This is a genomic window from Bacillus coreaensis, from assembly GCF_050586445.1.
Classification (GTDB): domain Bacteria; phylum Bacillota; class Bacilli; order Bacillales; family Cytobacillaceae; genus Robertmurraya_A; species Robertmurraya_A coreaensis.
The window spans coordinates 287,695-403,037 of the sequence record NZ_JBOCCY010000002.1; the positions used below are offsets into that span (position 1 = coordinate 287,695).

A 115,343-nucleotide genomic window follows, 5' to 3' on the forward strand; every position below is an offset into this window, starting at 1 on the left:
TTGTGCAGGAGTAATGACAAAGAAACAGCCCAATATGAATGTGGGAGCAGCGATATTATTTATAATATTTAGCCTGCTCTTTTTTGTCTTAATTTTTCGGTATGTAACGATTTTGGCAACAGGAGAAGTGCACGGGCAGAATTTGTCTGCTTTAGCTCAGCAAAAATATGAGAAAGAGGCAACAATTGAGGCTACAAGAGGAACGATCTATGACAACAATGGTGAAGTGATTGCAGAAGATACAGCTTCCTTCAAGTTAGTTGCGATTTTGGATGAAACATTAACCACTAGTCCTAAAAATCCAAGACATGTCGTTGATAAAGAAAAGACGGCTAGAGAATTGTCAAAAGTGATTGATTTAGAAGAATCAGAGATTTATAGAATTCTTTCTAAAGAGGGTGCTAAGCAGGTAGAGTTCGGAACGAAGGGTAGAGATATTTCAATTCAAGTAAAAACGGAAATTGAAAATCTAAAACTTCCAGGAATTACATTTATACGTGGATCAAAGCGTTTTTATCCAAACGGCATTTTTTCCTCTCACGTAGTTGGCTATGTGGATGTGGATGAAGAAACGAATCAAACGGTAGGGCAACTTGGAATTGAAAAATCAATGAACGAGGAATTAACCGGAATTAATGGGAAAGTAAATTACCCGGGTGACTTTTGGGGATATATCCTACCCGGCGGTGAGGAAAATGTAACAGCTGCTAAAGATGGATATGATATTTATTTAACACTCGATAAAAAGATCCAGACACTTCTGGAGGATGCTATGAACAAAGTGGTTGAACAGTATGATCCAGCTAAAATGGTCGCGGTAGTAGCTGATCCAAAGACCGGTGAAATTTTAGCGATGGCGCAAAGACCAACGTTCCATCCAACAACAAGAGAAGGGATTTCTGACACGTGGCATAACGAAGTGATTGAAAACTCATTTGAACCAGGATCGACCATGAAAATTTTCACACTTGCTGCGGCTGTTCAGGAAGGTGTTTTTAATCCGAATGAGGGGTACCAATCAGGTTCATATAAACCAACGGAAAATTCGCAAAGGATTCACGACCATAATGGTAGCGGGTGGGGTACGATTTCCTATTTAGAAGGATTACAAAGATCATCGAATGTAGCGTTTGCTAAACTTGTGAAGGAAAAGATCGGGTATGATACGTTTCGAGAGTATTTAACGAAGTTTGGATTTGATCAGCCAACTGGGATTGACCTTCCAAACGAAACGAGTGGAAAGATCGTTTACCAATACCCAATCGATAAAATTACAACAGGATATGGACAAGGTACAGCCATTACACCCATTCAGCAAATTCAAGCAGCGACTGCCATTGCAAACGGTGGTAAAATGGTGAAACCGCATGTTATTGATAAGATAGTAGACCCAACCTCTGGAAAGATAATTCAACAAACAGAAACAGAAGTTGTTGGAACACCAATCTCAGAGCAAACCGCGAACCAGGTTCTTGAGTATCTAGAGACAGTTGTAAGTTCTCCAAAGGGAACTGGGTATAACCGATACAATATTGAGGGCTATCAAGTGGCTGGGAAAACAGGTACTGCGAGTATGACACAAAATGGTGTGTACTTAAATGGGAAGAATGACTATGTGTTCTCGTTTTTAGGAATGGCACCTGCAGATGATCCACGATTAATTATTTATGTTGCGGTACAGCAGCCGAAAGTAGACCATTATTCAGAAGGGTCTGTACCAGTTTCCATGATTTTTAATCCGGTGATGAAAAATAGTCTTCAGTATTTAAATATTGAACCAGCTGAGCAAGAAGAGGTAGAGCCAATTACTGTTCCAGATTTCTTAAATAAAAATGTTGGAGAAACTGAAGAGCAAGTAACTAGTTTTGGAGCTCATACCATTGTTATTGGAAATGGAACAAATGTAATTGCACAATCTCCACAAGCAGGGGAGAAAATACTTGCTGGAGAAAAGGTGTTCGTTGTAACAGATGGAGACTTGACAATGCCAGATGTTACAGGCTGGTCCTTAAGAGATGTTGTAAAGATTGCCTCGCTTGCTGATTTACAATTGAGTACGACTGGCAGCGGCTATGTAACAAAGCAAAATATTAGTGTAGGAAGCGTTGTGGTAGCGGGTGATCATTTAGTGATTCACTTAAAGGCACCGACAGAAGAAGAAACAAAGCTTGGTGATGATGCTTCTGAAGAAACGGGAACAGAAACAGAGGAAGGCACAGAAGAAAAAGCAGAAGAAGATGAATCAGAATAAGCTTAGAACGTACAAGTGATGCTTGTGCGTTCTATTTTTTTTTGTACAAGCATATAGTGGAACGAGCCATATATGTTGTTAGGAGGTTCTAACGAAGATGCGAGTGTCAAATGTTACAGTACGAAAAAGACTAACGATCTCACTTTTAGTAGGGTTTCTCATTTTCTTTATTATTGATGTAAGGCTAGGGTATGTACAATTTGCATTAGGAAATATTTTAACCGATGGAGCGAAAGATCTTTGGAGTCGGAATATTCCTTTTGAACCCGAGCGTGGTGAAATTGTCGATCGTAACGGTGTTGCACTCGCTACAAATAAAAGTGCACCGACCGTTTATGTCGTGCCAAGACAGGTGAAAGATCCTGCGAAAACATCAGAGCAGCTAGCTGCCGTATTAAACTTTTCAAAAGAGAAGGCGTACCAATATGTAACAAAGAAAGCGTCGATCGTAAGAATTAATGAGGGGCGAAAAATTACCCATGAAAAGGCGAATGAAGTTCGTGACTTGAACTTAGAAGGCGTGTATATCGGAGAAGATTCAAAGCGCCACTATCCGTTTGGGAACTATTTATCTCATGTTCTCGGTTTTACAGGGAGTGATAATCAGGGATTAACAGGACTTGAAGCGTATTATGACAAAGAGCTCATGGGGGAAGAAGGTTCTGTAAAATTCTATGCAAATGCCAAAGGACAAAGAATGAATGATATGGCAGATGACTATGAGGCTCCTGTGGATGGATTGGATTTGAAACTAACCATTGATTCAAAGGTACAAACGATAGTAGAAAGAGAGTTGGATAATGCGCAGGCACAATATAATCCTGACGGTATGATAGCTATAGCTATGGACCCGAATACCGGAGAGATTTTGGCTATGTCAAGTCGGCCAGGATTTGATCCAGCAGAGTTCCAAGAAGTGAATCCTGAAGTGTATAACCGAAATCTCCCTGTTTGGAGTACGTATGAGCCAGGGTCTACCTTTAAGGTTATAACGCTAGCAGCTGCACTTGAAGAGGGGAAAGTAGATTTAGAGAATGATCACTTTCATGACTCTGGATCGGTCAAGGTTGGTGGAGCAACTCTAAGATGCTGGAAACGAGGGGGACATGGTTCACAAACCTATTTGGAGGTTGTACAAAATTCCTGTAACCCAGGTTTTGTTCAATTAGGTGAAAGTCTCGGGAAAGATACATTATTTAAGTATATAAAGGATTTTGGATTTGGACAGAAAACAGGAATTGACTTACAAGGAGAAGGAAGGGGGATCCTATTTAATCTAGATCGAGTCGGACCAGTTGAATTAGCTACGACTGCATTTGGTCAAGGGGTATCAGTTACACCTATTCAACAGGTTGCTGCGATATCGGCGGCGATTAACGGTGGTACATTATACACCCCTTATATTGCGAAGGAATTAGTTGATCCGCGAACCGGTGAAGTTGTAATGAAAAAGTCACCAGTAGCGAAACGAAAGGTAATTTCAGAAGAAACTTCAGAGAAGATCCGATATGCTCTTGAAAGTGTTGTGGCACAAGGATCAGGAGGAAGAGCCTTTGTTGAAGGCTACCGAGTGGGTGGTAAAACAGGAACAGCGCAAAAGGTAAAGGACGGAAGGTATATGGAAAATAATCATATCGTTTCTTTTATTGGATTTGCGCCAGCGGACGACCCACAACTCGTTGTGTATGTGGCTGTTGACAATCCTAAGGGAACTACTCAGTTTGGGGGAGTTGTATCCGCGCCAATCGTAGGCAGCATTATGGGTGATAGTTTGAGAGCTTTAGGAGTAGAACCTAGAAAGGGTCAGCTAGAAAAAGAGTACAAGTGGCCAGATGTACCAATGATTGAGGTTCCTGATGTAGTAGGGATGACCAAAACAGAACTTGGCGATTTATTTGTTAATTTAAAAATTGAAACCTCTGGAGAGGGTAATGTTGTGGTAAAACAAACACCGGAAGCAGGGGTAAAGTTAAAAGAAGGATCAACCATTCGATTGTATTTTGATAATGTGGAACAGAAGGAAGACGACAAAGAGAAAGAAGAATAGACTGATTCAGTGTGAAGGCGGCGAAGTTTTTTCGCCGTCTTTTCAAAATGCTACATTATAGAATAGCGAAAAAGGATAACTTCATGTAAAATAGATGGGCGCATGCTTTTTTTTGGAAGTAGGTTAAATTATGAGAGGATTTGAGGAAATGAAACTACATACACTGGTCAATCACCTTCAACCGCTTGTTCCTTTCGAGGGTGAAAATCCAGACATATTACACATACATAATGACAATCGTAAAGTAACAGAAGGTAGTTTATTTATTTGTATAAAAGGCTTTACTGTCGATGGTCATGATTTTGCTGAGAATGCGGTTAAGTCTGGTGCAGTAGCTGTTATAGCAGAAAGACCATTACAAGTGAACGTACCTGTTGTAATTGTAAAAGATACAAAACGTGCAATGGCAATTATAGCAGATGCTTTTTATGGACAGCCAAGTCAGAAAATGAAAGTTGTTGGTATCACCGGGACAAACGGGAAAACAACAACGAGTCATATTGTCGACCATATTTTGAAAGAGGCAGGCAAAAAAACCGGGCTGATTGGGACCATGTATACGAAAATTGGAGAAGATGTTCTTGAAACAAAAAATACCACACCTGAAAGCTTAATCTTACAGAATATCTTTCACCAAATGATTGAAAAGCAAGTTGATTGTGCTGTTATGGAGGTTTCCTCTCATGCGCTAGTGGAAGGAAGAGTTCATGGCACAGACTTTGATGTTGCTGTGTTTACAAATTTATCACAGGATCATTTAGATTTTCATGGATCGATGGAGGAGTACAAAAGAGCAAAAGGTTTATTGTTTGCCCAGTTAGGGAATAAATTTACACTCAATCAACCGAAATATGCTGTACTGAATGCTGATGATGAAGCTAGTGTACAGTACGCTCATTCCACTTCGGCACATATCCTAACATATGGAATTCAACAGGATGCAGATATTAAAGCGACCAATATTTCCATGTCAGCTAAAGGCACCTCTTTCTTATTAACTACTCCTATCGGCTCAACTAACGTGACGATCAAACTTGTTGGGAAATTTAATGTATATAATGTACTCGCCGCTATAGGTGCAACACTGGCACTTGGAATTCCATTATCTGTTATAACCGACGCTTTAAGCATGATGGAAGGTGTAGCAGGAAGATTTGAACTTGTCGATGCAGGGCAAAACTTTACGGTTATAGTAGATTACTCGCATACACCTGATAGTTTACAGAACGCACTTGAGACCATTAAAGAATTTGCTTTAGGGAAGACTCATGTGGTCGTTGGCTGCGGAGGGGACCGCGACCGTACAAAGAGACCATTGATGGCAAGAATCGCATGTGATTATGCTGATGAAACCATTTTTACTTCCGATAATCCAAGAAGTGAGGATCCATTTGAGATTTTAAAAGAGATGGAATCAGGGGTTATAGGAAGAAAATATAAAGTCCTCGAAAATCGAAAGCAGGCAATTTACGAGGCGATTACTCAAGCTGAGAAAAATGATATTATTCTCATTGCTGGAAAAGGTCATGAAACCTATCAGCAAATTGGCAAGGATATTCACCATTTTGACGACAGACTCGTTGCAAAGGAAGCCATTTTAGAACAAAATAAAGCGTAAAGCAAGAAAGGCTAGAATTCACATGATATTATACAAATTTCCACATGAAAAACTTCTGAATACAAAGGAACAAACATATGATATTGCTGTACTACATAAACAGCTTATTCATACTAGTGTTTCCGTGATGGAAAAAGTGGGGGGAAAGTGATGGAGCAAGTTATATTATTCACGATATTAGTGGGATTTCTCATTTCGGTCATCCTATCCCCAATTTTGATTCCGTTTTTAAGAAGGTTGAAATTCGGACAAAGCATTAGAGAAGAAGGACCTAAATCGCATCAAAAGAAATCAGGTACTCCGACGATGGGTGGAACGATGATTTTATTATCTATCGTTGTTACAACTATTGTGATGACATCGAAATATTCGGAGCTTTCCGTACAAACATACTTACTACTTTTTGTAACAATAGGGTTTGGTCTTTTAGGATTTTTAGATGACTTTATTAAAGTGGTCATGAAGAGGAATCTAGGGTTAACTTCTAAACAAAAGCTATTTGGACAAATCGTAATCTCGTTTATTTTTTACTTTATTTTAAGACAAAATGAATTTTCAACAACAGTCTCCATTCCGCTAACAGATATTAGTTTTGACCTTGGTTGGATGTATGTTTTTTTTATCATTTTCTGGTTGGTCGGGTTTTCAAATGCAGTAAATTTAACAGACGGTCTAGATGGCCTAGTTTCGGGAACAGCAGCTATTGCTTTTGGAGCTTTTGCTGTATTGTCTTGGTACCAGGGAGCATATGATGTAGCCATTTTCTCTTTGGCAGTTGTTGGTGCTGTACTAGGATTTCTTGTGTTTAATGCACATCCCGCTAAAGTGTTCATGGGAGATACGGGTTCTCTTGCTTTAGGAGGAGCGATCGCTACCATTGCTATCTTAACTAAGTTAGAAATTCTGCTAATAATCATCGGAGGAATATTTGTTGTTGAAACATTGTCTGTGATTTTGCAGGTAATCTCCTTTAAAACAACGGGTAAAAGAATATTCCGTATGAGTCCTTTGCATCATCATTATGAGTTAATTGGTTGGTCTGAATGGAGAGTAGTTGTCACGTTCTGGACAGTTGGGTTATTATGTGCAGTATTAGGAATCTATATCGAGGTGTGGTTGTAATTGAGAGATATTAAAGATTATGTTCATAAAAAAGTACTTGTACTTGGTTTAGCGAAGAGTGGGGTCGGTGCAGCAAATTTGTTGCACCGTTTAGGTGCGTTTGTCACTGTAAATGATAATAAGCCATTATCTGAGAACCCTGAAGCTCAAGGGTTGCTTGAACAAGGAATTACAGTTATTTGTGGAAGTCACCCAGTCGAGCTTTTAGATGATGGCTTTGAGCTTATCGTAAAGAACCCAGGTATTCCTTATCATAATGAGATGATCCAAGTGGCCATTGAAAAAGGAATTCCTATTATTACTGAGGTGGAGCTTGCGTATCAAATTTCAGAAGCTCCTTTTATTGCCATAACAGGTACAAATGGAAAAACAACAACAACCACTCTTATTTTTGAAATGTTAAAGGCGGGAAATAAAGCGCCTTTAATTGCGGGGAACATTGGAACTGTTGCATCAGAAGTGGCTCAGGAAGCAACATCTGAAAATACGATTGTTATTGAACTATCATCGTTTCAGCTAATGGGAATTACAACATTTAAGCCGAGGATTGCTGTACTCACTAATCTGTATGATGCTCATTTAGACTATCATGGTACCAGAGGAGAGTATTGGAGTGCGAAAGCAAATATAACGAAGTACCAAACAGATGAAGATTACTTTATCGTGAATGGAGATCAAGAGAGCACATTCGAAATAGGCCAAAGAAGCAACGCGGTCTGTGTTCCTTTTTCTACAAAACAATTTCAACCAAATGGTGCCTATGTATTAGATGATTATCTGTACTTTAAAGAAGAAAAGATTATTGAAATCTCTGATATTGTTTTACCCGGTGAGCATAACCTTGAAAATATCCTTTCAGCAGTAGCAGCTGCAAAGCTTACAAATGTTTCAAACGAAGCAATCGTCGAGGTACTGACCACCTTTACTGGTGTTAAGCATCGTCTTCAATATATTGGAGAAATCGAAGGGCGTAAGTTTTATAATGATTCAAAAGCAACGAATATATTAGCAACAGAAAAAGCTTTATCTGCATTTAAAACACCTATTGTGTTACTTGCCGGAGGATTGGATCGTGGAAACGGGTTTGACGAGTTAATTCCATTCTTACAAAATGTGAAAACTGTTGTCACGTTTGGACAAACGGCTCCTAAAATTGAGGAGGCAGCACAGAAGGCAGGAATAAAAACAATAGTCCGTGTCGATAATGTGGAAAAAGCCGTACCTGTTGCCTTTACACACTCAAGTCCAGGAGATGTGATCCTCTTATCACCTGCATGTGCTAGCTGGGATCAATACAAAACTTTTGAGGTTAGAGGAGACATTTTTATCAATGCGGTGCATAAGCTTAAGTAAGGGCTTGTCTTATGGAGACTATTGAACGTAATGGTATCTAATTAAGGTGTAATCCTCACTGTAAGCCCTAAAACTTGCATTCGAGGTGTGTTCTTTTGCCGACTAAAAAAGCTACTCCAGATCTGATATTATTGATTGTAACATTTACCCTATTAGCGACCGGATTAATTATGGTTTATAGTGCGAGTGCCATTTGGGCTGACTATAAATTTGACGATTCCTTTTATTTTGCCAAACGACAAATGTTGTTTGCTGGGGTCGGAATTGTGGCCATGTTCTTCATTATGAATGTCGATTATTGGACGTGGCGAACTTTCGCAAAAATGATCATAATCATCTGTTTTGTCCTTCTTGTTCTTGTACTCATCCCAGGGATAGGAAATGTAAGAAACGGCTCCCGAAGCTGGATTGGAGTTGGGGCGTTTTCTATTCAGCCTTCAGAGTTTATGAAGCTCGCGATGATTGCGTTTTTAGCAAAGTTTCTTTCGGAAAATCAAAAAAAGATTACTTCTTTTAGAAAAGGTCTAATGCCATCCCTTGGCTTAGTATTCCTAGCCTTCGGGATGATTATGCTACAGCCAGATTTAGGGACTGGAACGGTGATGGTTGGAACATCTGTTGTCATGATTTTTATCGCTGGTGCTAGAATTGGCCATTTTGTGGGCTTAGGATTGCTAGGGGTTATTGGGTTTGTTGGGCTTGTTATATCAGCCCCTTATCGGATTAAGAGGATTACCTCCTTTTTAGATCCATGGGAGGACCCACTCGGCAGTGGTTTTCAAATCATTCAATCTCTATATGCGATTGGTCCAGGTGGATTATTCGGTTTGGGATTAGGGCAAAGTAGACAAAAGTTCTTCTATCTACCTGAACCACAAACTGATTTTATCTTTGCTATCTTGGCGGAGGAATTGGGTTTCATTGGAGGCTCTTTTGTTCTCCTTTTATTCGCTTTATTATTATGGCGTGGAATTCGAATTGCTTTAGGTGCTCCAGATTTATTTGGTAGTTTTTTAGCAGTTGGAATTGTTGCAATGGTCGCTATTCAAGTAATGATTAACGTGGGTGTAGTTACAGGATTGATGCCGGTTACTGGAATTACTCTTCCGTTTCTAAGCTATGGAGGTTCTTCCTTAACACTCATGCTTATGGCCATTGGGGTGCTACTAAACGTTAGTAAACACTCGAAATTATGAGATAGGTATGCTAAGAACCCTGTAATTCATGCAGGGTTCTCTTCTGTTTATTATTACATTTAGATGACAATCGTTCGTTGTTTTTCGATTTGTCGTTTGAAATATAGTAAAATGGGGTAAAACGTGAGGGTGATTTTTTTCAGATTACATCATGACTATCATCTGTGAATAGTTGATTTTTCAACGTTAAGGAGAGTGGAAAGAATTGCGTATAGTTGTAAGTGGTGGTGGAACCGGTGGTCATATTTATCCGGCTCTAGCCCTTATTAGAGAGATACAAAAGGAACATAAAAATGCTGAGTTTTTATATATCGGTACCGAAAAAGGATTAGAAAACACCATTGTTAGAAGAGAAAATATTCCTTTTCAATCAATACATATTACTGGGTTTAAACGTAAGCTTTCAATAGATAATGTGAAAACGGTATTTAGATTTTTAAAGGGTGTTCAAAAAAGTAAGCAATATTTAAAAGAATTTAAAGCAGATGTTGTCATAGGAACAGGCGGGTACGTATGCGGTCCTGTTGTTTATGCTGCTTCTAAGCTCGGAATTCCAACCATCATACATGAACAAAACAGTGTGCCAGGATTAACGAATAAATTTTTAAGTCGATATGTTGATAAGGTTGCTATTTGTTTTGAAGAAGCCAAAAGCTATTTTCCTCAAGAAAAGGTGGAGCTTACAGGGAATCCTAGGGCATCTGAAGTATTAAATAAGGATGGAATTAAGGGAAAGCTGTCTGTTGGTTTAAAAACGAATGTCCCATCAGTGCTAGTAGTAGGTGGAAGTCGTGGGGCGCGACCAATCAATGAAGCGATTTTAAAATCATTATCAGTGCTTAGTGAAAAACCTTATCAGGTATTATATGTAACTGGAGAGGTGCACTATGATGAAGTACTTAAAGAAGTGGAATTGGTAGGTAATCCTGATAACGTAATTGTTAAGCCTTTTATTCATAATATGCCAGAAGTGCTTGCAGGAATGGATTTAATTGTTGCTCGAGCAGGTGCAACGACGTTAGCTGAATTGACATCATTAGGAGTACCAAGCATACTAGTTCCTAGCCCCTATGTAACAAACAATCACCAGGAAAAAAATGCTCGCGCCTTAAGTGATCATGGTGCTGCCATACTAATGCTGGAAAAAGACTTAACGGCTACTAAATTAATAGAGCAAATGGATTCTCTCTTACTTCATAAAGAGAGCTTAAAAGAAATGAAGCAAGCGGCCTATAAATTAGGAATTCGTGATGCGGCCCAGAGACTGTATCAATTAATGGAGACGTTATTAAAAGAAAGAAACAGTCGATAATGAATCCTTAGTTTGTAGCCTAGATTTGACACGATGCATAAGATAAAATAACTCCGACTGAAAGGGGAGGTAGGAATGATTGGATTAGCTGAAGAACTAAAGCAATCTAAGATTGGAACGGTTAAAGAAAATGAGCCAATGGCGAATCATACAACGATTAAGATTGGTGGACCTGCAGAACTTTTTGTAGAGCCCTCATCAGTAGAAAACTTAGAAACGACCATGAATTTGATCCGAAAGTACAAAGTACAGTGGATTGCTATTGGAAGAGGGTCAAACTTACTCGTGGCTGATCGAGGAATTTCCGGTGTGGTCATTAAACTTGGTTCAGGGTTAGATAAGGTTGAGATAAATGGTACTACACTTACGGTTGGTGGTGGACACTCACTTGTGAGCTTGGCCACCTCAATCAGTAGAAAAGGGCTATCAGGATTAGAGTTTGCTAGTGGGATTCCTGGATCTGTCGGTGGGGCAGTGTTCATGAATGCCGGGGCACACGGATCTGATATTTCAAAGATACTTGACAAAGCGCTTGTACTATTTGAAGACGGTTCATTAGAATGGGTTTCGAATGAGCAAATGGAATTTTCTTATCGAACCTCTGTGCTGCAAAAAAAACGTCCAGGAGTTGTTGTTGAAGCAGTATTTTCATTGAAAGAAGGAAACAAGGATTCTATTTTTAGTGAAATGCAAAAGAACAAGGACTACCGAAAAGAGACACAACCTTGGAATTTCCCGTGTGCAGGCAGTATTTTTCGAAATCCACTGCCAAATTATGCAGGTAAGTTGATTGAGGTTGCTGGCCTAAAGGGTTACCAAATCGGTGGGGCTAAGATATCAGAGATGCATGGGAATTTCATTGTAAATACAGGAAATGCAAAGGCAGATGATGTTTTACAGTTAATTCAGCATGTCAAGGATACAATATATGACTTGTATGAAGTAAAAATGGAAACAGAAGTTGAAATAATAGGAATAAAATAGGATGAATGTCCCCCTTACAAAGTATCACTATATGATATAATAAATACTTGGGAAATTACTTATTACCTAAAAATAACGGCATGATTTCTCGTGCCGTTGTTTTCACTTATAAAAAATTATTGGATTATCAATTTATTACTCAAAATATAGTTGCATTGGTGAGGTGATTGGATTGGATCAAGGGAAAATAGTCTCGATTGAAGAACGGATTCCCAAGTTGAAACAACAAAGACGAAAAAAGGCTAATAGAAGACTGGTCACTTTATTAAGTTTATTCTTCTTGTTAATCGTTTGTGTCGTTTATTTCCAATCACCGTTAAGTCATATTAAAAGGATAAGTGTTTCTGGTAATGACTTATACAAGGCTGAACATCTAGTGGAAAGCAGTGGCTTGTCCACTGGTATGAATATTTGGAAGCTCGATAAAAAAGAAGTGGAAAAGGAAATAGAAAAGCTTCCGGAAATAAAAACAGCAACAGTAAAATGGTCATTCCCTAATAATGTATTAATCACTGTAAAGGAATATGATCGAATAGCAGTTATTGCAAAAGAAAATTCGTTTATTCCCGTTTTAGAGAATGGTGAAATACTTGAGGATGAGGGAAGTACGAGCTCACCTTCTAATGCTCCAATATTAATTGGTTTTACAGAAGGAGAGATACTTGAAGAGATGGTTAGTAGCTTGAAAGAGCTCCCGTTTGAAATTCTTTACTCCATTTCTGAAGTGAATTACACACCGAAAGAAACGGATCGTTTCCATATTTCTTTATACATGAATGATGGAAATGAAGTAAGTGCATCTTTAAGGAGCTTTTCAAAAAAAATGATACATTACCCTTCCATCGTGAGTCAGTTAGATCCATCACAAAAGGGAGTCATTGATTTAGAGGTTGGTTCGTATTTTAAATCATACGAATCAGGAGGAGTTGAAACAAGTGAAGAAGAGGGTGAAGGGTAAACATGTTATCCTCTCGTTAGTTTTCCTTGTATTAGGATATATGGTGTCTTTTTCTTACCACTTAACTAAACAGGAAAAGGCACAAAATACGATATCGGACAAGCAATGGAATCGGGATTTAGAATTGCGCAATCAGTTGATTGCTCAGGAAGAAAGAAACCGAGAGCTTCAAAATGAGTTAAAGGAAAAACAAGATAAAATTGTAGAGATTGAAGAAGCATTAGCGAAAGAAGAACAAGTTTTCTTCAATATTGCAGAAGACGCAGAGAAATATCGTATGTTTGTAGGGAAAGTTAAGGTAAAAGGAAGGGGAGTAAAAGTGTCCCTTGCTGATGGTGACTACAATCCAAATGAAGAAAACATTAATAACTATATTGTTCATGAGCATCATGTCTTTAAAGTAATTAATGAGTTATATATATCGGGTGCTGCGGCAATTGCGATAAATGGGCAAAGGCTCACACATAATTCCTATATTCTTTGTAATGGTCCAGTGATTGAAGTGGATGGCTATCAGCATCCTGCTCCATTCGTAATTACGGCTATTGGTGATCCTGATGTCATGACCTCTGCATTGAATATAACAGGTGGAATTAAAGATATGCTTGTAAGTGACAATATTGAAGTAACGATCGAGAAAAAAGAAGAAGTTATTTTAGATCCACTATTAGGTACTTAACTCATTTGCAAGTTTTGTCCACAAATATTGTAGAAAGCTAGGTGATTATTGCGTGGACAGAAAGAAAATAAATAGCTTGGTAATCATCGGGGTGATTGTAGGCTTTATGCTTGCTATCCAATTTCAAACTGTCTCTAAGCCAGAGGTAAGAGACACACGGGATACATGGCAGCTTCGTGAAGACTTAGTGAAGGAAAAGGAGCTTCAATCGCGACTGATTAAAGAAATTCGTTCCAATGAAGAAAAATTGAACGAATACGAAACGGAAAGGGAACAAGGCAAGGAGAATACATTAAGGAATACTCTAGAGGAATTAAAGCAAGAAGCAGGACTAACTGAGATGTCTGGACCAGGTTTGACGATTTACATAGAACAACTGAATGAAGAATTGATCCTAGGGACTGCAGGTGCTACGCTTTCAGCAGACCTATTAGAACGACTACTTAATGAAATAAATATGTATGGTGCAAAACATGTTTCAGTCGCTGGTCAAAGGGTGATCAATACAACGGTTATCCGTGATATCAATGGCGAAACGAAAATAAACGGACGTTCTCTAACGAAATTTCCTATCGAAATTATCGTCTTGACAGTGGATTTTACCGTTGCGGAAAAGCTGTACAATCAAATGCAGGTTTCTAAATCAGCAGAAGAATTCTTTATTGATAATCTAACCGTTACCGTAAAGAAGCCTGAGCTTTCCATTACTGTACCAGCCTTTGAAGATTCCATTCGAATTAGAGGTATGGAGCAAGTAAAATCTGACAAAGGAGATAGTTAATCATGTGGCTTCCCCTTTTAGGATTAATAATTGGAGTCGTCCTAGGTTTATTAACCGATATATCTGTTCCAGAGGAATATTCTAATTATCTATCCATCGCCGTATTAGCAGCCCTTGATACTTTATTCGGGGGAATTAGGGCGCATTTGCAAAATATATATGATGAAAAGGTTTTTGTTTCCGGTTTTTTCTTTAATATTATTCTTGCTGCAAGTTTAGCTTTTCTAGGTGTTCATCTTGGTGTAGACTTGTATTTAGCAGCAGTTTTTGCCTTTGGAGTAAGGCTGTTTCAAAATATAGCCGTTATTCGAAGAATTTTGCTAACAAAATGGTCTACAAGTAAAGAAAAATAGAAAAAATTTGTATATTTTAAAAGGGAATATATTAATTTTGCCGAATAATTTTATAGATACATTATTATACGGTCAGAAAAACGGAATTGTTGTTCAATTTTTTGAATTGTTAAAGGAGGTGCCAAAGAATGAACAGCAATGAAATTTATGTAAGTCTTGACATCGGTACATCCAGTGTAAAAGTGATCATTGGGGAAATGGTCAATGACTCTTTGAATATTATTGGTGTTGGCAATGTTAAATCCGAAGGACTAAGAAAAGGATCCATTGTTGATATAGATGAAACCGTTCATTCTATTAGAAAGGCAATAGAACAAGCTGAGAGAATGATAGGCATGGAAATTAATAAGGTAATTGTTGGTGTAACTGGAAATCATGTGATGTTACAGCCTTGTCATGGTGTAGTAGCTGTTTCAAGTGAAAATCGTGAAATTACCAACGGTGATGTAGCTCGAGTAATTGATGCAGCGCAAGTAATTTCTATTCCTCCTGAGCGTGAGATTATTGATGTCATTCCTAGGCAATTTATTGTAGATGGACTAGATGAAATAAATGACCCGCGGGGAATGATAGGTGTAAGGCTTGAAATGGAAGGAACGATAATTACAGGTTCTAAGACGATTTTACATAATACTCTTCGATGCGTAGAACGTTCTGGATTAGAAATCCTTGATATTACTTTACAACCACTAGCTTCTGGTGCTTTTGCACTTTCTAAGGATGAAAAAAACTTAGGGGTGGCACTCGTTGATATAGGTGGAGGGTCAACAACCATTAGTGTCTTTGAACAAGGGTTCTTACGAGCAACAAGTGTACTTCCAGTTGGTGGAGACCATATAACAAAAGATATCTCGATTGGTCTTCGTACATCTACTGAAGATGCTGAGAAAATAAAAACGAAACATGGACATGCTTTTTATGACCATGCTTCCGAGGAAGAAGTGTTTAGCGTACCGATTATCGGAAGCGATCAGCATCAACAGTTTAACCAGCTTGAAGTTTCTGATATTATTGAAGCAAGAATGGAAGAAGTTTTTGACCTTATTCAAAATGAAATTAGACGTTTGGGGATTCGTGATTTACCTGGTGGTTATGTGTTGTCAGGTGGAGTTGCAAACACCCAAGGAATTCTTGAATTAGCTCAAGTGGTTTTCCAAAACCGAGTACGCATCGCCATTCCGGATTATATTGGAGTGCGTGAGCCACAATACACGACTGCTGTCGGTTTAATAAAATTCGCTTATAAAAATGCTAAAATACAAGGTCGGTCTATTGGTAACAGTACAGCTGCCTCTGAAACAAAGGAAAAAAGAGTTCAAAAGCAGCCACAACCAAAAGCAAAACCGGACAAGCAGCCGGAAGAAAAAATGACATCACGAGTGAAAAAATTCCTTGGTTACTTTTTTGAATAGTGTTTTCAATTGACCGCTACCGGGAATATCGACGAATTAGGAGGATACGTCATGTTGGAATTTGATACAAATTTAGACTCATTGGCAACTATAAAAGTAATCGGCGTTGGTGGAGGCGGAAATAATGCTGTTAATCGTATGATTGAGCATGGCGTCCAGGGTGTCGAGTTTATTGCTGTAAATACAGATGCTCAGGCATTGAATTTATCAAAAGCTGAAACTAGAATGCAAATTGGGGGAAAGCTTACTCGTGGACTTGGAGCAGGAGCAAACCCTGAAGTAGGAAAAAAAGCAGCTGAAGAAAGTAGAGAACAAATTGAAGAAGTGTTAGCTGGAGCGGATATGGTTTTCGTTACGGCTGGTATGGGTGGTGGAACTGGAACAGGAGCTGCACCAGTCATTGCTCAAATCGCCCGTGAGTTAGGTGCATTAACTGTAGGTGTTGTAACAAGACCATTTACGTTTGAAGGTAGAAAGCGTTCGACTCAAGCTCAAGGCGGAATCTCGTCTATGAAGGAAGCGGTTGATACACTTATTGTGATTCCAAACGATCGTCTTCTTGAAATTGTGGATAAAAGTACGCCAATGCTTGAAGCTTTCCGTGAGGCTGACAATGTTCTTCGCCAAGGGGTTCAAGGTATTTCGGATCTAATTGCAACACCAGGTTTAATCAACTTAGACTTTGCAGATGTAAAGACAATTATGTCTAACAAAGGCTCAGCTCTTATGGGGATTGGTGTAGCTGCAGGAGAAAACCGAGCAACAGAAGCAGCGAAAAAAGCCATTTCTTCTCCGCTGCTTGAAAAATCCATTGATGGAGCTCAAGGTGTGTTGATGAACATTACTGGTGGGTCAAATTTAAGCTTATATGAAGTACAAGAAGCAGCAGACATCGTCGCTTCAGCATCAGACCAAGAAGTGAATATGATCTTTGGTTCGGTAATCAATGATAACTTAAAGGATGAGATTGTTGTAACAGTAATTGCGACTGGATTCAACGAAGACATATCTCAACCAAAACCAACCAATCGTCCATCATTTGGGCAACAAAAACAATCAGTAGCAACTACAAAGCCACAAAGAGAAATTATTCGTGAAGAGGAGTACAATGAACCTGTACGACCAACTACTTCACATAATAGTGACGATACGTTAGATATTCCTACTTTCTTACGTAATCGCAATAGAAGGCGCTAGTTAACCCTATCTATACAAAAAGCAGAATTCGTCTAGAATTCTGCTTTTTATTTTGGTTTAAGAGGAAAATTGATTTTCCCAACCTGACATGAGAAATTTTGACAAAAAACGGAGGGATTTGTGAAAATCTCTTCTTTTTTGTGTACATAAAGTGACACACTTCCAACATCTATGTACGTTATACTTTTTCATAACAGAATAATAGATTGAAAAAGGAGAAACGAGCAAGGAGGAAAATCTTTGACACTATATTTAGATGTGATTTGGCTGCTAAATCTCCTTTTCGATACGTTACTTCTTTATTTAACTGCCATAATAGTAAAAAGAGAGTATAAGATTTGGAGACTGTTTTGTGGAGGACTCATAGGATCCTTCATTATTATATTAGCATTTACTCCTTTTCAGAATTATTCTGGTCATCCTATTGTGAAATTAGCATTTTCTTTAGTGATGGTTCTTGTTACCTTTGGATACAAAAGAGTACGGACCTTCATCCGTACGACGATGACCTTCTATTTCGTTACCTTTTTGGTAGGTGGAGCTCTTATTGGGGTTCATTATTTCATTCAGTTTGATAACCAATTGACCTCTTCTGTGTTAATAGGAAGTGTAAAGGGATTTGGTGATCCGATTAGCTGGTTCTTTGTTCTCTTAGGCTTTCCAATTGCATGGCATTTCTCTAGATCAAATATTGAACAATTTGAAATGACGAAAATACAATTTGATCAAATGGTTTCTATTCATATTCAGATTGGAGAAAGTCAATTGACATGTAAAGGGCTTATAGACAGTGGAAATCAACTTTATGATCCTCTCACCAAAATGCCTGTCATGTTTGTTTCTGTCCATAACCAATTAGACACGATCCCTGAATCCATTAGGATACTCTCAAGTGAAAAGGATGAAATCATTTATGGATCCGCCTCTCTTCCAACTGAATGGGAAAATAAGCTCCGGATTATTCCATATAAAGTAGTTGGACAAGAGCATCAGCTTATTATTGCAATTAAGCCTGACCAACTGCAAATAGAGATGGAAGAAAAAATAATTCAAGTGGACAAAGGATTAGTTTCCTTTACAACCCAGCAGCTTTCCTCTGACGATACGTTTCAATGTATTGTACATCCAAAGATGGTAACAGGTGTCGCAAAGGTGAAATCAGATGTAAAGGTAAGCTAATAATACTATACTCAGAAAAACACAAATTAGAAGGAGGACAACTCATGAAAAGTATAAAACTTCGACTTTCTTATTACTGGTATAAATTATTAATTAAGCTAGGACTCAAGACAGATGAGGTCTTCTATATTGGTGGAAGTGAGGCCTTGCCTCCACCGTTATCAAAAGAAGAAGAGGAAGTGTTGCTTCAAAAGCTTCCAAGTGGGGATAAAGCAGCAAGGTCCATCCTTATAGAGAGAAATTTACGACTTGTCGTTTATATAGCTAGAAAGTTTGAAAATACAGGAATTAATATTGAGGATTTAATTAGTATTGGAACAATAGGTTTAATTAAGGCAGTTAACACGTTTAATCCTGAAAAGAAAATTAAGCTTGCTACATATGCATCTAGATGTATCGAAAATGAAATACTCATGTACTTACGGAGAAATAATAAAATTCGTTCAGAAGTTTCCTTTGATGAGCCCCTGAATATTGACTGGGACGGCAACGAACTGTTATTGTCCGATGTATTAGGAACAGAAGAAGACATTATTACAAAAGACCTGGAAGCCAATGTTGATAAAAAGCTCTTATTAAAAGCATTGCACCAGCTGAATGACCGTGAAAAACAAATCATGGAGCTTAGATTCGGATTAGGTACAGGGGAAGAAAAAACCCAAAAAGACGTCGCAGATATGCTTGGTATATCACAATCATATATATCAAGGCTCGAAAAAAGAATTATAAAAAGACTGAAGAAAGAGTTTAATAAAATGGTTTAGGATAATTCTTCGTAGAAAGAAAAAATTTTTACGATAAAATTATATGTGTAACGCCTGTCCTACAGACATTTATAGGAAATTCTTAGTATGCATGTCCATTTTGGATGTGCATATTTTTCCTTCTCGGGGAGATACTGTTTTTTGTACAGCAGCTCCTGTGAGGAGGGAAAAGAATTGACTCGTAATAAAGTTGAAATTTGCGGTGTTGATACATCTAAGTTACCAGTTTTGAAAAATGAAGAAATGCGATTGCTATTTAAAGAAATGCAAGCCGGGGATATAACAGCCCGAGAGAAGCTCGTGAATGGAAACTTACGTCTTGTGTTAAGTGTCATTCAGCGATTTAACAATCGTGGTGAGTTTGTTGATGACCTGTTTCAAGTTGGGTGTATCGGGTTGATGAAATCAATTGATAATTTTGACCTAGGTCAAAACGTAAAATTCTCTACTTATGCTGTTCCAATGATAATCGGAGAAATTCGACGATACTTAAGAGATAACAACCCAATTCGTGTATCCCGTTCTTTAAGGGATATTGCTTACAAGGCGTTACAAGTTCGAGAAAAACTAATGAGTGAGACGTCAAAGGAGCCAACTGCTGAAGAAATAGCAAAAGTACTAGATGTTTCTCATGAAGAAATTGTATTTGCTTTAGATGCCATTCAAGACCCCGTTTCGTTATTTGAGCCAATCTATAACGACGGTGGAGACCCAATCTATGTGATGGATCAATTGAGTGATGAACGTAACAAGGATGTTCAATGGATTGAAGAAATTGCTTTAAAAGAAGGTATGAGACGACTCAATGAAAGAGAAAAGCTCATTCTAAGAAAGCGCTTCTTCCAAGGGAAAACTCAAATGGAAGTCGCCGAAGAAATTGGAATCTCCCAAGCACAAGTATCAAGATTAGAAAAAGCTGCTATTAAACAAATGAATAAAAACATACAAACCTAAACTACCGATTCTTCTCGGTAGTTTTTTTGTATAAAACAATCATGAATAGTCCTCCCTTCTTCATATATTTAACTATCGAATAGTCGGGAGTGAAATGTGATGGTGAAAATTTCAGAATTTCAAATCAAAGATGTGGTCAATGTTGCAGATGGCAAAAAGTTAGGGAATATTAGTGATATAGAAATAAACTTATCAAACGGTAAAATTGAGGCCATTATTGTGAGTGGTAACGGACGGATGTTAGGCTTCTTTGGAAAAGAAGAAGAAATTATTATTTCATGGAGAAATATCCTTAAAATTGGTGAAGATGTCATATTAGTTCGTTACAGAGGAGTTAATGAAGGGCAATATGATGAAGCAGAGGCCAAGTAAGCCTGAATTCACTGGGAGTATACTACGAATTATGGTAAACTATAGAAAAATCAACAAACAATTGAGGTTTTTATAAATGGAACCATTTATTCTAAAAGAATCGTCTCATTTCATCATAAAAGATTGGACCGATCGTTTTGATGGTCTTGTAGCGGGATTTACTACGAAAAACGGAGGACAAAGCAAAAACTCCTTTTCAACATTGAATATAGGATTTCATGTTGGGGATCTGGAAAGGGATGTTTGCTCAAATCGAGAAATCTTGTCAAAACGCACTGGTATCCCGTTAACTCATTGGGTTGGTGCCGAGCAGACGCATGATATACATGTAAAAAAAGTCTCGGTCCATGACCGTGGGCTAGGTTCAAATTCATATGCCGATGCTTTCAGGGATACCGATGCTTTCTTTACCTATGATAAAAATCTGCTTTTAACATTGTGCTTTGCTGACTGTGTTCCGCTCTATTTTATTGCTCCCAAATACAAAGCAATTGCGATTGCTCATGCAGGGTGGAAAGGGACAGTAGGAGGGATCGCAAAAGAAGTGATAACTGTTTTTGAGGACGAAAAAATTCCAGTTTCGGAAATTTTCGCAGTAATTGGCCCCTCCATTTGCGAAAAATGTTATATTGTAGATGATAAAGTCATTTCACATGTGGAAAATTTAGTGGAAGATGTCGAAAAAAAACCATATAATCGTATCAAAGGTAATCAATACCACTTAAACCTAAAAGAGTTAAATAAACTCATTCTCCTCAAAGCAGGAATGAATGAGGCAAATATTCAGGTAACTGATTTATGTACGAGTTGTGATTCTGATTATTTTTTCTCCCACCGAAGAGACAAGGGGAAAACGGGTAGGATGATGAGTTTTATTGGTTGGAAGGAGGAGCAATCGAGAGAATGAAAGTTAGTGAAAATCTACGTATGCTCCAGGAAAAGATAAATGTAGCATGTCAAAGGAGCAAAAGATTCCCAGAGGAAGTAAAAATCATTGCTGTAACAAAATATGTATCGACAGAAAGAGCGTCAGAGGCATTAAAATCTGGGGTAACACATCTTGGTGAAAACCGTGATGAAGGCCTACTTGAAAAGTGGACCACTTTAGGGGACAAGCCTACCTGGCATTTTATCGGAACTCTTCAAACAAGAAAGGTAAAAAATATTATAGATAAAGTAGATTATATCCACTCTTTAGATCGTGAGTCTTTGGCAAAGGAGATTAATGCAAGAGCCGGAGAAAGAACGATTTCTTGCTTCGTACAGGTGAATGCCTCAGGCGAAGAATCAAAACATGGATTAACTCCAGAGATGGTGGTACCATTTATTAAGGAATTAAAAAAATTCCCGAAAATAAGAGTTGAAGGGCTAATGACGATGGCACCCTTTACTGAGGACGATACGATCATTAGACAATGCTTTCAGACGTTAAAAAAACTTCAAGTTGAAATTCAACATATCGATTTACCTTATGCTCCATGTTTGGAGCTTTCGATGGGTATGTCTAATGATTTTGAAATTGCCATCGAAGAAGGGGCTACGATGATACGAATCGGCACCGCTTTAGTGGGCGAATAGTGTGGGAGGTGTAATGAATGAGTCTTAAATCAAAATTTAAAACATTCTTTTTCTTAGATGATGAATATGAGTATGAAGAAGAGGAGTACGAGGCTCCAGCAGCAAAGCCACAAAGACAACCGCAATCACAGCAGCAACAAAGTGTGTCTCCAAAACAGAATGTGGTAAGTTTGCAGAGTGTTCAAAAATCTTCAAAAGTAGTATTAATTGAACCTAGAGTGTATGCAGAAGCACAGGAAATTGCAGATCAATTAAAAAACCGTCGGGCGGTTGTTGTGAATTTACACAGAATTGAACGTGACCAAGCGAAACGGATTGTTGATTTTTTAAGTGGTACAGTGTATGCGATCGGTGGAGATATACAAAAGATTGGTGCAGAAATTTTCTTGTGTACTCCTGATAATGTGGAGGTTTCAGGCAATATCTCGCAACTTATTCAAGAAACAGAATACGAAGATACGAGGTGGTAATAGGTAAATGGATTTACTTCTATATATTTTGAGACAAGTGATTGAAATCTACTCTTGGGCATTAATTATTTATATTCTAATGTCGTGGTTTCCAAATGCAAGAGAAACCGCTATTGGGCAATTTTTAGCAAGAATTTGTGAACCGTATTTAGAGCCGTTCCGAAAAATTATTCCTCCGATCGGTGGAATGATTGATATTTCCCCGATTGTTGGTATTTTTGTATTAAAATTAGCATCAACAGGCTTGTATACGCTATTTGGTTGGTTTTAGCTAAAAGGGGCATAATTGCCCCTTTTTTGCACTTTCATATCTTAATATTGGATTGGAGTTTGAATGAATATGGATTTGCATCAGCACTTCCGACGCGAAGAGCATAGTTTTGTCGATCAAGTAATGAGCTGGAAGGAACAGGTGGAAAGTAACTATGCTCCGAAGCTGACGGACTTTCTTGACCCGAGAGAGCAGAAAATTGTCGAGATCATTATTGGAGCGAATTCGGAGGTAAAGGTTCAATTTTTCGGTGGAGCAGAACAAGTGGAAAGAAAGAGAGCCTTCATTTATCCAGATTATTATTCTGTAGAGGTAGAGGATTTCCAAATTTCATTATATGAGCTAATCTACCCAAATAAGTTTGTATCTATAGAGCATCGGCAAATATTAGGCAGCATGATGTCGCTTGGATTAAAAAGAGGGAAATTTGGAGACATCCTTATAGAAGAGGAAACTATTCAACTCTTTGTCGCCAATGAAGTAAGCGATTATATATCCATGCAGCTGGAGTCGGTAGGACGTTCAAAAGTAAGTTTAAAAGAGCGGCGTCTGGACGAAGCCATTCAAATGAGGGAACAATGGAATGAGTACACGACCACCGTTTCTTCGCTAAGATTAGATACAATTATAGCTGCTGCTCATAATATTTCTCGTCAGAAATCTCAAACATTAATTGCAGGTGGAGTAGTGAAAATTAATTGGATGACCATTGAAAATCCTTCATTTGAATGTAAGGAAGACGATGTCTTATCGGTACGAGGATACGGAAGGGCAAAACTATCTTCCATCGATGGGAAAACAAAGAAAGATAAATGGCGAATTGTTGTAGAAAAACATCAATAATTTATAAAAAATTTGCAGGAATTTAAAAGTACTTGTCGAATATCTGTTACAATGAATAGTATATACTATTAAGCAATTGGAGGTGGCTTATAATGCCATTAACACCGTTAGACATACATAACAAGGAATTTACAAAAGGATTCCGTGGTTACGATGAAGATGAAGTAAATGAGTTCCTTGACCAAGTCATCAAGGACTACGAATTGATTATTCGAGAAAAGAAAGAACTGGATGAACGATTAAAAGATATGAATGAGCGTTTAACTCATTTTTCGAATATTGAAGAAACCTTAAATAAATCAATTGTTGTAGCTCAAGAAGCAGCGGAAGAGCTAAAGCGTAATTCTCAAAAAGAAGCTAAGCTAATTATTAGAGAAGCAGAGAAAAATGCGGATCGTATTGTAAATGAATCCCTTTCTAAAGCGCGTAAAATTGCTCTAGAAATTGAGGATTTGAAAAAGCAATCCAAAGTATTTAGAACGCGCTTTAAAATGCTTATTGAAGCTCAGCTTGATATGCTTAATAACGATGATTGGGATCATCTATTACAATACGAGCTTGATTCAGCAGAATTAAAATCTGCAAATTTAAAAGAAGAAGAAGATTCATTGGCTTGACGAAAAGCCGGTTCTTCGAATATAATTTTTTAACAAGTAAAAATTGTATGTTGCGATGACAGGGATAGTAGAATTTATCAATGCTTTTTCTAGCGAGTTAACAGTTGGTGGGAGGTTAACAAAAGCGATAAGTTTGAACATCACCCTTGAGTACCAAGCTGAACGTCCACTAGGAATAGTAAGCTTTGGCGTCTAAATTCACGTTACGAATTTTAGAGCGGATGGGTTTTTAGCCTATCTACTAGGGTGGTACCGCGGGAATACAAGCCTTCTCGTCCCTTTTTGGGATGAGAGGGCTTTTTTGTATTTATTTTTACTAATAACTGGTAACAATGTAGCTAGATGAGGAAGATTTAGGAGGAAGTTTAAAAATGGATTATAAAGATACGTTATTGATGCCGCAAACGGAATTCCCGATGCGTGGAAATTTGCCAAAGCGTGAGCCAGAGATTCAAGAAAAGTGGAACCAACTGGATATTTATTCTAGAGTTCAAGATCGTACGAAGGATCGTCCGATGTTTGTTCTTCACGATGGGCCTCCGTATGCAAATGGAGATATTCATATGGGGCACGCATTAAATAAAATCCTTAAAGACTTTATTGTGCGTTATAAGTCAATGAGTGGTTACAATGCTCCTTATGTTCCTGGTTGGGATACACACGGGCTGCCAATCGAGCAAGCATTAACCAATAAGGGTGTGAAACGCAAGGAACTTACAGTAGCGGAGTTTCGTAAGCTTTGTGAAGAGTATGCTTTAGGGCAAATTGATTCTCAGCGTACTCAGTTTAAGCGTTTAGGTGTTCGTGGAGATTGGGAGAATCCTTATATCACTCTTGATCCGGCATATGAAGCACAGCAAATTAAGGTTTTTGGTGAAATGGCGAAGAAAGGCTATATCTATAAAGGATTAAAGCCGGTTTACTGGTCACCTTCAAGCGAATCAGCATTAGCAGAAGCGGAAATTGAGTACCAGGATAAAAAGTCAGCTTCGATTTATGTTGGCTTCCCTGTTCAAGATGGAAAGGGTGTGCTTGATGCGGATACGGAAATCGTTATCTGGACAACAACACCGTGGACTATTCCAGCAAACCTTGGAATTTCCGTTCATCCAACATTAAATTATGTTGTTGCTCAAGTAAATAATAAAAAGTACGTTGTGGCTGAAGAGCTTTTAGAAGCAGTCACAAAGGAAATTGGCTGGGAAGAAGTAACGGTAGTAAAGACAGTGAAAGGACAGGAGCTAGAACATGTTTTAGCTAAGCATCCTTTATATGAACGTACGTCTTTAGTGATGCTTGGGGAACATGTCACGACGGATGCGGGAACGGGTTGTGTTCATACGGCTCCAGGGCATGGGGAAGACGACTTCCATGTAGGTCAAAAATACGGTTTAGACGTTCTTTGTCCAGTTGATGATAAAGGAGTAATGACGAAGGAAGCAGTGGGCTTTGAAGGACTTTTCTATGATACAGCAAATAAGCCGATTACGGAAAAGCTTCAAGAAGTGGGTGCTTTATTAAAACTTACATTTATTACTCACTCTTATCCGCATGACTGGAGAACAAAGAAACCAGTTATCTTCCGTGCAACAGCTCAGTGGTTTGCTTCAATTAAAGATTTCCGAGAAGACTTGTTGGAAGCTGTTAAAGAAACGAAGTGGGTTCCAGCTTGGGGAGAAACTCGTCTATTCAATATGGTACGTGACCGTGGAGATTGGTGTATTTCTCGTCAACGTGTATGGGGTGTTCCAATTCCTGTATTTTATGGCGAAGACGGAGAACCAATTATCACGGATGAAACCATTGAGCATGTATCCGGGTTATTCCGTGAAAATGGTTCAAATATTTGGTTTGAAAGAGAAGCTAAAGAGCTGTTACCTGAAGGCTTTACACATCCATCAAGCCCGAATGGGAAATTTACAAAAGAAACGGATATTATGGACGTTTGGTTTGATTCTGGTTCTTCCCATCAAGCTGTTCTAGAAGAGAGAAGTGATTTACAAAGACCAGCGGATCTTTATCTCGAAGGATCTGACCAGTATCGTGGATGGTTTAACTCTTCATTATCTACAGGGGTAGCTGTAACAGGGAAGGCTCCATATAAGGGAGTACTAAGCCATGGTTTCGCTCTTGATGGAGAAGGTAGAAAGATGAGTAAATCAATTGGTAATGTGGTTGTTCCTGCTAAGGTAATGGATCAGCTTGGTGCAGATATTTTACGCTTATGGGTAGCATCAGTGGATTATCAATCAGATGTTCGTGTGTCTGACGCTATCTTAAAGCAAGTAGCTGAAGTATATCGTAAGATCCGTAACACATTCCGATTCCTGCTTGGAAATTTAGCAGACTTTAATCCTGCTACGGACAAAGTAGAATTTGATAAGCTTCGTGAAGTAGATCAATTCATGCTAGTGAAGCTAAACAAATTAATTAAATCCGTGACAAAGTCGTATGAAGAATACGAATTTGCAAGCATTTATCATGCAATCAATAACTTCTGTACGCTAGACCTAAGTGCATTCTACCTTGACTTTGCAAAGGACGTTCTATATATTGAGGCAAAGAGTCACTACGAGCGACGTGCAATCCAAACGGTTCTATATGAAAGCTTATTAGCGTTAACAAAATTATCAGCTCCAATTCTTTCTCACACGGCTGATGAGGTTTGGGTTTATATTCCTAATGTGGAAGAAGATAGCGTTCAATTAACCGATATGCCTTTACATGTTGACCTTCCTAATGCAAAGCAACTTGAAGAAAAATGGACGAAATTCATGAAGGTTCGTGATGATGTCCTAAAAGCTTTAGAAGAAGCACGTAATGCAAAGGTAATCGGGAAGTCATTAACAGCAAAAGTTAGCTTGTATCCAACAAAGGAAACAAAGGAACTATTACAATCTGTTAATGAAAACCTTCAACAATTATTTATTGTGTCTGGTTTCGAATTAGCTGGAGATATGGATACTGCGCCTGCGGAAGCTGTAAAGCTTGAAACAGCTGCTATTGTCGTATCAAAAGCTGAAGGAGAAACTTGTGAACGTTGCTGGACCGTAACAACTGAAGTTGGCAAAGTAGAGGATCACCCAACGCTTTGTCCACGTTGTGCAGACGTAGTAAAAGAAAACTACAGCCATCTTATATAAAAAATGGAAGAACTCTCTGGATTTCCGGAGAGTTTTTCTAGTGTTTAGGGAATATGTATGAGTAATTATTCCACTTTCGTTAATGATTGTTTTCGTTGTTAAATGTTGTTCGTGTCGAAACGTGTCCATCGCGATATACTAACGGAAAACATCTGAAAACGGAGGTATGAACAAAATGGAAGCATTTGAACAAAAGCTCTATTTGGAACTCCGGAAATCGCGTACTGAATTAATGATGCAATTATCAAATTCGAAAGGATCTCCCTTAGTAAAACCGCTTATTGAGGAAGAATTAAGAGACATCAATAGTGCCATTCAAAAATTGGAGAATGGTACATTTGGCAGATGCGAAATATCAGGTGAAATATTACCTTATGAACTACTTCAAATGGTTCCAACCTTAAAAACGGTGGAGGACTGTGGAAAGCTTGATCAGTATTTATGTAAACCACTTTTTTAATCTGAAGGGTTTACTGTAGTTTTTATAGAGAATGTGCTAAAATGCAAAGGGAATATTAAGAGAAGGTTTGGAGGTTTCCTTTGTGTTTTATTACATAATCGCATTAATTGTCATAATTCTTGACCAATGGACCAAATGGTTAGTTGTGAAAAGAATGGAGCTTGGAGAAAGCATAACCGTTATAGAAAATTGGTTTTATATTACCTCCCACCGTAATAGAGGGGCTGCTTGGGGTATTTTACAAGGACAAATGTGGTTTTTTTACTTAATAACTGTTATTGTAATTGTCGGGATTGTTTATTATCTTCAAAAAGCAGCGAAAGGTAAAAGGCTTCTTGGGGTGGCTCTCGGGTTAATGCTAGGAGGAGCGATTGGTAATTTCTACGACCGAGTAGTACATAAAGAAGTAGTGGATTTTATCCATACGTATATTTTTAACTATAATTTCCCTATCTTTAATATTGCTGATTCAGCCTTAGTTATTGGAGTAGGTTTATTAATGATACAAATGTGGCAAGAAGAGCGACAATCTAAGGAGATAGCAAATGGACAAAGTAATACAAACAATTAATGAAGAGCATAAAGGCGAAAGACTAGATAAGGTCCTTTCAAGTGTAAACAGTGAATGGTCGAGGTCTCAAGTACAGCTATGGATGCAAGACGGGAACGTAGTTGTTAACGGACAAAAAGTAAAAAGCAGTTATAAATGTTCGGTTGGGGATGTAATAGAAATAAGTATTCCTGATCCAGAGGAGCTTGATGTGATTCCTGAGCCTATGGACCTTGAGATCTTTTATGAGGATAGTGATGTATTAGTTGTAAACAAGCCAAAGGGAATGGTGGTACACCCAGCACCAGGTCATACAACGGGAACACTTGTGAATGGATTAATGGCTCACTGTAAAGATTTGTCAGGCATCAATGGTGTGCTTCGACCAGGTATCGTCCATCGAATCGATAAGGACACTTCGGGGTTACTGATGGTTGCTAAAAATGATTTGGCTCACGAAAGCCTTGTAAATCAGCTCGTTGCAAAGTCTGTAACACGTAAATACCGTGCCATAGTTCATGGAGTCATTCCTCATGATTATGGGACAATTGATGCCCCGCTGGCAAGGGACCCTAAAGATCGTCAAAGTATGACTGTAGTGGATAATGGAAAGCATGCGGTTACGCATTTTCAAGTGATGGAGCGCTTTAAAGATTTTACTCTTGTTGAATGTCAGTTAGAAACAGGACGTACCCATCAAATCAGAGTCCATATGAAGTATATTGGTTATCCGCTAGCTGGTGATCCAAAATATGGTCCAAGAAAAACGCTAGATATAGGCGGACAAGCTCTGCATGCGGGTGTGTTAGGTTTTAATCACCCTCGAACCAATGAATACGTAGAATTCGAAGCACCATTACCAGAGTACTTTGTAGAGCTTCTTGAGTCTTTAAGAAATAATCGTTGACAAAGTTCTACATCTGTTTTATGATTTCTATAGTTGAATAAGTCCTTTAAAGACGGTCCTGTGAGGCTGAGAAGGAAACGGAGCTTGTATGGCATAAGTATGCCTACAAATGGAATTCGTGTACCCTCTAAGCCCTGGCCTAGAGGGTCTTTTTATGAACAAATGAGGAGGGGAAGACCTTGTCACAAAAAGCAATTGTACTTGATGAACAAGCCATTAGAAGAGCATTGACAAGGGTTGCTCACGAAATTATTGAAAAAAATAAAGGTGTAGAACGAATTGTTCTCATTGGAATACGAACAAGAGGAATTTTTCTCGCTGAGCGTCTTGCTGCAAGAATAAAGGAAATTGAAGGCACAGAGGTTCCAGTAGGAGAATTAGATATCACTTTGTATCGGGACGATCTAACAAAGAAAACAAATGATCAGGAACCTTTAGTAAAGGGCTCAGATATCCCGCACGATATTACTAACAAAATTGTTATCCTAGTGGACGATGTATTATACACAGGAAGAACTGTACGCGCTGCGTTAGATGCACTAGTCGATATTGGAAGACCGGCTTCTGTACAGCTGGCAGTACTAGTAGACAGAGGACATAGAGAATTACCAATTCGAGCAGATTATGTTGGGAAAAACATCCCAACCTCTAGTTCGGAAAAGATTGTTGTTCAACTAGCAGAAGTTGACAAACATGATACAGTAAGTATACACGAAAAATAAATATAACCTTTTAAAAAAGCACAGAGAGGCTTTCAAGGGGAAATGTAGACTCGAGGGGTGAAATAGATACCTTGACCTGCAACTAGACCCTCTTGTGCAAAAGAGGGTTTTTATTTTAACTAACCAGAGGAGAGACACATACATGAATACCAAACCAATCCTAGATGTACACGAAACACCGAAACCAGTCCATTGGCTCACACTTAGCCTACAGCACTTATTCGCTATGTTTGGAGCTACCATATTAGTACCATTCTTAGTTGGACTTGATCCAGCAATTGCACTTATCTCCAGTGGTTTGGGAACGATCGCGTTCCTTATGATAACAAAATGGCAAGTGCCAGCTTATTTAGGATCATCATTCGCTTTCATTACACCAATTATTGCGGCAAAAGCAGCAGGTGGTCCAGCAGGAGCCATGATTGGAAGCTTCATTGCTGGTTTAGTGTATGGAATTGTTGCACTAATCATTAAAAAAGCAGGTTACCGTTGGATTATGAATCTCCTTCCTCCAATCGTAGTAGGACCAATCATTATTGTCATCGGGTTGGCTTTGGCAGGAACCGCAGTTAGTATGGCAATGAATAACCCGGCTGGAGAGTACAGTCTACTGCATTTCTCGGCTGCACTTGTAACTTTAGTAGCAACCATCATTTTCTCCATCTACGGAAAAGGAACATTGAGCATGATTCCAATTCTTGCAGGTATCATTATCGGATATGTGTACTCATTAGTAGTAGGAATCGTTGACTTTGCTCCAGTAGCAGCAGCAAAATGGTTCGAAATGCCAAACTTCTTTGTACCGTTCGTAGATTATGAAGTAAAAGTAACACTTGACTTAGTATTATTAATGGCTCCAGTAGCCATCGTAACTTTATCAGAACATATTGGTCACCAGCTTGTATTAGGGAAAGTGGTGGGGCGTGATTATATTAAAAACCCTGGCTTACACCGTTCGATTTTAGGAGATGGAACAGCAACGATGATCTCTGCACTAATCGGTGGACCTCCGAAGACAACATATGGAGAAAACATCGGAGTATTAGCCATTACAAGAGTATACAGCGTATATGTACTTCTTGGAGCAGCAGTCGTTGCAACCGTATTTGGATTCATCGGTAAAGTAACAGCACTAATAAGTTCAATCCCAACTCCAGTAATGGGTGGAGTTTCCATCCTACTATTCGGAATAATCGCATCATCAGGATTACGTATGCTAGTTGATAGCAAAATCGATTTCGGAGACAAGCGAAACCTTGTAATTTCATCAGTAATCTTAGTGGTAGGTATTGGAGGAGCAGTAATTAAAGTATCAGAAGGGTTTGAAATTCATGGGATGGCATTAGCAGCGATCTTAGGGATACTGATTAATTTAATCCTTCCTGGTAGACCAGAAGCTGCCGAAGATATGTTTGAAAGTGATAATGAAAATGAAGTAGCATAGTTTCACCTTTTAAAAAAGTCCAGAGAGGCTTGTAAGGGTGCATAGGAGAAGTGGAGATACCTTAATCTGGTGTGTTCTGCTTCTGCCTATCTGCATAGCACCCTGGCAAAGTAGTCAGGGTGCTATTTTTCTACATAAACCACAAAAGGAGTGTTTTGATCATGAATCTGCTTACTACTTCAGAGCTTTCCGTTACCGAGATATACGACATCCTTGCAGAGGCGAAAAAATTTTCTGAGGGAGCTGCGTGGCAGCCTAATCAATCTTCCTTTGTTGCAAACTTGTTTTTTGAACCGAGTACTAGAACAAAATGTAGTTTTGAAATTGCTGAAAGAAGACTGGGCTTAAACATTATTCCATTTGAAACACACTCATCAAGTATTACTAAAGGAGAAACACTTTATGATACGGTTCGAACTTTAGAATCCATAGGGGTGCAGGCAGTGGTCATTCGCCACACAGAAGATGAGTACTTCAAGCAGCTAGTTGGCAAAACAAACGTTAAAATAATTAACGCTGGAGATGGATGTGGTCATCATCCAACTCAATCGTTGCTCGACTTACTAACGATTTACGAAGAATATGGACATTTCCAAGGCCTTAAGATAGGAATTGTGGGAGACCTAATACACAGCCGTGTGGCAAGGTCAAATGCGATTGCCCTTCACCGATTAGGAGCAGAGATCGTATTCTCAGGACCAAAAGAATGGATTGACCAAGAGCTTTTACAATATGGAAGGTATGAAGATATTGATACGTTAACAGAAACTGTTGATGTGCTCATGCTCCTCCGTATCCAACACGAAAGACATCAAGTTGGTGGAGAAACAATTGATTATCACCAAGCTTTTGGATTAACAGTTGATAGAGAAAAACGAATGAAACAAGGAAGCATTATTATGCATCCAGCACCAGTAAATAGAGATGTAGAAATAGCTGATAGTCTAGTAGAATGCGAGCGTTCGAGAATCTTTAAGCAAATGGAAAATGGCGTTTACGTTCGTATGGCAGTATTAAAAAGAGCATTACAACAATCTGAAGGGGGAAAATACAATGACAATTCTCATCAAAAATGGTCAATGGCTTACTGATAAAGGACAAAAAGAGGCAGTCGATATTTTAATAAAAGATGAAAAGATTGCAGCGATTGGTCCGGATCTTCAAGCTGAGGATGCAGAGATCATAGATGCAACAGGATTGCTCGTATCTCCTGGGTTTGTTGACTTGCATGTTCATTTACGTGAACCAGGGGGAGAGAAGAAGGAAACGATTGCTACGGGTACACTAGCGGCAGCTCGTGGAGGATTTACAACGATTGCAGCTATGCCTAATACAAGGCCGGTTCCAGATTCAGTCGAAACTCTTCAAAATTTAAATAACCGAATTGCAGAAACAGGTGCTGTTCGAGTGCTACCATATGCTTCGATTACCATCCGAGAGTTAGGAAAGGAACTGACTGATTTTGCCGCATTAAAAGAAGAAGGAGCATTCGCCTTCACAGATGACGGAGTAGGGGTCCAATCAGCAGATATGATGTTACAAGCGATGCAGCTTGCGGCAAGTGTAGATATGCCAATCGTAGCACATTGCGAAGAAAACACGTTAATTCATAAAGGGTCTGTACACGAAGGGGAATTTTCAAAAAAACATGGGTTAAACGGAATTCCTTCTGTGTGTGAATCGGTTCATATTGCTAGAGACGTATTATTAGCAGAAGCAGCAAACTGTCATTACCATGTGTGCCATATTAGTACGAAAGAATCAGTTCGTGTGGTACGTGACGCTAAGCGTGCAGGGATTCGCGTAACTGCAGAAGTAACACCGCATCATCTACTATTATGTGATGAGGATATTCCAGGCTTAGATACAAACTATAAAATGAACCCTCCGCTAAGAGGAAAAGCTGATCGTGAGGCATTAATTGAAGGTCTCCTTGATGGAACGATTGATTTTATTGCCACAGACCATGCTCCTCATACGGCTGAAGAAAAAGCAGAGGGAATGGCTCTCGCACCATTTGGAATCGTTGGGTTAGAAACTGCATTCCCACTTTTATATACAAATCTTGTTGAAAAAGGAATTTTAACAGAAAAGCAGTTAGTAGATTTCTTAACAGTGAAGCCGGCTCAGGCATTTGACTTACCATATGGAAAGCTTGAGGTTGGAGCTGTCGCTGATCTAGTACTTGTAGATCTAACAGAAGAAGAAAGTATTGATCCAAATACTTTTTTATCAAAAGGAAGAAACACTCCATTTGGTGGATGGGAGTGTAAAGGATGGCCAGTAGTAACAATCGCAGCTGGGAAAATCGCATGGAAAAGAGGGTATGTAACAGTATGAAAAGGCAATTAATTCTAGAAAACGGTACAGTTTTTATCGGAAAAGCTTTTGGAAGTGACACAGAAAAAATGGGAGAAGTCGTGTTTAACACAGGAATGACTGGTTACCAAGAAATTCTCTCTGACCCATCTTACTGTGGACAAATCGTTACCTTTACGTATCCGCTTGTTGGAAATTACGGAATTAATCGTGATGATTTTGAATCAATTTCTCCGTCTGTTCATGGAATGGTTGTGAAGGAAGCGGCAGAGTTTGCATCGAACTGGAGAAATGAAAAAACATTAGATGAATTATTAAAAGAAAAGAATATTCCTGGAATTTCAGGTGTGGATACAAGAAAGCTTACAAGAATCATTCGACAATATGGGGCACTAAAGGGCGCTATCTGTTCAATCGATGCAAGTGTTGAGGAAGTGCTTGAAGGGCTAAAAGCACCTTTTAGAAACGATCAAGTAAAGCAAGTTTCCACAAAATCTGCTTATGCAAGCCCTGGTAGAGGAAGAAGAATCGTTCTTGTTGATTTTGGAATGAAGCATGGAATTTTACGCGAATTAAATAAGCGTGATTGTGACGTAATCGTTGTTCCTTATAACACAACAGCTGAAGAGATCAAACGATTGAAGCCAGACGGAGTGATGCTTTCGAATGGACCTGGAGACCCTAAGGATGTTCCAGAAGCAATTGAAATGATTCAACAAATCATTGGACATGTTCCACTGTTTGGAATTTGCTTAGGCCATCAGTTGTTTGCCTTAGCATGTGGAGCAAACACTGTTAAGTTGAAATTTGGACATAGAGGTTCGAATCATCCGGTAAAGGATTTGGCAACAGGAAAAGTAGCTCTTACATCACAAAATCACGGGTACACAGTTGAAGAAGAATCACTTCAAGGAACTTCTCTAGAAGTTACACATATCGCCTTAAATGACGGTACGGTTGAAGGATTAAAGCATAAAGAAGCAAAAGCATTTACAGTCCAGTATCATCCGGAAGCATCACCTGGACCAGAGGATGCAAATTATTTATTCGAACAGTTTTTACAGTTGATTGAGACAGAAAAAGAGGAAGGTGCAATCGAATGCCAAAGCGTACAGATATAAAAAGCATACTAGTTATCGGATCAGGTCCCATCGTCATTGGGCAAGCAGCAGAATTTGATTATGCAGGTACTCAAGCATGTATCGCATTAAAAGAAGAAGGGTACCGTGTTATCTTAGTTAACTCTAACCCAGCAACAATTATGACAGATACTACGATGGCAGATGCTGTGTATATTGAGCCACTAACTTTGGAGTTCGTTAGCACAATCATCCGAAAAGAACGTCCAGATGCACTTGTCCCAACACTTGGAGGACAAACAGGATTAAACCTAGCAGTAGAGTTAGCTAACTCTGGAGTTCTTGAAGAATGTAATGTAGAAATCTTAGGTACTAAGCTTTCAGCCATTGAGCAAGCGGAGGATCGTGATTTATTCCGTACATTAATGAATGACTTAGGCGAGCCAGTACCTGAAAGTGAAATTATTCATACCCTTGAAGAAGCATATGACTTCGTTGCACAAATTGGTTACCCAGTTATCGTTCGTCCAGCGTTTACACTCGGTGGAACGGGTGGAGGCATCTGTCATAACGAAGAGGAATTGGTTGAAACCGTAACAAGTGGGTTAAAAAATAGCCCAGTTACACAATGTTTATTAGAGAAGAGCATTGCTGGCTTTAAAGAAATTGAATACGAAGTGATGAGAGACGCGAATGACAATGCAATCGTTGTTTGTAATATGGAAAACATCGATCCAGTAGGTGTTCATACAGGAGATTCAATTGTTGTAGCACCGAGTCAAACGCTAAGTGATCGCGAGTATCAAATGCTTAGAAACACATCATTAAAAATTATCCGTGCCCTCGGAATTGAGGGTGGATGTAACGTACAGCTGGCATTAGATCCTGACAGCTATGATTATTACATCATTGAAGTAAATCCTCGTGTGAGTAGATCCTCTGCTCTTGCATCAAAAGCAACAGGATATCCGATTGCTAAGCTTGCTGCAAAAATCGCGGTTGGGTTAACGCTTGATGAAATGATGAACCCTGTAACAGGAAAAACCTATGCAAGTTTCGAACCTGCACTTGATTATATTGTTTCAAAAATTCCAAGATGGCCTTTTGATAAGTTCGAAAGTGCTAACCGTACACTAGGTACACAAATGAAGGCTACCGGTGAAGTAATGGCGATTGGTCGTACCTTTGAGGAATCTTTATTAAAAGCAATTCGTTCACTTGAAGCGAATGTGTTCCATTTCTCACTAAACGAAGCAGATGAAATTTCTGATGAGTTACTTGAGAAACGAATTCGTAAAGCTGGAGATGAGCGCCTATTCTATATCGGAGAAGCATTAAGACGTGGCGTTACGATCGAAACCATCCATGCATGGAGCAAAATTGATTTATTCTTCCTTGCGAAATTTGCTAAGATTGTTGATTTCGAAGCAAAGTTACAAGCTCTTCCATTTGACGAGGAAATCACGAGAGAAGCAAAGGAGCTAGGTTTTGCTGACAGTACTCTTGCGAAACTTTGGTCTACAAACGAGCGCGCTATATATGACTGGAGAGTAGAAAAAGGAATCGTTCCTGTATACAAAATGGTTGATACATGCGCTGCTGAGTTTGAGTCAGAAACTCCATATTACTACGGAACGTATGAAGATGAAAATGAATCGATTGTTACTGAACGTGAAAGTGTAATTGTGCTTGGTTCTGGGCCAATCCGAATCGGTCAAGGGATTGAATTTGATTACTCAACGGTTCATGCGGTTTGGGCCATTCAAGAGGCTGGATATGAAGCCATCATCATTAATAATAATCCTGAAACAGTATCAACTGACTTCAGTATCTCTGATAAGCTTTACTTTGAGCCTTTAACAATCGAAGATGTTATGCATGTTATTGATTTAGAAAAACCAGCTGGTGTGGTTGTCCAATTCGGTGGACAAACAGCGATTAACTTAGCTTCTAAGCTTGTTGAAAGAGGGGTTAAGATTCTAGGTACGAGCTTGGATGATCTCGATCGTGCAGAAAATCGCGACCGCTTTGAAGCTGCATTGCAAGAGCTAGGAATTCCTCAGCCGTTAGGAAAAACGGCAAGAACAGCCGCTGAAGCTGCAGTAATTGCTAACTCAATCGGATATCCGGTTTTGGTTCGTCCATCATATGTACTTGGTGGTAGAGCAATGCAAATCGTTTACCAAGAAGCTGAGTTATTGCAATACATGAAAGAAGCAGTAAAGATTAATCCAGAGCATCCGATATTAATTGACCGTTACCTAACTGGAAAAGAAATAGAAGTAGATGCGATTTGCGATGGTGAAACAGTAATTATTCCAGGGATTATGGAGCATATTGAAAGAGCAGGAGTTCACTCTGGAGACTCAATCGCTGTGTACCCGCCACAAAGCATATCACAAGCAGTTAAAGACAAGCTTGTTGATTACACCATTCGTATGGCAAAAGGTTTAGGAATCATTGGACTTTTCAACATTCAATACGTTGTTTCAAAAGAAGAAGTGTATGTGTTGGAAGTAAATCCTCGTTCAAGTCGTACGGTGCCATTCTTAAGTAAAATCACAAATATACCAATGGCAAATCTGGCGACAAAAGCGATTCTTGGATTATCGCTAAAGGAGCAGGGCTATAAGACAGGACTGGTTGAAGAAAAGCAAGGTGTATTTGTTAAAGTACCTGTGTTCTCATTTGCTAAGCTAAGACGAGTTGATATTACTTTAGGACCAGAAATGAAGTCCACTGGCGAGGTAATGGGGAAAGACCATACGCTTGAAAAAGCACTATATAAAGGCTTAGTTGCTTCAGGAATGAAAATCCAAGGATTTGGTTCGGTTCTTATGACGATTGCTGACAAAGATAAACAAGAAGCTTTAGGGATCGCAAAGCGCTTCTTCTCAATCGGATTCCAAGTAATGGCAACAGAAGGGACAGCAAAGTTCTTCCAAGAACAAGGAATTCCAGTGAAGGTTGTTGAGAAGATTGGTGGAGGCCATCCGGATATTGTTGATGTAATCCGTAACGGGCAAGCGCAATTTGTCATTAACACATTAACAAAAGGAAAGCAGCCAGAACGTGATGGATTTAGAATTCGTAGAGAATCAGTTGAAAACGGTGTTCCTTGCTTAACTTCATTAGATACAGCAGAGGCCATTTTACGAGTAATTGAATCAATGAATTTTTCAGCTGAGGCGATGGAAAAAAGTCCCGCAAACAGCAGGGAGGCAGTACTACTATGATTCGTAATGAGGAATGTATCGTACTTTCCAATCAAGAAATAGCTCACAATATATTTGAGCTCACCCTTAAGGGTGAGCTCGTCCAACAGATGAATGAACCAGGTCAATTTGTACATCTAAAAGTTAGTGATAGTGTAGATCCACTTTTGCGTAGACCAATTAGTATTGCAAAAATCGACCAAGCAAATGACATGTTTACGATGATTTTCCGGGCAGAAGGTACTGGAACAAAGCTGCTTGCACAGAAAAAAGTCGGAGATTTTGTAGACGTTCTAGGGCCATTAGGAAATGGATTTCCTGTAGAGGAAGCAAAGGCTGGATCAACCGCCCTTTTAGTAGGTGGTGGAATTGGTGTGCCTCCACTATATGAATTATCTCTAAGGCTAAAGATGCGAAATGTGAATGTCATTCATGTGTTAGGCTTTGCAACAAAGGATGCGGTATTTTACGAGGAGAAATTTGCTGAATTAGGTGATACGTATATCGTAACGGTTGATGGAACTCATGGGGAGAAAGGATTTGTAACGGATGTGATCTCCGCACAGAATCTTTCATTTGATACATTGTACACATGTGGTCCTACCCCGATGTTACGAGCATTAGAGGCCGCTTATCCAGAGAAAAAAGTATACCTTTCTCTTGAAGAGCGAATGGGCTGTGGAATTGGTGCTTGCTTTGCCTGCGTATGTAGAACACAGGAAGATCCTACAGGATATGCGTATAAAAAGGTTTGTACGGATGGGCCAGTGTTTAAAGGAGGGGAGGTTCTTATATGAGTCAATTAGCGGTGAACCTACCTGGTTTACAATTAAAAAACCCAATCATGCCTGCGTCAGGATGCTTTGGATTCGGTAGAGAGTATAGTCAGTTTTATGATTTAAGTACATTAGGTTCCATCATGATTAAAGCAACAACCGTAGAACCTCGGTTTGGGAATCCAACTCCACGGGTAGCAGAGACAACTGCTGGGATGTTAAATGCGATTGGTTTACAAAATCCTGGCCTTAAAAAGGTGATTGATGAGGAGTTAGCTTGGTTAGACCAATTTGATGTTCCGATCATCGCAAATGTAGCTGGCTCACTTGAAGAGGACTATATTGAAGTTGCACGTGAAATTTCAAAGGTAAGTAATGTTCATGCTCTTGAACTGAATATCTCTTGCCCAAATGTAAAAACAGGTGGTATTGCTTTTGGAACGATTCCTGAAGTGGCAAAGGAATTAACGAAAAAGGTGAAAGAGGTATCAAGTGTACCTGTTTATGTCAAGCTTTCACCGAATGTATCGAATATCGTTGAGATGGCAAAGGCTGTTGAGGCAGGCGGTGCGGACGGTTTAACCATGATAAATACTTTAATTGGCATGAGGCTTGATTTGAAGACAGGTAAGCCTGTGCTCGCTAATAATACAGGTGGACTTTCAGGCCCAGCGATTAAACCGGTTGCGATTCGAATGATTTATGAGGTAAGTCAGCACGTAAATATTCCTATTATCGGGATGGGTGGCGTTCAATCGGCAGAAGATGTGATTGAATTTTTTTATGCCGGAGCGAGCGCAGTGGCAGTTGGTACAGCTAATTTTGTGGATCCGCTTGTATGTCCGAAAATCATTGAACAACTTCCATCGTTATTAAATGAACTTGGATTTGATCATATTTCAGAATGTACGGGAAGGAGCTGGAAAAAGAATGAAAAATTCGCTAATCATCGCGCTTGATTTTCCAGATAAAAATGATGTGTACGGTTTTTTAAAGAAATTTACTAACGAGCAACTATTCGTTAAAGTTGGCATGGAGCTTTTCTATAAAGAAGGACCTGCTATGGTTAAAGAACTAAAGGAAATGGGTCATGATATTTTCTTAGATTTAAAATTGCACGATATTCCAAATACAGTAGGTCGTGCGATGAGAAATCTAGCTAGCCTAGGCTGTGACTTAGTGAATGTTCATGCGGCAGGCGGAAAAGAAATGATGATGGCAGCTTTAGAAGGACTTGAGGCTGGAACGGCTTCAGGTGCGAAAAGACCAAGCCTCATCGCAGTAACACAGTTAACAAGTACATCAGAAGAACAAATGAAGGGTGAACAATTAATTTCAGTGAGCCTCGAACAATCCGTTCTTCATTATGCAAAGGTAACGAAGGATGCAGGACTTGATGGTGTGGTTTGCTCTTCAAATGAAGTGAAGCTCATCCGCGAACAATTAGGTGAACACTTCTTAACGGTTACACCGGGAATTCGGATGAGTTCGGAGTCAGTTGGTGACCAAAAGAGAGTAGCCACTCCTGAGTTTGCTAGGAACGCAGGTGTTTCTATGATTGTTGTAGGTCGCTCCATTACAAGAGCCGAAGATCCGGTACTAGCTTATCAGCTTTACAAAAACGCTTGGGAGGGAAAAGTATATGAAACAAAAAATAGCTAACACACTTTTAGAAATCGGAGCAGTCTCGTTACAACCGAACGATCCTTTTACTTGGACATCAGGAATTAAATCACCTATTTATTGTGATAACAGACTTACTTTATCTTTTCCTGAAGCAAGAAGAGAGATTGCAGCTGGACTCAAGGCACTTATACTTAAGCACTTCCCTGACACAGAAATGGTAGCTGGAACAGCAACTGCTGGAATTCCTCATGCAGCATGGGTAAGTGAATTACTTGATTTACCGATGAGCTATGTCCGTTCATCAGCTAAAGGGCATGGCAAAGGAAATCAGATTGAAGGTCGTGTCGTTGCAGGACAAAAAGTAGTAGTAGTGGAAGACTTAATCTCAACAGGCGGAAGCGTAATTACAGCAGTTGATGCATTAAGAGAAGCGGGTTGTGAAGTATTAGGAGTCGTTTCTATCTTTACGTATGAACTGGAAAAAGGGAAAAAGCTATTAGAGGAAGCAAACATTAAGACATATTCACTTACGGATTTCTCAACATTAGTAGATGTAGCATTAGCGGCTGGAAAAATCGAAGAAGATGCAGTAGCTAGTCTTCGTAGCTGGAGCCAAGACCCAACAGCTTGGAAACCGGTGGTAAAAGCATAATAAAATGAAGAAAAAAGAGTGTCCACCCCAGACGGACAAAAGTAGCAAATCTGTCCATTTGGGGTGTCTGACACCCTTTTTTATTTTTTCAACTGGATAATAAGGTTTTCGTCAGGTGTGACATATACCGTTTGTTGGTTGTCATATATGACGAAGCCTGGTTTTGCTCCATTTGGTTTTTTTACATGTCTAACTTGTGTGAAGTCAACGGGAACCGAGCTTGAGTTTCGTGCTTTACTAAAGTAGGAAGCGATATTGGCTGCTTCTAAAATGGTACTATCACTTGGAGTTTTGCTTCGAATGACAACATGTGACCCAGGAATATCCTTAGTATGAAGCCATATATCGTCACGACTAGCTACTTTGTTTGTTAAATAATCGTTTTGCTTATTGTTTTTTCCTACGAGGATGTCTGTTCCGTCGGAGGATACATATTGATCAAGCACTGGCTTTGCTACAATTTGCTTTTTTGATTTATTTTTGTGTCGGTCACGAATATATCCTTCTTCAATTAACTCTTGACGGATTTCCTCAATATCTTTGATAGAGGCGGTCTCCATTTGCTGAATTAATGTCTCAAAATACAGCACTTCCTCGTTTGCTTTTTCAATTTGTTCTTGAACAATTCTACGTGCTGTTTTTGCTTTTTGATACTTTGTAAAGTATCGCTGCGCATTGTCTGATGGTGACTTCTGTGGATCGAGTGGAATGGTAACCATTCCAGCATTCTCATCATAATAATTAATAACCTCGACGGATGTCATTCCTTTTTCAACGGCATAGAGATTGGCGGTTAATAACTCCCCAAATAATTGAAACTCCTCTGCATTTTGTGCATCTACCAATGTTTTATGAAGCTTATCGATTTTCTTCTTGTTTTTATCACGTTCATTTATAATCAATCGTTCCAGATCATTTCCTTGCTGCTTCACACGGTCTCTTTCGGCTTTCCCAAAATAAAAACGGTCGAGCATATCGCTCATATTAGAAAACGACTGAACTTCACCTGATGTATGAGTCATCGGGAAAAGGTAAAACATTTCTTTTCCGTGAGCACTCATAATTGATGGCTCATATTGATGGGTTTGAATTTTTTCCATGCGATTAATAAAAGCTTTGGGTAAGGTATTCCGGTTAACAATGCCTGCTTCATAGACGATTTCTCTTGCTAATAAAGGAGATAAACCAGCAAATTGTTCAACCAGCTGCTTATCCATTTTTCCTGCATTAAAGTCAACTCTCTTTAACACATCCTCATCTGTTGCCTCAAGAGGATTATATTTGTTTTGAGCAGGAGGAAGTTTGTACTCCTGACCAGGTAGAATGGCACGATGGCTGTTAAGAGCATATGAGACGTGCTTGATGCTGTCTAAAATCATGTTTCGTGTTTTATCAATTAAGATAATATTGCTATGGCGTCCCATAATTTCAATAACGAGTTGTTTGCTCGACAGATCACCGAGTTCGTTTCTTCCCTTCACATCCAAAACAATCATTCTTTCAAGTCCAACCTGATGAATATCCTCTAATATGTATCCTTCTAAATGCTTTCTTAATAACATGCAAAACATTGGAGGCTCATTTGGATTTTCATAAGACTCTTTGGTAATTTGTGCCCTCGCGTAACTAGGATGGACAGAAAGCAAAAGCTTATGGTTCTTTCCGCCCGCTCGAATAACCAGCACGATTTCATTTTTGAATGGCTGATGAATTTTATTAATACGTCCACCACGTAAAGCCTCAGAAAGCTCCTTCGTGATAGCACGCGTAAACAGTCCGTCAAATGACATAAGAAACATCCTTTTCTATAAGTTGCATTTCAAAAAAAAGCGTCGCTTCCACTTTTGTAATAATTATATCATTTTTTTGGACGAGGCTGAATAAGCTTAGTTTAGAGTGAGTTGGGACAACTCTGTAGACTAGTGGCAGTTTTCGCATTGCTTGTTGTTTTTACGTACTAAGTGAGTTCCACGAATCTAATTACGTTTCGTGCTCTTTTCCTCAGAATGGAGTCTAAACATCCTGATTCAGTATGTAGAGGGATAGAAAAAACGTTAATTCCGGTTTTTTCTTGTTCCTATAGCAAACAAGTGAACGAAAAGAGCCTAATCAAAAGGAGGAAGGGATTGCCGGATGAAATTCCATGGAATGGAAAAAAAGGAAGTCGAAAAAGCCTTAAATACTGATTACATGGTCGGATTATCTGAGGCTGATGCAGTAAATCGAATAAAACAACATGGATTCAACGAGCTAGAAGAAGGAGAAAAGCAGTCTGCTTTAATCTTATTCTTTAGTCAATTCAAAGACTTCATGGTTCTTGTTTTATTAGCAGCGACGTTAATTTCGGGACTGTTGGGTGAGTATATAGATGCGATTGCTATCATCGCGATTGTCATTATCAACGGATTTTTAGGTTTTTTCCAAGAGCGTAAAGCTGAACGTTCTCTTCAGGCACTAAAGGAGTTATCAGCACCACAAGTATACGTCTTAAGAGACGGGAACTGGATTAAAATTGCTTCAAGAGAAGTCGTACCAGGAGACATTTTACGATTTACAAGTGGCGACCGAATCGGGGCAGATGTGAGATTAATAGAAACCAATAGTTTAGAAATTGAGGAGTCAGCATTAACGGGAGAATCGTTACCTGTACAAAAAACAGATAACAAATTGCAAGAAGAAAACCTTGGTCTTGGTGATATGCAAAACATGGCCTTTATGGGGACGATGATCACGAGGGGAAGCGGTGTGGGAGTTGTCGTTGGAACCGGAATGAAAACAGCGATGGGACAAATTGCTGACCTACTGCAAAATGCGGAAACAATGGAAACACCTCTCCAGAGAAGATTAGAGCAATTAGGAAAAATTTTAATTACAGCAGCCCTTCTTTTAACTGTATTAGTTGTGATTGCAGGGGTATTTGGCGGGCACGATTTATATACAATGTTTTTAGCTGGGGTATCTCTAGCAGTAGCAGCGATTCCTGAGGGGCTACCTGCAATTGTAACAGTTGCTTTATCCCTTGGAGTTCAACGAATGATAAAGCAAAAAGCCATTGTTCGTAAGCTTCCCGCTGTTGAAACATTAGGTTGTGCTTCTGTTATTTGCTCTGATAAAACCGGAACGATGACACAGAATAAAATGACCGTTACCCATTTATGGAGCGGGGGAGAGGTTTCCCAAGTTGGTGGAGTTGGATATGAGCCAAGAGGCGAATTCTATCGGGGAGATCATAAGGTTTCCATAAAAGAAGAGAAAGCACTTCAGCAAATGTTAATGTTTGGTATGCTCTGTAACCATGCAGAAATCACTCAAAAGGGCAGTGAGTATGTTATTGATGGAGACCCTACAGAAGGCGCACTTCTCGTATCTGCACTAAAAGCAGGATTTACAAGAGACCAACTTCACAAGCAATATGAGTTAGTAAAAGAATTTCCGTTTGATTCAGCCCGGAAAATGATGAGTGTTGTTGTGAAGGATACGAACGGAAGACAATTTATTGTCACAAAGGGTGCCCCAGACGTGTTAATTTCAAAAAGTGAATCAATCCTCTGGGAAAATCGTCGACAGTTTATGTCTCGTGACATGGAGGAAAAGGTAAAGGATGCCATTGAAGGGTTAGCATCTCAAGCATTACGAACGATAGCGATTGCTTACCGAGAGGTATCACCTGGAACGCTCATCCTTGATGAAAGAGAAGCAGAGAAGGATCTCACTTTTATCGGGTTACAAGGGATGATTGATCCACCTCGTCCAGAAGTGAAGCATGCAGTAAAAGAATGTAAAGAAGCAGGCATTAAGACCGTCATGATCACCGGAGATCATATCATTACAGCGAAGGCAATTGCCAAACAGCTAGGTATTTTAACACCAAAAAGTAAGGTGCTAGATGGTCATGCACTAAATGAGATGTCCGTAGAAGAACTAGAAGAAGTTGTGGATGATGTTTCAGTATTCGCACGTGTTTCTCCAGAACATAAGTTAAAGATTGTAAAAGCATTACAAAGTAGAGGTCATATCGTCGCGATGACTGGTGATGGGGTCAATGATGCGCCGGCTATTAAGGCAGCAGACATTGGTGTTGCAATGGGAATTACCGGTACAGATGTAGCGAAAGAAGCATCTGCATTAGTTCTTCTCGATGATAATTTTGCAACGATTAAAGCAGCGATTAAGGAAGGAAGGAATATTTACGAGAACATTCGTAAATTCATTCGTTATCTGCTTGCTTCCAATGTTGGTGAAATATTAGTGATGCTGTTTGCCATGTTGCTTGCACTCCCACTGCCTCTAGTGCCGATTCAAATTCTTTGGGTCAACCTAGTAACGGATGGATTACCAGCAATGGCGCTAGGTCTTGATCAGCCAGAGGAAAATGTGATGAAGCGTGGTCCGCGGAGTCCTAAAGAAGGAGTTTTTGCAAGAGGGTTAGGCTGGAAGGTTATCTCACGAGGTTTTTTAATTGGAATTTCTACTTTGCTTGCGTTCATCATTTCGTATAATGAAAATCCCGATGATTTAATCCATGCTCAAACAGTTGCTTTTGCTACTCTTGTTTTAGCACAACTGATTCATGTTTTCGATTGCCGCAGTGAAAAATCAGTTTTCTCAAGAAATCCATTTGGAAACATGTATCTTGTATGGGCGGTTATTTCCTCATTAGCTTTAATGCTAGTAGTTATGTACTATCCGCCACTACAACCAATCTTCCATACCGTTCCACTTGCTCTTCGCGATTGGTTATTAGTCATTGGTTTTGCGTCCATCCCAACTTTTTTACTAGCAGGTTCATTTTTGGCAAGTAAAAATAAATAAAGTATGTTATAATCCAAAAGGTGATAGAGAAAGCTCTATTACCTTTTTCTATACTCAGGAAAGTTATGGGGTGTTGGGTTTGGTAAAAAGCATGACAGGCTTTGGTAGGAGCATCCGTAGCAACGAACATATCAAGGTAACTGTTGAGGTTAAAACGGTGAATCACCGATTTGCCGAATATCACTTCCGAATACCTAGAAGTATTTCTAACTTCGAGGATAAGCTTAAAAAGACGCTAAATGAATACATAAAAAGAGGAAGAATTGAGGTCTTCATTATCATAGAAGGTGAAGGACTTACAGATCGAAAACTCTTAGTCGATTGGAGTCTCTTAGAAGACTATCTTCAGTACATAAAGGAAATTCAAAAACGTTTTCAAATTAATGAAGATGTTTCATTAAAGGATATACTTAATCGTGACGAGATATTTAGTATTGAAGAGCAAGAATCTGGCACTGAGAGTATTGAAGAGCTTGTGTTAGATGCAAGCTTAGAGGCTGTTCAAAATTGTGTGAATATGCGTGAAGTGGAAGGGAAGGCATTGCAACAGGATATCCGCTCACATATTGAAAAGATACAATCGACTGTCCAAGCGCTTAGACAATATGCTCCTACAGTTGTTCTACAATATGCGAATCGATTAAAAAAGAGAATTCAAGAATATGTAGATATGCAGTTGGATGAAGCGAGAATCGTGACTGAAATTGCTATTTTTGCAGATAAAGCAGATATCAATGAAGAGCTCACAAGACTCGATAGTCATGTTGTTCAATTTAATACCTTCCTAAATGATCAGGAGCCTGTTGGAAGAAAGCTTGATTTCCTTGTACAAGAGATGAATAGGGAAACAAATACAATTGGATCAAAGGCAAATGATGCAAAAATCGCTGCCGAAGTGGTGGAGTTAAAAAGCTTGATTGAAAAGATTAAGGAGCAGATTCAAAATATTGAATAGCTCTTGGTTTAGAAAAGCTTTAGGAAGGTAAAAATAATTCTTATGATTGGAGGACAATCATGTCAATTAAACTAATAAATATCGGTTTTGGAAACATCGTTTCTGCGAATCGAATTATTTCTATCGTTAGTCCCGAATCAGCTCCGATAAAAAGAATTATTCAAGATGCTAGGGATCGTGGTTCGTTAATAGATGCTACATATGGAAGAAGAACTCGTGCAGTAATTGTAATGGATAGTGACCATGTTATTCTTTCTGCGGTACAGCCAGAAACGGTTGCGGCCCGTTTAAATGATAAAGATGATATTATTGATGAAGGGTAGGAAAAGATTCATGCAAGAAAAAGGGTTATTAATTGTATTATCTGGACCCTCTGGAGTAGGAAAAGGTACGGTAAGGAAAGAGGTATTTTCACAGCCTGATACCGCCTTTGAATACTCTATTTCAATGACTACCCGTGCTCCAAGAGAAGGGGAAGTTGATGGAGTTGATTACTTCTTTAAGTCTAGAGAAGAATTTGAACAACTTATAAAAGAGGAAAAGCTACTTGAGTATGCCGAATTTGTGGGCAATTACTACGGTACACCCGTTGATTACGTAAGACAAACATTAGATAGTGGAAAAGACGTATTCTTGGAAATTGAAGTACAAGGTGCGAGACAGGTTAGAAAGAAGTTTCCGGATGGACTTTTTATTTTCCTCGTTCCGCCAAGTTTATCTGAGTTGAAAAACCGGATTGTCACACGTGGTACGGAAACTGAGGATGTAATCAACAATCGAATGAATGCAGCACGAGAAGAATTAGAAATGATGCATTTGTATGATTATGTTGTGGAAAACGACCAAGTCGACAGAGCTGTTGAGAGAATTAAAGCAATCGTCGTAGCCGAGCATTTACGTCGTGAACGAGTAGAACCTAGATATAGAAGAATTTTGGAGGTAGATTAATCCATGTTATATCCATCAATTGATTCATTAATGACAAAAATTGACTCAAAGTATTCCCTAGTTTCGGTTGCTGCAAAAAGAGCACGAAAGCTACAACAAGGAGAAAACCTGCACTTAGATAAGTATGTTTCTCATAAGCAGGTTGGAAAAGCTTTAGAAGAAATTCATGCCGATAAGCTTACTTACCGTATCGTAAAAGACGAATCAGCTGAATAAAAACGGGGAACAACCTAAATTTTAGGTTGTTTTTTGTTTTAAAGATGCAAATGAGGTTAGGTTCTTGCATAATGGAAGAAAGATGTTTATCGAACGGAGGTTTTTTCTGTGAGAGGAAAGAAGATTTTACTAGGTGTTACTGGGGGAATTGCGGTTTTTAAAGCGGCAGCTTTAACAAGCAAACTCACCCAAGCTGGGCTTGAAGTAAAGGTCATTCTAAGTGATTCGGCTTCAAAATTTGTGACACCCTTAACCTTTCAGGCACTTTCAAGAAACGATGTACATATAGACACGTTTGATGAAAAGAATTCAAAAGTGATTGCCCATATTGATTTGGCTGATTGGGCAGATTTAATTGTTGTTGCTCCGGCAACAGCGAATCTCATTGGTAAGCTAGCGAATGGAATTGCTGATAATATGATTACTACGACCTTACTGGCTGCTACATCTCCTGTATGGATCGCCCCTGCAATGAACGTTCATATGTATGACCATCCTGCAGTGAGAAAGAATTTAGAAACAATACGAAGCTACGGATATGGTTTTATCGAGCCTGGTGAGGGTTATTTAGCATGCGGCTATGTGGGGAAAGGCAGAATGGAAGAGCCTGAGACGATTGTAGAAAAAATTGCTGAATTTTTCCAACCTATGAATACCCCTTTAAAGAGAAAAAAGGTAGTTGTAACAGCTGGTCCAACTCGAGAAAAAATAGATCCTGTCCGATATATTACGAATTATTCGTCCGGAAAAATGGGGTATGCCATTGCAGAACAAGCTAGGAATCTTGGAGCGGAGGTTACTCTCATAACAGGCCCTGTTTCCATAAAGCCACCACTGGGAGTTAAGGTTATCCATGTGGAAAGTGCGCAGGATATGCTTGATGCGACCATCGCCCAATATGAATCTAGTGATTTAGTTGTAAAAACGGCTGCGGTTGCTGATTATAAGCCAAAAACCGTATCTGATCGTAAAATTAAAAAGCAGGAAGGCAATGAAAGTATCACATTAGAAAGAACCAAGGACATTTTATTTGAGCTTGGAAAAATCAAAAAGCACCAAGTCTTAGTTGGTTTCGCTGCTGAGACGGATCATGTAGAAGAGTATGCATTGAGAAAGCTTGAGAAAAAAAATGCTGATATGATCGTGGCCAACAATGTTTCAGAAGAAGGATCTGGATTTGGGACAGATACAAATAAAATAACGATTTACAAGCGAGATGGTCATTCTATCTCGTTACCATTAATGACAAAGCAAGAAGCGGCAAAAACCCTCCTTTTAGAGGCTTTAAAGCTCCTACCAAAAGAGGAAGCTGAATGATTGCGAGTGTGATTGTAGATGTTCCAGCTAAGCAAACCGACAGACCGTTTGATTATCGCATTCCTGAGCATTTAGAAGGGGTTATTACCCTTGGGATGAGGGTGGTTGTTCCGTTTGGACCTCGGAAAATTCAAGGGTTTGTCATTTCTATTCAGCTTAGCTCAGAGTTCGAAAAGCTTAGAGATATTATTGCTCCAATGGATATTGTTCCGGTATTAAATGAAGAACTTTTACAGCTTGGGGATTGGTTGTCTGAAGAAACTCTTTGTTATCGAATTTCTGCTTATCAGGTGATGCTACCGGCGGCACTAAAAGCGAAATACGAAAAAAAAATCCGCCTGACGACCGATTTGAATCTGTTGCCACAGACCCTACAAAAAGTATTCGAGAAAAGTCATACTGTACCGTTTGAAACGATTGAAAAGGGTGTATGGAAGGTATTACAAAAAGAAATAGCTAGTGGTCATGTTGAATTTATATATGAAGTAAAGGAACGGGTAAATAAGAAAAAGCGCAAGTATGTTATGCCACATGTGAATGGAGACAAGCTATCTGATTCACTCAAGCTATTATCCATTCAGGCAACGAAGCAAAGGGAAATTATAGAGTATTTCCTAGCGAACCCAGATCCAGTTCCTCTACAACATTTAATGAACTTACAAAACACCTCTTCATCTGCTATAAAGGGTCTCGTTAATAAAGGGATATTAAGGGAAGAAGAAGTAGAAGTGTACCGAGATCCTTACGAAAATCGTGTGTTTGAACGGACACAAGCTTTACCATTAACCCCTGAGCAGACGATAGCTATTACCCCCGTTTTACAAACCATTGAAGAAGATCTTCATCGAGTGTTTTTACTTTACGGGGTAACAGGTAGTGGAAAAACGGAAGTCTATTTACAATCGATTCAACGAGTGTTAGAAAAAGGAAAGGAAGCGATCGTTCTCGTCCCTGAAATCGCCTTAACTCCACAAATGGTGAAACGATTTAAAGGGAGATTCGGAGATGAAGTGGCTGTCATGCACAGCGGACTTTCAACAGGGGAAAAATACGATGAGTGGCGCAAGATTCAAAGAAAAGAAGTAAAAGTGGTTGTAGGTGCAAGGTCTGCCATTTTTGCTCCCTTTGAAAATCTCGGAATTATTATCATTGATGAAGAGCATGAAACCAGTTATAAGCAAGAAGAAAATCCTAGATACCATGCAAGAGACGTTGCGATTCAACGTGCCAAAAAGTATGGCTGTCCGGTTGTACTCGGAAGTGCAACTCCAGCACTTGAATCATTTGCTCGCGCAAAAAAAGGTGTGTATGAGCTTTTATCATTGCCGAGCCGGATGAATAGTGGTCCAATGCCTCATGTTGAAGTCGTGGATATGAGAGAAGAGCTTCGCGAAGGAAATCGCTCCATGTTTTCGAGGGTATTAATGGAAAAACTGAAAGATAGACTCGAAAAGCAGGAGCAAACAGTATTGTTTCTAAACAAACGAGGACATTCCTCCTTTGTCATGTGTAGAGATTGCGGGTATGTTGTTAACTGTCCAGATTGCGATATTTCGTTAACTTATCATCGATTTAGCGAGAGAATGAAGTGTCATTATTGTGGCTATGAATCCTTTGTTCCAACCCAATGTCCAGAATGCCAATCAGAGTATATTCGTTATTTTGGGACAGGTACTCAGAAGATTGAAGAAGAACTTGGCAAAGTGTTACCAGAGGCAAGAGTGATCCGAATGGATGTGGATACGACTTCCAAAAAAGGGGCGCATGAAAAGCTGTTAACTGATTTTGGTGAAGGAAAAGCAGATATTCTGTTAGGAACTCAAATGATTGCAAAAGGATTAGATTTTCCAAAGATAACACTAGTTGGAGTTCTTTCAGCTGATACGATGCTGCATATCCCTGATTTCCGTTCATCTGAGAAAACCTTTCAGCTGCTTACACAGGTAAGTGGAAGAGCCGGAAGACATGAGCTAACAGGGGAAGTAATTGTACAAACCTATACTCCTGAACATTACAGTATTCAGTTTGCAGCCCAACAGGATTATGATTTGTATTATGAAAGGGAAATGCAAATTAGAAAGCTTCATCATTATCCCCCTTTCTATTATATTTCACTGATCACGGTTAGCCATGAGAATTTGATGAAGGTGGTGTCGGTGACCGAGAAGATTACCGGATACATTCGGAATAGTCTTTCTCCAGAAGCGATTGTTCTAGGGCCTGTTGCCTCACCAATTCCTCGAATCAAAAATAGATATAGATACCAATGTTTGATAAAATACAAACGTGAGCCACAGTTAGGTCGTGCTATTAAAACTGTACTTGATCAATATCAGCATGAATCTGCAACAACCGGGTTAACCATATCTACAGACGTGAATCCTTATATTCTCATGTAGTTGGTTATGAAGCAGGTTGTTTTCGTAGAGAATAGTGATAAATATGAAAAAATCGGAGGAAGTATTTTGACGGTAAAGAAGCTAGTTACTCATCCTGCAGAGGTACTAGAGCAAGAATGTGAGAGAGTAACGGTATTTGATAAAAAACTAGAAAAGCTACTAAACGATATGTACGATACGATGATTGAATTCGATGGGGTTGGTCTTGCAGCCCCTCAAATAGGCATAGCAAGACAAATTGCCATCGTTGATATAGACGATGAGTCGGGGACGATTGAACTCATTAACCCTGAAATATTAGAAGTGTCCGGCGAACAAACAGGTCCGGAAGGTTGTCTTAGTTTCCCTGGAGTTTACGGAGAGGTAACAAGACCGTACTTTGTAAAGGTGAAAGCTCGAGATCGAAAAGGAAAAGCGTTCGAGATCGAAGCAGAAGATTTTTTAGCACGTGCGATTCTTCATGAAATCGATCATCTGCATGGAATTCTATTTACCTCCAAAGTAACAAGGTATTTATCTGAAGAAGAGTTAGAGGGAGTCGAAAGCGAATGACGAAAATAGTATTTATGGGTACTCCTGATTTTTCTGTTCCCGTTTTAAGAAGTGTAATTGAAGCAGGATACGAAGTGATCGGTGTAGTTACTCAACCAGATCGCCCAGTTGGAAGAAAAAGAGTACTTACTCCGCCTCCTGTAAAAGTGGAAGCGGAAAAGCATGGTATTCCGGTTCTTCAACCTGAAAAGATTCGTGTAAGAGAGGACTTGGATCAAGTATTAAGCCTAAAGCCTGACTTAGTCGTAACGGCAGCGTTCGGACAAATCCTCCCGAAGGAGCTACTAGAAGCGCCACCTCTCGGATGCATTAATGTTCATGCCTCTCTGTTACCAGAATTGCGTGGAGGGGCTCCCATCCATTACTCCATTATTCAAGGAAAAGAGAAAACCGGAATTACAATCATGTATATGGCAGAAAAGCTTGATGCAGGTGATATATTAACGCAAGTAGAAGTAGAAATAACAGAAGTAGATACGGTTGGATCTTTGCATGATAAGCTGAGTGTGGCGGGTTCTAAGTTATTGTTAGACACCTTGCCAAGACTGATTAAAGGGGAGCTAGAACCAATTCCCCAAAATGAGAAGGAAGCAACATTTGCGTATAATATAAAGCGCGAGGAAGAGAAAATTGTTTGGTCTAAAACAGGCGAAGAAATATACAACCATATCAGGGGCATGAACCCATGGCCAGTTGCATACACCCACCTTTCAGATTCAGTGATGAAGCTATGGTGGGCGACGAAAGTAAAGGCAGTGAAAAAGGCAGTTCCAGGAGAAATTATTGCGATCGAAGAAGATGGATTTGTTGTTGCAACTGGCAATGATACAGCGATTAAAGTGCTTGAGCTCCAGCCTTCTGGTAAAAAGAAAATGACAGCCGATCAGTTTTTACGAGGGGCAGGTTCGTTTTTGAAGGTTGGCGATCGTATAGGAGTTAGCGAATGACAGAAAAAACAAATGTCCGAGAAAGTGTTGTAGCTATTCTAGAGCAAATCGAAAAAAATCAATCATATAGCAATCTTCTTTTAAATAATGTGATTAAAAAAAATCAAATTGCATCGAAGGATATTGGATTGTTAACAGAATTAACCTACGGAACATTACAAAGAAAAATGACTCTTGATTATTACTTAGAGCCATTTATTAAAAATCCCAAAAAGCTTGAAAACTGGGTGAAGCAGCTACTGCGAATGACTTTATATCAAATGCTCTATTTAGATAAAATACCTGATCGTGCAGCCATTCATGAGGCAGTGGAAATTGCTAAAAAGAGGGGTCATAAAGGGATATCAGGTATGGTTAATGGTGTTCTTCGGTCTTTGCAACGTGAAGGTACTCGAGATGTCAATGAGATTAAGGATGAAGTCGAGCGATTATCCATAGAAACTAGTCATCCTACTTGGCTTGTTAGAAGATGGACCGAGCAATTTGGGTATAATAAAGCCAAAGAGATGTGTGAGATCAATTTAACTGCACCAATGCAAACTGCACGTATTAATACAAATAAAATCACCAGAGAAGCTTGTATCAAAAGGCTTTCAGATGAAGGCTTTCAAGTCGAGGAAAGTGTGGTTGTTCCTGAGGCAATTAAATGCTTAAGAGGAAATCTTGCTCATTCGGAAAGCTTTAAAGAAGGATTGATTACAATTCAGGATGAAAGTTCCATGCTTGTAGCATATGCATTAGGAATCGAAAAAAATGAAACGATTTTAGATGCGTGCGCAGCTCCTGGTGGAAAGTCCACTCATATCGCCGAAAAGCTAGAAGAAACAGGACAAGTTGTTTCACTGGATCTTCATGAGCATAAAGTGAAGTTGATTAATGAAAATGCTACCCGACTTGGATTGAAAAATATAGAAACCAAAGCAATGGATAGTCGTAAAGTACTTGAAGAGTTTGAGGGTAAAATGTTTGATCGGATTTTGCTTGATGCCCCGTGCTCTGGTCTTGGTGTAATGAGAAGAAAGCCAGATATGAAATACACAAAAAAAGAAGAGGATTTAAATCGTCTTCAGAGCATTCAATTGCAGTTATTAGATTCTGTTACTCCACTTTTAAAGCCAGGTGGAACGTTGGTGTACAGTACGTGTACAATCGATCGCTCCGAAAATGAAGAGGTAGTGGCAGCATTTTTACAAAAGCATACAGAATTTGAAGGAGACCTTTCGGTTATTGAGAGGATGCCTAAGGCCATTCAGCCACTTATGACGGACTTTCAGCTTCAGATTTTCCCTCAAGATTTTGGTTCAGATGGATTTTATATTGCAAGTTTAAGGAAGAAGGTGTAAAGAATGGAACAGACAACTATTGAAAAAGAACAAACATCCGTGCAAAAGCCATCCATTTACTCTATAGAATTACACGATTTAAAAGCATGGTTAGTAGAACATAATGAAAAGGCATTTCGTGCCGAGCAAATCTTTGATTGGTTATACAAAAAGAGAGTGACGAGTTTTGAGGATATGTCTAATCTGTCAAAAACTTTACGTGAAACGTTAGAAGAGCATTATTCACTAACCACACTAAATACGCTAATTCAACAACAATCATCAGATGGGACGATTAAGTTTTTATTTGAACTACATGATGGTTACTCCATTGAAACAGTCCTTATGAGGCACGAATACGGGAATTCTGTGTGTGTAACGACACAGGTCGGCTGCCGAATTGGATGTACTTTCTGTGCATCAACATTAGGTGGATTGAAACGAAATCTAGAAGCTGGTGAAATCGTCGCTCAAGTAGTAAAAGTACAGCAAGCATTAGATGAAACAGATGAAAGAGTAAGCTCCGTCGTTATTATGGGAATAGGAGAGCCTTTTGATAATTACAATGATATGCTCTCATTTTTGAAAATTATCAACCATGATAAGGGATTGAACATTGGAGCTAGGCATATTACGGTTTCGACAAGTGGAATTATTCCGAAGATTTATCAGTTTGCCGATGAAAACATGCAAATCAACTTTGCGATTTCACTTCATGCACCAAATACGGAGATCCGAAGTCGTTTAATGCCCATTAACCGTGCATATAAGCTCCCTGATTTAATGGATGCGGTACGTTATTATATTGAGAAGACTGGTAGACGAGTGAGTTTTGAGTATGGGCTTTTTGGGGGAGTAAATGACCAGGTTGAACATGCCGAAGAACTTGCGAAGCTCATTAAGGGTGTCAAATGTCACGTGAACTTAATTCCGGTAAACTATGTACCAGAAAGAGATTACGTACGAACACCTAAAGATCAAATTTTTGCATTTGAAAAAACGTTGAAAAATCATGGAGTAAACGTGACGATACGAAGAGAGCACGGTCATGATATTGATGCAGCATGTGGACAGCTTCGTGCAAAGGAACGAAAAGAAGAGACGAGGTGACATTAGGTGAAAGCGGTATTTAAAACGGACCGAGGTCGGATTCGCCAGCATAATGAGGACAGTGGGGGAATCTTTATCAACCGTGATGGGCATTATCTATGTGTGGTTGCAGACGGAATGGGTGGACATCGAGCAGGCGATGTCGCCAGTTCCCTGGCCATCCAGCATTTAGAAGAGATGTGGAAAGATTCAAGTGGAATTGAGACTGCCTCTGATGCAGAGGATTGGTTAAGTAAGAGTATTCCACATATCAATCATGTAGTATTCCAGCATTCACAGCAACATGCCGAGTGTGAAGGGATGGGTACAACAGTAGTTGCTGCCATTGTTACGCCATTGTTTTCAACTGTGCTGAATATTGGTGATAGTCGCTGCTATATTTTAAATGATACAGGTTTTCAGCAGTTAACAGAGGATCATACACTTGTGAATGAGCTTGTTAGAACGGGACAAATTTCAAGAGAAGATGCAGAACATCATCCGCGTAAAAATGTTATTTTACGTGCTCTTGGAACAGAGCAAGATATAAAGATGGATATTCGTACCATCATTTTTGAAGAAGGAGATGTCCTCCTTTTATGCTCTGATGGTTTATCAAACAAAGTTTCGTCTGATGAAATGGTTAGTATCTTAAAAGATGCTGAAAATTTAGAGGAAAAGGCAACCACTCTCATCAACCTTGCAAATGAGCATGGTGGTGAGGACAATATTACCTTGGTCATTTTACAATTTGACGTTGGCGATGATTGGGGTGGGGATACATGCTAATCGGTAAGCGTTTAAGCGGCCGCTACAAAGTGCTAGAGATGATTGGCGGTGGCGGAATGGCAAATGTTTATCTTGCACATGATATGATCTTAGATCGAGATGTGGCTGTTAAGGTATTGAGACTTGATTTTTCGAATGACGAGGAATTTATTCGACGGTTTCACCGAGAAGCACAATCCGCTACGAGCTTGGCTCATCCGAATATTGTTAGTATATACGATGTTGGTGAAGAAGATTCTATTTATTATATTGTTATGGAGTATGTTGAGGGCCAAACTCTCAAACAATACATACAGCAGCAGCTATCGTTACACGTAGTAGATGCCATTAATATTATGAAGCAGTTAACCTCCGCTATTTCACATGCTCATCAAAATCACATTGTTCATAGAGATATTAAACCACATAATATTTTAATTGATCGTGAAGGAAATGTGAAAATAACTGATTTTGGCATTGCTATGGCAATGAGTGCGACAAGTATAACGCAAACAAACTCAGTGCTTGGCTCCGTACATTATTTGTCACCAGAGCAAGCTAGAGGTGGAATGGCAAACCGTAAATCGGATATCTATTCTCTTGGAATTGTTATGTTTGAACTGTTAACAGGAAGACTTCCATTTTCCGGTGAGTCGGCCGTCTCTATTGCATTAAAACACCTTCAATCGGAAACACCTTCGTTAAGAAGATGGAATCCAAAGATTCCACAAAGTGTGGAAAACATTGTATTGAAGGCAACGGCAAAGGATCCTTTTCATCGTTATGATAGTGTAGAAGATATGGAGATGGATTTAGTAACCGCACTCGATCCTGATCGAATCGACGAGCCGAAGTTTGCGCTTCCGATAGATGATGATGCAACAAAAGCAATTCCAGTCATTACCGCTGATCAGTACCTTACTTCTGATGAGACACTCGTACATAGTAAAGAGCATCCTGTTCTTCAACAGACAACTGACAAAGACGTAGATAAAAAGAAGAAGAAAAAGAAGAGAAAATGGCCCATTGTGCTCGTATCTATCTTTCTCACATTGGTTATCCTTGCGGTTTTAACTGTAACGGTTTTGCCTAAATTATTAGGACCAAAAGATGTGCTTGTTCCTGACGTTTCTGGAAAAGAGTTAGATGAAGCAATGGAAATCCTTCAGGAGCAAGGTTTGAAAATTGGTGAAACGATTGAAGTTACAGATGAAGAGGTAGAAGAAGGACTCATCATAAAAACAAACCCTAAGGAAGGGAAAACGGTAAAAGAAGGGCAGGAAGTGGACCTTTATTTAAGTATTGGCAAAGAGAAATGGACATTGCTTGATTATACCGGACGTCAATATGATGATGTGATTGATTTGTTAGAAGCAAGGGGCTTTAAAGACATTACAAAAACGGAAGTTTACGATGATTCTGCCCCAGTGGGACAAATCATCTCTCAAGATCCATCTAGCGGGGAAGAAATTATTCCAGCAGAAACAGAACTGGCATTTACCGTTAGTAAGGGTCCACAGTTAATAAAGCTCAAGGATCTTTCTGGTTATAATGAAAAAGGAATCCAAGAGTACGCACAATCCTCTGGATTATATGTTGAGATTGCCAGTGAGGGCGAATTTAGCGATACGGTTGAGGAAGGGACAGTTATGTCGCAAAAGCCTTCTGCAGGTACAGATTTGCAAAAAGGGTCGAAAGTGACCGTAGTTCTCTCTAAAGGGAAAAAACCGACTCCTAAAGAAGTTCAAAGGGAAATTACCATTCCGTATCAGCCGTTAGTAGAAGGAAATCCACAAATTGTTCAAATCTATATCGAGGATATGGATCATAATATCACTGAACCGGTGGAAACCTTTGAAATTACAAAAACAGAAACTCGACCCATTAAGTTAATTATCGCTCCTGGTGAGCAAGCCATTTACAAAGTTCAAAGGGACGATGAAGTGATCATTGAAGAACCAGTTCCATACCCTACAAACTAATGGGGATAGATCTAGTTTTTCACATTCTGTTAAAGGAGTGTATATATGCCAGAAGGCAAAATTATTAAAGCATTAAGTGGGTTCTATTATGTTCTTTCAGATGATAATCAAGTGATTCAATGCAGAGGAAGAGGGGTATTTCGTTTAAATAAAGTGACTCCTCTTGTAGGTGATGAAGTTGTTTTTCAGGCTGAAAATGAATTTGAGGGATATATTTTAGAAGTAAAGGATCGAAAAAACGAACTAGTAAGACCACCTATTTCTAACGTTGATCAGGCGATATTAGTGTTTTCGGCTGTTGAGCCTGATTTTAGTACTTCATTGCTCGACCGCTTTCTTGTTTTAGTTGAGTTTAATCGAATCAAGCCTATTATTTGTGTCACGAAAATGGATTTAACAAGTGCTGATGATAGAGCAAAGATCGAAACCTACCGAGATCAATATACGAAGGCGGGTTATGAAGTGATTTTAACATCATCAGAAACGGAGGACGGGTTAGAGCAACTGCTTCCGCATTTAAAAGGAGTCATATCCGTTTTTGCTGGTCAGTCAGGTGTAGGGAAGTCATCACTATTAAATGCGATTCGACCTGATCTAGAATTAAAGACAAATGATATATCCTCCCATTTAGGTCGAGGAAAGCATACAACGAGACATGTGGAATTAATAAAAATTGGGGAAGGGTTAGTTGCAGATACTCCTGGTTTTAGTTCACTAGAATTCACTGACATTGAGGTGGAGGACTTAAACTATTGTTTCCCCGATATTGAAAAGCTAAGTGAAAACTGCAAATACCGTGGATGTCTTCATTTAAAAGAACCCAAATGTGCCGTAAAAGAAGCGGTAATAAAAGAAGAGCTTCCTGAGTATCGATATGAGCATTATGAGCTATTTGCTCAAGAAATTAAAGATAGAAAGCCGAGGTATTAATTATGGTGAAAATTGCACCTTCCATACTATCAGCTGATTTTTCAAAACTGGGAGAAGAAATTAAAGATGTAGAACGAGGGGGAGCAGACTATATCCATGTGGATGTCATGGATGGTCATTTTGTACCCAATATTACGATCGGTCCCCTGATTGTAGAAGCGATCCGACCAATTACAAAACTTCCGCTTGATGTACATTTAATGATTGATAATCCGGATCAGTATATTGAGGCCTTTGCGAATGCAGGAGCAGATTATCTTACTGTTCATGTAGAAGCTTGTAAACATCTGCATCGGACCATCCATTATATTAAGTCATTTGGTGTAAAAGCAGGGGTTGTCCTAAATCCTGCCACCCCTGTTCAGACGATTGAACATGTGATTGATGATATTGATATGGTCCTGTTAATGACGGTTAATCCGGGCTTTGGAGGTCAGAAATTTATTGAAGGAGTCCTTCCGAAAATTAGACAGGTAAAAGAACTTGTAGATAAAAAAGGGCTATCTGTTGAAATCGAAGTAGATGGTGGAGTGAATGAGGAAACAGCAAGAAAGTGTGTAGAAGCTGGTGCGAATGTTCTCGTGGCTGGATCTGCTATATACAATGAAAGTGATAGAAAACAAGCGATAGAAAAAATAAGAGGATAAGAATGTTGGCTAGCTTTTACAAGCTAGCCTTTCCTTATTACAGAGGAGGCTCCAAAATGGAGATCAATATTTTAGCAGGTGGCCCATTAGAGCTAATCCCCTCTCTTCACTTATTCAGTGGAGAATGGATTGGTGTGGATCGTGGAGTACTAACACTAATAAAAGAAGGAATCTTTGTTGAAAAAGCCTTTGGTGATTTTGATTCTGTGGAGGAAGAAGAATTAGCTTTTATAAAGAAACATGTTGGAGAATTACTTACGTTTCCACCAGAAAAAGATGAAACTGATATGGAAATTGCGATTTCATGGGCAATGAAACAAGCTCCGAAAAAAATTCGTATCTTTGGCGCTACGGGTGGGAGGCTGGATCATTTTTTTGCAAATATTCAGCTACTTTTCAAGCCATTGGCTTTACATCGAACAGTTCCAATAGAAATCATTGATTGTCAAAATATTATTTCATTAATACAAGCAGGCACACATACAATAGAAAGAAATGATGAGTACGCATATATTTCTTTTATACCTTTTCATGGCGAGGTTGAGGGCTTAACACTTGTTGGTTTTAAGTATCCATTAACGCTTCGTCATATTCCGATTCACTCTACACTATGTATTAGCAATGAACTAATTTCTGATATTGGTACTATATCTTTTTCGGAAGGCATATTAATGGTGATAAGGAGTCGAGATTAAACTTCCTTATATTGAGTACTTATCTTTATATTTTGAATATGATAATGAGAGTTCTGAAACTTGTTCATGCGTGAGATGGTGAGGAGGGACATTATGAGATTTTACACGATTAAATTGCCGAAATTCTTAGGCGGCATTGTCCGCGCGATGCTGGGTACGTTTAAAAAGGGTTAAACCAAGTGGTATTTGTAACACGTTTTCAAGAAAGACAACCTTAAAAACCAATGTACACCGATGTAAGAGATTCACATCGGTGTATTTTTTTGTGAATAATTAAAAGTCTATTTCTAGAGGTTAATGGGAAGGCTAATTTTAAAAGGAAAATGAAAAAGAGCATCCAGATGGATACTCTTTACACATTATACGCGCTCAACTTTACCTGATTTAAGTGCTCTTGCAGAAACCCAAACACGCTTTGGCTTTCCGTCTACAAGAATACGTACCTTTTGAAGGTTAGCACCCCAAGTACGCTTGTTAGCGTTCATAGCATGAGAACGTGCGTTACCTGAACGAGTTCCTTTACCTGTTACAACACATTTACGTGGCATATACATTTCCCTCCTTACTATCAAAGGTGAAGCATTATTTGTTCATCTTTAAAATGCAATGTAAAATTGCTTTCAAGTTTTATTTAATGTGAAAATAGCGGATTGTCCGTTTTTCAAGCATTAAAAGATACTTTAATAATTTATCATACAACCATTCGGAATGCAACAGTTGTAACAAAAGGTTTCAAGAAAATTTCCTTGACATAGGTAAAATCTTAGGGCTCTATTATAAGTGCGGGGAATATGACTTTTAAATTTTGAGTCCATATAGTAAAATGACTGTAGTTAAGGAGCAAATTCCAAAGGGGGAAGCATTTATGTCCATCGAACTGAAAACAAATTTCGGACAAATTGATATCTCAAATGAAGTAATTGCAACAATCGCTGGAGGAGCAGCTGTTGATTGCTACGGTATAGTAGGAATGGCTTCAAAACATCAACTAAAAGATGGCCTTACGGAAATATTAAGAAGAGAGAACTTTACTCGAGGTGTAATTGTTCGTCAAGAAAATGATGAAGTACATATTGATATGTATATTATTGTTAGCTATGGTACAAAAATTTCTGAGATTGCTCATAATGTACAATCAAAAGTGAAATATACCTTAGACAAAACAGTTGGCCTTGCTGTTGACTCAGTTAATATTTACGTTCAAGGTGTTCGCGTCACGAACCCGTAAGTAAAATGCGTTGCTTTAGGAAGCTTAGGCTTCCTCGAGCAGTAAGTTCGTAGTGACGAACATTAGTGAGGAGGAAAGACTTGTGTCAATTAAATCTTTAGATGGAAAACGTTTCGCTGAAATGGTGTTACAAGGAGCGAATCATTTGTCCTCTAATGCAAAATATGTGGATGCACTGAATGTGTTTCCCGTTCCAGATGGTGACACTGGAACAAATATGAACTTATCGATGACTTCTGGAGCAAAGGAAGTAAGAAATAATGTTCAAGATCATATTGGAAAGGTTGGTATTGCACTTTCCAAAGGATTGTTGATGGGTGCAAGAGGAAACTCTGGTGTTATTTTATCCCAGCTTTTCCGAGGCTTTTCTAAAGCAATCGAAACAAAAGCTAGTATCAATGCATTTGAATTTGCCGCTGCTCTTGATGCAGGAGTGATTACAGCTTATAAAGCGGTTATGAAGCCTGTAGAAGGAACAATCTTAACGGTTGCAAAAGACTCTTCGAAGCAAGCAGTTGAAGTAGCGAAAAAATCAGATGATATTGTTACAATTATGGAGGCAGTAGTTGCAGAAGCAAAGGCATCCTTAAAGCGTACCCCTGATCTTCTACCGGTTTTAAAGGAAGTAGGAGTAGTTGATAGTGGCGGTCAAGGACTTGTGTTTGTGTATGAAGGCTTCCTAGCCGTACTAAAGGGAGAAAAATTACCTGAAGGTCCCACACTAGCATCCTCGATGGATGATCTAGTAAATGCAGAACATCACAAGAGTGTACAAAGCCATATGAACACAGAAGACATCGAGTTTGGCTATTGTACAGAATTTATGGTCAAGTTGGACGACGAGAAACTCCACTCTAAACCATTTAGTGAGCAAACCTTCCGTCAAGATTTAAGTCAGCACGGTGATTCTCTCTTGGTAATATCTGATGATCAGCTGGTCAAAGTACATATTCATGCAGAGTATCCGGGAAATGTGCTAACGTATGCACAAACCTATGGAAGCTTAGTGAATTTAAAGATTGAAAATATGCGGGAGCAACATACGAATTTGTTGTCCAATTCGAATGAAAAAACTAGTGCTCCACCAAAGCCGAAGGAAATGCTAGAGTACGGTATTGTAACCGTTTCTATGGGCTCAGGAATTGCAGAATTGTTTAAGAGTATCGGTGCACATGCAGTGATAGAGGGTGGGCAAACGATGAATCCAAGTACAGAGGATATCGTTAAGGCCATTAAAGAAGTGAATGCGAAGAAAGTGATTATTTTGCCGAATAACAAGAACATCATTATGGCAGCTGAACAAGCAGCCGAAGTAACAGAAGAAGATGCAATTGTTATCCCTTCTAAAACTGTTCCACAAGGAATGTCTGCTCTTCTTGCCTTTAACCCAGGTGCAGACCTTGAAGGCAATAAAGAGGGCATGACAGAAGCATTACAAAATGTAAAAACAGGTCAAATTACGTATGCCGTCCGTGATACAAGTATTGATGGTCTTGAGATTGAAAAAGATGATTTCATGGGAATTGCTGAGGGTAAAATCGTTGTAAAGGATAAAGACAAAGTTGTCTCTGCAACGAAACTCCTGGATCAGCTTCTTGATGGAGACTCAGAGATTTTAACAATTCTAAAAGGTGAAGATGCAACAGACGCGGATGTAGATGCAATTGTCCAGTTTGTAGAAGCAAATTACGGTGATGTTGAAATTGAAATCCACGATGGAAAACAACCGTTATATGCATTCATTTTCTCGGTTGAATAATCAGTATGGAAGCATGGCTCAAAGCTGTGCTTCCTTTCGTTTGAAAAAATCCACTTTGTATATAGTGGAAATAGAAGAAACTACAATGTTTTTTTCATACAATAATGTATAATACAATGTGGGAAACCATTAAGTTAAAGAGGATATTCTCCACAAGGGGGAAAATTGATGAAGTACAAAAGTGTTTTTGATATTATAGGCCCTGTAATGATAGGTCCTTCTAGCTCACATACAGCAGGAGCAGCACGAATTGGAAGAGTAGCAAGAAGCCTCTTTGGTCGTGAACCAAAGTGGGCTAAAATTTCACTTTACGGATCCTTTGCACAAACATATAAAGGACACGGAACAGATGTAGCATTAATCGGCGGGCTATTAGACTTTGATACATTTGATGAACGGATAATTGGGTCCATTTCTATCGCGCAAACGAACGGAATGGAAATCACATTTATTGAAGAAGAAGCGATTCCAGAACACCCGAATACAGCTAAGATATCTATTGGTGACGATCAAGGAGAGTTAGAGTTAGTAGGAATCTCTATTGGTGGTGGCAAAATCGAAATCACGGAGTTGAATGGTTTTGAGCTTAGGTTATCTGGTCACCATCCTGCGATTTTAGTCGTTCATAATGACCGTTTTGGTGCGATTGCCAGTGTCTCAAATATATTAGCTTCACATGAGCTAAATATCGGGCATATGGAAGTTTCAAGGAAAGAAAAAGGGATGCTAGCGTTAATGACGATTGAAGTGGATCAGAATATTGACGATTTAGTTATTAAAGAATTAGAAGCGCTTGACCATGTGGTAAAGGTTGCCAAAATTGTTGAATAGAAGAGGGATTTTATGGTAACGCTTTCAAAAATAGATTACTAGAATGCAGGGAGAGTGTACATCATGTTTCGCAATGTCGCAGAGCTAGTTGAGCTCGCTAGTACACAAAATAAAAAAATATCAGATATTATGATTGAACAAGAAATGGAAGTCACTGGTCGAACAAGAGAACAGATTTTAGAGCAAATGAATGTGAATTTGACCGTAATGGAGCAAGCCGTTGAACGTGGCCTTAATGGAGTAAGGTCCCATTCAGGTCTCACTGGTGGAGATGCTGTGCTCCTGCAAAAATATATTCAGTCTGGAAAGTCATTATGTGGAAACACAATCCTTGATGCCGTCTCGAAGGCAGTTGCTACAAACGAAGTGAATGCGGCAATGGGGACGATTTGTGCGACCCCTACAGCAGGATCAGCTGGTGTGGTTCCAGGAACGTTATTTGCCGTAAGAGATAAACTACATCCTACGAGAGAACAGATGATAGCCTTCTTATTTACATCCGGAGCCTTTGGGTTTGTTGTTGCTAACAATGCTTCGATCTCCGGGGCTGCTGGAGGCTGTCAAGCAGAGGTTGGATCTGCAGCTGGAATGGCTGCGGCTGCTATTGTAGAAATGGCTGGCGGAACTCCTGCTCAATGTGCAGAAGCTATGGCGATCACATTAAAAAATATGTTAGGATTAGTGTGTGACCCCGTTGCTGGTTTAGTAGAAGTCCCTTGTGTAAAACGTAATGCAATGGGAGCTGCAAACGCAATGGTGGCAGCGGATATGGCATTAGCAGGCATCACTAGTCGAATACCATGTGATGAAGTAATTGATGCGATGTATAAAATCGGTCAAACGATGCCTACCGCTCTTAAAGAAACGGCGCAGGGAGGGTTGGCGGCAACTCCGACAGGTCGCAGACTGGAAGCGAAAATTTTCGGAATACCGCATGTTCATGGAGAACAACAACAGTAATTTAAAGCAATCCGTAACAGCTGTAAAAGGAATCGGTGCTGAGACTGCACAAAGTCTAGCTGAAATGAGAATATTGACGATTGAAGATCTACTTGAATATTTTCCATATCGTTATGAAGATTATCGCCTTCGCGATTTAACAGAAGTTAAGCATGACGAGAGGATTACCGTAGAAGGGAAGGTTCATAGTGAGCCTTCTCTTATGTATTATGGGAAAAAGCGGTCAAGACTAACCATCCGATTGTTAGTAGAGAGGTATTTAATTCAAGTTGTATTTTTTAATCAGGCCTATTTAAAAAATAAGTTTCAAGTAAATGAAATGGTTACCGTAACCGGCAAATGGGATCAGCATCGCCAAATGATCACAGCCACTCAAGCAAAAATGGGATCAAATGAATCAGAAAAAAAGTTTGTTCCAGTTTATAGTGTAAAAGGAGATGTGACGGTTAAAGGTCTAAGAAGATTTATTAATCTAGCATTCTCCCAGTATGGAAAGGACATTAAAGAAACGCTTCCTGAAAAAATGATTAGCAAATATAAGCTTGGAAATCGGAAGGATTCGTTGCTTTCCATGCATAATCCGCTAAACGAAGAAGATGTAAAAAAAGCTCGTCGGAGATTTGTTTATGAAGAATTTTTACATTTTCAGTTAAAGATGCAAGCGTTACGAAAGTTTGAAAGGGAGAATTCCAAGGGACTTCCTCAAAACTATAACTTAGATAAAGTAAAGGACTTCATTGATCATCTACCTTTCCCGCTTACAACTGCGCAGAAACGAGTGGTAAACGAGGTGTTAAAAGATCTGAAATCTCCATACCGTATGAATCGTTTACTGCAAGGAGATGTAGGTTCTGGGAAAACAGTCGTTGCTGCTATTGCACTTTTTTCTAGTTATACAGCTGGATATCAAGGAGCTTTAATGGTGCCCACAGAAATATTAGCAGAACAACATGCGGAATCGTTAAAGGGATTACTTAAGCCTGTTGGATTATCAGTCGAGTTATTAACAAGTTCTGTAAAGGGAAAAAGGCGCCGTGAAGTGTTAGAACGATTAAAAAACGGTGAAATTCATATATTAATTGGAACACACGCATTAATTCAAGATGAAGTTATATTTTCCAAACTCGGTCTTGTTATTACCGATGAGCAGCATCGTTTCGGTGTGGAGCAAAGAAGGGTTTTACGTGAAAAAGGTGAGAACCCAGATGTGCTCTTTATGACAGCTACACCCATACCTCGTACACTAGCGATTACAGTCTTTGGAGAAATGGATGTGTCTATCATTGATGAAATGCCTGCTGGTCGTAAAGCGATAGAAACGTATTGGGCAAAGGCAGATATGCTTGATCGCGTCCTTTCCTTTATGGAAAAAGAACTTGTAAAAGGACGACAGGCATATGTGATTTGTCCACTCATTGAGGAGTCGGACAAACTTGATGTGCAAAATGCAATTGATGTTCATGTTGCCTTACAAACATACTTTCATAATCGATATCAAGTTGGTTTAATGCATGGAAGACTTAGCTCTGATGAGAAAGATGAAGTAATGAAGGCATTTAGTTCGAACCAATATCAAGTACTTGTATCAACTACGGTTGTAGAAGTGGGAGTAAATGTTCCTAATGCTACAATGATGGTCATTTATGATGCCGAAAGATTTGGATTGGCGCAGCTTCACCAACTAAGGGGACGAGTGGGGAGAGGAAGCGAACAATCGTATTGTGTTCTTCTGGCCGATCCGAAAACAGAGGTTGGGAAAGAACGAATGAAAATTATGACTGAAACAAATGACGGCTTCGTAGTCAGTGAGAAGGACTTAGAGCTTCGAGGACCTGGGGATTTCTTTGGTCGAAAGCAAAGTGGCCTTCCTGAATTTAAGGTTGCTGATATGGTCCATGATTACCGTGCGTTAGAAACTGCTCGAAACGACGCAATGGTCTTAATAGAATCAGAGGAGTTTTGGAACGGTGATGAATATGCCAAGCTGCGTTCAAAGCTTGCAGATTCTGGTGTGTTGGAAAATGAAAAGCTAGATTGATAAAAAGCGGAAGTACCATGATCAAAAAGTAGATTGCAAAAAAGTTTGTTGCAATCTGCTTTTTAGTTTTATATACTACTATTAGTACCTAGTCTTAATACTTCGGACGGTGTTTTACATATGAGAAAAAGTAAAAAAGAACGTCAACGACTTTTAATAGAAACAATAAAAGAAAACCCGTTTATTACCGATGAGGAGCTTGCTGAACAATTTACGGTTAGCGTACAAACCATCCGGTTAGATCGGTTAGAGTTATCGATTCCTGAGCTACGGGAAAGAATAAAGAATGTCGCTGAAAAGCGGTTCGACGATGAAGTACGTTCTTTACCAATTGATGAAGTGATTGGTGAAATTATTGATATTGAGCTTGACCAAACAGCTATTTCTATTTTTGATGTCAAGCATGAACATGTGTTTAAGAGAAACCAAATCGCAAGGGGTCACCACGTTTTTGCTCAGGCTAATTCATTAGCGGTTGCAGTAATCAACGATGAACTGGCTTTAACAGCAAAGGCAAATATCCAATTTACCAGATCAGTTAAGGAAAATGAACGTGTCATAGCAAAAGCGAAAGTGTTACGAATTGATGAAGAAAAAGGTAGAACTCTTGTGGAAGTCAAAAGTTTTGTGAATAATGAACTAGTATTTACTGGTGAATTTGAAATGTATCGCTATAAAAAATGACATAAGGAATGAATAACAATGAAATTGGCCCTTGATGCAATGGGCGGCGACCATGCTCCAAAAGAAATCGTTCTAGGAGCGATAAAGGCCGTTCAAGCATTTGATGATTTACATATATGTCTAGTCGGTGATGAAGCAAAAATTAAGGAGCATCTCATAACACACGACAGAATAACGATTTTACATACAGAAGAGGTTATTTTAGGCACTGATGAGCCTGTAAAAGCGGTAAGAAGGAAGAAGAATTCATCCATGGTTCTTGCTGCAAAACTAGTTGCTGACGGTGAGGCAGATGGTTGCATGTCTGCTGGTAATACAGGTGCCTTAATGGCGACAGGTTTGTTCGTAGTAGGACGTATTGAAGGAATTGAAAGACCAGCATTAGCTCCTACTCTACCGACGATTGGTGGAGAAGGGTTTCTTTTGCTTGATGTTGGTGCAAATGTAGATGCAAAGCCTGAGCACTTATTGCAAAATGCCATCATGGGTTCCATCTATGCTGAAAATGTAAGAGGGGTAAAGAATCCAAGAGTCGGGCTTTTGAATATCGGAACAGAAGAGAAAAAGGGAAATGAGTTATCCAAGCTTGCTTATGATCTTCTAAAGGAAGCTCCTGTTAACTTTATTGGAAACGTGGAAGCAAGGGATTTGCTAGATGGTGTGGCAGATGTAGTGGTCACCGATGGATTCACTGGCAATATGGTTTTAAAGACGATTGAAGGAACGGCTTTGTCTGTATTCAAAATGCTTAAAACAACTTTGTATAGCTCTTTAAAGACGAAGCTAGCAGCGGCTGTTCTAAAGCCAGACCTTATGCAATTAAAAGCAAAGATGGATTATTCGGAGTATGGCGGTGCAGGATTGTTCGGACTAAAGGCACCTGTTATTAAAGCCCATGGATCATCTGATGCAAACTCTGTTTTCAATGCCATTAGACAAACGAGGGACATGGTCGAAAAGAAGGTTGCGCCTACCATTAAAGACGCGGTATCAAAATATACAGAAGCTAGAGAGGAGTAACTATGGGTAAATTAGCGATTATCTTTCCTGGACAAGGTTCACAGACAGTTGGAATGGGAAAAGTCTTTGCAGAGACAAACAAGGAAGTTCAATCTGTTTTTGAATCAGCGGATAACAAATTAGGTTTTTCTCTATCCAATCTTATTTTTGAAGGCCCGCAAGATGAGTTAACGAAAACAACTAATACTCAACCTGCGCTCTTAACAACATCCATTGCGTTGTTTGAGCAATTCAAGAAAGCTGAGATAAAAGCTGACTATATGGCTGGACATAGCTTAGGTGAATATACAGCATTGGTAGCTGCTGGAGCGATTGGTTTTGAGGATGGAGTGTACGCGGTTCGTAAACGCGGTGAGTTTATGGAAGAAGCTGTACCTAACCGGGAAGGTACGATGGCGGCTGTATTAGGTCTAGACCGTGATACATTGGCAGAAGCGGTAGGAAAAGCAGCGGCTGAAGGAGAGGTAGTAGGGCTAGCGAATATGAATTGCCCTGGCCAAATAGTCATTTCAGGCTCTAGAAAAGGAGTGGAACTTGCTTCTCAGTTTGCAAAGGAAGCTGGAGGGAAACGAGTTCTTCCGCTTGAAGTTAGTGGTCCATTTCATTCGCAGCTTATGAAGCCAGCTTCAGGGCGTTTACGTGAAGTATTAGACGGAATATCAATCAGTGAAGCGACTGTTCCTGTCATCGCAAATGTGAATGCACAAGAAATGACAGCTTCTGAAGAAATTAAAGAGCGATTGCTTGAGCAACTATACTCTCCTGTGTTATGGGAAGACAGCGTAAAGCATATGATTGAACTTGGTGTAGATACATTTGTTGAAATTGGACCTGGGAAAGTGTTGTCTGGATTAGTAAAGAAAGTGGAACGTTCTGTTCAAACCTATTCAATTTCAGATGAAGAAACGCTACTGGCAACGATTAATGCATTAAAGGAGAGAACAGTATGAAGCTTTTAGGAAAAGTGGCACTTGTTACAGGTGCTTCACGTGGAATCGGAAGAGACATTGCTATTGAACTAGCAAAAGCGGGCGCAAATGTTGCGGTTAACTACGCTGGAAGTGAAGCTCGTGCAAATGAAGTGGTTCAAGAAATTCAAAGTCTTGGTAGAGAAGCATTTGCCGTTCAATGCGATGTTGCTAGTACAGAATCCGTAGCAGAGATGGTCAAACAAACGATCGACCGTTGGGGAAGTCTAGATATTCTTGTCAATAATGCTGGAATTACTAGAGATAACTTAATCATGCGTATGAAGGAAGATGAATGGGACGATGTTATTAATACCAACCTTAAAGGTGTGTTCCTTTGTACAAAGGCCGTTACTCGTCAAATGATGAAGCAGAAGAGTGGCAGAATTATTAATATTTCTTCCGTTGTTGGAGAAAGCGGGAACGCTGGTCAAGCCAACTATGTGGCAGCAAAGGCTGGGGTAATCGGTTTAACGAAGACGACGGCAAAGGAACTTGCTCCTCGTGGGATCACGGTTAATGCTGTAGCACCTGGTTTTATTACGACCGATATGACAGATAAGCTAAACGATGAAATTAAAGAGGGAATGCTAAAAATGATTCCACTGGCTAAGTTTGGTGAACCGAAGGATATTGCGAATGCAGTTACGTTTTTAGCATCTGATGACAGCCGCTATATTACAGGACAAACTATCCATGTAAACGGCGGAATGGTCATGTAACCGAAAATTCAACATTTATTAATTGTTAGAAATACACTATAATGTCCCTTGAGGGGAGGTGAAAAGCATGGCAGATGTATTAGAGCGCGTAACGAAGATTATCGTTGACAGACTTGGAGTAGAAGAAAATCAAGTGACTCTTGAAGCTTCTTTCAAGGATGATCTTGGTGCTGATTCCCTTGACGTAGTAGAACTAGTTATGGAATTAGAGGACGAGTTTGATATGGAAATCTCTGACGATGATGCTGAAAAGATTTCTACAGTGGGTGACGCTGTGAATTACATAAAAAGTACTCAATAATCGTTAGAACTTATGAAAAAGCTCCGCAGCAATGCGGGGCTTTCTTCTGTTGTAAATAAAATATGAAAAACCTTCAATCTTCCTTTGCGTTTTTAAGAACTTTTACGTAAACTTGATATGGTATGTAAACTATTAGCAAGGTGGAGGCAAAATGAGCAAGTACGGGAAAGAAAGAGAGAAACGTAGCTTTCGCTCTTATGATAAATTATTTAAAGAATTTCAAGCAGAACAAGGAATTAACTTTACAGATGAGAAGCTATTAAAACAAGCATTTACCCATTCATCATATGTGAATGAGCATCGTAGAAAGCCTTATGAAGATAATGAGAGGCTTGAATTTTTAGGAGACGCTGTATTAGAATTAACGGTTTCACAATTCCTTTACAAGAAATATCCGATGATGAGCGAAGGGGAGTTAACGAAGCTGCGTGCAGCCGTTGTTTGTGAGCCTTCTTTAGTAAGGTTTGCAAACGAACTTTCTTTTGGGAAGCTAGTGCTTCTTGGAAAAGGGGAAGAAATGACAGGAGGCCGTGAGCGTCCAGCCCTGTTAGCGGATGTGTTTGAGGCATTTATTGGTGCACTCTTTTTGGACAAAGGAATTGACACTGTAATTGGATTTTTAGAAAGAGTGGTATTTCCTAAAATAAACGAAGGTGCTTTTTCTCATGTGATGGATTTTAAAAGTCAGTTGCAAGAGCTTGTACAAAGAGATGGAATTGGTACAATCGAATACAAAATTTTACTAGAGCGAGGACCGGCCCATAACAGGGAGTTTGTCTCAAAGGTTTGTTTAAACAACGAAGAGCTTGGACAAGGTACAGGGAGATCAAAGAAAGAAGCGGAGCAGCATGCTGCACAAATGGCTTTAGAAAAGATCAAATCTCACCTTAATGGAGCAAAAGAACAGCTAGAAGAAAAACAACAGGAGTAGAGATAAAGGGGGAAAAGCTGTGTATCTCAAACGTTTGGATGTAGTCGGATTCAAGTCGTTTGCTGAGAGAATTGGGGTCGATTTTGTCCCGGGTGTCACAGCAGTGGTTGGTCCAAATGGAAGCGGAAAAAGTAATATCACCGATGCGATTCGCTGGGTGTTAGGAGAGCAGTCAGCGAAATCGCTTCGTGGCTCAAAGATGGAGGATATTATCTTTGCTGGTAGTGATTCGCGAAAAGCATTGAATTTTGCTGAAGTAACGTTGACGTTGGATAATGAAGATCAAGCATTACCCATTGATTACAATGAGGTAAGTGTCACTAGACGTGTGTATCGCTCTGGAGATAGTGAGTTTCAGATCAATAAGCAAACATGCAGACTAAAAGATATTGTTGATTTGTTTATGGACTCTGGACTAGGGAGAGAAGCGTTTTCGATCATTAGCCAAGGAAAAGTAGAAGAAATATTAAACAGCAAGGCCGAAGAAAGAAGAACGATCTTTGAAGAGGCTGCTGGTGTTCTAAAATATAAAAATCGTAAAAAGAAAGCTGAGTCAAAGCTAACTGAAACTCAGGATAATTTAAATCGTGTGAGTGATATCTTACATGAATTAGAGACGCAAGTGGAGCCACTTAAAATTCAAGCGTCGATTGCAAAGGATTTTCTACAACAAAAAGAAGAACTTGAAAAGATAGAAGTTGCAGTAACGGTGCACGAAATTGAGGATCTTCATGAAAAGTGGGAAAAGCTGACGAGTCAGCTTGAACAGCATAAAGAAGATGAATTAAAACTATCTACCGTTCTTCAATCGAAGGAAGCTAGGATTGTAGAAATGAGAGATCATATGGCGGCACTCGATGAATCGATTACCGATTTACAGGATGTTCTACTGCGGGTGAGTGAGGAGCTTGAAAAGGTTGAAGGCAGAAAAGAGGTTCTAAAAGAGAGAAAGAAAAATGCTACGCAGAACAAGGAGCAGCTTAGAAAAAGCATCGAAGAAGTTTCTCTGAAAATCCAAGAATTAACCTCGCTTCAACTAAAGCAAGAGGAAAGTTATCACCGTATGAACGAAGAGGTACTCTCTCTTAAAAAACTGCTAAAAGAAAAACAGGAAGTTCTCGCATCGTTTAGTGAGAATATTGAAGAGCGAATCGAGTCATTAAAAAGTGATTATATTGAAATTCTAAACAAACAAGCATCTAGTAAGAATGAACTTCAAAACACAGACAAACAGCTTGGTCAGCAAGGTTTAAAAAACACAAGATTAGAAGCTGATAACGAAAAGTATCTTCAAGAAAGACAGGGGATTTCGGACCGTAAGCAGGAAATTGAAGCGGGTATTGCTGGTGTTCAAAAAAATCTTGAAGAACAAGTGCATGTATTTAGAGAAGAACAGAAAAAGTTAGAGAACTTGAAGAATAAGTACCAAAAGCAAGAAACCCAGCTATATCAAGCGTATCAATTTTTACAAAAAGCAAAGTCTAGAAAAGATATGCTAGAAGAGATGGAAGATGACTATTCAGGTTTTTTCCAAGGAGTTAAGGAAGTATTAAAGGCAAGAGAAGGCAAGCTCTCAGGGATTGAAGGGGCTGTCGCCGAGCTTATCCAAGTTCCGAAATCGTATGAAGTGGCGATTGAGACTGCTTTAGGTGCTGCGATGCAGCATGTAGTTGTTGCGAATGAGGAAAATGGGAGAAATGCAATACTTTATTTAAAGCAAAACTCCTTTGGACGAGCAACATTCCTGCCTCTTAGTGTCATAAGAGGGAAGAGTCTTTCAAATAGTCAGCTTCAGGCATTAAAAGGGCATCCATCATATGTAGGAGTAGCGAAGGATCTAATTGGGTTTGATCAAAAATATGAAGAAATCTTTTCAAATCTTTTAGGTACGGTGGTCATTACGAAGGACTTAAAGGGTGCGAACGAACTCGCTAAGCTTTTACAGTATCGATGTCGATTTGTTACGACAGATGGGGATATCGTAAACCCAGGTGGTTCGATGACTGGTGGTGCAGTAAAGGCAAATACATCTTCTCTACTAAGCCGTAAAGGTGAGCTTGAAGAGCTTAAAGGTAGACTAGTGGGAATGGAAGTTCAAACACATGAGCTAGAGGCGCAGGTGAAGGAGCTAAAATCCTCTATCACAACTCAGGAGCAAATACTTGAGGATATCCGAAAACAAGGGGAAGATCTTCGCCTTCTCGAGCAATCGAAAAAGGGTGACCTCAGAGAAATTGAGATTGAAGAAAAAAATATCAATGAAAAGTTAAAAATCTATGATCTCGACATGTCTCAATTTTTACAAGACCAGACACAGTTGTCTTCACGTAAAGTTGAGTTAACGGAATTATTATCAACATATGCGAATGAACTAGCCGAACTTGATAAGCAAATTCAAGCATTATCAGAAAAGAAATCTTTACAAAATAGTTCTAAAGAATCAGTGGTCAATGAAATTGGGGAACTGAAGGTGAAACTCGCTGCACTAATGGAGCAACATCACGGGTTATCCGAAAAGCTTGAAGCAACTAGAGCATCTCTATTAGAGCATACGAAACGACATGAAACGTATGAAGAAGATCTATCCCTGTTATCAACGGAGATGAACTCTAGTAGTTCAGGGGAACAGTTTTTGGAACAAGAGGCTTCTAAAAAGTTGCAAGATAAAAATGAAACCATCTCTATGATTTCCTCGCGCCGTGAAGAAAGATTGAAGCTTCACAGTACATTAGAGGACTCTGAGCTTGAATTAAGAGAGCTTTTAAGACAACACAAGGGTTTAACGCTTGCGCTTAAGGATGAAGAAGTAAAGCTTGGGCGTCTCGATGTGGAGTTAGAAAACAGATTGTCTCACCTCCGGGAAGAGTACCTACTGTCATTTGAAGCGGCCAAAGAGGAGTATCCTCTTGTTCTACCGGTTGAGGAGGCTCGTAAAAAAGTAAAGCTTATTCGTCTTGCAATTGAAGAGCTCGGAGTCGTAAACATCGGTGCAATTGAAGAATATGAGCGTGTCTCCGAACGCTACGAATTCTTGCTCGAGCAGAAAAATGATTTGCAGGAAGCAAAGGATACATTGTTCCAGGTCATCGATGAAATGGACGAAGAAATGAAGAAGCGATTTGAGCAAACATTCTACGGAATTCGTTCGCATTTTGAATTTGTTTTCCAAGCACTATTTGGCGGAGGGAGAGCAGACTTAAAGTTAACGAATCCAGAAGACTTATTGAATACCGGGGTAGAAATCGTGGCACAACCACCAGGAAAAAAACTGCAGAATTTAGGACTCTTATCCGGTGGAGAGCGATCGTTAACAGCAATTGCTCTATTATTCTCCATTTTAAAAGTTAGACCTGTACCATTTTGTATTCTTGATGAAGTAGAAGCTGCCTTAGACGAGGCCAATGTCTATCGTTTTAGCCAATATTTAAAACGATACAGCGCCGAAACGCAGTTTATCGTTATTACTCACCGGAAAGGTACAATGGAAGAAGCGGATGTGCTTTACGGTGTAACGATGCAGGAGTCGGGGGTTTCCAAGCTTGTTTCTGTTAGATTGGAAGAAACAAAAGAATTGATTGAAACGTAAAGGACGTGTGAGTTTTGAGTTTTTTTAAAAAGCTAAAAGAAAAAATTACAAAGCAAACAGATTCAGTAACCGAAAAGTTTAAGGATGGCTTAACAAAAACAAGAGACAACTTTTCTGGCAAAGTTAATGATCTTGTTGCTCGCTACAGGAAAGTTGACGAAGACTTTTTCGAGGAGCTTGAGGAGATCTTAATTGGGGCTGATGTGGGCTTTGATACCGTCATGGAACTCATTGATGAATTAAAAATGGAAGTCAAACGTAAAAACATTCAAGACCCAGCAGCCGTTCAGGCCGTCATCTCTGAAAAGCTTGTGGACATCTATAAGGGTGATGAGGAAGAAGAAGTTAATACGATTAATATCCAAGAGGGCCTAACCGTTATTTTGTTCGTTGGAGTAAATGGTGTCGGAAAAACAACGACAATCGGAAAGCTTGCACATAAATATAAAAGTGAAGGTAGGAAAGTATTGTTAGCTGCGGGAGACACCTTCCGTGCAGGGGCAATTGAACAGCTTGAGGTATGGGGAGAAAGAGTTGGAGTGGAAGTGATTAAGCAAAGTGCTGGCTCCGATCCTGCTGCTGTTATGTATGATGCTGTACAAGCAGCCAAATCAAGAAACGCTGATATTCTATTGTGCGACACAGCTGGACGACTTCAAAACAAAGTGAACCTGATGAAGGAGCTTGAAAAGGTAAAGCGTGTTATTGAACGTGAAATTCCTGGTGCCCCTCATGAAGTACTCCTTGTTCTTGATGCTACGACTGGTCAAAACGCGATGGTTCAAGCAAAAACATTCAAGGAAGCGACAGATGTAAGCGGAATTGTGTTAACAAAGCTTGATGGAACCGCAAAAGGTGGAATTGTATTAGCCATTCGTAATGAGCTGAAAATTCCAGTGAAGTTTGTAGGTCTAGGTGAAAAAATGGATGACCTTCAACAGTTTGATGCCGAACAATACGTGTACGGATTGTTTGCAGACTTAGTTGATAAAGAAGTAGAAGAGTAAACGAGTAAAGCCCGGGTTAAAAATACCCGGGCTTTTTCTTTGACACACATGGTCTACCTTGACATTAAACGACTCTCTGTGTAAACTAAAGTATGTAAAGGCTTTTCACTTAACAAAGGGGGATGAGCGATGCTGGAGAAAACAAATAGGATGAATTATTTGTATGACTTTTATCAGTCATTACTTACTCCTAAGCAGCAAAGCTATATGTCCCTGTATTATTTGGACGACTATTCGCTAGGCGAAATTGCTGATGAGTACAATGTCAGTCGTCAAGCGGTCTATGATAATATTAAACGAACAGAAGCGATGCTTGAGGAATACGAGGAAAAGCTATTATTATTCCATAAATTTCAGGAGCGGAATAAGCTGCTAGTAAAGCTAAAGGATTCTTTATCAGATGACACACAGCTAGAGCTAGTAGTGCAGCTTGAGAAATTAGATTAGGAGGCGGCCTAAGATGGCATTTGAAGGATTAGCCGACCGACTGCAAAATACGATCCAAAAAATTCGCGGCAAAGGGAAAGTCAATGAGGCCGATGTTAAAGAAATGATGCGCGAGGTGCGCTTAGCACTTTTAGAGGCGGACGTTAACTTTAAGGTTGTAAAAGAGTTCGTCAAAAAAGTAAGCGAGCGTGCTGTTGGTCAGGAAGTCATGCAAAGCTTAACACCTGGACAGCAGGTAATTAAAGTGGTTAAAGAAGAACTGACAACCTTGATGGGTGGAGAGCAAAGCAAAATTGCTGTTTCTAATCGTCCCCCAACCGTTATTATGATGGTGGGATTGCAAGGGGCCGGGAAAACGACGACCACTGGAAAGCTTGCCAACCTGATTCGAAAAAAATATAACCGCAACCCGTTATTAGTTGCGGCCGATATTTATCGTCCTGCTGCCATTAAGCAGCTAGAGACGCTTGGAAAGCAGCTCAGCATGCCGGTATTTTCACTTGGTGATCAAGTAAGTCCGGTTGAAATAGCGAAACAAGCGATTCAAAAGGCGAAAGAGGACCATCATGACTACGTTCTAATTGATACAGCTGGTCGTTTGCATGTCGATGAAGCCCTTATGGGAGAACTAAAAGAGATTAAAGAACTCGCAAACCCTGATGAAATCTTTCTTGTTGTCGATGCGATGACTGGTCAAGACGCTGTAAATGTGGCTTCGAGCTTTAATGAACAGCTTGGGCTTACAGGAGTCGTCTTAACGAAGCTCGACGGAGACACTCGAGGAGGTGCCGCCCTCTCTATCCGCTCCGTAACGAATACACCGATTAAATTTATCGGTTTAGGGGAGAAAATGGATGCGATTGAGCCGTTCCACCCAGAACGAATGGCTTCACGAATCCTTGGAATGGGCGACGTCTTAACATTAATCGAAAAAGCTCAGGCAAATGTCGATGAAGAGAAGGCAAAAGAGCTTGAACAAAAAATGCGTACAGCTTCGTTTACATTTGATGACTTTTTAGATCAGCTTGGACAAGTTCGTAATATGGGACCACTTGATGAACTCTTAAAGATGATGCCTGGTGCGAACAAAATTAAAGGCCTGAATAATCTGCAAATCGATGAAAAGCAAATTTCTCATGTAGAAGCGATCATCCAGTCGATGACAAAGGAAGAAAAAACTCATCCAGAAATCATTAATGCTGGACGCAGAAAGCGGATTGCAAAGGGAAGCGGAACTTCTGTACCGGAGGTAAACCGTCTATTAAAGCAATTTGAAGACATGAAGAAGATGATGAAGCAGATGTCTGGTATGCAGGCAAAGGGCAAGAAAAAAGGCGGATTTAAGCTTCCGTTTAACCCTTTTTGATGCCGAAATTACAGGAAAATAATAGTGACAAGAAAAAAGACTTTACAAACTAAAAAACAATTGATATTATACTATCTTGTGTGAAACTATTCGGAGGTGCTTATTTAAAATGGCAGTAAAAATTCGTTTAAAGCGTATGGGAGCAAAAAAATCTCCTTTTTATCGTATTGTAGTAGCAGATTCTCGTTCACCACGTGATGGACGTTTCATTGAAACAGTTGGAACTTACAACCCAGTTGCTGAGCCAGCAATCGTTGATATCAACGAAGACTTAGCATTAAAGTGGTTACAAGACGGTGCGAAGCCATCTGACACAGTTCGTAACTTGTTCTCTAAACAAGGCCTTATGGAAAAATTCCATAATGCAAAATTAAGCAAGTAATCTGCAGATAATGAGAGAGCTCATCGAAACCATTGTCAAGGCGCTTGTTGATCTTCCAGACGAAGTTCGTGTAACCGAGCTAGAAGAAGCCGAAAAAATTACTTATCAGCTAGCTGTTCACAAAACAGATATGGGGAAAGTAATCGGAAAACAAGGCCGTGTTGCAAAAGCTATTCGAACTGTTGTCTATTCAGCAGGAGCATCACAGCAGAAGAAAGTCTACCTAGAAATTATTGAATAAATGCTACTGAAGAAGGAGGGGACAACCCTCCTTTTTTCGTAGTTATTTCTGAAGGGAGATGCGGTCCATGAACATTCTTCAAACCGTCGTGGTAAAGCAAGTATTAACGGAAACTAGCAAACAAGTATTGCTAAGCAAGTTTGAACTTGAGAAAAGCCAACTTCAGAAGGAATCAGAACAGCTTCGTTTTGAAATGAGGAAGCTTGAAAAATCTAAGAAAATGACCGTGAACACATTTAAGAATCGATTCGAAAATGAGATTCATACAAGATTAGAAAAGATTAAGCTGCTTGATTTTAAAATAGAACAATTACATATGCTACCTTTAGGAAGCGAATTAAAGGAAAAGGAATGCCAAGCAATCGTAGAAGTAAATGTAGGTGACGCTTGGGAGGATATTCAGACTGAAAAAACGATTATCATCAAGGACGGAATCGTTGATGAAATTCGGTAGTTTGAGGTGAAGATGATATGGAAAAATGGTTTAATGTTGGAAAGATTGTAAATACGCATGGGATCAAAGGGGAAGTCCGAGTGATATCTCAAACTGACTTTGCTGATGAAAGGTACAAACCAGGTAATCACGTTTATTTGTTTATGCCTAACTCAACGGAGCCAATTAAGCTGACTGTTGAGTCCCATCGAAAGCACAAATCATTTGATTTATTAACCTTTAATGGTTACCCGAATATGAATGATGTGGAGCCGATGAAGGGTGGAGTTCTGAAGATCACAGAGGAGCAACAAGGTGAGCTAGAGGAAAACGAATTTTACTTCCACCAAATTATTGGCTGTCTCGTGTTCACTACAAAAGGGGAAGAAATTGGAAAGATTCGAGAGATCCTAACACCTGGAGCAAATGATGTATGGGTCATAAAGGGCAAAGGTGGAAAAGAAATTCTCATTCCTTATATCGAGCAGATTGTAAAAAAGGTGGATGTGAAGGAAAAGATCGTTTTAATTGAGCCAATGGAAGGGCTGCTATCATGATGAACATAGATGTACTAACCCTGTTTCCTGAAATGTTCCATGGGGTGTTAGGACAATCGATCTTAAAAAAAGCGGTGGAACAGCAGTCTGCCCGGTACAATATTGTCAATTTTCGAGAGTTTGCTGATAATAAGCACCAGACGGTGGATGATTACCCCTATGGCGGGGGAGCAGGAATGGTCTTGAAGCCGCAACCGATCTTTGATGCCGTTAAGAGTTGTCAAGAACACGCCAAAACGACGAAGCCACCACGTGTGGTGTTACTGTGTCCACAAGGTGAGCGTTATAACCAAAAGAAGGCGGAGGAGCTATCAAAGGAAGAGCATCTTATCTTTGTGTGCGGCCATTACGAAGGATATGACGAGCGCATTAGGCAGCATGTAGTGACAGATGAAATCTCAATTGGTGATTTTGTATTAACGGGTGGAGAGCTTGGTGCCATGGTTATTATTGATAGTGTAGTTCGTCTGCTTCCGAACGTACTAGGGAAAGAAGAATCCCATTTACAAGATTCTTTTAGCACAGGTTTATTAGAGCATCCTCATTATACGAGACCAGCTGATTTTCGCGGGTTAAAAGTTCCAGAAGTATTAACGTCAGGAAATCATCGCTTAATAGATGAATGGAGAGAGAAAGAGTCTCTTAAGCGGACGTTTGAAAGACGTCCAGATTTATTAGAGACATTTGACCTTACAGAAAAGCAGAAAAAATGGTTGCTAGAGTTTGAAAATCAAAAGAAATAGTATTGAAGTTCATTAATATATATGTTATGATATTTTTTGTGACTGTGACAAATAGTTCAGTCTTATAACGATGTTCCGCTGCAATCAGTATATGCTTCAGTAATGCATGAGCGTCTGTTGGAAGGAGTTGAAAACGATGCAAAAATTAATCGAAGAAATCACAAAAGAACAACTTCGCGCTGATCTTCCTGCTTTCCGTCCTGGTGATACTGTACGTGTACACGTTAAAGTTATCGAGGGTACTCGTGAGCGTGTTCAGGTGTATGAAGGTGTTGTGATTAAGCGTCGTGGTGGTGGAATTAGCGAAACTTTCACAGTACGTAAAGTTTCTTATGGTGTAGGTGTTGAGCGTACATTCCCAGTACACACACCAAAAATTGCGAAGCTTGAAGTGATCCGTCGCGGTAAAGTACGCCGTGCGAAACTTTATTACCTACGTAACCTACGTGGTAAAAAGGCTCGTATTAAAGAAATCCGATAAAAAAGAAAAGCGACCGTTTCATGATAAATGGACAGTTGCTGGACAAATGCGAAAGGAGCTTGTCATACAAGCTCCTTTTTCGTAGTCTATCTAGGAGTTATTACGTGTATAATAAATACCGATACTGTAAAATAAAGCTGAACGGCGAGAGATAAATGAAAAGAACAGTGATTGGTGGGATGCGTTATGGCAAAGAGCAAAAATGAACTATGGGAATGGACAAAGGCACTAATCATTGCGGTGTTATTAGCAGCAATTATTCGTTATTTCTTATTTGCACCGATAGTCGTGGACGGGTTATCCATGATGCCGACATTACAAGATCAAGACCGTATGATTGTGAATAAATTTAGCTATCAAATTGGGGAACCAGAACGCTTTGATATTATCGTGTTCCATGCCCCTGAAAATAAAGACTACATAAAAAGAGTGATTGGTTTACCAGGAGATAAAATTGAATACAAGGATGATACACTTTATGTAAATGGGAAAGCTTATGAGGAGCCGTACCTAGATGAATTTAAAAAGCAAGTAGTAGATGGTCCTTTAACTGAGCCCTTTACATTAGAAGAAATTATCGGACAAGAAACCGTGCCTGATGGACACTTATTTGTGATGGGAGATAACCGAAGATTCAGTAAAGATAGTCGTCATATTGGAACCGTCCCAATGGAGAAGGTTCTAGGAAATACGAGCGTGATTTACTGGCCGATTGAAGACGTGAAAATAGTGAAATAGAAGGAGGGCTGCACCCATGACGATTCAATGGTTTCCGGGGCATATGGCAAAAGCACGAAGGCAGGTCACGGAGAAGCTAAAACTTGTTGACATCATATTCGAATTAGTGGATGCAAGAATACCGTATTCTTCTAGAAATCCAATGATAGATGAAATTATTCAGCACAAGCCAAGGTTAGTGCTGCTAAATAAGGCGGATATGGCAGATCCAAGGATTACAAAAGACTGGATTCAGTTTTTTGACAAAAAAGGAATAAAGGCACTGGCGATTAATTCTCAGGCTGGAGTGGGGATGAAAGAAATAGTCTCCGCATCCGAATTAATTTTAAAAGAAAAATTTGATCGTATGAAAGCAAAAGGTGTTGTGAGACCAAGAGCGATTCGAGCAATGATTGTCGGGATTCCAAATGCAGGGAAATCGACGCTTATCAATCGACTAGCGAAAAAGAACATTGCAAAGACTGGGAATACACCAGGTGTAACAAAAGCCCAACAGTGGATCAAAGTAGGCAAAGAGTTAGAACTCTTAGATACACCGGGTATATTATGGCCAAAATTCGAGGATCAAGAAGTAGGATCAAAGCTTGCTCTAACAGGGGCCATAAAAGATACAATTCTTAATTTGCAGGATATATGTGTATATGCACTTCGTTTCTTAGAACGTGAATATCCAGAGCGCTTGAAGGAACGTTTTCAGCTTGAATATATCCCTGAGGATATAGTGGACTTCTTCGATCAAATTGGAAAGCGTAGAGGCTGTCTCATGGGCGGTGGCGAGGTAGATTATGACAAGGTAGCTGAATTAGTTATCCGAGAGTTTCGCTCTGAGCTATTTGGTCCTATTACGCTAGAAAGACCATCAGACCTTGTTACAAGTAATTTAGAAGAGTAAATGGGAAGCCTTCTTTTCGAAGAAGGCTTTATTTTTTTTATAATATACCGATATAAAAGATATAAGTAGTGAAGGGACGTACTTGTTTTGAACAGATTAACGATTGATGAAATTCAAACAAAGATAGAAACCGTTGAGGATGAAAGAGACCCTTTTCTTATTGATATTCAAAAAGATAGTAGAAAGGGCGTACAGCAATTAGTAAAGAAGTGGATGCAAAAAAAAGCGTTGCTCGAGCAGGCGAGGCTTAAGTTAATCACAATGAGTGAATATGAGAGATTATATAAAAGTCAAGGTTTTACTTATATCGCAGGAATCGATGAGGTTGGAAGGGGCCCGCTTGCAGGTCCAGTCGTTGCTGCGGCAGTTATTTTACCAGACGACTTTGAAATTTTAGGAATTGATGATTCAAAAAAATTGACGGAAACCAAGCGTGAGGAGCTTTATGAATTAATCCGTACAGCTGCTGTCTCCATCGGTGTGGGAATTATTGAAGCAAAGGAAATTGATGAAATCAATATTTATGAGGCAACTAAAAAGGCGATGTATGCGGCCTTAAATGAATTACATATCAGTCCTGATTTCCTATTAGTGGATGCCATGAAGCTAACGGCCCCAGTCCCATCTGAAGCCATTATTAAAGGGGATAGCAAAAGCATTTCTATTGCTGCTGCTAGCATTGTTGCAAAAGTCACAAGAGATCGAATGATGAAAGAAATTGCCTTAAGTTACCCAGAATACCGATTTGAACAAAATATGGGGTACGGAACAAAGGAACATGTTGAAGCGTTACAACTTTATGGTGCCACTCCGCATCACAGAAGATCGTTCGCACCTGTTAAAGAGTTAAACAATCGATAAACTAGAGAGGAGGAACTCACTTGATACAAGCCGATCTTGTTCAAACAATGATTAATCGGCCGCACTCTATAGAGGGAAACAAACAAAATTTTCAGGCTGGACAAGTATTTCAAGGAAAGGTATTGAAGCTTTTTCCTAATCAAACTGCAGAAGTACAAGTGGGTTCTCAAAAGGTAATCGCACAGTTAGAAATCCCGCTTACAGCAGGGGAACGATATTGGTTTCAAGTACAACAAGGAGAAGGACAGGTTCATCTTAAGGTACTTACGGAAGGAAAAGGGACAGGGAATGCCAATTTAGAAGGACTATTAAAGCAGTTCTCCATCCCTGAAACAAAAACGAGTTCCGCGATATTACGTTTTTTTCTTAGTGAGCAGCTTCCTATCACAAAAGAATCCATTTCTATGGCAAACAGCTTATTTCAAGGGAAAACAATGACGAAGGAGGACTTGGAGGCAATTAAGCAGTTGATCAGTCGGGAACTGCCTTTAACAAAGGCGACGATTGAGGCAATGAGATCGACGATAAAAAGCCCTCCGTTTCATGCGGTCATAACATCTCTCAAAAATGAGCTAGACGCTCTAGGTACCCTGCCACAAACAGGGGGACGTTTAAAAGAGGCGATAGAACCGTATATTCAAACAAGGAAAGAAAAGCTTTCTGCTCAAGTGCTACAAGAGATTGTTAGAGGGTGGACTCAGGCGAAGGACCCGTTCGCCTCACAACAGTCATTGAAAGCGTTGCAGCAAATGGGTTTCCTACCTATTGAGGATGAACAAAACATCTTGCATCAAGCTGCTAAAAGGCTAACAGGACTTTCAGCAGGCAAAGAACAGGTTCAGTTACCTGGAATGGATTCAACGGCAAAACAAGTTTCGGCACTGATAGCAGCAGGAAATACAAAAGATGTATCAACAGTATTGAAAAACTGGATCGGTGGGATCCTCAAGGATTCTAGTGTAAGCAATCAAACGATAAAGCAACTGTTCAACTTGTTATCACCAAATATGGATTCGGCCACATTTGACGAAGGAGTTTCCTCCCTAGTGAGTAAGGAAGGAATAGAAGCTAATAAAGCTTTTAATAAAGAAGTGACACAGCAGTTGCAAACGGTACTTTCACAGGTAGAAAGTGAGCCAGTAGAAGAATTTAAATCATTGTTAAAATCAGGCATACAAACGCTAGGACTTTCTCATGAATCTGAGTCATTTGATATGATAAAAGGAAAAGTATCAGATGAAGGTTCAAAAGTGGAGAATGTGAAATCATTATTGATTCAATTATTAAATGAAGATATTCCGACCAAGGTAAAGGATTCAGCAGAAGCTTTATTGAACCGGTTAACAGGGATACAACTCATGTCGTCGGATACAACTCCAGTCCAGCAAATTGTCATGCAGATTCCACTTGCTTTAATGAATAAGCAAACTGATCTTACTATTCAGTGGAATGGTAGAAAGGACGCCAATGGGAAGATTGATCCAAACTATTGTCGTGTCCTCTTTTACTTAGATTTAGAGAACATGAATGAGACGATCATCGATATGCAAATTCAGAATCGAATCATGAAAATTACAATTATCAATGATCATGAAAATATTAAACAACTTTCTGCCCCCTATTTAGCAAGTTTAAAAGATAGCTTACAAAAGCTAGATTACCAGCTTTCGAATGTTAGCTTTCAAACCCAGGCTGATAGAGTTGCTGTTAAAACGAAAAAAGCAAGCATTTCTAGTCCATTGACCTCATCTTATAGTGGAGTGGATATAAAGATATGATAGTTGAAAAACATAAAAGAAAAGAAGCGGTTGCCTTAAGTTATGAAGCAACAAAAAGTGAAGCGCCAAAGGTGATTGCGAAAGGAAAAGGAATAGTAGCTGATAATATTCTAGAGAAGGCAAAAGAGAATAATATTCCAATCCAAGAAGACCCAACGTTAATTGAGTTACTAAGTAAATTAAATATAAATGACAGCATCCCAGAAGAGCTGTATCAAGTAGTGGCCGAAGTGTTTGCATTTGTTTATCGTACAGATAAAGAAGTAGGAAAAAGTAAATCTTAAATCCTACTTCTTTTATTTTTTTATTTCTGAATAATTTAATATTTTGTGTGAAATAGTAGACAAGGTATGTGTTGTTATATAAAATGAAAGCGCAGTCTTGTTTTTTAAGATATAAAATGACCAAAGGGAAAAATGAAAGCAGGCAGGATTGCAGGAAAAAGTGTAGAATATCTTTATTGCTGCAATAGCCAAAAGCAAGATTAAAAGGAGGATGGGAAATGAATATCCATGAGTACCAAGGGAAAGAAATCCTCAGAAAATACGGGGTTGCTGTTCCAAATGGGAAGGTAGCATTTACAGTTGAAGAAGCGGTGGAAGCTGCAAAGGAACTTGGAACACAAGTTTGTGTAGTAAAAGCCCAAATCCATGCAGGTGGACGTGGAAAAGCAGGTGGGGTTAAGGTTGCCAAAAACTTGGATGAAGTCCGTACATATGCGAGCGAAATTCTCGGAAAAACACTCATCACTCACCAAACTGGTCCTGAAGGCAAAGAAGTAAAGCGTCTATTAATTGAAGAAGGCTGTGACATTAAGAAAGAGTACTATATTGGTTTAGTACTAGACCGTGCCACTTCACGTGTTGTATTAATGGCTTCAGAAGAAGGTGGTACAGAAATCGAGGAGGTAGCAGAAAAAACTCCTGAGAAGATCTTCAAAGAAGTGATTGACCCGGTAGTTGGGTTAACAGGCTACCAAGCTCGTCGTATTGCATTTAATATTAATATTCCAAAAGAATTAGTAAATAAAGCAGTTAAGTTTATGATGGGCTTATACCAAGCATTTGTTGAAAAAGATTGCTCGATCGCCGAAATTAACCCGCTTGTTGTAACAGGTGATGGAAATGTAATGGCGTTAGACGCAAAGTTAAATTTTGATTCAAATGCATTATACCGTCAAAAAGACGTGTTAGAGTATCGTGACCTTGACGAGGAAGATGCAAAGGAAATTGAGGCATCCAAATACGACCTAAGCTATATTTCTTTAGACGGAAACATTGGCTGTATGGTTAATGGTGCTGGTCTTGCTATGGCTACAATGGACATCGTAAAGCATTACGGTGGAGATCCTGCAAACTTCCTTGATGTTGGGGGCGGAGCAACAGCTGAAAAGGTAACAGAAGCATTCAAAATCATCCTTTCTGATAAAAATGTAAAAGGTATTTTTGTAAATATCTTTGGCGGAATTATGAAGTGTGACGTTATTGCTACTGGTGTTGTAGAAGCTGCTAAGCAGGTTGGTCTAAACGTACCTTTAGTTGTTCGTTTGGAAGGAACAAATGTTGAACTTGGTAAGAAAATTCTTGCTGAATCAGATATCAACATTATTGCTGCTGAATCTATGGCTGACGGCGCACAAAAAATCGTTTCATTAGTATAAGGAAGGGGAATTGACGTGAGCGTATTTATTAATAAAGATACTAAAGTGATAGTTCAAGGGATTACTGGTTCGACAGCCCTTTTCCATACAAAACAAATGTTAGAATATGGTACGCAAATTGTTGCTGGGGTAACACCTGGTAAAGGTGGTACAGAGGTAGAGGGTGTACCTGTATTTAACACGGTTGCAGATGCTGTAAAAGCTACTGGAGCGAATGCTTCTGTTATTTACGTGCCTGCACCATTTGCTGCTGATGCCATTTTAGAAGCGGTTGATGCTGATCTTGATTTAGCGATTTGTATCACTGAGCATATTCCAGTATTAGATATGGTAAAAGTAAAACGCTACATGGAAGGGAAAAAGACTCGCCTAGTTGGTCCTAACTGCCCAGGTGTTATTACTCCTGATGAGTGTAAGATTGGTATTATGCCAGGATATATTCATACAAAGGGCCATGTTGGCGTGGTATCACGTTCTGGAACCCTTACGTACGAAGCGGTTCATCAATTATCACAAGCAGGTATTGGCCAATCTTCAGCAGTTGGTATTGGTGGGGACCCTGTTAACGGAACAAACTTCATCGATGTATTAAAAGCATTTAATGAAGACCCAGAAACCTATGCCGTAATAATGATCGGTGAAATTGGTGGAACTGCTGAAGAAGAAGCAGCAGAGTGGGTAAAAGCAAACATGACTAAGCCGGTAGTTGGTTTCATCGGTGGTCGTACTGCCCCTCCAGGAAAGCGTATGGGCCATGCTGGTGCGATTATTTCTGGTGGAAAAGGAACAGCTGATGAAAAGATTCGTGTGATGAATGAGTGCGGAATTCAAGTGGCTGATACACCTTCAGTTATGGGTGAAACTTTAATAAAAGTATTAAAAGAAAAAGATCTTTACGATCAATGTAAAACTCACTAAAAATTCAAATAGTCCCTCTTTTTAGAGGGGCTATTTGTGATATTATTAAAATACTATTTATAAAGGAGGTATTTATTTTGGAATCTTTTTCATTGCGATTGTGCCATTTGCTTCATTGTCGTGGCATAGGCTGGAAAATGGTTTACTATATTTTAAAAAATGATCCCGAGTTGAAAGAATTATATTCCCCAACTTTCCTCTATCAAGTCCATGAAATCCCTTCATCTATCATTCAACCTTTAATCGAAGATCTTCATTCACCAGCTTTACTGGAACAAATACGCCATTATCAACAAAATGATATTGAGATTATTACTTACTTTGATTCTGCGTATCCTGAATTATTAAAGGAAACATATCAGCCTCCATGGGTATTGTATGCTAAGGGAGATATCTCTCTGCTTGGGAAGCAAACCAAGCTTGCTGTCGTCGGCTCTAGACAAGCAACAGAGTATGGAAAAAGAGCAATAGATCGGTTATTTCCACCGCTGATTGAAAAGGGAATTATTATCGTTAGTGGATTAGCCTTAGGTGTTGATACGCTTGCGCATGAAGCAGCTATTCGGTTGGGAGGGAAAACGATAGCGGTCATTGCCGGTGGTATCTATCATATATATCCACAAACGAATCAGAAGCTTGCTCTTAGTATTATGAAAAACCATCTAATGATCTCCGAATATCCCCCTAATACGACTCCTTCACGGTGGCAATTTCCAATGAGAAATAGAATTATTAGTGGCGTTTCAAAAGGCACCTTTATAATAGAAGCAAAAAGAAAAAGCGGCTCGTTAATCACCGCGAATTTTGCCGTTCATGAAGGACGAGAGGTGTTTGCCTTGCCAGGAAATATTTTTAGTCAGCATTCGACAGGAACGAATGATCTTATTCAGCAAGGAGCAAAGCTGGTTAGAAGCCATGAAGACATACTAAATGAATTATTTTATGCATAATGTTTGTAATTCGGATGAACTTCACATATGATGACAAAAAGGTATGGAAAAGAGAAATGTCATCGATTTACCATACTTTTTCACCAATTTTTTATATATTTTTATGAAAAAGGTTGAAATATCGCTCAAACTGTTATACATTTTGCAACAGTAGTTCGAAAATAAGGATACAAATTTTAAATTTAACAGGCTGAAACCGTTTACGTTATATTTGACAAGTTTCAATAAATAGTTTAATAATAATGAATATTTACAATAAACATTCAATCAGTAAAGTTTTTATATAATCCCTCTTGAGGAGGACAATAGATGTCGGAGTTTTTAGTAATCGTTGAGTCGCCAGCAAAGGCGAAGACGATCGAAAGATACTTAGGAAAAAAATATAAAGTTAAGGCGTCGATGGGGCATGTTCGCGATCTTCCCAAAAGTCAGATGGGAGTGGATGTGGAACATGAGTTCGAACCAAAGTATATTACTATACGCGGAAAAGGCCCGGTTCTAAAGGAATTAAAAACCGCAGCAAAAAAAGCAAAGAAAATCTATTTAGCGGCTGACCCGGATCGTGAAGGGGAAGCGATAGCTTGGCATTTAGCTCATACGCTTGATGTGGACATCCATTCGGATTGCCGAGTAGTTTTTAATGAAATTACGAAAGATGCGATTAAAGAGTCTTTTAAGCATCCAAGACCAATTAACATGGATTTAGTAGACGCCCAGCAAGCACGTAGAATTTTAGACCGTTTGGTTGGCTATAATATTAGTCCGTTGTTTTGGAAAAAGGTAAAAAAAGGGCTTAGCGCAGGTCGAGTTCAATCAGTAGCTGTACGTTTAATTATTGACCGAGAAAACGAAATTAAAGAGTTCATTCCTGAAGAATATTGGACGATTGAAGGCGAATTTTTAAAGGGAACAACAGGTTTTGAAGCTGACTTCTATGGTATAGAAAATAAGCGAATGGAGCTAAAATCAGAAGAAGAGGTAAAGGCGATTTTAGCAAAAATGAATGGGAATAAATTCGAAGTAACCTCTGTGACCAAAAAAGAACGTAAAAGAAATCCAGCGGTTCCTTTTACTACCTCTTCTCTTCAGCAAGAGGCTGCTAGAAAATTAAACTTCCGAGCAAAAAAGACAATGATGCTAGCCCAACAGCTGTACGAAGGGATCAATTTAGGAAAAGAAGGCACCGTCGGGTTAATTACATACATGAGAACAGATTCAACTAGAATTTCTGAAGTAGCTCAAACAGAAGCAAGTCAGTATATTGAGTCAACTTACGGCACCAATTTTTTACCAGAGGAAAAGCGTAAAGAAAAAAAAGGTGCAAACACTCAAGATGCTCATGAAGCGATCAGACCAACAAGTACGCTACGTGACCCTGCTAGTATGAAAGAATTCTTGTCACGAGATCAATTGAGGCTTTATAAGTTAATTTGGGAGCGTTTTGTATCTAGCCAAATGGCCCCGGCTGTGATGGACACGATGAGTGTGGACTTGAAAAATGGAGAGGTAATCTTTAGAGCAACCGGATCAAAGGTTAAGTTTCCAGGTTTTATGAAGGTGTACGTTGAAGGAACAGATGATCAAACAGAGGACAAGAACAAAATGCTGCCTGATTTAAAGGAAGGCGATACGGTCCTCAAAAAGGACATAGAACCGAAACAACACTTTACCCAACCACCTCCAAGATATACGGAAGCTAGATTAGTTAAGACGTTGGAGGAACTAGGAATTGGTCGACCATCGACATTTGCTCCAACATTAGATACTATTCAAAAACGTGGATATGTTACTCTTGATAATAAACGATTTATTCCAACAGAACTTGGAGAGATCGTGCATGAACTCATGGTAGAATTCTTCCCAGATATCTTAGATGTCGAGTTTACCGCAAAAATGGAACAGGATTTAGATAATGTTGAAGAAGGAAAAACAAAATGGGTACGGATCATCGATGAGTTTTATCGAGGTTTTGAAAAGCATTTAGAAAAGGCCGAAAAAGAAATGGAGCAGGTTGAAATTAAAGATGAGCCTGCTGGTGAGGATTGTGAGCAGTGTGGACATGAGATGGTCTATAAAATGGGCCGTTACGGAAAGTTCATGGCATGCAGCAATTTTCCGGATTGTCGTAACACAAAAGCAATCGTAAAGGATATCGGTGTAAAATGTCCAAATTGTAAGACTGGAAATATAATAGAAAGAAAAAGTAAAAAGCGTCGAATTTTCTATGGCTGTGATACATTCCCAGAATGTGATTTTATCTCATGGGATAAACCGCTGCCTAGAAATTGCCCGAAATGTGAATCACTATTGATTGAGAAGAAGCTTAAAAAAGGTGTCCAAGTTCAATGCATTGGTTGTGACTACAAGGAAGAGCCACAAAGCTAAGAGTGAGCACTATGCTCACTCTTTTTATTGCGTAAAAGCACTTTCGCTTTCAAAACTTAAAACGTGAAACTTTATACTTTTTCATACGTAGTGTAAAATGCAGAAGGAATATGGAGAAACTAATACAAAAAAAAGATACATACGAGCTATTGGAGGTTCATAAAATGATAGATGCAACAGTGAATGTTATTGGAGCAGGTTTAGCTGGAAGCGAAGCAGCTTGGCAACTTGCAAAAAGAGGGATAAAGGTTCGCTTGTACGAAATGAGGCCAGTGAAGCAAACTCCAGCACATCATACAGATAAATTTGCTGAGTTGGTTTGTAGTAACTCCCTTCGTGCTAATAATTTAACAAATGCAGTCGGGGTCCTGAAGGAAGAAATGCGAAAGTTAGACTCTGTTATTATCGCTTCTGCGGATGCTTGTGCAGTGCCAGCAGGTGGAGCGCTTGCAGTGGATCGTCATGAATTTGCAGCACATGTAACAGATAAAGTAAAAAATCATCCTAATGTAACTGTCATTAATGAAGAAATTACAGAAATCCCAGAGGGACCTACTGTCATAGCGACTGGACCTTTAACAAGTCCTGCACTTTCAACTAAGCTCCAAGAATTAACGGGTGAAGAATATTTATACTTCTATGACGCTGCAGCACCAATCATTGAAAAAGACAGTATTGATATGGATAAGGTGTATTTAAAATCCCGTTACGATAAAGGGGAGGCAGCTTATCTAAATTGTCCGATGACCGAAGAAGAGTTTGATCGCTTTTACGAAGCACTTGTTACAGCAGAAACAGTTCCTTTGAAAGAGTTTGAAAAGGAGATTTTCTTTGAAGGCTGTATGCCGATTGAGGTAATGGCTAGCAGAGGTAAGAAAACGATGCTATTTGGTCCGATGAAGCCAGTTGGTCTTGAGGATCCCAAAACAGGGAAGCGTCCATTTGCTGTTGTTCAGCTGAGACAAGATGACGCTGCAGGTACACTTTATAATATTGTTGGATTTCAGACACATTTGAAGTGGGGACCTCAAAAAGAAGTCCTTTCATTAATCCCTGGTTTAGAAAATGCTGAAATCGTAAGGTATGGTGTGATGCACCGTAATACCTTTATTAATTCACCTAAAGTACTAGAACCTACGTATCAATTCAAAAATCGTAAGGATTTATTCTTTGCTGGTCAAATGACAGGGGTAGAGGGCTATGTGGAGTCTGCAGCAAGTGGATTAGTTGCTGGACTAAATGCAGCCAAACTTGTGCAAGGTGAAGAGCTGATTGTGTTCCCTCAGGAAACAGCAATCGGAAGTATGGCAAGATATATTACGAATGCAAGCGCAAAGAATTTTCAGCCGATGAATGCAAACTTTGGTTTGTTCCCGGATTTACCGACTAAAATCCGAGGGAAAAAGGAAAGAGCTGAGCAACATGCTAATCGGGCTTTAGAAACAATTCAGAACTTTGTGAAAAATTTGTAAATTGCTTGCAAGGGTTTGTGAAGTGTGATACGATTTAGTAGCCTTTGTGAGGTGACGAATATTGTCAGAAGATGTGAACGTTTCAGCAAAGTTATTTTTTGAATATTTACAAATAGAAAGAAATTATTCACAATATACAATTGAGCATTATCAAGTTGATGTTAGGGATTTTACTCTTTTTATGAGGGAGCAATCGTTAGCAAATTATGCTGATGTCGAGTACTCCGATGTTAGGCTATATTTAACGAAGCTTTTTGAAAAGAACTTGTCTAGAAAATCTGTCGCAAGAAAAATATCTAGTATGAGAAGCTTTTACCGGTTTTTATTAAGAGATAATCTTCTAAAGAATAATCCTTTTGCACAAGTGATTATGCCTAAGCAAGAAAAGAGATTGCCCGACTTTTTTTATGAAGAGGAGCTTAAAGCTTTATTTTCGAGTTGTGAAGTTGATACTCCTATCGGACAAAGGGATCTTGCTTTGTTAGAAATTTTATATGCTACAGGAATGCGCGTTAGTGAATGCTGTCAGCTCCGTTTAAAAGATATTGATTTATACATTGGAACGGTACTTGTTCATGGGAAGGGCCAAAAGGATCGATATATTCCATTTGGTAGCTTTGCTCAAGAGGCTATTGATACATATATCAACAACGGCAGAAAAGCACTTCTTGGAGAAAAGCATTCACATGATTCCGTATTTGTTAACTTTCGTGGAGAACCACTTACAACAAACGGAGTTAGACATATACTCGATCGAATGATAAAAAAATCATCTTTAAACGGGTCCATCCATCCGCATAAGCTAAGACACTCCTTTGCGACACATCTCCTAAATAATGGAGCAGATATGAGGAGTGTACAAGAACTTTTAGGGCATTCGTTCTTGTCTTCTACACAAATTTATTCACATGTTACAAATGATTACTTGCGAAAAACATATATGGCCCACCACCCCCGGGCTTAAGCTTTAGGAGGAGTAATATGACGCAATTTCATGCAACAACTATTTTTGCTGTTCGTCATAATGGTCAATGTGCCATGTCTGGAGATGGTCAAGTAACCTTCGGCAATGCTGTCGTGATGAAGCACACAGCTCGTAAGGTTAGAAAGTTATTTAACGGCAGAGTACTAGCAGGATTTGCCGGCTCTGTTGCTGATGCTTTTACCCTTTTTGAGATGTTTGAAAGTAAGTTAGAGGAGTATAATGGCAATCTGCAACGGGCATCTGTTGAACTTGCGAAACAGTGGCGAAGCGATAAAGTACTTCGACGTCTTGAAGCGATGCTAATTGTAATGAACGACACGGATATGCTATTGGTCTCTGGTACGGGAGAGATCATTGAACCAGATGATGGAATCCTTGCAATTGGATCAGGTGGTAATTATGCACTATCTGCGGGAAGAGCATTAAAGAAGTATTCTGGAGAGCATCTAACGGCAAAGGAAATCGCAAAGGCTTCCCTTGAAATTGCCGCTGAAATTTGCGTATATACAAATCACAATATTATCGTTGAAGAGCTTTAGGAGGGATCGAATGGTCACTAAAGGGACAAATCTAACCCCACGTCAGATTGTTGAACGATTGGATCAGTATATCATTGGGCAGAAGGATGCAAAGAAAGCAGTAGCGGTTGCTCTGAGAAATCGTTACCGACGTAGTTTGCTTGACGAAAGTTTAAGGGATGAAGTCAATCCTAAGAATATATTAATGATTGGACCAACGGGTGTTGGAAAGACAGAAATCGCTAGGCGAATGGCAAAGCTCGTCTCAGCTCCGTTTGTAAAAGTAGAAGCTACGAAGTTTACGGAAGTGGGCTACGTGGGTCGTGATGTTGAATCCATGGTAAGAGATCTCGTTGAAACATCAGTTAGGCTTGTAAAAGAAGAAAAGATGCAAAAAGTGAAAGAGCGAGCAGAGGAAAATGCAAATAAACGCTTAGTTGACATGTTGGTACCTTCTGCGAAAAAATCAACAGGCTATAAAAATCCTTTAGAGATGCTATTCGGTGGAGGTGGTGCACAGGAACAAGAACCAACACCTACTGAAGACATGAATATCGTTGAAAAAAGGAAGGTTGTTGCTGAAAAGCTTTCTAAGGGTGAGCTTGAAAATGAAATGGTTTCTGTTGAAGTGGAAGAACAGCAGCCATCTATGTTTGATATGCTTCAAGGTTCAGGCATGGAGCAAATGGGAATGAACATGCAAGATGCTCTAAGTGGCTTAATGCCAAAAAAACGAAAAAAACGGAAGCTTTCGGTTCGTGATGCTAGAAAGGTGTTAACGAATGAAGAGGCCGCAAAGCTGATAGATATGGATGAAGTCACGTCAGAAGCTGTGTTCCGTGCTGAGCAAACAGGAATCATCTTTATTGATGAAATTGATAAAATTGCTAGTAAAAACGGAGGCGGATCGTCGGCGGATGTATCTCGAGAGGGAGTACAACGAGATATTCTTCCGGTTGTTGAAGGTTCAACGGTTGTTACGAAGTATGGATCAGTGAAAACAGACCATATTCTATTTATGGCTGCTGGTGCTTTCCATATCGCCAAGCCGTCTGATTTAATACCAGAGCTTCAAGGTCGTTTTCCGATTAGAGTAGAATTAACAAAGCTAACGGTAGACGATTTTTATAAAATACTAATTGAACCTGACAATGCACTAATAAAGCAATATCAAGCATTGTTAGTGACTGAAGGTATAGAAATTGAATTTTCTGACGATGCTATTCGTAAGATTGCAGAAGTTGCTTATGACGTAAATCAAAATACGGATAACATTGGTGCAAGAAGGTTGCATACCATCTTAGAAAAGCTTCTAGAGGACTTGTCCTTCGAGGCACCGGATATCACAATGGAAAAAATCACAATCACACCACAATACGTAGAAGAGAAACTCGGTCCTATTTCACGTAATAAAGACTTAAGTCAATTTATTTTGTAATACATGGGTTTGATTCCCTCGTGATGGGGGAATCAAACGTATATTATGTTACACATAACAATTTAATACATATGCAGAATTCATAGTAAGTGCTACTGCAATGGTTTTAGCTAATTAGGAGGAAGAACAAATGGATTTACTGTCAAAAACAAGAAAGATTAATGCCTTACTTCAAAAGGCAGCAGGAAAACCGGTTAACTTTAAAGAAATGTCAGAAACACTAAGTGAAGTGATCGAAGCAAATATTTTTATCGTAAGTCGCCGTGGAAAATTATTAGGCTTTGCGGTAAATCAACAAATTGAAAACGAGCGTATTAAAAAAATGCTTGAAGATCGTCAATTCCCTGAAGAGTACACAAACAACCTATTTAACATCAATGAAACCTCACCTAACTTAGATGTAAATAGTGAGTACACAGCATTCCCAGTGGAAAACAAAGACTTATTTAAAAATGGTTTAACGACGATCGTTCCTATCATCGGCGGAGGAGAAAGACTAGGGACATTAATCCTAGCTAGAACTCAAGAACAATTCCATGATGATGACCTAATTCTGGCTGAGTATGGCTCAACAGTAGTAGGAATGGAGATATTAAGAGAAAAGGCAGAAGAAATTGAAGAAGAAGCTAGAAGCAAAGCAGTAGTACAAATGGCAATTAGCTCGTTATCTTATAGTGAGCTAGAAGCAATTGAGCATATTTTTGAAGAGCTTAGTGGAAAAGAAGGGTTATTAGTTGCTTCAAAAATTGCGGATCGTGTAGGAATTACAAGATCTGTGATTGTTAATGCACTAAGAAAACTAGAAAGTGCTGGTGTTATTGAATCACGTTCTTTAGGTATGAAAGGAACATATATTAAAGTACTAAACGACAAGTTTTTAGTTGAACTAAGTAAATTAAAATCAAACTAATGAAAAACTCCTTATTTCGATAAGAAATAAGGAGTTTTTTTTTATGGTACATTTCGACAAAAATCTACTTTTTCTTTACAATAAAAATGCGTTCCCTTATGCTAAATACACGATTACAAATATAAGACATTCTAACTAGTTCATTTTTCTTAGTAGATAAATGGATCTGACGAACTGAATAAATGACAAAAATATGTACATGATTCCAATCTTTTCAGTGTTTTGCTTATAGGTCAATTCGATTAAAATAGGACTTATAGATTAAGTATTTCGCCCTTATTGAGATAGACATCCTATATGCGATTCATTAAAATTAGTAGTATGATTGTTTTGCAGAATCCGACGTAAAACTACAAGTTTCTGCACCAATCAACAAAATATATATATTTATATATGAGGTGGAGAACTTGAAGCTCTTTTCAAATACAATTAATACGCTTGAAAATGCGTTGAATTATTCTTCTACAAAACAAAAAGTGATAGCACAAAATATATCTAACGCTGATACTCCAGGGTATAAGGCTAAAAATGTTAGCTTTAAGTCAGAACTTAATGATGCGATATCGACTGTGACGGGGAAACAAACGAACAGCAAGCATATGGCCATTCAAAGCTCAGGACAAGCGGGAGTAACGATATCTACGGATCGTACTACATCATACAACCACACGGGAAACAATGTGGATATTGATAAAGAAATGTCAGACCTTGCAACCAATCAAATTTATTATAATGCCATGATCGAACGAATTAGCGGAAAGTTTAACTCGCTACAAACTGTCATAAAAGGAGGAAGATAATCATGTCGATTTTCCATAGCATCAATACTTCTGCTTCTGCTTTAACCGCACAAAGATTGCGCATGGATGTTATCTCTTCTAATATGGCTAACGTAGACACAGCGGGTTACAGAAGGAAATCAGTTGTGCTTCAACCGAAGGAGGGAAACTTTTCTTCGTTTATGAGTCAGGCTATGTCAAAACAAACGACAGGTGCTGGGAACGGTGTGAAAGTATCAAAAATTGTTGAGGACACAGATACTCCTTTTAAACTTGTGTATGACCCTGAACATCCTGATGCGGATGAAAATGGCTACGTCGAACTACCGAATGTTGATCCACTCCGTGAAATGGTGGATTTGATTAGCGCGACTAGATCTTATGAAGCAAACGTGACTGTAATGAATGCATCTAAAGGAATGCTTATGAAAGCATTAGAGATCGGTAAATAAAAGGAGAATAAATAATGACTATATCTATTCCGTCTGTATCTAAAGTTTTTCAATCAAATGCAGCAGTTTCTGCTCCATCTACTACACCATACGAAGCACAAAAGAGTTTTGCGTCCGTATTAAAGGATTCAATTGAAAAAGTTAATTCAGCACAGAATCAATCAGATGTGATGACAGAAAAATTGGCCAGAGGTGAAAATATAGATCTTCACCAAGTGATGATTGCAAGCCAAAAAGCAAGCATCACCATGTCAGCAACGATTGAAGTGAGAAATAAAGTAATTGAAGCATATCAAGAAGTAATGAGAATGCAAGTTTAATAGCTTTTGTGTTGGAAAGGTGCTATAGGAACCTTTTGGCATGACACACTGAACCGGAGGAACGTGATGAACCAATTGCAGAAACAATTACATGCAATAAAAGAATATTGGACAAGTCGTTCTAAAAAGCAAAAAATGTTCTTTGTGGGCGGTTTAGTGTCTTTAGTGACACTGATTTCATTAGTAACGTTTTTTGCAACTAGAACGACTTTAGAACCTTTATATAGTAATTTATCCGCAGCTGAAACAGGGGCTATTAAAGAAAGCTTAGATGCAAGAGGAATCGTGTCTGAGATTGCTGATAATGGAACGACGATATTGGTGCCAAAAGAGAGCATTGATACGTTGAAGGTTGAGCTTGCAGCGGAAGGTATACCTAATTCAGGAAGCATTGATTATTCGTTTTTCAGTCAAAATGCTGGAATCGGAATGACAGAGAATGAGTTCAATGTGATGAAGCTTGATGCGATGCAAACAGAGTTAGCGAATTTAATGAAGGGTATAGAAGGGATTAATGATGCGAAGGTTATGATTAATCTTCCAGAGAAAGGGATCTTTGTAACAGATGCATCAGAAGCGGCCAGTGCTTCTATTGTACTGAACACGAAACCTGGTTATGAATTTGAGGAAAGTCAGATCAAAGCGTTGTACCATCTAGTATCAAAGAGTGTTCCCAATCTCCCTACAGATAATATCGTCATTACGAACCAAAACTTTGAGTACTTTGACTTAAATAATGAAGAAAATTCTTCAGGTTCTACTTTTGCTGCTCAAAATGATATCAAAAAACAGATTGAACGTGATGTCCAACGCCAAGTACAAAGTATGCTTGGTACCATAATGGGACAAGACAAAGTAGCAGTGATTGTTACTGCAGATGTGGACTTTACACAGGAAAATCGTGAAGAAAATCTTGTTACTCCTGTAGATGAGGAGAATATGGAAGGTATTGCGGCAAGCGCACAAAAAATCACAGAAACCTTTACTGGTGACGCAGCGGATGTTGGTGGTGAACCAGTGACTGAAGATGCAGCAGACTCTCTTGGGACAGGTTACCTTGAGGGTGCAACTGGAACTGGTGATTATGAAAGAATTGAAGAGACAATCAACTATGAAGTGAATAAAATTCGTAAAGAAATTGTTGAGAGTCCTTATAAAATTAGAGACTTAGGTATCCAAGTAATGGTAGAACCTCCTACAGCGGATGATCCTACAACATTACCTCAAGAACGTGTGGATGATATTAAGCAAATGCTAGCTTCAATCGTTCGTACCTCTATAGATAAAACAACCGTTGATGGAGAACTAACGGATGAGGCAATTCAGGACAAGATTCTAGTATCGGTTCAACCATTTAACGGCAAGGTAGAGTTTGAAGATACTCAAACGGCTTCTATTCCATGGTGGATATACGCGATCGGTGGAGTCCTTCTAGCTACTATCATCGTGTTAATTATTCTATTTATGCGTTCAAGAAAGAAGAAGTCACAAGTGGAAGAAGCTGTGGCATTTGATAATTACACACCTATTTCTATTCGTGACCTTGATGAAGACAAGGAAGAAACAGAAGGATCGTTGAGAAAGAAACAGCTAGAAAAAATGGCGAAAGAAAAGCCAGAGGATTTCGCAAAACTATTGCGTTCATGGATTGCTGAAGACTAGGAGGAGTGAGTGAAGGTGGCAAAAAGAGATCAAAAGGAATTAACAGGTAAACAAAAAGCAGCCATTCTTCTCATTTCACTTGGGCCGGATGTGTCTGCATCAGTATATAAACACTTAAGTGAAGAAGAGATAGAAAAATTAACGTTAGAAATTTCTGGAGTAAAGAAAGTGGAATCTACCGCTAAAGAAGAGATTTTAGAGGAATTTCATAATATCGCTCTAGCACAGGATTATATATCACAAGGTGGTATCGGATATGCAAAAACGGTTCTTGAAAAAGCGCTTGGGACTGAACAGGCAGCTGTTATCATTAACCGTTTAACTTCATCCCTTCAAGTTCGACCTTTTGACTTTGCTAGGAAAGCTGATCCAGGACAAATTTTTAATTTTATACAAAATGAACATCCACAGACTATTGCACTTATTTTATCTTATTTGGATTCGGCCCAAGCAGGTCAAATTTTATCTGAGCTTCCTCAGGAAGTTCAAGCTGATATTGCAAGAAGAATTGCGGTAATGGATAGTACATCTCCAGAAATTATCAATGAAGTTGAGCAAATTTTGGAGCGAAAGCTTTCTGCATCTGTGACACAGGACTATACGCAAACGGGCGGTATTGAGGCTGTTGTGGAAGTGTTAAACGGAGTCGACCGTGCAACCGAAAGAACGATCCTAGATGCACTCGAAATTCAAGACCCGGAATTAGCGGAAGAAATTAAGAAAAGAATGTTTGTATTTGAAGATATTGTTACACTCGATAGCCGTGCCATTCAAAGGATTATTCGTGACTGTGATAATGAAGATCTAAAGCTGTCTCTAAAAGTATCAAGCGACGAAGTCAAGGACATCGTGTTTGGGAATATGTCCAAACGTATGGTTGAAAGCTTTAAGGATGAAATGGAATTTATGGGACCAGTTCGTCTTCGTGATGTAGAGGAAGCACAGTCAAGAATCGTTGCCATCATTCGTCGTTTAGAGGAAGCAGGAGAAATTGTGGTTGCTCGAGGCGGAGGTGACGATATCATTGTCTAGGCTGATTAAATCAACGTGGGTTCCACAAGAATTTACCAACGAAAACAAAGTAATTTCGATTAAAGCAATCAAGAATTACTCCGATGAAAAAGAAGAAGAATCCTCTTTTCTAAGTTACCAAGAGAGAGAGAGAATACTTGCAGCAGCGCAAAGTGAAGCGGACAGAATCGTTCAAGATGCTAGAGAATATGAAGCTCAAATTCGCGAACAAATGGAGCAAGAGAAACAATCGTTTCAACTGGAGTTACAAGCGCTGGCTGAACAAGCCCAAACTTCAGGTTTTATGCAAGGCCATGAAGAAGGAAAACAGATTGGATATAATGAAGCACAAGCCATCATAGAGCAAGCGAAGGAAACGGTTACCTTGTCAAAGTACGACTATGAGAAGAAGATTGATTCAAGCGAACGTACGATTCTGTCTCTTGCCCTTAAGGTCGCTGAAAAAATTATAGCTGATACACTAACAGGAGATTCGGAGCAGTTTTTACCGATAGTGAAAAAAGCATTAAAAGAAGCAAGAGAATATCGTGAAATTCAGCTTCATGTTCATCCATCACACTACGAATTTTTACTTGTCCAAAAGGAAGATTTAATTCGAATCTTTCCAAAGGAGACGGAACTATATATTTTTCCAGATAGTGAGCTAACAGAACAGAGCTGTATTATAGAATCTGCAAATGGTCGAATTGATGCAAGTGTGGATCAGCAGCTCGATGAAATCAAAAGAAAACTTTACGAACTATTGGAGAGTGAATAGAGTGCTAGCTGCCGAATTGTTGGGACAAATTGATCAGATTAAAACGTTTAAACGTTATGGTAGAGTGAAGCGTGTCGTAGGTCTAACGATTGAATCGCAAGGACCAGAAAGCTCAATCGGTGATGTTTGTTACATTCATATCGGCAAAAACAACCGGAAAATTCAAGCTGAGGTTGTTGGTTTTAAGGATGAGAATATACTGCTTATGCCGTATACGAGCTTAAATGAAATCTCCCCTGGCTGTTTGGTAGAGGCAACATTGAAGCCATTAGAGGTGAAGATAGGTCCAGCTTTAATCGGCAGTGTACTAGATTCTTTAGGTCAACCACTTGATGGGAGTCAACTTCCAAAAGGCCTTGGGTCGGTTGGAACAGACCAGGATCCACCTAATCCAATGACAAGACCACCGATATCAGAACCTGTAGAAGTAGGAGTTCGATTAATCGATAGTCTTCTAACAGTTGGTATGGGTCAGCGTGTAGGAATATTTGCCGGGAGTGGTGTAGGTAAAAGTACATTACTTGGAATGATCGCGCGTAATACAAATGCTGATTTGAATGTGATCGCATTAATTGGTGAACGTGGTCGAGAGGTTCGAGAGTTTATTGAAAAAGATTTAGGACCCGAGGGCTTAGCAAGGTCGATCGTTATTGTCGCAACTTCTGATCAGCCAGCATTGATGAGAATCAAGGGTGCTTTTACGGCAACCGCCATCGCTGAGTATTTTCGTGACAGGGGGTTAAACGTCATGATGATGATGGACTCAGTGACCAGGGTAGCTATGGCACAGCGGGAAGTAGGGTTGGCCATTGGTGAGCCACCGACTACGAAAGGGTATACACCTTCTGTCTTTGCGATCTTACCAAGATTATTAGAGAGAACTGGAACGAATAGGCATGGATCAATTACGGCGTTTTATACGGTACTAGTCGATGGGGATGACATGAATGAGCCGATTGCGGATACCGTTCGTGGGATATTGGACGGACACTTTGTTCTGGATCGATCATTAGCTAATAAAGGCCAGTATCCAGCTGTTAATGTGCTGAAAAGCGTGAGTAGAATCATGAACAATATAGTACCTGAAGCCCATAAAAAATCTGCTGAAAAACTGAGAGAGCTGTTAAGCACTTATATCAATTCTGAAGATTTGATAAATATCGGTGCTTATAAGCGAGGTTCTTCAAAAGAAATAGATGATGCCATTACTTCATACCCTAAAATTATTTCGTTTATTAAGCAAGCAACAGATGAAAGGGTATCCTTTGAAGAAGGTGTCCAATCGTTATATGAATTACTTGGAAGAAGTGACTAATAATGAGATATGAGTTCAAGTTTCATAAAATCCTCGCTGTAAAAGAACGTGAAAAAGATGAAGCTGTTTCAATCTACCAAGATTCAGTTAGAAAGTTTGAGGAAGTGGCTGAAAAGCTATATGAGCTGTTAAAAAGGAAAGAGGATCTTGAAGTGTATCAGTCTGAGCGGCTTCATGGAGGACTATCCATTCAAGAGATTCGTCATCACCAACAGTTTATAAGTAATATCGAAAAGATGATTGATCACTACCAAAAGATGGTGATCAACGCAAGAAACAGAATGCTGCTATTTCAGGAAAAATTGTTAGAAAAAAATATAGAAGTAAAGAAATATGAAAAAATCCGTGAAAAGGATTACTTAAAATTTACCGAGGATATAAAAGTGATTGAAGGTAAACAAATGGACGATATCTCGATACAAATGTACATGAATCGAGAAGGTTAGGTGATAGAATGGCAAAGGAAATCGAAGAAATAGAAGAAAAGAAATCGAATAAATTTCAAATGTTCATTTTTGTCTTTCTTATTCCCTTCTTGTTTTTAGTCACAGTTGCGTTAGTCGTTTTAAGCTTTGCTGGGGTCAATATATTTGAAAAGTCCAAAGAGCTTGGTGCACAGATTCCGTTTGTTTCCTCACTAATTACAGAAGAAGGAACACAATCAGAGGAAGAGCGGGAAAAGAGCGTAATCGCATTAGAAGGTGAGATCAAGGATCGAGAGGCAAAGATTGAAAAACTGGAATCTGAAATTGAAGGTAAAGATGATCAGTTAGAGCGGTCAAATCTTGAAAAAGAACAACTACAGCAACAAATTGATGAACTTTTGGCAATTCAAGAGGAAAACAAGCGAGCGTTTAAAGATATTATTAAAACGTATGAAACGATGTCTGCGAAAAAGGCTGCACCAATTATTACAGCTATGAGTGAACAAGAAGCACTAAAAATACTAACAACCATTAAATCAGATCAACTTGCTGCGATTATGGAAAATATGACAGCAGAGGATGCTGCAAAATATACAGAGCTTCTAACAGCTGAAAGCAACGAACAGTAACCTTTTATTTCATTCGAAGGAGGTGAAAATGAAAACATGCAAATCGAGAGCCTAGGTTTCACGCAAAAGCTTGCTTCACAGTTGAACAAGGTTTCTACGAGCCAAGAGACATCATCCTTCTCAAAGCTTCTCCAATCAGTTACTGCTTCTGCAGAAGAGACTTCGAATGATAACGCGGAATTGAAACTAACTGCTACCGAAGTAAAAGACCTTTTAGCCTTATTATCTAAGGATGATCTCTTAGATGTGGAAGACGGTTTACAGTTGCTAGATCAATTGATTTCAAATAGTAACGAAGATTTACTTACGATGATTGAGAATTATTTAGGTATGAGTCATATCCAATTTCAAAATCTGTTGTCTAACGTAATGGAGAAGCTTCAGATTGAAGGCGGAGAAGGTCAAAGTGATTTAGCCAAACTGCTTCAAGTCATAGAGAAAATGAGTAATTTAACGGTGAGCCAGCTCCATAGCGTTCTAGATAAAGACTCGTTAAAGCTGATAAAGTCGGCAAAGCTTTATGAACTTATGGCGAAAAATCAAGATTCTTTAAATGAGGAATCTAGCAAAATTGATTTTAAGTCGTTAAGTGCAAAGTTAACAAGCATCCTTGAGGGAAATTTGTTAAAAAGTGACCAAGCTGCTTCCAGATTAGCCTTTTTAAAGCAAACTTTTTCAGGTATTTTAACGAATTCCTCTGCAAAAGAAGAATCAACCAGTACAAACTCATCAAAAACAGAGATGATTTCTGGTTCTGTTCAATTTATGCAGATATCAAGACCGGAACAATTGACGCTAACTCTTTCAACTGGTACAAAGCAAGTGCAAACGGAACAATTAATAAAGCAGTTTGAAAGTATTTTAGCTAGAAGTCAATTTTCAAATGTAAATGGTGTTCAAAGATTGTTTCTACAGCTAAATCCAGGTCATTTAGGTTCGTTACGAATTGAGATTATTCAACAGGATTCTGTTATGGTTGCGAAAATTGTCACATCAACGCAGGCGGCAAAGGAAGCGATTGAAGGGCAACTAAGTCAATTGAAACAAGCCTTTAATACTCAAAACATTCAGGTTGAACGTGTCGAGATATCTCAGCAAACAGCAGGTCAAGAGCGATTTTTAAACCGAGATAGTGAACAAGAACAGGCAAGACAGGAACAAGCTGAACGAAAGGAAGAGCAAACATCTGATCAAGATTTTATCTCATCCTTTGAAGAAGCACTCTTAAATACGGAAGTGTAGGTGAAACAAATGGCAAACACGATTAATTCATCTCTTTTACTATCAAACTATCAAACTGCACAAAGGCAAACGGGCTCTAGTAACCTAGGAAAAGATGAGTTTTTAAAAATATTAATGACTCAGTTGCAGAATCAAGATCCTTTAAATCCAATGCAGGATAAAGACTTTATAGCACAAATGGCCACTTTTACAAGTCTTGAGCAAATGACCAATATGAACAAATCAATTGAAACACTAGTTAGTGCTCAAGAACAAAACCAATTAGTTTCATACAGTCAATTTATTGGAAAAGAGGTTAGTTGGCATAAGCTTACTGAATCTGAAGATGGTAGTACTTCTGAAGTTGAACAAGGAACTGGGAAAATTGTCTCTTTGAAATTTACTGATGGACTAGCAGAGTTTCTATTAGAGGATGGAACGAGTTTAACTTCGGGTAATATTTCGCAAATCAACGATACAAAAGGTGACACCATGCTTTTACAAGCAAGTATGTTGATAGGTAAAACCGTTACTTATTCTTCTGAAAACAATGAAGTAAAACAAGCCAAGGTAACATCCGTTTCCTTTAAAGATGGGAAATCATTATTTCAGTTAGAAAATGGAGAGAGTGTGTCAAGTACAAGCATCACAAAAATAGAAGCGTAAAGGAATGGTTTGAATGGACAAGTCTATGTTTAGACCGATTCATTCGCAGCCGATTAGTAACCATCAACTCAGATCGGTTACATCTAAACCTACGAGCACGGACTCTTTCTCTAAGCATATACAAGGTGCATTACAACCAGAAAAACTAACGATAAGTAAACATGCAAAAGAACGAATGTCCCAAAGGGGAATTCAAATCGATGAGGCCAAGTGGGGTCAAATTCAAGAGAAAGTAAATGAAGCGAAGAAAATGGGTGTCAAAGATTCGCTCGTATTGTTACAGGATGCAGCCCTTATTATTAGTGCAAAGAATAATACAGTGATAACGGCTATGGATCGGCAGGAAGCAACTGCACAAATTTTTACAAATATAAATGGAACGATTATTTTAGAATAAATGTTTTGGCTGGACCAATTGGAGGCCAACAAGCTACTGACCGATAGAAGTAGCTTACTATGAAAGGGGAAACGGAAAAATGCTACGTTCAATGTATTCAGGAATTAGTGGAATGAAAAACTTCCAAACTAAGTTAGATGTAATTGGTAACAATATTGCAAATGTCAATACGTATGGCTTCAAAAAAGGTCGTGTGACATTTAAAGACACAATGAATCAAACAATTTCTGGAGCAAGTGCTGCACAAGACAACCGTGGTGGTAAAAATCCATTACAAGTTGGTCTAGGATCAACACTAGCAACGATTGATACCATTCATACACAATCAAGCTTGCAAACAACAGGTCGCTCACTTGACTTAGCGATCTCTGGTGATGGCTACTTTATGGTGAATCAAGGAGATGCTCAGTTTTACACAAGAGCTGGAAACTTCTATCTAGATGATAATGGTACATTAGTAAATGGTGATGGGTATAAAGTGCAAGCATTTACAGTGGATGAAAATGGAAATACGACAAATCAGCTTGGTGATGTGGCAGTTAACGTAAATGCTGTTTTACCACCTATTACTACAAGTAATATTGCGATTTCTGGTAACCTTGCAAGTAACTCAGTGAACAATGGTGCACCGTTTACACAGCAAGTTCAAGTGGTAGATAATACAGGCCAAGCGCACAGAATCGATGTGCATTTTGCCAAGACAGCAAATAATGAATGGGGTGTGTATGTAAATAAGCCAGCTCAATTAGCTGACGGCACATTTGATACACCTACAATGACTCTAGATTTTAGTTCAGGTACTGTAGACCCGCAAAATGGAACTACTGATATTACCATTGGAACAACTACAATTAACGGTGTTAACCTAGATTTCTCAGAATTAACACAAGTAGCAGGATCAACCAGCGCTCTAGTAAACCCTAACGGTAACACAGAAGGTGCCCTAGAAAGCTTTAACATCGGCTCTCTAGGTGAAATCAATGGTGTATATTCAAACGGTCTAGTTAGAACACTTGGTATACTTGCTCTTGCTAAATTCAGCAACTCTTCAGGTTTAACAAAAGCTGGAGGAAACCTTTTCCAAGAGTCCATTAACTCTGGTGTGGCAAATATTAATGTAGCAGGTGAAGGTAGAGGTTCAATCGCAGCTGGAACACTAGAAATGTCCAATGTTGACTTATCTGAAGAATTTACTGAAATGATCTCTGCACAAAGAGGATTCCAAGCAAATACACGTATTATTACAACTTCAGATGAAATCTTACAAGAGCTTGTAAACCTAAAACGATAAGCTAAGGGAGGGATAGGGTTGAGCTAAACTCTCAACCCTAATAATAGCCGTGATTAAAGTAACCCGTCTAAATGGCAAGTCATTCATGTTAAATGCTGTTTATATAGAAACAATCGAATCTTTTCCCGATACGACCATCACGCTTTCAAACGGGCGGAAATATGTCGTAAAAGAGGCAGAGGATCAAGTTTATGAAGCGATACAGAAGTTTTACCAATCTGTCAACCTTTTAGGACGGCTTCAGGTGGAGGATAAAGAAAATGAAGAAAAATAAGCTAGTCATGATTATGGCAATCTTGCTAGTCGCAATTACACTGGTGGGTGCCATAGCGGTTGTAGTGATTCTTAAGGTAACTGGGGAAGATAAAGAAAAGGAATTAACCATTGATGAAGTATTAGAAGCATCAGTAGATATTCCGCAAATGACAGCAAATCTAGCTAGTAATGACTTTATTCGTATCTCATTCAAAATTCAAACAGATAGTGTAGAAGCTAAAGAAGAATTAGAAAAAAGAGATTTTCAGGTGAAAAACATCATTATTTTAGAGCTATCTGAAAAGTCAGCTGAAGATTTAAAAGGTAAAGAAGGTCAGCAAAAGCTCGAGAATGACTTGAAATCAAAGATTTCTGAGATTATGCAAGAAGGAAAAGTAGAGCATGTGTATATTACTGAATCTCTCCTCCAGTAAGTTTACAACCTTAGAGAGGAAGAACGGAGGTGAGGAAATTTGTCAGGTGAAGTACTCTCACAAAGTGAAATAGATGCTCTCTTATCTGCACTTTCAACAGGGGAAATGGATGCCGATGAGTTAAAAAAGGAGCAATCCGAGAAGAAAGTTCGTGTGTATGACTTTAAAAGAGCACTAAGATTTTCAAAAGATCAAATCCGTAGTTTAACGCGAATACACGAAAATTTTGCTCGCTTGTTAACCACGTACTTCTCGGCTCAGTTACGTACGTATGTGCAAATATCAGTTGCATCAGCAGACCAAATTCCATACGAGGAATTCATTCGCTCCATTCCGAAAATGACAATCTTAAATGTTTTCGAGGTTCCTCCACTTGAAGGAAGAATTCTAATGGAAGTGAATCCTAATATCGCTTATGCCATGTTAGACCGCCTTATGGGTGGAAGAGGGTCTAGTATCAATAAAGTAGAAAATTTAACAGAAATCGAAACAAAGATCATGTCCAATACGTTTGAAAAATCGTTTGAAAACTTACAGGAAGCATGGTCAACAATCTCAGAAATTGATCCGTATTTAGCTGCGTTTGAGGTGAATCCGCAATTTCTGCAAATGGTATCCCCTAATGAGACAGTCGTCGTAATCTCTCTAAATACCGTGATAGGGGAAACAACGGGAATGATCAATATTTGTATTCCTCATGTTGTGCTAGAACCAATCATTCCAAAGCTTTCTGTCCACTATTGGATGCAAACAGAAAAGAAGGAAAGAGAGCCACAGGAGATTGCTCATTTAGAAAAAAGAATTCAAACAGCTAACGTACCTATTTCAGCAGAGCTTGGACATTCGGAAATTTCCATCCAAGATTTCCTTATGTTAGATATAGGTGATGTAATTGAGTTGAATCAAGCAATTGATGGAGCATTAACCATAAGAGTTGGAGATATACCTAAATTCTTAGCACAACCAGGAAAGGTAAATAAAAAGCTTGCAGTGCAAGTATTAGACACATTGAAGGGAGGAGACGATGATGGTGAGTGATGGCATGCTTTCACAAGATGAAATAGATGCTCTACTAAGAGGAACAGATGAACCTGAAAATGATATGGATACGAAAGAAAAGGCCATTAATGTGGAAGACTATCTTTCTTCAATGGAACAAGATGCTCTTGGGGAAATAGGGAATATTTCGTTTGGTAGTTCAGCAACAGCACTATCAACTCTTCTAAATCAAAAGGTAGATATAACAACACCAACTGTTGTTGTTATACCAAAAAGTAGACTGGCAGAGGAATTCCCACAACCATATGTTGCGATACAAGTGAGTTATACAGAAGGATTTTCAGGAACAAATCTTTTGGTTATTCAGCAATCTGATGCAGCGATTATAGCTGATTTAATGTTAGGTGGAGATGGGATTCAACCAGCCGATCTAATGGGAGAAATTCAATTAAGTGCAGTTCAAGAAGCAATGAATCAAATGATGGGATCTTCAGCCACATCAATGTCGACCATTTTTAGTAAAAAGGTAGATATTTCACCACCTTCGATTGACATATTAAATGTACTTGAAGGGGAAGGAACAGATAGACTTCCTGTTGATGATATGTTAGTAAAGATATCTTTCCGACTAAAAGTGGGAGAATTAATTGACTCAAGTATCATGCAATTGGTGCCATTAGAATTTGCAAAAGGGCTAGTGGATGAATTGTTAAATCCGACTCCCACAAATGAGATGGAATCAGGTAAAATAGAGGATACGAATACTCATGGGGCTAATGACCTAGTAGAGCCTACACCAGTTCCTAGCGTATCGCATCAACCTCCAATGCAAGGAGGGTATGGTGGGCAAATGCAACCACCTATACAAACTCATCCGACCCAAGAGCAATGGGGTCAAGTACCACCACCTGGGATTTACCAAGCGCCACCAAATCAGGCATATCCACAAGGGCCACAGCATTTTGGGTCACCTTATGCGTCATTGGGGGCACAACCAAATGTTCAGCCAGCAAGTTTTTCGAGCTTTGAGCAATATCCGCCACTTCAGCAATCAGAGTCTAAAAACCTTGATATGTTGTTAGATATTCCTCTTCAGGTAACGGTCGAGCTTGGTCGAACAAGGCGATCAGTTAAAGAAATCCTTGAGTTATCTTCAGGTTCGATTATTGAACTGGACAAACTAGCAGGAGAACCAGTGGATATTCTTGTAAATAATCGCCTAATTGCAAAAGGTGAGGTTGTTGTTATTGATGAAAACTTTGGTGTTCGTGTAACAGACATCATTAGTCAGAGTGATCGAATAAAAAAACTAAGATAATCAGTTGGGGGTTAAATTATTATGGCACATAAAATACTTATTGTTGACGATGCTGCATTTATGCGAATGATGATAAAGGATATACTATCGAAGAATGGATATGAAGTTGTTGGAGAAGCGGCTGACGGAGCTCAAGCGGTTGAGAAATATAAAGAGACAAGCCCAGACCTAGTGACAATGGATATCACGATGCCAGAAATGGATGGAATTACTGCATTAAAGGAAATTAAGAAAATTAATCCAAATGCAAAGGTCATTATGTGTTCTGCTATGGGTCAGCAAGCGATGGTTATTGATGCAATCCAAGCTGGAGCAAAGGACTTTATTGTAAAACCCTTCCAAGCGGATCGTGTAATTGAAGCAATCTCAAAAACACTTGGTTAATAATTAAAATTAGAGGTGCAGCGCATTGCAAAAAGGAAAGTTATTCTTCAAAGTGTTGCTTCTAGTACTTATTGCTTTGCTGGGCTCCAATCAAGGAGCCTTCGCAGAGCAATTTAACAGTATTAAGGACTGCTTAGAGGACGAAAGCAAATGTAGTGAAGATCAACTTAAAGAAGTAGAAAATAATGAGGAAACTACGGCTGATAATAATGAAAATACACCAACTGTAGGTTTGACCTTCTGGGACTTCTTAAAAATGATTTTTGCAACCATATTTGTCATTGCATTATTGTATACAGTATTAAAGTTTATCAATAAAAGAAGTCGGTCCTTCTCAAGTAATCAACTTGTGGAGAATTTAGGTGGAACAGCGTTAGGAACAAATCGTTCCATTCAAATTGTGAAAATAGGGAACCGTGTGTTAGTAGTTGGAGTAGGCGAGGATGTAAAGCTTCTAAAAGAGATCGATGATGAGGAAGAAGCACGTCAAATCATTGAAGATTATAACAATCGTATGGACCAGCTTGTTCAACCAAGCGATATTGTGACAAAGCTAATTGAAAGAACTCGGAATATGAAACAAAGTAATAGAGGAGAAGAAGTATCATCATTTTCCTCTACGTTAAAAGCTCAGCTTGAGGAACTCTCTAAAGGGAGGAAAAAGCTTCTTGATGAAATGGAAAAGAAAGGGTCAGACAAGCGATGAATGAATTTATGGAGTTTTTTAACGGCAGCGATCCTGAAAATGTGTCTACCTCAGTAAGGCTACTGTTAATGCTTACGGTTCTTTCTTTGGCTCCTAGTATTTTGGTTCTGATGACTTCCTTCGTCCGAATTGTAATCGTTCTTTCCTTTGTCAGAACGGCGCTTGCTACACAACAAATGCCACCGAATCAAGTGTTAATTGGATTAGCTTTATTTTTAAGCTTTTTTATCATGGCCCCAACTTTTCAAGAAGTAAACGATCAAGCGTTAACACCGTTATTTAACGAAGAAATTAATCTTGAAGAAGCCTATTCAAGAGCTTCTTTACCATTAAAAGAGTTTATGAGTGCACATACAAGGCAAAAAGATCTAGCTCTATTTCTAGAATATTCAAAGGCGGAGCGACCAGAAACCGTAGCGGATATTCCTCTAACGACACTTGTACCAGCGTTTGCTATCAGTGAGATAAAGACGGCTTTTCAGATCGGTTTTATGGTATTTATTCCATTTTTAGTTATCGATATGATCGTTGCAAGTGTCTTAATGTCTATGGGTATGATGATGCTTCCACCGGTTATGATTTCTTTGCCATTTAAAATATTGCTATTTGTTTTAGTAGACGGTTGGTACTTAGTGGTTAAATCACTACTAGATAGCTTCTAAGAAGGTGATTGGATTTGACTCCAGATAGTGTAATTGCCATTGCTGAACAGGGGATATGGGTGGTCATTATGATTTCCGGACCCTTGCTAGCATTGGCCTTAATAGTGGGTTTAATAATAAGTATATTTCAGGCAACAACACAGATTCAAGAACAAACACTTGCGTTCGTTCCGAAGATTGTTGCAGTATTGCTAGGGCTAGTGTTTTTTGGACCTTGGATGCTAAGTCATATGCTATCTTATGCAAGCGAAATCTTTACTAATTTAACAAGGTATGTGGGATAACCTATGGTAGACTTTCTTCCGATGTTCCCGGCATTTTTATTAGTGTTTGTACGGGTTACTTCTTTTTTCTTATTAATGCCCTTATTTTCTTATCGTTCAATTCCGACTACTCATAAGGTAGGACTTGGCTTTTTCTTGTCATGGATTATGATTTTTACATTCGATGCACCGGTTTTAGAAATAAACGGTGCTTACTTTTTATTAATTATTAAAGAGGCAATGATTGGTATTATGTTAGGTTTTATCGCTTATGTCATTATGGCGGCCATTCAAATAGCTGGTGGCTTTATTGACTTTCAAATGGGCTTAGCGATTGCCAATGTTATAGATCCTCAGACGGGAACACAGAGTCCATTAATGGGGCAATATTTATATACGATATCATTGTTCTTCTTATTGGCATTAAACGGACATCATCTTTTACTGGATGGAATTTATTTTAGTTATCAATTCATTCCATTAGATCAAGCTTGGATTCCTTTAGGAGATGAAAGCATACCTAATTATATTCTTACATCCATTTCAAAAATGTTTGGCGTTGCCCTCCAATTATCTATACCGATTGTTGGAAGCCTATTTTTGGTCGATGTTGCCCTCGGAATTGTGGCACGGACAGTACCACAGCTAAATATTTTTGTAGTGGGTCTTCCCTTAAAATTAGGTGTTGGTTTTATTGTTCTTATTGCAGTAATGAGTATATTAATGGGTGCTGTTGCAACACTATTTGAAACGATGTTATCAACAATGAGAGGGTTAATGGAATTGATTGGGGGTCTGTAGCTTGAAAACCCTACGTTTAGATTTGCAGTTCTTTTCAGGGGAAAAAACAGAAAAAGCTACCCCAAAGAAACGGCAAGAATCTCGTAAAAAAGGTCAGGTTGCTAAAAGTCAAGATGTAAATACAGCCGTCGTTTTACTTGCTGTTTTTTTGTTCCTTTTCTTTGCAGGTGGATATTTTAAAGATATCATTTTTCGTTTATTTCAACATTCCTTCCAAGAATATATGAAGCTAGAGATAACCGAAGGCAATATTCAAATGATGTTTATCGAAATTCTTAGTGAAATGGTTCTTATACTAGCACCAATAATGGCAGTCGCTATGGTAGCTGGTGTTGCATCGAATTTTGCTCAATTTGGATTTCTCTTTTCGACAGAAGCGATTCAGCCTAAGCTTGAAAAGCTTGATCCAATAAAGGGAGCAAAGAATATCTTTTCAATGCGGGCGATTGTAGAGCTCCTAAAGTCCATGTTGAAAATTAGTTTTGTCGGTGGAGTCACCTTTGCTGTACTTTGGAACCGGAAAGAAGATATTTTAATACTGTCACAAAAATCCATAGGCGCTTCTATGATTACGTTAGCCGGTTTAACCGTACAAATGGGACTAATTGCTTCTGCTTCCCTTTTATTTCTTTCCATCCTTGATTATATGTATCAAAAATACGACTTTGAAAAAAAGATTCGAATGTCTAAACAAGATATAAAAGATGAGTATAAGAACATCGAAGGGAATCCTGAAATTAAAGGGAAAATTAAGCAAAAACAACGGGAAATGGCGATGCGAAGAATGATGCAGGATGTTCCAACTGCGGACGTTGTTATTACGAATCCAACCCATTATGCTATTTGCTTAAAATATGATGAAACAAAGCAGGATGCTCCTTTTGTAGTAGCCAAGGGAGTAGATTTTATGGCTCAAAAAATTAAAATGGTCGCTAAAGAGCATGATGTCGTTATGATGGAAAACCGTCCGTTAGCAAGAGCATTGTACAGTCAAGCAGAAATTGGAGAAGCAATTCCCGAGGAGTTTTTTAAGGCAGTTGCAGAAATTCTAGCATTTGTTTATAAAACAAAGCAAAAGATATAAAGATATATTGTATTACTTGAGGAGAGATAGTGATGTCAGGACGAGATTTATCGGTAGTAGTAGGCGTAATATTAATTGTCGCGATGCTCATTATCCCTTTCCCAACATGGCTATTAAGCATACTAATTATGCTGAATATTTCATTGGCTCTTCTTGTGCTGTTAAATAGTATGAATATGAAGGAACCTCTACAATTTTCTGTTTTCCCATCCTTGTTATTACTTTTAACTCTTTATAGATTGGGGCTTAACGTATCAACAACAAGGGCAATCCTTACACATGGGGAAGCAGGTGGAGTGGTTGAAACCTTTGGATCTTTCGTAGTTGGGGGAAATGTAATTGTTGGGATTGTTGTTTTTATTATTCTTGTTATCATTCAATTCATTGTTATTACAAAAGGGTCAGAGCGTGTATCTGAGGTTGCTGCGAGATTTACACTAGATGCTATGCCTGGTAAGCAAATGAGTATAGATGCAGACTTAAATGCAGGAATGATATCTGAACATGAGGCAAAAGAT

116 protein-coding genes, 1 pseudogene and 1 other annotated feature (2 of these 118 only partly in view) are annotated in these 115,343 nt (G+C 39.1%); of the genes and pseudogenes, 115 read left to right on the plus strand and 2 right to left on the minus strand.

The genetic code is table 11. The features are described from left to right. The 39 genes and pseudogenes from ftsL to pyrE form a co-directional block, all read left to right on the plus strand. Positions 1-14 carry the final stretch of a cell division protein FtsL gene (gene ftsL / locus ACQ5H4_RS04655; protein WP_119707451.1) on the plus strand. Its footprint begins 340 nt before the window's first position, so the window shows 14 of its 354 coding nt (coding positions 341-354); the start codon falls outside the window, past its left edge; it ends in the stop codon at positions 12-14. After that, on the plus strand, positions 14-2,251 hold the full coding sequence (locus tag ACQ5H4_RS04660; RefSeq protein ID WP_430773829.1) for a penicillin-binding protein: 2,238 nt from the start codon (positions 14-16) through the stop codon (positions 2,249-2,251). The genes ftsL and ACQ5H4_RS04660 overlap by 1 nt, the downstream gene beginning before the upstream one ends. Positions 2,252-2,348: 97 nt before the next feature. Continuing rightward, a complete protein-coding gene (locus ACQ5H4_RS04665; RefSeq protein WP_430773830.1) occupies positions 2,349-4,298 on the plus strand; it encodes a stage V sporulation protein D in 1,950 nt (649 codons plus the stop codon). Between the two features lie 148 nt (positions 4,299-4,446). After that, on the plus strand, positions 4,447-5,916 hold the full coding sequence (locus tag ACQ5H4_RS04670; protein ID WP_430773831.1) for a UDP-N-acetylmuramoyl-L-alanyl-D-glutamate--2,6-diaminopimelate ligase: 1,470 nt from the start codon (positions 4,447-4,449) through the stop codon (positions 5,914-5,916). Positions 5,917-6,063: 147 nt separating this feature from the next. Continuing rightward, positions 6,064-7,038: a phospho-N-acetylmuramoyl-pentapeptide-transferase gene (mraY, locus tag ACQ5H4_RS04675; RefSeq protein WP_430773832.1), complete on the plus strand. Its 975-nt coding sequence runs from the start codon at positions 6,064-6,066 to the stop codon at positions 7,036-7,038. After that, positions 7,039-8,391: a UDP-N-acetylmuramoyl-L-alanine--D-glutamate ligase gene (gene murD / locus ACQ5H4_RS04680; protein ID WP_430773833.1), complete on the plus strand. Its 1,353-nt coding sequence runs from the start codon at positions 7,039-7,041 to the stop codon at positions 8,389-8,391. 95 nt (positions 8,392-8,486) lie between these two features. Then, positions 8,487-9,587 (plus strand): stage V sporulation protein E, encoded by a 1,101-nt coding sequence (gene spoVE, locus ACQ5H4_RS04685; RefSeq protein WP_119707456.1) that lies wholly within the window; start codon positions 8,487-8,489, stop codon positions 9,585-9,587. A 205-nt stretch (positions 9,588-9,792) separates the two neighbouring features. Continuing rightward, a complete protein-coding gene (gene murG, locus ACQ5H4_RS04690) occupies positions 9,793-10,899 on the plus strand; it encodes an undecaprenyldiphospho-muramoylpentapeptide beta-N-acetylglucosaminyltransferase (RefSeq protein ID WP_430773834.1) in 1,107 nt (368 codons plus the stop codon). Positions 10,900-10,974: 75 nt separating this feature from the next. Continuing rightward, positions 10,975-11,883, plus strand: coding sequence for a UDP-N-acetylmuramate dehydrogenase (gene murB / locus ACQ5H4_RS04695; RefSeq protein WP_430773835.1), 909 nt, complete (start codon positions 10,975-10,977; stop codon positions 11,881-11,883). Between the two features lie 163 nt (positions 11,884-12,046). Beyond that, a complete protein-coding gene (locus tag ACQ5H4_RS04700; protein ID WP_430773836.1) occupies positions 12,047-12,841 on the plus strand; it encodes a cell division protein FtsQ/DivIB in 795 nt (264 codons plus the stop codon). Then, a complete protein-coding gene (locus ACQ5H4_RS04705) occupies positions 12,819-13,520 on the plus strand; it encodes a DUF881 domain-containing protein (protein WP_430773837.1) in 702 nt (233 codons plus the stop codon). The genes ACQ5H4_RS04700 and ACQ5H4_RS04705 overlap by 23 nt, the downstream gene beginning before the upstream one ends. A gap of 52 nt (positions 13,521-13,572) precedes the next feature. Then, a complete protein-coding gene (locus tag ACQ5H4_RS04710; RefSeq protein WP_430773838.1) occupies positions 13,573-14,301 on the plus strand; it encodes a DUF881 domain-containing protein in 729 nt (242 codons plus the stop codon). Positions 14,302-14,303: 2 nt separating this feature from the next. Beyond that, positions 14,304-14,664, plus strand: a pseudogene (locus ACQ5H4_RS04715) (small basic family protein); the annotation flags it as partial. A 118-nt stretch (positions 14,665-14,782) separates the two neighbouring features. After that, on the plus strand, positions 14,783-16,066 hold the full coding sequence (gene ftsA, locus ACQ5H4_RS04720; RefSeq protein WP_430773839.1) for a cell division protein FtsA: 1,284 nt from the start codon (positions 14,783-14,785) through the stop codon (positions 16,064-16,066). A gap of 51 nt (positions 16,067-16,117) precedes the next feature. Next, entirely contained in the window at positions 16,118-17,263 is a 1,146-nt protein-coding gene (gene ftsZ / locus ACQ5H4_RS04725) for a cell division protein FtsZ (RefSeq protein ID WP_430773840.1), read from the plus strand. A gap of 240 nt (positions 17,264-17,503) precedes the next feature. Beyond that, positions 17,504-18,442, plus strand: a complete 939-nt coding sequence (gene spoIIGA / locus ACQ5H4_RS04730) for a sigma-E processing peptidase SpoIIGA (RefSeq protein ID WP_430773841.1) — start codon at positions 17,504-17,506, stop codon at positions 18,440-18,442. A gap of 44 nt (positions 18,443-18,486) precedes the next feature. After that, entirely contained in the window at positions 18,487-19,206 is a 720-nt protein-coding gene (gene sigE, locus ACQ5H4_RS04735) for an RNA polymerase sporulation sigma factor SigE (RefSeq protein ID WP_066053008.1), read from the plus strand. Between the two features lie 174 nt (positions 19,207-19,380). Next, positions 19,381-20,160 (plus strand): RNA polymerase sporulation sigma factor SigG, encoded by a 780-nt coding sequence (gene sigG, locus ACQ5H4_RS04740; RefSeq protein ID WP_119707465.1) that lies wholly within the window; start codon positions 19,381-19,383, stop codon positions 20,158-20,160. Between the two features lie 99 nt (positions 20,161-20,259). Further along, positions 20,260-20,532 carry a YlmC/YmxH family sporulation protein gene (locus ACQ5H4_RS04745; protein ID WP_119707466.1) on the plus strand — a complete coding sequence of 91 codons (273 nt, stop codon included), beginning with the start codon at positions 20,260-20,262 and terminating at the stop codon, positions 20,530-20,532. Between the two features lie 76 nt (positions 20,533-20,608). Next, entirely contained in the window at positions 20,609-21,439 is an 831-nt protein-coding gene (gene pgeF / locus ACQ5H4_RS04750; protein WP_430773842.1) for a peptidoglycan editing factor PgeF, read from the plus strand. Beyond that, positions 21,436-22,110: a YggS family pyridoxal phosphate-dependent enzyme gene (locus tag ACQ5H4_RS04755; RefSeq protein ID WP_430773843.1), complete on the plus strand. Its 675-nt coding sequence runs from the start codon at positions 21,436-21,438 to the stop codon at positions 22,108-22,110. Before pgeF ends, ACQ5H4_RS04755 begins: the two co-directional genes overlap by 4 nt. A 17-nt stretch (positions 22,111-22,127) precedes the next feature. Further along, entirely contained in the window at positions 22,128-22,580 is a 453-nt protein-coding gene (locus tag ACQ5H4_RS04760) for a cell division protein SepF (protein WP_430773844.1), read from the plus strand. A 7-nt stretch (positions 22,581-22,587) separates the two neighbouring features. After that, complete coding sequence (locus ACQ5H4_RS04765; protein ID WP_430773845.1) at positions 22,588-22,851, plus strand: YggT family protein; 264 nt, start codon at positions 22,588-22,590, stop codon at positions 22,849-22,851. 69 nt (positions 22,852-22,920) lie between these two features. After that, positions 22,921-23,694, plus strand: coding sequence for a YlmH family RNA-binding protein (locus ACQ5H4_RS04770; RefSeq protein ID WP_430773846.1), 774 nt, complete (start codon positions 22,921-22,923; stop codon positions 23,692-23,694). A gap of 92 nt (positions 23,695-23,786) precedes the next feature. After that, positions 23,787-24,311 carry a DivIVA domain-containing protein gene (locus tag ACQ5H4_RS04775; protein WP_430773847.1) on the plus strand — a complete coding sequence of 175 codons (525 nt, stop codon included), beginning with the start codon at positions 23,787-23,789 and terminating at the stop codon, positions 24,309-24,311. A 46-nt stretch (positions 24,312-24,357) separates the two neighbouring features. Further along, positions 24,358-24,594, plus strand: a binding site (T-box leader). 88 nt (positions 24,595-24,682) lie between these two features. Then, complete coding sequence (ileS, locus tag ACQ5H4_RS04780; RefSeq protein ID WP_430773848.1) at positions 24,683-27,454, plus strand: isoleucine--tRNA ligase; 2,772 nt, start codon at positions 24,683-24,685, stop codon at positions 27,452-27,454. 175 nt (positions 27,455-27,629) lie between these two features. Then, complete coding sequence (locus tag ACQ5H4_RS04785) at positions 27,630-27,914, plus strand: hypothetical protein (protein ID WP_430773849.1); 285 nt, start codon at positions 27,630-27,632, stop codon at positions 27,912-27,914. 82 nt (positions 27,915-27,996) lie between these two features. Further along, positions 27,997-28,485 carry a signal peptidase II gene (gene lspA, locus ACQ5H4_RS04790; RefSeq protein WP_430773850.1) on the plus strand — a complete coding sequence of 163 codons (489 nt, stop codon included), beginning with the start codon at positions 27,997-27,999 and terminating at the stop codon, positions 28,483-28,485. Next, entirely contained in the window at positions 28,460-29,371 is a 912-nt protein-coding gene (locus tag ACQ5H4_RS04795; protein WP_430773851.1) for an RluA family pseudouridine synthase, read from the plus strand. The genes lspA and ACQ5H4_RS04795 overlap by 26 nt, the downstream gene beginning before the upstream one ends. Before the next feature lie 179 nt (positions 29,372-29,550). Further along, the gene (gene pyrR, locus ACQ5H4_RS04800) at positions 29,551-30,093 is read left to right on the plus strand and encodes a bifunctional pyr operon transcriptional regulator/uracil phosphoribosyltransferase PyrR (RefSeq protein WP_119707477.1); all 543 of its coding nucleotides are present in this window, start codon (positions 29,551-29,553) and stop codon (positions 30,091-30,093) included. 142 nt (positions 30,094-30,235) lie between these two features. After that, positions 30,236-31,537 carry a solute carrier family 23 protein gene (locus ACQ5H4_RS04805; RefSeq protein ID WP_430773852.1) on the plus strand — a complete coding sequence of 434 codons (1,302 nt, stop codon included), beginning with the start codon at positions 30,236-30,238 and terminating at the stop codon, positions 31,535-31,537. A 158-nt stretch (positions 31,538-31,695) separates the two neighbouring features. Beyond that, the gene (locus tag ACQ5H4_RS04810) at positions 31,696-32,628 is read left to right on the plus strand and encodes an aspartate carbamoyltransferase catalytic subunit (RefSeq protein WP_430774053.1); all 933 of its coding nucleotides are present in this window, start codon (positions 31,696-31,698) and stop codon (positions 32,626-32,628) included. Then, positions 32,591-33,877 (plus strand): dihydroorotase, encoded by a 1,287-nt coding sequence (gene pyrC, locus ACQ5H4_RS04815; protein WP_430773853.1) that lies wholly within the window; start codon positions 32,591-32,593, stop codon positions 33,875-33,877. The genes ACQ5H4_RS04810 and pyrC overlap by 38 nt, the downstream gene beginning before the upstream one ends. Next, positions 33,874-34,977, plus strand: coding sequence for a carbamoyl phosphate synthase small subunit (locus ACQ5H4_RS04820; RefSeq protein WP_430773854.1), 1,104 nt, complete (start codon positions 33,874-33,876; stop codon positions 34,975-34,977). The genes pyrC and ACQ5H4_RS04820 overlap by 4 nt, the downstream gene beginning before the upstream one ends. Continuing rightward, positions 34,956-38,171 carry a carbamoyl-phosphate synthase large subunit gene (gene carB, locus ACQ5H4_RS04825; RefSeq protein WP_430773855.1) on the plus strand — a complete coding sequence of 1,072 codons (3,216 nt, stop codon included), beginning with the start codon at positions 34,956-34,958 and terminating at the stop codon, positions 38,169-38,171. The genes ACQ5H4_RS04820 and carB overlap by 22 nt, the downstream gene beginning before the upstream one ends. Then, positions 38,168-38,947, plus strand: a complete 780-nt coding sequence (locus ACQ5H4_RS04830) for a dihydroorotate dehydrogenase electron transfer subunit (protein ID WP_430773856.1) — start codon at positions 38,168-38,170, stop codon at positions 38,945-38,947. The genes carB and ACQ5H4_RS04830 overlap by 4 nt, the downstream gene beginning before the upstream one ends. After that, entirely contained in the window at positions 38,944-39,885 is a 942-nt protein-coding gene (locus ACQ5H4_RS04835; protein ID WP_430773857.1) for a dihydroorotate dehydrogenase, read from the plus strand. The genes ACQ5H4_RS04830 and ACQ5H4_RS04835 overlap by 4 nt, the downstream gene beginning before the upstream one ends. Further along, positions 39,857-40,588: an orotidine-5'-phosphate decarboxylase gene (gene pyrF / locus ACQ5H4_RS04840; protein WP_430773858.1), complete on the plus strand. Its 732-nt coding sequence runs from the start codon at positions 39,857-39,859 to the stop codon at positions 40,586-40,588. Before ACQ5H4_RS04835 ends, pyrF begins: the two co-directional genes overlap by 29 nt. Beyond that, positions 40,569-41,204: an orotate phosphoribosyltransferase gene (gene pyrE, locus ACQ5H4_RS04845; protein ID WP_430773859.1), complete on the plus strand. Its 636-nt coding sequence runs from the start codon at positions 40,569-40,571 to the stop codon at positions 41,202-41,204. The genes pyrF and pyrE overlap by 20 nt, the downstream gene beginning before the upstream one ends. A gap of 80 nt (positions 41,205-41,284) precedes the next feature. Here pyrE and ACQ5H4_RS04850 read toward each other — a convergent pair whose 3' ends face one another. Further along, positions 41,285-42,994 (minus strand): Rqc2 family fibronectin-binding protein, encoded by a 1,710-nt coding sequence (locus tag ACQ5H4_RS04850; RefSeq protein WP_430773860.1) that lies wholly within the window; start codon positions 42,992-42,994, stop codon positions 41,285-41,287. Between the two features lie 343 nt (positions 42,995-43,337). On the opposite strand from ACQ5H4_RS04850, the gene ACQ5H4_RS04855 reads away from it, so the two are divergent. The 17 genes from ACQ5H4_RS04855 (at position 43,338) to spoVM (ending at position 60,957) form a co-directional block, all read left to right on the plus strand. After that, positions 43,338-46,016, plus strand: a complete 2,679-nt coding sequence (locus ACQ5H4_RS04855; protein ID WP_430773861.1) for a calcium-translocating P-type ATPase, SERCA-type — start codon at positions 43,338-43,340, stop codon at positions 46,014-46,016. A 79-nt stretch (positions 46,017-46,095) separates the two neighbouring features. After that, positions 46,096-46,971: a YicC/YloC family endoribonuclease gene (locus ACQ5H4_RS04860; RefSeq protein WP_430773862.1), complete on the plus strand. Its 876-nt coding sequence runs from the start codon at positions 46,096-46,098 to the stop codon at positions 46,969-46,971. 59 nt (positions 46,972-47,030) lie between these two features. After that, positions 47,031-47,294, plus strand: a complete 264-nt coding sequence (remA, locus tag ACQ5H4_RS04865; RefSeq protein ID WP_066053091.1) for an extracellular matrix/biofilm regulator RemA — start codon at positions 47,031-47,033, stop codon at positions 47,292-47,294. Between the two features lie 10 nt (positions 47,295-47,304). After that, positions 47,305-47,919: a guanylate kinase gene (gene gmk / locus ACQ5H4_RS04870; RefSeq protein WP_430773863.1), complete on the plus strand. Its 615-nt coding sequence runs from the start codon at positions 47,305-47,307 to the stop codon at positions 47,917-47,919. Positions 47,920-47,922: 3 nt separating this feature from the next. Next, complete coding sequence (gene rpoZ / locus ACQ5H4_RS04875) at positions 47,923-48,135, plus strand: DNA-directed RNA polymerase subunit omega (protein ID WP_119707491.1); 213 nt, start codon at positions 47,923-47,925, stop codon at positions 48,133-48,135. Positions 48,136-48,243: 108 nt separating this feature from the next. Next, entirely contained in the window at positions 48,244-49,452 is a 1,209-nt protein-coding gene (coaBC, locus tag ACQ5H4_RS04880; protein ID WP_430773864.1) for a bifunctional phosphopantothenoylcysteine decarboxylase/phosphopantothenate--cysteine ligase CoaBC, read from the plus strand. Further along, positions 49,449-51,851: a primosomal protein N' gene (priA, locus tag ACQ5H4_RS04885; protein ID WP_430773865.1), complete on the plus strand. Its 2,403-nt coding sequence runs from the start codon at positions 49,449-49,451 to the stop codon at positions 51,849-51,851. Before coaBC ends, priA begins: the two co-directional genes overlap by 4 nt. 66 nt (positions 51,852-51,917) lie before the next feature. After that, positions 51,918-52,403 (plus strand): peptide deformylase, encoded by a 486-nt coding sequence (gene def, locus ACQ5H4_RS04890; protein ID WP_430773866.1) that lies wholly within the window; start codon positions 51,918-51,920, stop codon positions 52,401-52,403. Continuing rightward, positions 52,400-53,350 (plus strand): methionyl-tRNA formyltransferase, encoded by a 951-nt coding sequence (gene fmt / locus ACQ5H4_RS04895; protein ID WP_430773867.1) that lies wholly within the window; start codon positions 52,400-52,402, stop codon positions 53,348-53,350. The genes def and fmt overlap by 4 nt, the downstream gene beginning before the upstream one ends. Next, positions 53,347-54,693 (plus strand): 16S rRNA (cytosine(967)-C(5))-methyltransferase RsmB, encoded by a 1,347-nt coding sequence (gene rsmB, locus ACQ5H4_RS04900; RefSeq protein WP_430773868.1) that lies wholly within the window; start codon positions 53,347-53,349, stop codon positions 54,691-54,693. The genes fmt and rsmB overlap by 4 nt, the downstream gene beginning before the upstream one ends. A gap of 3 nt (positions 54,694-54,696) precedes the next feature. Further along, complete coding sequence (gene rlmN, locus ACQ5H4_RS04905) at positions 54,697-55,782, plus strand: dual-specificity RNA methyltransferase RlmN (protein ID WP_430773869.1); 1,086 nt, start codon at positions 54,697-54,699, stop codon at positions 55,780-55,782. Positions 55,783-55,788: 6 nt separating this feature from the next. Further along, positions 55,789-56,550, plus strand: coding sequence for a Stp1/IreP family PP2C-type Ser/Thr phosphatase (locus ACQ5H4_RS04910; RefSeq protein ID WP_430773870.1), 762 nt, complete (start codon positions 55,789-55,791; stop codon positions 56,548-56,550). Beyond that, positions 56,544-58,511 (plus strand): Stk1 family PASTA domain-containing Ser/Thr kinase, encoded by a 1,968-nt coding sequence (gene pknB / locus ACQ5H4_RS04915; protein WP_430773871.1) that lies wholly within the window; start codon positions 56,544-56,546, stop codon positions 58,509-58,511. The genes ACQ5H4_RS04910 and pknB overlap by 7 nt, the downstream gene beginning before the upstream one ends. 45 nt (positions 58,512-58,556) lie before the next feature. Then, positions 58,557-59,441, plus strand: a complete 885-nt coding sequence (rsgA, locus tag ACQ5H4_RS04920; protein ID WP_430773872.1) for a ribosome small subunit-dependent GTPase A — start codon at positions 58,557-58,559, stop codon at positions 59,439-59,441. A gap of 2 nt (positions 59,442-59,443) precedes the next feature. After that, positions 59,444-60,088: a ribulose-phosphate 3-epimerase gene (gene rpe, locus ACQ5H4_RS04925; RefSeq protein WP_430773873.1), complete on the plus strand. Its 645-nt coding sequence runs from the start codon at positions 59,444-59,446 to the stop codon at positions 60,086-60,088. A 56-nt stretch (positions 60,089-60,144) separates the two neighbouring features. After that, positions 60,145-60,783: a thiamine diphosphokinase gene (locus ACQ5H4_RS04930; RefSeq protein ID WP_430773874.1), complete on the plus strand. Its 639-nt coding sequence runs from the start codon at positions 60,145-60,147 to the stop codon at positions 60,781-60,783. A gap of 93 nt (positions 60,784-60,876) precedes the next feature. Then, entirely contained in the window at positions 60,877-60,957 is an 81-nt protein-coding gene (spoVM, locus tag ACQ5H4_RS04935) for a stage V sporulation protein SpoVM (protein WP_019381739.1), read from the plus strand. 185 nt (positions 60,958-61,142) lie between these two features. On the opposite strand, the gene rpmB is transcribed toward spoVM, so the two are convergent. Then, entirely contained in the window at positions 61,143-61,331 is a 189-nt protein-coding gene (gene rpmB, locus ACQ5H4_RS04940; protein WP_066053137.1) for a 50S ribosomal protein L28, read from the minus strand. Between the two features lie 317 nt (positions 61,332-61,648). On the opposite strand from rpmB, the gene ACQ5H4_RS04945 reads away from it, so the two are divergent. The 59 genes from ACQ5H4_RS04945 to flhA all read left to right on the plus strand — a co-directional run. Next, positions 61,649-62,011 carry an Asp23/Gls24 family envelope stress response protein gene (locus ACQ5H4_RS04945; protein ID WP_119707502.1) on the plus strand — a complete coding sequence of 121 codons (363 nt, stop codon included), beginning with the start codon at positions 61,649-61,651 and terminating at the stop codon, positions 62,009-62,011. An 82-nt stretch (positions 62,012-62,093) separates the two neighbouring features. Continuing rightward, positions 62,094-63,770, plus strand: coding sequence for a DAK2 domain-containing protein (locus ACQ5H4_RS04950; RefSeq protein ID WP_430773875.1), 1,677 nt, complete (start codon positions 62,094-62,096; stop codon positions 63,768-63,770). A 168-nt stretch (positions 63,771-63,938) separates the two neighbouring features. Beyond that, positions 63,939-64,601: an L-serine ammonia-lyase, iron-sulfur-dependent subunit beta gene (sdaAB, locus tag ACQ5H4_RS04955; protein WP_430773876.1), complete on the plus strand. Its 663-nt coding sequence runs from the start codon at positions 63,939-63,941 to the stop codon at positions 64,599-64,601. Positions 64,602-64,664: 63 nt separating this feature from the next. After that, on the plus strand, positions 64,665-65,561 hold the full coding sequence (gene sdaAA, locus ACQ5H4_RS04960) for an L-serine ammonia-lyase, iron-sulfur-dependent, subunit alpha (protein ID WP_430773877.1): 897 nt from the start codon (positions 64,665-64,667) through the stop codon (positions 65,559-65,561). Continuing rightward, on the plus strand, positions 65,542-67,599 hold the full coding sequence (recG, locus tag ACQ5H4_RS04965) for an ATP-dependent DNA helicase RecG (protein ID WP_430773878.1): 2,058 nt from the start codon (positions 65,542-65,544) through the stop codon (positions 67,597-67,599). Before sdaAA ends, recG begins: the two co-directional genes overlap by 20 nt. Before the next feature lie 120 nt (positions 67,600-67,719). Beyond that, the gene (fapR, locus tag ACQ5H4_RS04970) at positions 67,720-68,283 is read left to right on the plus strand and encodes a transcription factor FapR (RefSeq protein WP_430773879.1); all 564 of its coding nucleotides are present in this window, start codon (positions 67,720-67,722) and stop codon (positions 68,281-68,283) included. A gap of 18 nt (positions 68,284-68,301) precedes the next feature. Beyond that, positions 68,302-69,303, plus strand: a complete 1,002-nt coding sequence (plsX, locus tag ACQ5H4_RS04975; RefSeq protein WP_430773880.1) for a phosphate acyltransferase PlsX — start codon at positions 68,302-68,304, stop codon at positions 69,301-69,303. A 2-nt stretch (positions 69,304-69,305) separates the two neighbouring features. Then, a complete protein-coding gene (fabD, locus tag ACQ5H4_RS04980; RefSeq protein WP_430773881.1) occupies positions 69,306-70,253 on the plus strand; it encodes an ACP S-malonyltransferase in 948 nt (315 codons plus the stop codon). Beyond that, the gene (gene fabG, locus ACQ5H4_RS04985; RefSeq protein WP_430773882.1) at positions 70,250-70,993 is read left to right on the plus strand and encodes a 3-oxoacyl-[acyl-carrier-protein] reductase; all 744 of its coding nucleotides are present in this window, start codon (positions 70,250-70,252) and stop codon (positions 70,991-70,993) included. Before fabD ends, fabG begins: the two co-directional genes overlap by 4 nt. 67 nt (positions 70,994-71,060) lie before the next feature. Beyond that, entirely contained in the window at positions 71,061-71,294 is a 234-nt protein-coding gene (locus ACQ5H4_RS04990; protein ID WP_119707510.1) for an acyl carrier protein, read from the plus strand. Positions 71,295-71,445: 151 nt separating this feature from the next. Further along, positions 71,446-72,225, plus strand: coding sequence for a ribonuclease III (gene rnc / locus ACQ5H4_RS04995; protein WP_251515796.1), 780 nt, complete (start codon positions 71,446-71,448; stop codon positions 72,223-72,225). 19 nt (positions 72,226-72,244) lie between these two features. Beyond that, positions 72,245-75,811, plus strand: a complete 3,567-nt coding sequence (smc, locus tag ACQ5H4_RS05000; RefSeq protein WP_430773883.1) for a chromosome segregation protein SMC — start codon at positions 72,245-72,247, stop codon at positions 75,809-75,811. A 14-nt stretch (positions 75,812-75,825) separates the two neighbouring features. Then, positions 75,826-76,818, plus strand: coding sequence for a signal recognition particle-docking protein FtsY (gene ftsY, locus ACQ5H4_RS05005; protein WP_430773884.1), 993 nt, complete (start codon positions 75,826-75,828; stop codon positions 76,816-76,818). Between the two features lie 129 nt (positions 76,819-76,947). Then, positions 76,948-77,265 (plus strand): putative DNA-binding protein, encoded by a 318-nt coding sequence (locus ACQ5H4_RS05010; RefSeq protein WP_430773885.1) that lies wholly within the window; start codon positions 76,948-76,950, stop codon positions 77,263-77,265. A gap of 13 nt (positions 77,266-77,278) precedes the next feature. Then, positions 77,279-78,631 (plus strand): signal recognition particle protein, encoded by a 1,353-nt coding sequence (ffh, locus tag ACQ5H4_RS05015; protein WP_430773886.1) that lies wholly within the window; start codon positions 77,279-77,281, stop codon positions 78,629-78,631. A 109-nt stretch (positions 78,632-78,740) separates the two neighbouring features. After that, a complete protein-coding gene (rpsP, locus tag ACQ5H4_RS05020) occupies positions 78,741-79,013 on the plus strand; it encodes a 30S ribosomal protein S16 (protein WP_066053190.1) in 273 nt (90 codons plus the stop codon). A gap of 10 nt (positions 79,014-79,023) precedes the next feature. Then, positions 79,024-79,254, plus strand: coding sequence for a KH domain-containing protein (locus ACQ5H4_RS05025; protein WP_430773887.1), 231 nt, complete (start codon positions 79,024-79,026; stop codon positions 79,252-79,254). Between the two features lie 67 nt (positions 79,255-79,321). Next, complete coding sequence (locus tag ACQ5H4_RS05030; protein ID WP_430773888.1) at positions 79,322-79,708, plus strand: YlqD family protein; 387 nt, start codon at positions 79,322-79,324, stop codon at positions 79,706-79,708. 17 nt (positions 79,709-79,725) lie between these two features. After that, complete coding sequence (gene rimM / locus ACQ5H4_RS05035; RefSeq protein WP_430773889.1) at positions 79,726-80,244, plus strand: ribosome maturation factor RimM; 519 nt, start codon at positions 79,726-79,728, stop codon at positions 80,242-80,244. Then, a complete protein-coding gene (gene trmD, locus ACQ5H4_RS05040) occupies positions 80,241-80,987 on the plus strand; it encodes a tRNA (guanosine(37)-N1)-methyltransferase TrmD (RefSeq protein WP_430773890.1) in 747 nt (248 codons plus the stop codon). Before rimM ends, trmD begins: the two co-directional genes overlap by 4 nt. A gap of 136 nt (positions 80,988-81,123) precedes the next feature. After that, positions 81,124-81,468 (plus strand): 50S ribosomal protein L19, encoded by a 345-nt coding sequence (gene rplS, locus ACQ5H4_RS05045; protein ID WP_430773891.1) that lies wholly within the window; start codon positions 81,124-81,126, stop codon positions 81,466-81,468. Between the two features lie 186 nt (positions 81,469-81,654). Further along, the gene (gene lepB / locus ACQ5H4_RS05050; protein ID WP_430773892.1) at positions 81,655-82,206 is read left to right on the plus strand and encodes a signal peptidase I; all 552 of its coding nucleotides are present in this window, start codon (positions 81,655-81,657) and stop codon (positions 82,204-82,206) included. A 16-nt stretch (positions 82,207-82,222) separates the two neighbouring features. Beyond that, positions 82,223-83,098 (plus strand): ribosome biogenesis GTPase YlqF, encoded by an 876-nt coding sequence (gene ylqF, locus ACQ5H4_RS05055; RefSeq protein WP_430773893.1) that lies wholly within the window; start codon positions 82,223-82,225, stop codon positions 83,096-83,098. 87 nt (positions 83,099-83,185) lie between these two features. After that, positions 83,186-83,959, plus strand: coding sequence for a ribonuclease HII (gene rnhB / locus ACQ5H4_RS05060; RefSeq protein ID WP_430773894.1), 774 nt, complete (start codon positions 83,186-83,188; stop codon positions 83,957-83,959). A gap of 20 nt (positions 83,960-83,979) precedes the next feature. Further along, positions 83,980-85,737 (plus strand): hypothetical protein, encoded by a 1,758-nt coding sequence (locus tag ACQ5H4_RS05065; RefSeq protein ID WP_430773895.1) that lies wholly within the window; start codon positions 83,980-83,982, stop codon positions 85,735-85,737. Beyond that, positions 85,734-86,021: a FlhB-like flagellar biosynthesis protein gene (locus tag ACQ5H4_RS05070; protein WP_430773896.1), complete on the plus strand. Its 288-nt coding sequence runs from the start codon at positions 85,734-85,736 to the stop codon at positions 86,019-86,021. Before ACQ5H4_RS05065 ends, ACQ5H4_RS05070 begins: the two co-directional genes overlap by 4 nt. A gap of 218 nt (positions 86,022-86,239) precedes the next feature. Continuing rightward, entirely contained in the window at positions 86,240-87,397 is a 1,158-nt protein-coding gene (gene sucC, locus ACQ5H4_RS05075) for an ADP-forming succinate--CoA ligase subunit beta (protein ID WP_430773897.1), read from the plus strand. A gap of 15 nt (positions 87,398-87,412) precedes the next feature. After that, positions 87,413-88,315, plus strand: a complete 903-nt coding sequence (gene sucD / locus ACQ5H4_RS05080; protein ID WP_430773898.1) for a succinate--CoA ligase subunit alpha — start codon at positions 87,413-87,415, stop codon at positions 88,313-88,315. A 77-nt stretch (positions 88,316-88,392) separates the two neighbouring features. After that, entirely contained in the window at positions 88,393-89,265 is an 873-nt protein-coding gene (gene dprA, locus ACQ5H4_RS05085; protein WP_430773899.1) for a DNA-processing protein DprA, read from the plus strand. A gap of 309 nt (positions 89,266-89,574) precedes the next feature. After that, on the plus strand, positions 89,575-91,650 hold the full coding sequence (topA, locus tag ACQ5H4_RS05090) for a type I DNA topoisomerase (protein ID WP_430773900.1): 2,076 nt from the start codon (positions 89,575-89,577) through the stop codon (positions 91,648-91,650). Between the two features lie 164 nt (positions 91,651-91,814). Next, entirely contained in the window at positions 91,815-93,122 is a 1,308-nt protein-coding gene (gene trmFO, locus ACQ5H4_RS05095; RefSeq protein ID WP_430773901.1) for an FADH(2)-oxidizing methylenetetrahydrofolate--tRNA-(uracil(54)-C(5))-methyltransferase TrmFO, read from the plus strand. Between the two features lie 61 nt (positions 93,123-93,183). Further along, positions 93,184-94,086, plus strand: a complete 903-nt coding sequence (gene xerC, locus ACQ5H4_RS05100; RefSeq protein WP_430773902.1) for a tyrosine recombinase XerC — start codon at positions 93,184-93,186, stop codon at positions 94,084-94,086. A gap of 17 nt (positions 94,087-94,103) precedes the next feature. Continuing rightward, complete coding sequence (gene hslV, locus ACQ5H4_RS05105) at positions 94,104-94,646, plus strand: ATP-dependent protease subunit HslV (RefSeq protein ID WP_160545606.1); 543 nt, start codon at positions 94,104-94,106, stop codon at positions 94,644-94,646. A gap of 10 nt (positions 94,647-94,656) precedes the next feature. Next, the gene (gene hslU, locus ACQ5H4_RS05110; protein ID WP_430773903.1) at positions 94,657-96,063 is read left to right on the plus strand and encodes an ATP-dependent protease ATPase subunit HslU; all 1,407 of its coding nucleotides are present in this window, start codon (positions 94,657-94,659) and stop codon (positions 96,061-96,063) included. A gap of 130 nt (positions 96,064-96,193) precedes the next feature. Further along, complete coding sequence (gene codY / locus ACQ5H4_RS05115; protein ID WP_251515732.1) at positions 96,194-96,973, plus strand: GTP-sensing pleiotropic transcriptional regulator CodY; 780 nt, start codon at positions 96,194-96,196, stop codon at positions 96,971-96,973. Between the two features lie 407 nt (positions 96,974-97,380). Further along, a complete protein-coding gene (gene flgB, locus ACQ5H4_RS05120; RefSeq protein WP_160545603.1) occupies positions 97,381-97,773 on the plus strand; it encodes a flagellar basal body rod protein FlgB in 393 nt (130 codons plus the stop codon). A gap of 2 nt (positions 97,774-97,775) precedes the next feature. Beyond that, complete coding sequence (gene flgC, locus ACQ5H4_RS05125) at positions 97,776-98,204, plus strand: flagellar basal body rod protein FlgC (protein WP_430773904.1); 429 nt, start codon at positions 97,776-97,778, stop codon at positions 98,202-98,204. A gap of 14 nt (positions 98,205-98,218) precedes the next feature. Next, positions 98,219-98,524, plus strand: a complete 306-nt coding sequence (fliE, locus tag ACQ5H4_RS05130) for a flagellar hook-basal body complex protein FliE (protein WP_430773905.1) — start codon at positions 98,219-98,221, stop codon at positions 98,522-98,524. Positions 98,525-98,590: 66 nt separating this feature from the next. Then, positions 98,591-100,186 (plus strand): flagellar basal-body MS-ring/collar protein FliF, encoded by a 1,596-nt coding sequence (gene fliF / locus ACQ5H4_RS05135; protein ID WP_430773906.1) that lies wholly within the window; start codon positions 98,591-98,593, stop codon positions 100,184-100,186. A gap of 15 nt (positions 100,187-100,201) precedes the next feature. Then, positions 100,202-101,218: a flagellar motor switch protein FliG gene (gene fliG / locus ACQ5H4_RS05140; RefSeq protein WP_340903197.1), complete on the plus strand. Its 1,017-nt coding sequence runs from the start codon at positions 100,202-100,204 to the stop codon at positions 101,216-101,218. Beyond that, a complete protein-coding gene (gene fliH, locus ACQ5H4_RS05145; RefSeq protein ID WP_430773907.1) occupies positions 101,211-101,975 on the plus strand; it encodes a flagellar assembly protein FliH in 765 nt (254 codons plus the stop codon). Before fliG ends, fliH begins: the two co-directional genes overlap by 8 nt. Before the next feature lies 1 nt (position 101,976). After that, positions 101,977-103,290 (plus strand): flagellar protein export ATPase FliI, encoded by a 1,314-nt coding sequence (gene fliI, locus ACQ5H4_RS05150; protein WP_430774054.1) that lies wholly within the window; start codon positions 101,977-101,979, stop codon positions 103,288-103,290. 2 nt (positions 103,291-103,292) lie between these two features. Further along, positions 103,293-103,736: a flagellar export protein FliJ gene (gene fliJ, locus ACQ5H4_RS05155; RefSeq protein WP_119707539.1), complete on the plus strand. Its 444-nt coding sequence runs from the start codon at positions 103,293-103,295 to the stop codon at positions 103,734-103,736. 8 nt (positions 103,737-103,744) lie between these two features. Continuing rightward, positions 103,745-104,344 (plus strand): MotE family protein, encoded by a 600-nt coding sequence (locus tag ACQ5H4_RS05160; RefSeq protein WP_430773908.1) that lies wholly within the window; start codon positions 103,745-103,747, stop codon positions 104,342-104,344. A 36-nt stretch (positions 104,345-104,380) separates the two neighbouring features. Beyond that, positions 104,381-105,586 (plus strand): flagellar hook-length control protein FliK, encoded by a 1,206-nt coding sequence (locus ACQ5H4_RS05165; RefSeq protein ID WP_430773909.1) that lies wholly within the window; start codon positions 104,381-104,383, stop codon positions 105,584-105,586. Positions 105,587-105,595: 9 nt separating this feature from the next. Then, positions 105,596-106,231 (plus strand): flagellar hook assembly protein FlgD, encoded by a 636-nt coding sequence (flgD, locus tag ACQ5H4_RS05170; protein ID WP_430773910.1) that lies wholly within the window; start codon positions 105,596-105,598, stop codon positions 106,229-106,231. Positions 106,232-106,244: 13 nt separating this feature from the next. Further along, positions 106,245-106,628: a TIGR02530 family flagellar biosynthesis protein gene (locus ACQ5H4_RS05175; protein ID WP_430773911.1), complete on the plus strand. Its 384-nt coding sequence runs from the start codon at positions 106,245-106,247 to the stop codon at positions 106,626-106,628. Between the two features lie 79 nt (positions 106,629-106,707). Continuing rightward, positions 106,708-107,919 (plus strand): flagellar hook protein FlgE, encoded by a 1,212-nt coding sequence (locus tag ACQ5H4_RS05180; RefSeq protein WP_430773912.1) that lies wholly within the window; start codon positions 106,708-106,710, stop codon positions 107,917-107,919. 49 nt (positions 107,920-107,968) lie between these two features. Next, on the plus strand, positions 107,969-108,193 hold the full coding sequence (locus ACQ5H4_RS05185) for a flagellar FlbD family protein (protein WP_340903205.1): 225 nt from the start codon (positions 107,969-107,971) through the stop codon (positions 108,191-108,193). Beyond that, positions 108,180-108,608, plus strand: a complete 429-nt coding sequence (gene fliL / locus ACQ5H4_RS05190) for a flagellar basal body-associated protein FliL (RefSeq protein ID WP_430773913.1) — start codon at positions 108,180-108,182, stop codon at positions 108,606-108,608. The genes ACQ5H4_RS05185 and fliL overlap by 14 nt, the downstream gene beginning before the upstream one ends. 39 nt (positions 108,609-108,647) lie before the next feature. Next, complete coding sequence (gene fliM, locus ACQ5H4_RS05195) at positions 108,648-109,646, plus strand: flagellar motor switch protein FliM (RefSeq protein ID WP_430773914.1); 999 nt, start codon at positions 108,648-108,650, stop codon at positions 109,644-109,646. Continuing rightward, complete coding sequence (gene fliY, locus ACQ5H4_RS05200) at positions 109,636-110,925, plus strand: flagellar motor switch phosphatase FliY (RefSeq protein WP_430774055.1); 1,290 nt, start codon at positions 109,636-109,638, stop codon at positions 110,923-110,925. The genes fliM and fliY overlap by 11 nt, the downstream gene beginning before the upstream one ends. 21 nt (positions 110,926-110,946) lie before the next feature. Continuing rightward, positions 110,947-111,309, plus strand: coding sequence for a chemotaxis protein CheY (gene cheY, locus ACQ5H4_RS05205; protein ID WP_066053291.1), 363 nt, complete (start codon positions 110,947-110,949; stop codon positions 111,307-111,309). Between the two features lie 25 nt (positions 111,310-111,334). Further along, positions 111,335-112,015: a flagellar biosynthetic protein FliO gene (locus ACQ5H4_RS05210; RefSeq protein WP_430773915.1), complete on the plus strand. Its 681-nt coding sequence runs from the start codon at positions 111,335-111,337 to the stop codon at positions 112,013-112,015. Further along, positions 112,012-112,677, plus strand: coding sequence for a flagellar type III secretion system pore protein FliP (gene fliP, locus ACQ5H4_RS05215; RefSeq protein ID WP_066053298.1), 666 nt, complete (start codon positions 112,012-112,014; stop codon positions 112,675-112,677). The genes ACQ5H4_RS05210 and fliP overlap by 4 nt, the downstream gene beginning before the upstream one ends. Positions 112,678-112,691: 14 nt before the next feature. Beyond that, positions 112,692-112,961 (plus strand): flagellar biosynthesis protein FliQ, encoded by a 270-nt coding sequence (gene fliQ / locus ACQ5H4_RS05220; protein WP_430773916.1) that lies wholly within the window; start codon positions 112,692-112,694, stop codon positions 112,959-112,961. Positions 112,962-112,964: 3 nt separating this feature from the next. Continuing rightward, the gene (gene fliR / locus ACQ5H4_RS05225) at positions 112,965-113,741 is read left to right on the plus strand and encodes a flagellar biosynthetic protein FliR (RefSeq protein ID WP_430773917.1); all 777 of its coding nucleotides are present in this window, start codon (positions 112,965-112,967) and stop codon (positions 113,739-113,741) included. Position 113,742: 1 nt separating this feature from the next. Beyond that, on the plus strand, positions 113,743-114,825 hold the full coding sequence (gene flhB, locus ACQ5H4_RS05230; RefSeq protein ID WP_430773918.1) for a flagellar biosynthesis protein FlhB: 1,083 nt from the start codon (positions 113,743-113,745) through the stop codon (positions 114,823-114,825). 32 nt (positions 114,826-114,857) lie between these two features. Beyond that, positions 114,858-115,343, plus strand: the beginning of a protein-coding gene (gene flhA / locus ACQ5H4_RS05235; protein WP_430773919.1) for a flagellar biosynthesis protein FlhA. It continues 1,551 nt past the right edge of the window; 486 of the gene's 2,037 nt are visible here — the first part of the coding sequence; its start codon is at positions 114,858-114,860; its stop codon lies off the right edge, out of view.

Excerpts from the sequence above, each read along its gene's own strand:
- carB (WP_430773855.1), top strand. The coding sequence starts at position 34,956 with ATGCCAAAGCGTACAGATATAAAAAGCATACTAGTTATCGGATCAGGT.
- rpsP (WP_066053190.1), top strand. The coding sequence starts at position 78,741 with ATGGCAGTAAAAATTCGTTTAAAGCGTATGGGAGCAAAAAAATCTCCT.
- rpe (WP_430773873.1), top strand. The coding sequence starts at position 59,444 with ATGGTGAAAATTGCACCTTCCATACTATCAGCTGATTTTTCAAAACTG.
- trmFO (WP_430773901.1), top strand. The coding sequence starts at position 91,815 with ATGATAGATGCAACAGTGAATGTTATTGGAGCAGGTTTAGCTGGAAGC.
- fabD (WP_430773881.1), top strand. The coding sequence starts at position 69,306 with ATGGGTAAATTAGCGATTATCTTTCCTGGACAAGGTTCACAGACAGTT.
- fliE (WP_430773905.1), top strand. The coding sequence starts at position 98,219 with ATGACTATATCTATTCCGTCTGTATCTAAAGTTTTTCAATCAAATGCA.
- ACQ5H4_RS04775 (WP_430773847.1), top strand. The coding sequence starts at position 23,787 with ATGCCATTAACACCGTTAGACATACATAACAAGGAATTTACAAAAGGA.
- sucC (WP_430773897.1), top strand. The coding sequence starts at position 86,240 with ATGAATATCCATGAGTACCAAGGGAAAGAAATCCTCAGAAAATACGGG.
- ACQ5H4_RS04660 (WP_430773829.1), top strand. The coding sequence starts at position 14 with ATGACAAAGAAACAGCCCAATATGAATGTGGGAGCAGCGATATTATTT.
- pgeF (WP_430773842.1), top strand. The coding sequence starts at position 20,609 with ATGGAACCATTTATTCTAAAAGAATCGTCTCATTTCATCATAAAAGAT.
- fabG (WP_430773882.1), top strand. The coding sequence starts at position 70,250 with ATGAAGCTTTTAGGAAAAGTGGCACTTGTTACAGGTGCTTCACGTGGA.
- remA (WP_066053091.1), top strand. The coding sequence starts at position 47,031 with ATGTCAATTAAACTAATAAATATCGGTTTTGGAAACATCGTTTCTGCG.
- ileS (WP_430773848.1), top strand. The coding sequence starts at position 24,683 with ATGGATTATAAAGATACGTTATTGATGCCGCAAACGGAATTCCCGATG.
- ACQ5H4_RS04760 (WP_430773844.1), top strand. The coding sequence starts at position 22,128 with ATGAGTCTTAAATCAAAATTTAAAACATTCTTTTTCTTAGATGATGAA.
- cheY (WP_066053291.1), top strand. The coding sequence starts at position 110,947 with ATGGCACATAAAATACTTATTGTTGACGATGCTGCATTTATGCGAATG.
- pyrE (WP_430773859.1), top strand. The coding sequence starts at position 40,569 with ATGAAACAAAAAATAGCTAACACACTTTTAGAAATCGGAGCAGTCTCG.
- hslV (WP_160545606.1), top strand. The coding sequence starts at position 94,104 with ATGACGCAATTTCATGCAACAACTATTTTTGCTGTTCGTCATAATGGT.
- ACQ5H4_RS05165 (WP_430773909.1), top strand. The coding sequence starts at position 104,381 with ATGCAAATCGAGAGCCTAGGTTTCACGCAAAAGCTTGCTTCACAGTTG.
- rsmB (WP_430773868.1), top strand. The coding sequence starts at position 53,347 with ATGACAGAAAAAACAAATGTCCGAGAAAGTGTTGTAGCTATTCTAGAG.
- murB (WP_430773835.1), top strand. The coding sequence starts at position 10,975 with ATGATTGGATTAGCTGAAGAACTAAAGCAATCTAAGATTGGAACGGTT.
- plsX (WP_430773880.1), top strand. The coding sequence starts at position 68,302 with ATGAAATTGGCCCTTGATGCAATGGGCGGCGACCATGCTCCAAAAGAA.
- rlmN (WP_430773869.1), top strand. The coding sequence starts at position 54,697 with ATGGAACAGACAACTATTGAAAAAGAACAAACATCCGTGCAAAAGCCA.
- topA (WP_430773900.1), top strand. The coding sequence starts at position 89,575 with ATGTCGGAGTTTTTAGTAATCGTTGAGTCGCCAGCAAAGGCGAAGACG.
- ftsZ (WP_430773840.1), top strand. The coding sequence starts at position 16,118 with ATGTTGGAATTTGATACAAATTTAGACTCATTGGCAACTATAAAAGTA.
- ACQ5H4_RS04755 (WP_430773843.1), top strand. The coding sequence starts at position 21,436 with ATGAAAGTTAGTGAAAATCTACGTATGCTCCAGGAAAAGATAAATGTA.
- hslU (WP_430773903.1), top strand. The coding sequence starts at position 94,657 with ATGGTCACTAAAGGGACAAATCTAACCCCACGTCAGATTGTTGAACGA.
- ylqF (WP_430773893.1), top strand. The coding sequence starts at position 82,223 with ATGACGATTCAATGGTTTCCGGGGCATATGGCAAAAGCACGAAGGCAG.
- rpmB (WP_066053137.1), bottom strand. The coding sequence starts at position 61,331 with ATGCCACGTAAATGTGTTGTAACAGGTAAAGGAACTCGTTCAGGTAAC.
- ACQ5H4_RS04930 (WP_430773874.1), top strand. The coding sequence starts at position 60,145 with ATGGAGATCAATATTTTAGCAGGTGGCCCATTAGAGCTAATCCCCTCT.
- ACQ5H4_RS04855 (WP_430773861.1), top strand. The coding sequence starts at position 43,338 with ATGAAATTCCATGGAATGGAAAAAAAGGAAGTCGAAAAAGCCTTAAAT.
- ACQ5H4_RS04830 (WP_430773856.1), top strand. The coding sequence starts at position 38,168 with ATGATTCGTAATGAGGAATGTATCGTACTTTCCAATCAAGAAATAGCT.
- fliF (WP_430773906.1), top strand. The coding sequence starts at position 98,591 with ATGAACCAATTGCAGAAACAATTACATGCAATAAAAGAATATTGGACA.
- fliP (WP_066053298.1), top strand. The coding sequence starts at position 112,012 with ATGAATGAATTTATGGAGTTTTTTAACGGCAGCGATCCTGAAAATGTG.
- ACQ5H4_RS05160 (WP_430773908.1), top strand. The coding sequence starts at position 103,745 with ATGGCAAAGGAAATCGAAGAAATAGAAGAAAAGAAATCGAATAAATTT.
- sigE (WP_066053008.1), top strand. The coding sequence starts at position 18,487 with ATGAAAAGTATAAAACTTCGACTTTCTTATTACTGGTATAAATTATTA.
- ACQ5H4_RS04990 (WP_119707510.1), top strand. The coding sequence starts at position 71,061 with ATGGCAGATGTATTAGAGCGCGTAACGAAGATTATCGTTGACAGACTT.
- ACQ5H4_RS04805 (WP_430773852.1), top strand. The coding sequence starts at position 30,236 with ATGAATACCAAACCAATCCTAGATGTACACGAAACACCGAAACCAGTC.
- ACQ5H4_RS04665 (WP_430773830.1), top strand. The coding sequence starts at position 2,349 with ATGCGAGTGTCAAATGTTACAGTACGAAAAAGACTAACGATCTCACTT.
- ACQ5H4_RS04765 (WP_430773845.1), top strand. The coding sequence starts at position 22,588 with ATGGATTTACTTCTATATATTTTGAGACAAGTGATTGAAATCTACTCT.
- ACQ5H4_RS04770 (WP_430773846.1), top strand. The coding sequence starts at position 22,921 with ATGGATTTGCATCAGCACTTCCGACGCGAAGAGCATAGTTTTGTCGAT.
- ACQ5H4_RS05010 (WP_430773885.1), top strand. The coding sequence starts at position 76,948 with ATGCTGGAGAAAACAAATAGGATGAATTATTTGTATGACTTTTATCAG.
- fmt (WP_430773867.1), top strand. The coding sequence starts at position 52,400 with ATGACGAAAATAGTATTTATGGGTACTCCTGATTTTTCTGTTCCCGTT.
- ACQ5H4_RS05025 (WP_430773887.1), top strand. The coding sequence starts at position 79,024 with ATGAGAGAGCTCATCGAAACCATTGTCAAGGCGCTTGTTGATCTTCCA.
- ACQ5H4_RS04745 (WP_119707466.1), top strand. The coding sequence starts at position 20,260 with ATGGTGAAAATTTCAGAATTTCAAATCAAAGATGTGGTCAATGTTGCA.
- pyrC (WP_430773853.1), top strand. The coding sequence starts at position 32,591 with ATGACAATTCTCATCAAAAATGGTCAATGGCTTACTGATAAAGGACAA.
- ACQ5H4_RS04795 (WP_430773851.1), top strand. The coding sequence starts at position 28,460 with ATGGACAAAGTAATACAAACAATTAATGAAGAGCATAAAGGCGAAAGA.
- ACQ5H4_RS04835 (WP_430773857.1), top strand. The coding sequence starts at position 38,944 with ATGAGTCAATTAGCGGTGAACCTACCTGGTTTACAATTAAAAAACCCA.
- gmk (WP_430773863.1), top strand. The coding sequence starts at position 47,305 with ATGCAAGAAAAAGGGTTATTAATTGTATTATCTGGACCCTCTGGAGTA.
- ffh (WP_430773886.1), top strand. The coding sequence starts at position 77,279 with ATGGCATTTGAAGGATTAGCCGACCGACTGCAAAATACGATCCAAAAA.
- flgD (WP_430773910.1), top strand. The coding sequence starts at position 105,596 with ATGGCAAACACGATTAATTCATCTCTTTTACTATCAAACTATCAAACT.
- ACQ5H4_RS04850 (WP_430773860.1), bottom strand. The coding sequence starts at position 42,994 with ATGTCATTTGACGGACTGTTTACGCGTGCTATCACGAAGGAGCTTTCT.
- fliL (WP_430773913.1), top strand. The coding sequence starts at position 108,180 with ATGAAGAAAAATAAGCTAGTCATGATTATGGCAATCTTGCTAGTCGCA.
- ACQ5H4_RS04945 (WP_119707502.1), top strand. The coding sequence starts at position 61,649 with ATGTCCATCGAACTGAAAACAAATTTCGGACAAATTGATATCTCAAAT.
- ACQ5H4_RS04785 (WP_430773849.1), top strand. The coding sequence starts at position 27,630 with ATGGAAGCATTTGAACAAAAGCTCTATTTGGAACTCCGGAAATCGCGT.
- lepB (WP_430773892.1), top strand. The coding sequence starts at position 81,655 with ATGGCAAAGAGCAAAAATGAACTATGGGAATGGACAAAGGCACTAATC.
- sdaAB (WP_430773876.1), top strand. The coding sequence starts at position 63,939 with ATGAAGTACAAAAGTGTTTTTGATATTATAGGCCCTGTAATGATAGGT.
- trmD (WP_430773890.1), top strand. The coding sequence starts at position 80,241 with ATGATGAACATAGATGTACTAACCCTGTTTCCTGAAATGTTCCATGGG.
- rnc (WP_251515796.1), top strand. The coding sequence starts at position 71,446 with ATGAGCAAGTACGGGAAAGAAAGAGAGAAACGTAGCTTTCGCTCTTAT.
- fapR (WP_430773879.1), top strand. The coding sequence starts at position 67,720 with ATGAGAAAAAGTAAAAAAGAACGTCAACGACTTTTAATAGAAACAATA.
- recG (WP_430773878.1), top strand. The coding sequence starts at position 65,542 with ATGGAGAACAACAACAGTAATTTAAAGCAATCCGTAACAGCTGTAAAA.
- ACQ5H4_RS05070 (WP_430773896.1), top strand. The coding sequence starts at position 85,734 with ATGATAGTTGAAAAACATAAAAGAAAAGAAGCGGTTGCCTTAAGTTAT.
- codY (WP_251515732.1), top strand. The coding sequence starts at position 96,194 with ATGGATTTACTGTCAAAAACAAGAAAGATTAATGCCTTACTTCAAAAG.
- ACQ5H4_RS04670 (WP_430773831.1), top strand. The coding sequence starts at position 4,447 with ATGAAACTACATACACTGGTCAATCACCTTCAACCGCTTGTTCCTTTC.
- ACQ5H4_RS04820 (WP_430773854.1), top strand. The coding sequence starts at position 33,874 with ATGAAAAGGCAATTAATTCTAGAAAACGGTACAGTTTTTATCGGAAAA.
- fliY (WP_430774055.1), top strand. The coding sequence starts at position 109,636 with ATGGTGAGTGATGGCATGCTTTCACAAGATGAAATAGATGCTCTACTA.
- rimM (WP_430773889.1), top strand. The coding sequence starts at position 79,726 with ATGGAAAAATGGTTTAATGTTGGAAAGATTGTAAATACGCATGGGATC.
- fliJ (WP_119707539.1), top strand. The coding sequence starts at position 103,293 with ATGAGATATGAGTTCAAGTTTCATAAAATCCTCGCTGTAAAAGAACGT.
- ACQ5H4_RS05030 (WP_430773888.1), top strand. The coding sequence starts at position 79,322 with ATGAACATTCTTCAAACCGTCGTGGTAAAGCAAGTATTAACGGAAACT.
- pknB (WP_430773871.1), top strand. The coding sequence starts at position 56,544 with ATGCTAATCGGTAAGCGTTTAAGCGGCCGCTACAAAGTGCTAGAGATG.
- rsgA (WP_430773872.1), top strand. The coding sequence starts at position 58,557 with ATGCCAGAAGGCAAAATTATTAAAGCATTAAGTGGGTTCTATTATGTT.
- ACQ5H4_RS05180 (WP_430773912.1), top strand. The coding sequence starts at position 106,708 with ATGCTACGTTCAATGTATTCAGGAATTAGTGGAATGAAAAACTTCCAA.
- pyrF (WP_430773858.1), top strand. The coding sequence starts at position 39,857 with ATGAAAAATTCGCTAATCATCGCGCTTGATTTTCCAGATAAAAATGAT.
- rpoZ (WP_119707491.1), top strand. The coding sequence starts at position 47,923 with ATGTTATATCCATCAATTGATTCATTAATGACAAAAATTGACTCAAAG.
- spoVM (WP_019381739.1), top strand. The coding sequence starts at position 60,877 with ATGAGATTTTACACGATTAAATTGCCGAAATTCTTAGGCGGCATTGTC.
- rplS (WP_430773891.1), top strand. The coding sequence starts at position 81,124 with ATGCAAAAATTAATCGAAGAAATCACAAAAGAACAACTTCGCGCTGAT.
- ACQ5H4_RS05175 (WP_430773911.1), top strand. The coding sequence starts at position 106,245 with ATGGACAAGTCTATGTTTAGACCGATTCATTCGCAGCCGATTAGTAAC.
- fliR (WP_430773917.1), top strand. The coding sequence starts at position 112,965 with ATGGTAGACTTTCTTCCGATGTTCCCGGCATTTTTATTAGTGTTTGTA.
- sdaAA (WP_430773877.1), top strand. The coding sequence starts at position 64,665 with ATGTTTCGCAATGTCGCAGAGCTAGTTGAGCTCGCTAGTACACAAAAT.
- flgC (WP_430773904.1), top strand. The coding sequence starts at position 97,776 with ATGTCGATTTTCCATAGCATCAATACTTCTGCTTCTGCTTTAACCGCA.
- ftsA (WP_430773839.1), top strand. The coding sequence starts at position 14,783 with ATGAACAGCAATGAAATTTATGTAAGTCTTGACATCGGTACATCCAGT.
- priA (WP_430773865.1), top strand. The coding sequence starts at position 49,449 with ATGATTGCGAGTGTGATTGTAGATGTTCCAGCTAAGCAAACCGACAGA.